The following is a 115,343-nucleotide window of genomic DNA, read 5'->3' as shown; positions in this document are numbered from 1 at the left end:
AAGCAGCGGCTTAGCATCTACGACTGAAAAACAGACGTCAGTGCATAACACCATTGCCGCTGAGCAACAATGGCGTTTGCTTGCACAGGAATTACAGCCGCTATATCAACAGCTTGGTCTTGAACTTCAGTTGGGTCACCAATGGCGTAGTACATTGCAACCGCTAGTCATGCAACTAAAACAAGTCGCGGACATGGCTGAGCGCCTTACTCAGTACCCTGAACCTGTGCATTTTATAGACGCGATTATTCAGCAACAAAAAACAGGATTTACTCATCAATGCTATGAAGTCAGGGCGGCCATAGCAAAATTACGCGCAAGAACGGAAAGCTTAAACCAGCTGAGTGAGCTAGGTAGCGTATTTTCATCAGAAACAGTTGAACGGTTTAAAATGGCCATAGTAAACGGCGAGTCATATACCGCTGAACTGGTGAAAATCGAGGAACAAAAAGAAAATTTATTACGTTACCAAACATTTAGGTTGGATACTCAACACTTTTCGCCGCAGCATTGGGGACTCCTTGGGCTATTAAAACCGGCAATTCAGTCGCTTATTGCCAATGACAATTTCACAACGCAATGGCGAGAACAATTAATCCAAACTGTTAACTATTACTTCTGTCTGTTCACTAAAGCGCAGTTAGTGGCAACATTGCCTGCATTAAGCACCAACCACGACCAGCTGATGTCGGATCTAGCCGAATTAGAGAATGCCCAAAGACAATTACAACAATTCAATAAATTGGCATTGACGGCGAATATAGATATCAAAATGTTAGGAAACCGTCGTGAATGGGAAGAAATTACTCGTTTAGCAGGGCCAAGAGCTCGACGTTTGAGGGAGTTTATACAAGAAGGTCGAGAGATTGGATTAATGCAACTACGCCCCGTTTGGCTGATGACACCCGATGTGGCGAGCCAAGTACTTCCACTTGAAAGCGCTATGTTTGACAGTGTTATCTATGACGAAGCCTCACAGATGCCAATTGAATTTGCATTATCGACCTTATTTAGAGCTAAGCAGGCTATTGTTAGTGGCGATGAAAAGCAAATGCCGCCTTCAAAATTTTTCACAGGTAAGCTAATTGAAGAGGATATTGATGACGAAGAGGATGACCAACAAGAATTGGCGGGAGAGCAATGGGATTATCGGCAAATCAGTGATTGTCCTGATTTATTGCATTTAGCGCGAACCGTATTACCTATTCATACACTGGATATTCATTACCGTTCTGCCTACCGAGAACTAATCAATTTTTCCAATTTCGCCTTTTATGAAAATAGGCTCAATATTCCAGCGCACTTTTCAGCCAAAATGGTCAGTGAAATTAAGCCATTACAGCTTATTCCAGTTAATGGTACTTATGTTAACCAAAGCAATGAAGCGGAAGCTATCGCCATCGTAGAACATTTGGCCTCAATGTGGCAGCGGCCTTTCGAGCAACGCCCTTCGGTGGGGGTAGTTACATTTAACCAAAAGCAAGCTACATTAATTAACCAAATAATTCAATTACGTGCAGCACAGGATGAAGACTTTCTTCAAGCCTATGCGCAGGAAACCAAACGCACTCATGATGACGAAGATATGTCATTTTTTGTGAAAAATGTGGAAAATGTGCAAGGTGATGAACGAGATGTGATTTTATTTTCTACCACATTTGGTCGCAATACACAGGGGACATTCAGACGTAACTTCGGGGTATTAGGGCAAACCGGTGGAGAACGTCGTTTAAATGTTGCTATTACTCGTGCTCGTCAGCAAGTCGTGATTATGTCATCGATGCCAATAGATGAAATTTCTGATTTATTAGCCACTTACCGCAAACCAGAAATCCCACGGGATTATTTACAAGGCTATCTGGCTTATGCATTAAATGCATGTAACCCATTAATGCAAAAAGAAAACGAAAAACTTCTCCACCGCATGTGCCATACGCGGTCTGCAGTTGATAGCGAAACGCTCCCGAACAATGCGTTTGTCGATTCGGTCATGGACTTTATTCGACAAAGTGGCTGGCAGGTAACCACCGCAAGCCAAAATGGGGTATTCCATTTTGATGGTGTTGTTGAGGATCAAACCAGTGGTCGTTTGCTCATCGGTATTGAATGCGACATACCATCACATCCATTATTGAAAACAGCCCGTTCTAGGGAACTGTGGCGTAGCGCTGTTTTGACGCGTGTGGTACCCGCGCGTTATCGAGTTTCTCTTATCGAGTGGTATCAAAATCGTGATTTGGCACAGCAACGGCTGCATGGCGCCATTTCTCAGGCTTTATTAACCTCAACCTCCTCTCAAATAGAGAGCTTAGATCCGCAAGAAGGTGCGTTATGAGTTCATCGGTTCATCGTATAACTGTTAGGGAAATGAATGAAATTCAGTGCCGGCGTCAGCTTGTGGTCGTTAAACGCCGATTTAAACAGTGGCAAATATTGGCAAACAATAGCCAATATCATCAGCCGCGTATTGCACAAATCACACAAGCTTATCAGCAGCTAATGGAAAATGCTGCTCAGTTTGCCACATTGTCATCACGCAATTTAAGCTTATTGAATAACCAATTGGTTGAGTTTACTGGGACACTGAATAACGAAGTACAGGAAGTTCGTGAGCAACAACTTGAAAAACAAGCGTTATTAGCCCGGACAAAAAAACACAGAGAACATAATTTGGCTGAGTTAATCACATTGGTTCGTGAAAAACTGCCAAATGAAGTCGAACTACTTGCACAATTAGTTTCGGCAAGTGAACAGGATGAAAATCAATCGAATAAACTGATTTTTAAAGCACTCGCTTTATTGAGTCCGCAATCAGCAGCATTAACGCCAACAGCTGTGGCATTATTGAATCAACTAAAAGCACAATCTGAAGGCGTAAAACAATTCTGGCAATCAGGCTTACCTCAAACGCCGTTTGCTAAGCAATGTGAACAGATCCTATTGATGATTGAAAAACTGAAATTGATGGCCTCAATTGATGATGCTCAACGTGCTGAACAACAACTGGCTGAGCTTCGGGAGCTTAAAGAAGGTACCCAGCGCCATTTACGAGCCGATTCATTGATCATGACATTGGCGGAGCAATTAAAGTTAAGTCAGCAACGTGTCGAACTTATCGATAAAATTGAACAACTTTGTGATGAGTTGGCTATTTTTGCGAGTGATGAAAATGAAGCCATGATTTCGAATGCGTTAACAAGTATGCAATCAAGCTCGCTAGAAACGTTAACTGCATGGATAGATAAGCTCGTTAGTGCCGTAAGTGTTGCAGAGCAACAGATTGTTGCCACTGCACAAAGGAAAACGGTATTAGATGGGTTAGGGAAACTCGGTTATCAAGTTCAAGATACAGATGTTAAAGCATGGCTGGAGGATGGCAAAGTGGTTGTCACACATCCTGCTACGCCAGGATATGGGCTTGAATTAGGCGGGAAACAAGCACGTTTTCAAGCGCGTACAGTGGCTTTTTCTGCAGGGCGCGATAATTCACGTGATCAGGATGTTGATGCAATTTGGTGCAATCAACACCAACAATTACAAGATATTATTGCTCAAACAGATGCGGAACTTGTTGTTGAACAGGCACTACCTGCGGGAAGTGGGGAAATGAAAGTGTATGAAACTCAATCTGAAGAGCAACGTCGCAATATTGCTATAAACCAACCCAAAACACGCAGTAAGTAAATATGGCTAAAAAAATTTAGTCACATTTTAGGAAATTATTTAAAATAAAAAGCTGAATTCGTTAGGCGCGAATTCAGCTTTTTTGTGATATCTGCCATTTATTAGGCGGTATGCATACTTTGTGGGTTAGTTTGTCCTTTTTTACGGGCTAATACGATTTTGCTATACAGTAATGCAATCACAAAATACACAGCCTGAGTAACAACGATAGTTGGCCCAGTTGTCGCATTGATGTGGAAACTCAAAATAGTGCCTATGACGCTGGATGTCACTGAAGCGATGATGGCGACTACCAGCATTTTACCGAAGCTCCGACATAGGACAAATGCAATAATCCCCGGTGAGATCAGCATGGCAATAACTAAAATGATCCCAACCGCTTGCAGTGAAGCGACAATGGTTAATGCAAGTAAAGACAGTAAACCATAGTGTATCAGCTTGACGGGTAGGCCAATCACTCGGGCTTGGTTAGGGTCAAAACAATACAGCATAAAATCTTTACGTTTCAGTAAGATAATCGCAATGGTGACGCCTGCAAATAACAAGATTTGTTTAAATTCGCTATCCGTGATCCCTAAAATATCACCAAAAAGAATATGTGTTAGGTGCTGTTCTGTATCTATTTTAGCGAACATCACTAAACCGACAGCAAACATCCCGGAAAACACAATCCCCATGACGGTATCTTCTTTTATCCGACTATTTTCTTTTAAATATCCCGTTGCGACAGCGCAGAATAAGCCAGAGGCGAACGCACCAATAGCCAAGGGAATACCCAATAAAGAGGCAATGATGATCCCAGGTAACACGGCGTGGGAAATTGCATCCCCCATGAGTGACCAACCTTTTAATACTAAAAAGCACGATAAGATGGCACACACGGTTCCGCTAACAATTGCGGTTATCAATGCTTTTTGCATAAACGGAAATGCAAATGGAGCCATCAATAAGTCAATGAAATCACTCATGAGATGCTCCTTGTTGGTGTGATTGGTGTAGTTGAGCGACTTCCTTTTTGGCTTTACGTTTTGAGGCAAGAATACCGTGCTTAGGTGCAAAGAAAAATGCCAGCAGGAAAATAATAGTCTGTAGGGTGACAATTAACCCACCGGTAGCACCATTAAGGAAATAACTGATATAAGCGCCAACAGCACTGGTTACGGTACCAATCGTGACTGAAATAATGAGTAAGCGTTTAAATTGGTCGGTTAATAAATAAGCGGTTGCACCTGGTGTAACAACCATCGCAATAACAAGGATTGCCCCAACAGTTTGTAAGGCAGCGACGGTACAAGCACTTAATAAGGTAAAGAAAATAATTTTTAGGCGTAATGGATTCAAGCCAATGGACCGCGCGTGGCTTTCATCAAAAAAAACGGCTAATAAATCTTTCCATAAGCACAACAGAACAATAAATGAAACGCCGATAATAATTTCTACTTGTAACACGTCAGAATCCGCAATACCTAAAATATTACCAAAAATAATACTTTGCACATTGACGGATGTTGGGTTCAATGAAACGATCAACAAACCTGCCGCAAAAAAAGTAGAAAAGATAAAGCCAATAACAGCATCTTCACGTAAACGAGTTAGATGCTTTATTAATGTCATGGCAAGTGCTGCAAGGATCCCGGTAAAAAAGGCGCCTGCCGCATAAGGTAAACCTAAAGCATAAGCACCAGCCACTCCTGGGACAACGGAGTGGGAGAGCGCATCTCCCATTAATGACCAGCCTTTTAACATCAAATACGCTGATAAAAACGCACAGACAGCACCAACAATGGCGCTGACCCAAATGGCTTTTATCATAAAATCATATTCAAAGGGCTGTAATAACATCTCAATCATTCGGAACCCTTAGCTTGGTTTTTTCGAACAGGCGCATCATGGTCATGACCATAGAATACAGCTGCTCTTTCATCATCGGTAATGACGGTGACAGAGCGTGGGTCATCATCATCATGAAGCTCTTGACCTGACAGGTTAATATGACGCAGCACACCACCAAACGCATTTTGTAGATTACGCTGTGTAAACGTGGTTTCGGTTGGGCCACTGGCTAACACTGTGCGATTGATTAAAATTACGTGGTCGCAAAACTCAGGCACACTGCCCAAGTTATGTGTTGAAACGAGGATAAGGTGGCCTTCGTCACGCAAACTACGCAGCAGGTCAATAATGGCGTTTTCAGTTTTAACATCAACCCCCGTAAAGGGTTCATCAAGGAGTAAAACTTTGCCTTCTTGTGCAAGTGCTCGTGCTAAAAAAACCCGTTTTTTCTGACCGCCTGAGAGCTCGCCTATTTGGCGATGCTCAAGTCCTGCAAGATCAACCCGTTCTAATGCCATTTTGACAGCGTCTTTATCGGCTTGTTTAGGGATGCGAAAAAAACCCATCTTGCCATATCGGCCCATCATCACAACATCTGAAACGAGAACAGGAAAGTTCCAGTCTACTTCTTCTGTTTGTGGGACATACGCAATCACGTTTTCTTTCAGAGCCGTTTTTATCGGCTGGTCATTTAATGTCACACTGCCAGAAGACGGGGTGACAAGCCCCATAATGGTTTTAAATAGCGTGGACTTTCCACTTCCATTTACGCCAACTAAGGCACAAATAGAGCCACCAGAGATTGTAAAGCTTGCGTCATAGATGGCGGTGTGACCATTGTTATATGTCACTGTCGCATCATCGACGATAAGATTCGGGTGTTCGAATTGACTTGAGTGATTCATATTACTGTGAAAATCCTTTCGCTATCGTGTCTACAGTCGTATTTAAAAGGTCTATATAGGTTGGTACCGGGCCATCGGCCGCTGACAATGAGTCAACATATAATACGCCACCGTATTTTGCCCCTGTTTCTTTGCTGACTTGGCGAGCAGGCTTATCAGAGATTGTACTTTCACTAAATACAACAGGAATGTTGTATTTACGGACGGTATCAATCACCTTTTTTACTTGTTGAGGAGAGCCTTGCTCTTCCGCATTGATTGGCCATAAATAGACTTCTTTAAAGCCATAATCTTTTGTTAAATAGCTAAATGCGCCTTCACTTGAAACTAACCAACGTTCATTTTCTGGAATGCGGTTTAAGCGCTCACGTAAAGGGGCATCAAGCTCAGCAATTTGCTGCGCATATTTTTTCGCATTAGCATTATAGGTTTCTGCATTTTCAGGATCATATTTGACTAATGCTTGACGAATATTCTCAATATAAATCTTAGCATTGGCAGGTGACATCCATGCATGTGGGTTCGGGTTATCTTTATACTCACCTTCACGAATTGGCATTGGCTCAATACCTTCGGTGACTACGACAGCAGGGACATTTTTAAAGTTTTCAAAGAAACGTTTGAACCAAACTTCCAGGTTCATCCCATTCCATAAAATTAAATCAGCGTCATAGGCTTTCATAATATCTTTAGGCGTCGGTTGATAACCGTGAATCTCAGCCCCTGGTTTCGTTATAGACTCGACAATTGCCGCATCTCCAGCTACATTTTGAGCGATATCTTGGATAATAGTAAAAGTGGTGACGACCTTAAATTTTTTAGCAAAAGCTGGCTGGCTAAAAAAGATGACTGCTATCAAAGCAAACATACTGGTTAGTAAAGGTGCAGATAATCGAGATACGTTCTTCTTCATAAAAGTTGACCCTGACATTATTAGTTTAGCGTTTTTTAACATAGAGTTGTTAAGGTTTATAACAATTATATTTTATATCTCAATTGATAATGATAATCAATATCAATTGAGGGAAATAAACATAAAAATTGTGGAATAGCATTATTTATCATTATAGGCTTCTAAGTCCCATGGCTATTTGTATGACTAAAACACGTCCTGAAGTAAAAGTTAAGTAAAAATTATTTTATTTTTCTTGGGATTAGTTATTCTGCCATCGGCTTTCATCGCAGAGGATTCGACAGTGAAAAAAATAATTGGCGGTACTTTTGTGCTACTGCTACTTGCAGGTTGTTCAAGCGAGCCAGATAGGCCTGTAACAAAACAGCGGATGTTAGAGCCTACAGGGCCAATAACAGCACAAAATACGGCATTCCCAAGAACGCCTTTTGATGAGTTTATTCGTGAGTCTGCGGCTCGTTATAGTGTTGATGAAGCTTTAATTAGAGCGATTATTGAGGTCGAATCCAACTTTAGGCCTGAAGTTGTCAGTAAATCCAATGCAATAGGTTTGATGCAGATTAAAGCTTCGACAGCGGGGCGTGACGCATACCGTTATCAGGGGAAGTCGGGAGAGCCGAGTTCTCGTGACCTAAAAGATCCACAAAAAAATATTGATATTGGTACAACTTATATTCGTATTTTAAGGGAACAACACCTTGCTGGAATAAGCCACCCTCAGACATTATATTATGCAACGGTTGTCGCATATGTGAACGGGGCGGGGGCATTATTAAGAACATTTGATAACGATAAAGGCCGTGCAATTGCGATGATTAACAGCTTATCACCGGAAGAATTTTATCAGCATGTACAAACAAAGCACCCTGCACCGCAAGCCCCGCGCTATTTGTGGAAAGTTAAAAATGCTTACAATGCATTAGCGATGTCTTATTGATATTCTTTCATTAAATGTGGGAGCTGCGCGACAATTTCAACAATACCGTTGATAACAAATTGCACTCCCATACAGATTAATAAGAACCCCATTACCCGAGCGATCGCATCAATACCACTATTACCTAACCATCTCATAATTGAAGTTGCACCTTTTAAACCAATCCAAACGATAAGACTAGCAATAAAAAAGGTGATCACGGGGGCGATTTTTAAAACCCATGGAGCAAAGCTCACATTACCTTGTAATGATGCTGTGGAGCTGATGATCATGGCGATAGTACCAGGGCCGGCAGTACTTGGCATTGCGAGGGGAACAAAGGCAATACTAGGGGATTCTTGGCGCTTTTTGGGAACATTTGGGTCATCAAGGGTATTAGTCGTCGGGTCTTCCCCAACATCACTACTAGGAAACAGCATACCAAAGCCAATAAATGCCACAATTAATCCACCTGCAATTCTAAGCCCCGGTATTGATATTCCGAATGTATTCATGACTAATTGGCCCGCGTAAAAAGCGATAGTCATAATTGCGAATACATAAATAGAAGCGAGTAATGATTGATGGTCACGCTGTTCTTTTGTCATATTAGCAGAAATGCTTAACATGACCGCAATAGCAGTTAAAGGGTTGGCTAGAGGAAGTAGTAGCACAAGACCAATACCAACGGCTTGAAATAACTCAAAAAAATTTGTCATGGAAGTTCGATTCCAGCTCCTGATTAATGAAAATAAAGCGCCTTATCTCAAATGATAGCAAAATTTCTTATAGATCTGTAGGTTAGCATTTATATCTAGTGAGACACTTTATGGAGGTAGGTGGTTACGATACTGAAGAATAAGGATTGATATCATTTATTAGCTTATAGATAATTGAAGTTGTTCACATTAACTGTGGATAACAAGGGCTTTCATCTGTGAATAACTTATATTATCTATTAAATAACAATGGGATATGGTGTTGTGGTAAAAGTATTCAATTTTTACAGGCAAAAAAAAACCTTTTTATAGGGGATAAAAAGGTTAAGGGCATTTAGTAACAGGTTGTCTTTAAGTTGATATGGGATTTATTATATCTGCTGCAATGTTATTTACTGATAATTTATGTAAATTCATTAAAAGAATTCAATGTAACAGACGACCAAAGAGTAAAAAAATATGTTAAACGGAATCAACCATTTAACTTTAGCTGTAACTAATTTAGATAAAAGTATTGGTTTTTATCAATCACTACTTGGTATGACGTTACATGCGAGTTGGAAAAAGGGCGCCTATATCTCCTGTGGCGATTTATGGTTATGTTTATCATTAGATACAACTCGCCAATTTTCGTCCCCAGAAAAAACGGATTACACACACTATGCCTTTAACGTTGATGCGAAAGACTTTCTTATCGTTGTTGATAGGCTAATGCAAGCGAATGTTATTGTCTGGAAAGAAAATAAAAGTGAAGGAAATTCTTTTTATTTTCTTGATCCTGATGGCCACAAATTAGAATTACATGTAGGCGGTTTATTGCAACGCTTAAAGAGTTGCCAAGAAAAACCGTATGAGGAAATGAAATTTTATTAAAAAGAGTTATGGATTTCTTTACAAAGGATTTTTAGTTTTAAAAATAGCTTTACGCAGAGTTGTATATCCTATTTTCAGTTAATTTTGAATAATAGGAAAAAAAATGAAAAAACTCATAGCAACATTAGCTGGGGCGTTTATGCTATTAGTTTTGGCATTTGCCATGTTACTAATCATTTTTCCTCAGCAGTGGAAACAAAGTATTTATCCAAGTTTATCTCAAGTATTGCCTGCATCGCTCAGTACTGTCTTGCCGCAAGGTTTAGCAAGTAATAATATTTGTGATAGCTTGGAAGATAATTTGCAAAGTTTTGCTGACTATTTAAAAGTTAATCAAGACGTTGTAGATATTAAAGGCATGAATAGCTTAGATGAACAGTTAGCGAATATTCAAGCTCGAATCGATGCAATGCCAAGTGATGTGCGGAATTTAGTTTGCCAACAGGAATATAGTAAGTTAGAAGGCTTAAAAAGTGTCTTTTCATTAGGTCCCACTAACTAATTATTTTTGCTATTAATATTACTCCTCTACATATTCTTCCACTCAAATTTATCTATTCAATTATGATATGCTAATAGCAACATTTTGGCTTGCAGGTAACATAATGAATATATTTAAATTGCCATTATTGAATTGGTTAGTTGCTAATGGGATAGCGGTTTATTTTCTTTTTAGACAAGGGCTTTTAGACTGGACGTTTTCTGGTTGGATGGGAATTTTAGGTATCTTAGTGGCGCTTGAAAGTGTAAGTTGGGTTGTGGCGAGTCTTTATTATTTTTATAAACATAAAACATCACCAAATCCTACTGTAAAGGCAACGCATTTAGTGACTAATGGGCCCTATCGATTTTCACGTAATCCAATGTATTTAGCTTTTACGTCAATGAGCTTAGCTTTAGCTTTTTTCTCGCACTCTCCTTATTTTTTGGTAGCAGGTTTGGTCTTTTGGTTAATTACCGATCTGTACACTATTCCCCAAGAAGAACGCTTTTTAGCGGAAAGATTCACTGAAGAGTGGGAGCGTTATCGCAAGCAGACACGACGTTGGCTATAATTACTGAAGAATTCATTGTATCCAGTGGATCGCATTGGTATTCACTTTCTTTCGCAAAAAAAGAGAAACTATTTCCTGTATTAGATAGCTTATTTGCCATTTAATCGGGAAGGTATTGATTTTTCATATGAAGAATAACAATTAGCGGCTTTACGCTATCGCCATAAAATAGGTCTGTGTTATCATTAGTAATTGAGTTACTCACGATGTGGGGAAATAGGGCGCTTAAGTTGTCTATATTTGTGTACATATCTCGCATAGTGAAGTGAGAAATCGTTAGTAACGTATTGATTTATAACTTTGGAATAATCAAGCAAGTGATCTGGCGTGTGGGTCACCACTGCTGATAAGGATTTTTTAATGCCTGTTATTACTCTTCCTGATGGAAGTCAGCGTCAGTTTGAGCATCCCGTTTCAGTGATGGATGTTGCTCGTGACATCGGAGCGGGTTTAGCTAAAGCCTGTATCGCGGGTCGAATTAATGGTGAACGTGTTGATGCATGTGAAATAATTGAACATGATGCAAACGTGTCCATTATTACGAGCAAGGATGAAGACGGACTCGAAATTATTCGTCACTCTTGTGCTCACCTGTTAGGCCATGCCATCAAGCAATTATGGCCAAATACGAAAATGGCGATTGGGCCGACTATCGACAATGGTTTTTACTATGATGTCGATTTAGACCACATGCTGACGCAGGAAGACTTGGAAAAGCTTGAAAAGCGCATGCTTGAGCTTGCCAAAACAGATTATGAAGTGGTGAAAAAACGTGTTTCTTGGAGCGAAGCTCGTGAAACTTTCGTTGCCCGTGGCGAAGACTATAAGGTTGAAATTTTAGATCAAAACATTAGTCAAGATGACCGCCCAGGTTTATATCATCACGAAGAATATGTTGATATGTGTCGCGGTCCACACGTACCAAACATGCGTTTTTGTCACCATTTTAAATTACAGAAAGTGGCTGGCGCATACTGGCGTGGTAACAGCGATAACAAAATGCTGCAACGTATTTACGGCACCGCATGGGCTGATAAAAAACAATTAGCAGCCTATTTGTTGCGTTTAGAGGAAGCTGCTAAGCGTGACCACCGTAAAATTGGCAAACAATTAGATTTATACCATATGCAAGAAGAAGCGCCGGGTATGGCGTTCTGGCATAATGACGGTTGGACAATTTTCCGTGAACTGGAAACCTTTGTACGCACTAAACTGAAAGCCTATAATTATCAGGAAGTGAAAGGGCCATTTATGATGGACCGCGTCTTATGGGAAAAAACAGGTCACTGGGATAACTATAAAGATGCCATGTTCACGACGTCATCTGAAAACCGTGAATATTGTGTCAAACCAATGAACTGCCCAGGTCACGTACAGATTTTCAACCAAGGTTTGAAATCATATCGTGACTTACCATTGCGCATGGCAGAATTTGGTAGCTGTCACCGTAATGAGCCATCAGGTGCGCTGCATGGTTTAATGCGTGTGCGTGGCTTTACTCAAGATGATGCACATATCTTCTGTACTGAAGAACAAATCTTAAGTGAAGTAACTAGTTGTATTGAAATGATTTATGATGTTTATGCAACTTTCGGTTTTGAAAAAATTGTTGTAAAACTATCAACCCGCCCTGAAAAACGTATCGGCACTGACGAAATGTGGGACAGAGCGGAAGAGGACTTAGCGAATGCCCTGAAATCAAAAGGTATTGAGTTTGAATACCAGCCAGGCGAAGGTGCATTTTATGGTCCGAAAATTGAGTTCACGCTGTATGACTGCCTTGACCGTGCATGGCAATGTGGTACTGTCCAGTTAGACTTCTTCTTGCCGGGCCGTTTAACAGCGTCTTATGTAGGTGAAAATAACGAACGCATCGTTCCTGTAATGATCCACCGTGCAGTGTTAGGTTCACTAGAACGCTTCATTGGTATCTTAACAGAAGAGTATGCAGGCTTTTTCCCAACATGGTTAGCACCACAACAAGTGGTCGTAATGAACATTACTGATGGTCAAGCAGACTATGTTCAAGAATTAGTTAGCAAGCTGCAAAGTGTTGGCATTCGTGCGAAAGCGGACTTACGTAACGAGAAAATCGGCTTTAAGATCCGTGAACACACGCTGCGTCGCGTCCCTTACATGTTAGTATGTGGTGATAAAGAAGTTGAATCAGGCAAAGTTGCTGTACGTACCCGTCGTGGTAAAGACTTAGGTAGCCTTGATGTCAACGAATTCATGACAAAACTGCTCGAAGAGATCCGCAGTCGTCAACTCAATCAGATGGAGGAATAAGGTATTAAAGGCGGAAAAAAACTCCCTACAGCGCGTCCAAATCGTATTAACGATGAAATTCGTGCAACAGAAATCCGTGTCACTGGTTTAGACGGTGAACAACTTGGCGTAATGAGTGTGCGTGAAGCCCTCTTTAAAGCAGAAGAAGCTGGTGTCGATTTAGTCGAAATCAGCCCAAATGCCGAGCCGCCAGTTTGTCGTATCATGGACTACGGTAAATATCTTTATGAGAAGAGTAAGTCTCAAAAAGAACAAAAGAAAAAACAAAAAGTTGTTCAAGTGAAGGAAATTAAATTCCGTCCAGGAACAGACGAAGGAGACTACCAAGTTAAACTACGTAGTTTAATTCGCTTTTTGGAAGATGGTGACAAAGCTAAAGTAACACTGCGTTTTCGTGGTCGCGAAATGGCTCACCAACAGATTGGCTTAGAAGTGCTTAACCGCATCAAAACCGATCTGGATGAACTGGCATCAGTTGAATCATTCCCATCAAGGATTGAAGGACGCCAGATGATCATGGTATTGGCACCAAAGAAAAAATAATTAAGCCAGTCTGGTTATAGCGAAGTCTTGCTAGAGTCTAGCAGCGCTCATTTGGGCGCTGCTTCTCTGTTTTATTCGTAATGAAAAATATTATTATCGATGAAAACAATGCCATCTCAGCTAAGACAATCGGCATATTTGGCATCTTGTTATTTGTTTCATTAATGAATGGAAATAATCGTGCCAAAGTGATAATTGGCTTCAAAAGCCAAGTTTTCAAATAGTTCAGTACGATTTATTGCAAGATTTACTTGAGTAATCCAGCAAGAAGCATTAAAATCCGCGGTCGAATCGCTTTGTTAGCGTATAGTGCGTTAAGACAAAGCAAGAATATCGTACATGCGTCAGGCAGTAACTATTGAGTGACGGGTGTATTTGCTTGAGAGAAGCAAATCTCTTTATCCAATTGGAGGAATGAAGTATTAAAGGCGGAAAAAGAATCCCAACAACACGTCCAAATCGTATTAATGATGAAATTCGTGTTCCAGAGGTCCGTTTAACAGGTTTAGACGGTGAACAGTTAGGCATCATGAGCGCACGCGAAGCGCTTGAAAAAGCTGAAGAAGCAGGTGTAGACCTCGTTGAAATCAGCCCAAATGCTGAACCGCCAGTTTGTCGTATCATGGATTACGGCAAATTCCTTTATGAGAAGAGCAAATCTCAAAAAGAGCAAAAAAAGAAACAAAAAGTTGTTCAGGTGAAGGAAATTAAATTCCGCCCTGGTACAGATGAAGGTGATTATCAGGTCAAACTACGCAACCTGATTCGCTTTCTGGAAGATGGTGATAAAGCTAAAGTTACACTGCGTTTTCGTGGTCGTGAAATGGCTCACCAGCAGATTGGTCTGGAAATGCTTAACCGCATCAAAGCTGATCTGGAAGAGCTGGCATCCGTGGAGTCTTTCCCTTCAAGAATTGAAGGGCGTCAGATGATCATGGTGCTGGCACCGAAGAAGAAATAGTTAGGCCTGCAAGTAATATTCGTTTATAGCAATATAGATGTTATTCGCCTAATTAATTCGTAGTTAATCACAATGCGAAGTTGGAAATAAAAGAAATGCCAAAGATTAAAACTGTACGTGGCGCAGCAAAGCGCTTTAAAAAAACTGCAGGCGGTGGCTTTAAGCGTAAGCATGCAAACCTTCGTCATATCCTGACTAAAAAGTCAACTAAGCGTAAACGCCATTTACGTCCGAAAGGAATGGTATCTAAGGGCGATCTGGGTCTGGTAGTAGCCTGCCTGCCTTACGCATAAGTAAACAATTTAGTTAATTAAGATAAAAGACGATAGGAGATAGCTATGGCTCGCGCAAAACGTGGTGTAATCGCACGTGCACGTCACAAAAAAATTCTGAAGCAGGCGAAAGGTTACTATGGTGCACGTTCACGTGTTTACCGCGTAGCGTTTCAGGCGGTAATCAAAGCTGGTCAATACGCTTACCGTGACCGCCGTCAACGTAAACGTCAGTTCCGTCAACTGTGGATCGCACGTATTAACGCTGCGGCTCGTCAGAATGGCCTGTCTTACAGCCGTTTCATCAATGGCTTGAAAAAAGCTTCAATTGAAATCGACCGTAAGATTTTAGCAGACATCGCAGTTTTCGATAAAGCAGCATTCACTGCTTTAGTAGAAAAAGCGAAAGGCGCTTTAGCTTAATTGTTTGCTTGAAAAGAGGAGGGTAACTTCCTCTTTTCATTTATAGTGATTTGTGTTAATACTTTAGATACAGTCAGTTACTGAGAGTTCGCTACATGCATTCTGTTATTTTTCGTTTCTTTTTTTACTTTAGCACCTGAATCTCGGGGGCTTGTGCGCGTAAATAGAAAGAAGAAATGAAAGATTACGCTAAAGCCTCCTTAGGGAGGCTTTTCTGTTTCTAGTTTTAGGTTAAGTACAGTAAAATCAGTTAAGTATTCATTCATTACCAAATGGAATGTGAAGCTTAATATATATAGTGAATAACTAGCAAAAAGACCAATTGGTCATAAAGGGGAAACAATGCCACATCTCGCTGAGTTGGTTGCACAGGCAAAAGCAGCCATTGAACAGGCCCAAGATGTTGCTACGTTGGAATCAGTGCGTGTTGAATATTTAGGCAAGAGCGGCCATTTCACACTACAGATGAAAACGTTGCGTGAACTGCCTGCTGAAGAACGTCCAGCAGCAGGGGCTGTGATAAATGAAGCTAAAGTACAGGTTCAAGATGCACTGAACGCCCGTAAGGACGCGATGCAAGCTGAAATCCTTAATGCACGTCTGGTTTCAGAGAAAATTGACGTATCATTACCAGGGCGTCGTATGGAAAATGGTGGGTTACACCCGGTGACCCGTACAATTCAGCGAATTGAAGAGTTTTTTGGCGAATTAGGTTTCTCTGTTGAAACAGGCCCAGAAATCGAAGATGACTATCATAACTTTGATGCGCTAAATATCCCTGCTCACCACCCTGCGCGTGCAGACCACGATACTTTTTGGTTTGATGCAAAACGCTTACTGCGTACGCAAACATCAGGTGTGCAAATTCGTACAATGAATGGCCAACAGCCACCGATTCGTATCATTGCCCCCGGTCGTGTATATCGTAATGATTATGACCAAACGCATACACCTATGTTCCATCAAACAGAAGGCCTGATTGTTGATAAAGATATTAGCTTTACCAATCTAAAAGGCACACTGCATGATTTCTTGAATAACTTTTTTGAAGAGGAAGTTCAAGTACGCTTCCGTCCATCCTATTTCCCATTCACCGAACCTTCAGCGGAAGTTGATGTGATGGGTAAAAATGGCAAATGGCTGGAAGTATTAGGCTGCGGAATGGTGCATCCAAATGTATTACGTAATGTAGGTATTGACCCTGAAGTTTACTCTGGATTTGCATTTGGTATGGGAATGGAACGTCTAACAATGCTACGTTACGGTGTTTCTGACCTGCGTGCATTCTTCGAAAATGATCTTCGTTTCCTCAAACAGTTTAAATAAGGCGGGTCTATCTCATGAAATTCAGTGAACTATGGTTACGCGAATGGGTAAACCCGGCGATCAGTAGTGAAGCTTTATCCGACCAAATCACGATGGCGGGTTTGGAAGTTGACGGTGTAGATGCAGTTGCAGGCCAATTTCACGGCGTTGTTGTTGGTGAAGTGGTTGAGTGTGGCCAGCACCCAAATGCAGACAAACTGCGCGTTACAAAAGTTAACGTAGGCGGTGAGCGTTTATTAGATATCGTCTGTGGTGCACCAAACTGCCGTCAAGGCCTAAAAGTTGCTGTTGCAACCGTGGGTGCAGTATTACCGGGCGATTTTAAAATTAAAGCGGCAAAATTGCGTGGCGAACCTTCTGAAGGCATGCTGTGTTCTTATTCTGAGCTGGGTATTTCTGATGACCACAGCGGAATTATTGAATTGCCACTAGATGCCACTATCGGTACCGATATTCGTGAATATCTAAAGCTTGATGATAATGCGATTGAAATCAGCATTACACCGAACCGTGCAGATTGCTTGAGTATTCTTGGGGTTGCACGTGATGTCGCTGTTATTAACAAATTAGCGCTAAATGAGCCGGTTATTAACGCCGTGACCGCAACGACAAAAGATACATTCCCAATTCGAGTCGAAGCACCAAATGCCTGCCCACGTTTCTTAGGTCGAGTGATCAAAAATATTGATGTGTCAGCGCCAACGCCAATGTGGATGAAAGAAAAGTTGCGCCGTGGTGGCGTCCGTTCTATTGACGCGATTGTGGATATCACCAACTACGTCTTATTGGAACTGGGTCAGCCTCAACACGCTTATGACTTAGACCGTTTAGATGGCGCTATTGTTGCTCGTATGGCAAAAGAAGGGGAGAAACTGGTTCTCCTTGATGGCAGTGAAGCAACGTTAAAATCAGACACATTAGTGATTGCTGATGAATCAAAAGCATTGGGGATTGCAGGTATTTTTGGCGGTGAACACTCAGGTGTTAATACGGAAACCAAAAATATTTTATTAGAGTGTGCATTCTTCGACCCATTATCAATCACTGGCCGCGCACGTAATTACGGTTTGCACACAGATGCATCTCACCGTTTTGAGCGTGGTGTTGACCCTCAATTACAGTTTAAAGCGATTGAACGTGCTACTGCGCTAATTGTTGAGATTTGTGGTGGTGAAGTCGGTGAAATTATTGATGTAACCAGTGAACAGCATTTACCAAAAGCCGCAGATATTAAACTGACCCGCAATAAATTAGACCGTTTGATTGGTCACTTTATTGATGATGAGTTAGTGACTGATATTTTGACGCGTTTGGGGTGCAAAGTCACAGCATCTGCAAACACATGGGATGTTGTTGCTCCAAGCTGGCGCTTCGATATGCAAATCGAAGAAGATTTAGTGGAAGAAGTCGCTCGTGTTTATGGTTATAACAGCATTCCTGATGTGCCATTACGTGCTGATTTGACCATGACTAATCACAAAGAAGCTAACTTACCTTTAAAACGTATTAAAGCAATGTTAGTTGACCGTGGCTATCAAGAAGTCATCACTTACAGTTTTGTAGACCCTAAAGTGCAAGCTTTACTGCACCCACAACAAGACGCGTTGATTTTACCTAACCCGATTTCGGTTGATATGTCAGCGATGCGTTTATCATTGTTGACTGGTTTATTAGGAACGGTTGTCTATAATCAGAATCGTCAACAAAATAGAATTCGTTTATTTGAGACGGGTCTGCGCTTTACTCCTGATAATCAAGCAGAATATGGGATCCGTCAGGAACCAATGCTTGCAGGGGTGATTACAGGCAATAGATTTGAAGAACATTGGTCATTAGATAAACAAGTTGTTGACTTCTTTGACTTAAAAGGTGATCTTGAAGCTGTTTTTGAATTGACTGGGAAACTAAATCAAATTACATTTAAATCTGAGGCACATCCTGCATTGCATCCAGGTCAAAGTGCTGGGATTTATCTGGAAAATGAACACATTGGCTTTATTGGTGTGGTTCACCCAGAATTAGAACGCAAACTCGATTTAAATGGTCGTACGGTGGTGTTTGAGGTTCGTAGTGATGCGATAGCACAACGTGTCATCCCTGAAGCTAAGGCGATTTCGCGCTATCCATCGAACCGCCGTGACATCGCTGTTGTCGTGCCAGAAGATGTGGCTGCTGCTGAAGTTTTAGCAGAGTGTAAAAAAGTTGGCATAAATCATATAGTTGGCATAAACTTATTTGATGTGTACTGTGGTGAAGGAATAGCAGACGGCTACAAGAGCCTTGCTATCAGTCTTGTCTTCCAAGATACCCAACGTACCATGGAAGAAGAAGAGATCACTGCTACCGTTGATCTGTGTATTGCTGCGTTAAAACAGCGATTCCAAGCCTCCTTGAGGGACTAAACCTATGGCGCTTACTAAAGCTGAAATGTCAGAAAATTTGTTTGAAAAACTGGGTGTTAGCAAACGTGATGCTAAAGACCTTGTCGAAACTTTCTTTGAAGAGGTTCGCCTTTCCTTAGAAAATGGTGAGCAAGTAAAATTATCTGGATTCGGTAACTTTGATTTACGTGATAAAAATCAACGTCCCGGACGTAACCCAAAAACTGGGGAAGATATTCCAATTACTGCACGCCGTGTTGTTACTTTCCGCCCAGGCCAAAAATTAAAAAGCCGTGTAGAAAAAGCAACACCGAAAGAGTAATTATATCGTTTGATATGAAAAAAGACCGCCTAGGCGGTCTTTTGTTTATCTATAACTGCATGTTTTATAAAAGGATTTATAAAGCATCATCCACATTACATCCACATGTAACCCACCTTTAGCATTAGCCCCGTGTTATAAGGGGCTTCACATTTATTCTATTACCATATGTAATAATGCATCTGAATACAGTCAAATAGGAAAGTATCATGGCTAAACCTATAATTTTCGGGGATTATCAACTTAAAACTAAAAAGTCTGCTATAGAGGAAATCAGGAGGAGAATTTCTTTTTATCAATTTTGCCAGAAACTCACTGAGGAAGATGAAATTTTTTTCTCAGAATTGTTTAAATTACATAGCGAATATGAAGAAAAAGTTGGGTGCGGCATAGCAAGTATCACAGTAGAAAAAGATTTTCATAATAACAAATGCCTTTATATACACCGTCAGGATGGTAAATCTACTGACATTAGTTGGGTTCACTGTGTTAAGCCTGCATCTCAAAAAACTATTGTATCTTATGCATTTAGGAGAGCAGTTAAGGAAGCCATTGTTGCCTTTAAAAAAGATAATCTTAAAGAAACAATATATTGTCCAATATTGCATATTCCATTAAATTTTGAAAACAGCCATGTGGCATATATAACCCCCTCATTTGACCAACTATTCTTAAGCTTTTTAGAGCTAGTTGAACAAAATATTGGCTCCATAGAACTAAAAAATCCAAACTCTGATGATTATGACCAAAGGGGAGTAATTAGTGATTCACGTTTAAAAGAAAAGTGGGTGCAATATCATCAAGAGAACGCACAATTGAAACTTCTAAGTGCTAAAGCTAACTTAAGTAGAAAATCATAATTGATATTATTTAAATCATAAAAGCCCCTTGTTCATAGGGGGTAATTTTATAGCGAAAGCGTTTTTTGCTGGTATTTATTCGGATGCGGCTCAACAACATTAATATGTGCGGGTTTAACAACAATTTTGGTCACTGATTCGTGACTGACAAATGTGCAACCACAATTAATATTTTGGCACTGGTTATAACGTTCTTTGGTTTCGGATGAGACTTGATAGGAACTACGTGTATGTGCAGCGTGACCGCATTCGGGACAATTCATCATGATTATGTATCCTTTGTCATGATGTTGATGTTACGTAAATTATACCATGTATATCCATACAGTCTAAAAAATTATTCATCAGCCATATCTAAATCTGAAATCTTAACCTCCAACTCCAAAGCTGAAGTAAACCCGCTGTCATTCAGTGAATGAACTACTCGCGTTAATGTCCAGTCCGCGTTATCAATTTCGGGTTTAAATCCGCTGACGGTGACAGGCATTTCAGGGTAGAGATCTGCACGGCCAACCGCGAGTTGAATCGAAAATGACGCTACACCACGTTGGATTTTTTCCCAGTTGGCTTTTGCGGCTCGGGCGGCATTTTCTTTCGTGGCGTAGGTATGAGAAAGCGTCAGGACGTTCCCTTGTTCGCCGGCTAAATATTCCCCTTGTTTTTCTTTCGGTTCAGCGGGTTTTGTAGGTTGTTTGCTTTTTCGCTTACGTTTTACCGTCACTGTTTTTTTCTTTTTCAGCTCATGTGTGTCAAGCCAGGTACCAATTCGGATTAGGTTTCGAATCAAACGTAAAATTTCGGTATTATTCATAAAACATAGATTGCCACGGATGAAGAACGAGGCGCATGTGTATGGCTTTGTGTCATGATTGGCACAAGTTGAATAACGTGAAATTGGTTATCTTTACAAGGTGTAGTTTATAAACTACACTCTAAGCATGAAAGAACTTAAACAGACCGACGCATTCCGTTTATGGGAATCAAAACTAAAAGATAAAAGAGCGCGCACTGTGATTGCTACGCGATTATTTCGTTTAGCAAATGGTTTAGCGGGGGATGCAATGCCAGTGGGTGAAGGGATCAGTGAATTAAGAATTCATTATGACCCTGGTTATCGTGTCTATTATCAGCAACGAGGCAATACGATAATCCTTTTGTTGTGCGGTGGTGATAAAGGCTCTCAATCACGGGATATTACATTAGCTAAGACACTGGCTAAAAAGTGGATTTTAGAGGAAAACAATGATGAGTAATTTAACAACTTATGATCCAGCGCTCGCGCTAGTCGATGATGAAGAAATTGCATTTTTTATGGCGGATGCCATCGAAACGGGTGATTCTGCATACATTGCAAAAGCATTAGGGATTGTGGCCAGAGCGAAAGGAATGAGCCAAATCGCGGCAGAAACTGGGCTTTCTCGTGAACAGCTATACCGCTCATTTAGTGAAGATGGTAACCCGACATTAAAATCAACGTTGGCGGTAATGAAAGCGTTAGGTGTTGAGCTAACGGTAAAAACTCACGTTAATTAATTTTTCATTGAGCCAGAAAATCAATAATCTGACTTTCAATATGCCTGATTTCTTTTTGTCTATAACCCTGCGTTAAAAAATGCCTTACTGGTTTGTATAATGGTGCTAATTAACTCATTACAACATTCGTAACCTATTGAAAAATATTGCTAGCCCCGATGTTCTGGGGCTGGCAATGACCGGCTAGGCGGTCTTTTGTTTTTTTGAACTTCAAGCGTACAATTTAGTGTGAATTAATGCCTCAATAAAAGTAATCATTCTATTATTTAATGTCATGCTCTCTATTGAAGGGACTTCAAATTGATCGGCTAGCAGCCTAGGCGCTAGACATATAGCAAGGTTTTTTGCATTCATTTTCGCTGCTGGGTTTTTAGCGATATCAGCAAAAAGGGATGTAAGTATGTTGAATGGCATTGACGGTGTTACCCTATTAATTCGGTTTTTTGTCTGGGTTAATATGTTATTTGCTTTCTCGCCAGTGACCTCTTTTTCCTTCATAAACGCGATAATATCTCGTTGACTTTTATAAGCATCTTCTAAAGCTTTATCAGGTGATTTGTTTAAAAAATAGGCGGGGTAGTTCTGTTTGTCCATGATCAGTCCAAATAATTCTTTATAAGCTAAGGTAATACTTGGAAGGCTAATATTGTTATTTTCAATAAATGTTTGAGTAAGAGGCTTATTGGCATCTAAATGCAGAAAGATTAAATGCATATCTGCTTTTTTACCTGAGAGTCTGAAAATCCCCTCTATTGACGCAAAGTCTGGATGTAAACGGATGGCTTTATCTAATTCATTAAGCTGGAGATGCATTTTTCGCTCATCATATGAAATATCTTTTTGTTCATTAATTAAACGTATGTTTTTTTTAAATTGAGGGATCACAGCTGACCTATCAAGCTCAATTTCTGAATGGCTTTTGAGTGCATGTGTTATATCACTTGATAATTTACTAATATCATTAACAGGCTGATATAAATCATTGTGAATAACTTTAGGGACTTTTGGGCAATATATTGGATTATTATGAGCCTTGAGTTTTGGCTTATGATTAAATAATGTATGAGTCAATATTTTATTACAGACGGTTTTAATTTGTTGCCAAAATGAAGGCGGTTTATGCATTTTGGGAAATGGGGTAGTTATTTGTGTGGAGTTTGTAGTGGAGAGCTTAGTTAAAATAGTCATAGTGTCCTCTGGTTTTGCGGTTAATGAAACTCTATTGATCATAGGTAGTTGGTATCGTATTTCTTTCATAAATAGATATAATTGAAAATTCCCCCAACACTATTTTAAATATTATTAACATAATGAATAATCACTTAGTAAAGCTTCAGAGAAACCAGCTTCGCGATGATATGCGATTAATTATTATGCTGATTATTTTTTTGTTAATCATGTGGGTGGTTTATTTAAGCGTGGGGGAAATTCAGCTATGGCCTAGCCAATGGGGGAGCGAAAGTGCTCAGCTTTTTGTGTGGCAAATTCGTTTTCCACGCCTATTAGCCGTGATAATCGTCGGTGCTTCACTGGCAGTCACAGGCGCTATCATGCAAGCCTTATTTGAGAATCCACTCGCAGAACCAGGGTTGTTGGGTATCAGTAATGGTGCGGGTGTAGCTGTTGTTTTGACGGTATTGCTATCTTCAGGCGTGACTCATTATTGGTTAATAAGTGGTAGTGCGATTATAGGAGCCTTACTATTTACATCCATATTGCTCTATTTTGCGCGTCGTAAAAACCTGAATAACGCCAGTTTATTGCTTGTTGGTGTTGCACTCGGCGTGATCAGTGGCGCTTGTATGACATGGATGGTGTATATGAGCAGTAATCTTGATTTGCGGCAATTATTATATTGGATGATGGGAAGTTTTAGTGGGATTGGTTGGCGCCAAATTGGTCTGGTTATTGGTTGTTTACCGTTTTTAATTTGGGCGCTTTTTCAAGGGAATATACTAAATTATCTTTCATTGGGAACGGTACAAGCTTACCAATTAGGCATTTCAATTCATAAATGGCGCGTTATATTAATTATTATTAGTGGTGTATTAATTGGTCTGAGTGTAGCGATAGCGGGGGCAATAAGCTTTATTGGTCTGGTAATTCCTCATATATTGAGATTAAGCGGCTTAACAGACAACCGTGTATTATTGGTTGGTTCTGCGGTGGCAGGGGCGTTAGGGTTATTAACTGCAGATTTATTGTCTCGGTTATTAATCGCCAATGCTGAAGTTCCTATTGGTGTTATTACGGCAACGCTAGGGGCTCCGATATTTATTTTCTTGTTAATTCGTCATCAACAGTGGCGGTAGATGTGATGGATAATAAACTGATTATTGATATTAAGAATATTACCATCGATACACGACTCGTTAATGTTTCCGCTCAAGTACTGGCTGGGCAACAAATTCATATATTGGGTGCTAATGGTGCGGGGAAAAGCACATTATTAAGTGCAATAAGTGGCTATTTACCCATGGATGGCGATATTTTAATAGATGGGAAAAGTATACGGCAGTATCGTATTGCTCAATTGAGCAAACAGCGAGCTTACCTTCCACAATGGGTTAACGAACCCCCTATACTTAAAGTTTTTCAATATATTGGCCTGTTTTCGCCTAAAACAATATTTTCTGCAGGTATCTTTGAGCACTTATGTACAGACTTTCAACTTACATCATTATTGGGTCAGTCTATTAGTCAACTTTCGGGTGGAGAATGGCAGAGAGTTCGAATTATAGCTGCATTTTTGCAAGTCTGGGACAACGAACAATGCGAAGGAAAGTTTATATTATTGGATGAGCCAACCAATAATTTAGACATTATTCAGCAAGCAATGCTTGATAAATGGATTAAATATTTTTGTGATTGCTTAGGAACCGTTATAATGAGTGGTCATGACCTTAGTCATTCGTATAAAAATGCATCTTGTATTTGGATGATGAAACAAGGGCAGTTAGTTGCAGTAGGGAAACCTGAGTGCATCATGACAGAAAAAAAATTATCTGACATATTTATGTCTGAAATTAAGTTAGCAAACAGCACATCCCACCGAGTATGGCAGGTTATAAATTTAGCCGATGTGCAATAAGTTGTTTGTATCACACATTTTTGCATGATAATACCGCAATGTTTGCAGGTGTTGAGGTTCGGTTAAAGTATAATTAACTAGAATATTCTATTCACAACGAAAACTAGGCTATAAACAATATGAGCAATTTCTTACCATTTTCAAAACCAGCAATTGGTGATGAAGAGGTCAAAGCAGTAGAAAACGTTCTGCGTTCAGGCTGGATAACAACAGGCCCACAGAATCATCAACTAGAAGACGATTTTTGTCAGCGCTATGGCTGCAAGCATGCAATTGCATTGTCATCTGCAACTGCAGGTATGCATGTTGTATTAATGGCATTGGGTATTGGTCCTGGTGATGAAGTTATTACGCCTTCTCAAACATGGGTGTCAACAATCAATATGATTGAGTTGCTTGGGGCAACCCCTGTCATGATTGACGTTGATCGTGACACACTGATGATCCAACCTGATGCCGTAGAAAAAGCGTTAACAGAAAAAACAAAGGCCATTATCCCAGTACATTATGCAGGGGCGCCTTGTGATTTAGACGCGTTACGCTTAATTGCTCAAAAAGCGGGTGTGGCTTTAATCGAAGACGCTGCGCATGCCGTTGGTACACGATATAAAAACGAGTGGATTGGTGAAAAGGGAACGTCTATTTTTTCTTTTCATGCCATCAAAAATGTGACCTGTGCGGAAGGTGGGCTAGTTGCCACAGACGACGATGAGCTCGCTCAGCGTGTACGCACGCTTAAATTTCACGGCTTAGGCGTTGATGCGTTTGATAGGCAAATGCAAGGCCGTAAGCCGCAAGCAGAGGTTGTTGAACCCGGTTTTAAATATAATTTATCGGATATTCATGCCGCAATAGCCGTGGTGCAGTTATCACGAGTAGAGCAATTGAATCAGCGTCGTGCAGAGCTTACAGCTCGTTATCGTGAGCTGCTAAAAAATTCCCCTTTACAAATGTTGAGTGTCCCTAGTTACTCACATTTACATGCGAATCACTTATTTATGGTGCGTGTTGATAAAGCCGAATGTGGTATTGATCGCGATACATTCATGGAAAAATTGAAAGAGCATGATATTGGAACAGGGTTGCACTTTCGCGCAGCACATACTCAAAAATATTATCGTGAAAAATACCCTGAATTAGTTTTACCTGAATCAACATGGAATAGCGCCACATTGTGTTCGTTACCTTTATTTCCCGATATGACTGATGCAGATGTTGAGCGGGTTGTTAAAGCTGTAGAAGCAGTTCTTTTGGAGTCAAAATAGTGTCACACGCAGATGAATTTGATGAGATTAAAAAAGTCTCAGTAGTAATCCCTGTCTATAATGAAGAGCAGAGCTTACCGCAATTGCTAGAACGTACTATCAAGTCATGTAAACAATTAACTCAATCCTATGAATTAATTCTAGTTGATGATGGTAGTAGCGATCGTTCAGCGAAAATGCTGACAGAAGCAGCGGAAAATCCCGATAACCACGTTATTGCAATTATTTTAAACCGTAACTATGGTCAACATTCTGCAATTATGGCGGGCTTTAACCAAGCTGATGGCGACTTAGTGATTACTTTGGATGCAGATTTACAAAACCCACCAGAGGAAATCCCTCGTTTAGTCCAAACTGCAATGCAAGGTTATGATGTCGTTGGTACGCGCCGTGCGAATCGCCAAGACTCTTGGTTTCGCAAAACAGCCTCTAAAATGATTAATGCGATGATCACGAAAGCAACAGGGCGTTCAATGGGCGATTACGGTTGTATGCTACGTGCATACCGCCGTCATATCATTCAAGCTATGTTGCAGTGCCATGAAAGAAGCACATTTATTCCTATTCTAGCGAATACATTTGCACGTAGAACCATTGAAATTGATGTAGCGCATGCAGAACGTGAGTTTGGTGATTCTAAATACAGCTTTATGAAGCTGATTAATTTAATGTATGACTTATTAACTTGCCTAACTACGGCACCACTGCGTTTATTGAGTGTTGTCGGAAGTATTATCGCGATTGGCGGTTTTTTATTAGCGGTATTGTTAATGGCGTTGCGTTTAATTTTGGGCGCAGAGTGGGCAGCAGATGGCGTATTCACTCTGTTTGCAGTACTCTTTATGTTTATTGGTGCGCAATTTGTTGCCATGGGGCTTCTGGGCGAATACATCGGTAGGATCTACAATGATGTGCGCGCGAGACCCCGTTATTTTATTCAAAAAGTCGTTGGAGCAGATGCGAAATCCGACAAAAATCAGGAAGAAGACTAATGAAAGCTATTGTTTTTGCCTATCATGATATTGGCTGCGTAGGGCTAAAAGCGCTTGAAAAAGCAGGTTTTGATATCCAAGCTGTGTTTACACACACTGATGACCCAAATGAAAACCACTTTTACTCCTCAGTTGCGCGTTTAAGTGCTGACATGGAACTTCCTGTTTTTGCGCCTGAAAACGTTAATCACCCATTGTGGATTGAGCGCATTCGCGAAATGAAACCGGATGTCATTTTCTCTTTCTACTATCGTGATATGTTAAGTGAAGAGTTGTTAGCAATCGCGCCTAAAGGTGCGTTTAATCTCCATGGCTCATTACTCCCTAAATATCGTGGTCGTGCACCTATCAATTGGGCATTATTAAAAGGTGAAAGCGAAACAGGTGTAACCTTACATAAAATGGTCGCTAAACCAGACGCTGGCGATATCATTGCTCAAGAAAAAGTGGCTATTACCGATACAGACACTAGCCTGACTTTACATGCAAAAGTCCGTGAAGCAGCGGAAGTTTTATTGGATAAAACACTGCCATTAATCGAAGCAGGTAGTTACAAAGCCGTTGCGCAAGATGAAAGCCAAGCAACGTACTTTGGTCGTCGTACCGCTGAAGATGGCTTGATTAACTGGAACAATAGTGCAAAAGAAGTTAACTGCTTGATTCGTGCAGTGACTGAACCTTATCCAGGTGCGTTCACTTATTTAGGCGCACGTAAAATGGTTATCTGGCGCGCACGCATTTTAGATGATAACCAAGGTAAGCCCGCTGGTACGGTATTGTCGAGTGACCCACTGCGTATCGCTTGTGGTCAAGGTGCTATCGAAGTCATTAGCGGCCAAAGTGAGACAGGTTTATATATGCAAGGCAGCCGTCTTGCTAACGAAATGGGTATCGTGACTGATGTCCGCGTTGGCGCAAAACCAACAGCACAAGTTAAGCGTCGCACACGTGTTCTTATTTTAGGTGTCAATGGCTTTATTGGTAACCATTTAACGGAACGCCTGTTAAAAGATGGCAACTACGATATCTATGGTATGGATATCGGCTCTTCTGCGATCGAGCGTTTTATTGGTAACCCTTGTTTTCACTTTATTGAAGGTGATGTTAGCATTCACACAGAATGGATTGAGTACCACATCAAAAAATGTGACGTTATTCTGCCTTTGGTTGCGATTGCGACGCCAATTGAATATACCCGTAACCCACTACGCGTTTTCGAATTAGACTTTGAAGAAAACTTGAAAGTTGTACGTTACTGCGTGAAATATAACAAACGCATTATCTTCCCATCGACCTCTGAAGTTTATGGTATGTGTGATGATAAAGAGTTTGATGAAGACGAGTCACGTTTAATTGTTGGTCCAATCAATAAACAACGTTGGATTTACTCAGTTTCTAAACAATTACTTGACCGAGTGATTTGGGCATACGGTGCGAAAGAAGGGTTGAAATTCACCTTATTCCGTCCATTCAACTGGATGGGACCTCGCTTAGATAGCTTGAATTCTGCACGTATTGGTAGCTCACGTGCTATTACTCAGTTAATTCTAAATTTAGTTGAAGGTTCGCCAATTAAACTGGTTGATGGCGGTGCACAAAAACGTTGTTTTACAGATATTAAAGACGGTATCGAAGCATTGTTCCGTATCATCGAAAATAAAGATGGTAAATGTGATGGCCAAATCATCAATATCGGTAACCCAACAAATGAAGCGAGTATTCGTGAATTAGCAGAAATGTTGTTGGAAAGCTTCGAAAAACACCCACAACGTGGAAAATTCCCTCCATTTGCGGGCTTCCGTGAAATCGAAAGCAGCAGCTATTATGGCCAAGGGTATCAAGATGTTGAACACCGTAAACCAAGTGTTGAAAATGCACGCCGTTTACTGGACTGGGTTCCAACTATCGATATGAAAGATACCATTGAAGAAACGTTAGACTTCTTCTTACAAGGTGCCGTTGAAGAGTTAGGTAATAAAGACTAATGAAAAAAGTTGGCTTGAGAATTGATGTGGATACCTACCAAGGTACTTTAAAAGGGGTTCCACAGTTACTCAAAGTGCTCAAAGAGCACAATATTCAGGCCAGCTTTTTCTTCAGTGTAGGGCCCGATAACATGGGGCGCCATTTATGGCGCCTTTTGCGTCCTAAATTTCTGTGGAAAATGCTTAGGTCTAATGCAGCATCCCTTTATGGGTTAGATATCTTATTAGCGGGCACAGCATGGCCGGGTAAAAAAATTGCTAAAGATTTAGGCTACTTGATGAAACAAACCTTGGATGCTGGCCATGAAGTTGGCTTACATGCATGGGATCACCAAGGTTGGCAGGCTAAGGTTGCTAAATGGAGTAAACCACAACTGACCGAGCAAGTTAAGTTAGGGGTTGATGCTCTAGAGCAAGCCATTGGGCATCGTGTGACGTGTTCAGCCGTTGCGGGCTGGCGAGGTGATGAGCGCGTGCTAGAAGTTAAACAGATGTTTAACTTTGACTACAACAGTGATTGTCGTGGCAAATATCCATTTAGGCCAATTTTAGCTGATGGCTCACTTGGGACAGTGCAAATCCCTGTTACACTGCCAACTTACGATGAAGTTGTGGGAACAGTCGTAAGTGATGAAGCATTTAATGATTTTATTCTTCAAGCAATTAAAGAAGATCAAGGCGTTCCAGTTTATACTATTCACACAGAAGTGGAGGGAATGTCTAAATCGGAACAATTTTCACAATTATTGGAACGAATTACACAAGAAGAAATCCAATTCTGTACATTAAGTGAATTACTGCCAGACGATTTAAATTCATTGCCAAAAGGGCGTGTGGTGAGGGCACCATTCCCTGGACGTGAAGGCTGGTTAGGCTGCCAAGAAGAGGAATAAGCAACCTATGTTGAATAACCGAGCGAGCAAAGTAGGAGCCTCTCTGCTGGCTCTTTTTTTTATCTTAACCTATTTATTGCCGTTGAATAGCCGTTTACTTTGGCAACCGGATGAAACTCGATATGCGGAAATTAGCCGTGAAATGTTACAGCGTGGAGATTGGATTGTTCCTTACATGCTGGATGTGCGTTATTTTGAAAAGCCGGTAGCCGGCTACTGGATAAACAATATTAGCCAAATGATCTTTGGTGAAACTAACTTTGCTGTTCGTTTCGGTTCGGTTTTTTGTATTCTTCTTAGTGCATTACTTGTCTATCGTATGGCAAAAATGATGTGGCGTAATAACCACGTTGCTTATGTTGCAAGCCTCATTTATATCTCGATGTTCTTGGTGTTCTCCATCGGGACCTATAGTGTTCTCGACCCAATGTTGTCCTTATGGATAGCAGCAAGTATGTTTTGTTGCTTGTGGGCAATGAAGTCGAGGGAAGTCAAATCTAAATTAGCGGCATGGCTTTGTCTTGGCCTAGCTTGTGGCATGGCCTTTATGACTAAAGGCTTCTTAGCCCTCGCTATTCCAGTGATTGTCATGCTTCCTGTCACAATTTACCAAAAGCGGTTCCTTGAATTACTTAAGTATGGGCCGCTCGCAATCGTTTCTGCGGTTATTATCAGTTTGCCATGGGCATTAGCCGTTGCAAAACAAGAGCCTGATTATTGGCATTATTTCTTTTGGATTGAACACATTAAGCGTTTCACGGCAGATGACGCTCAGCATATAGCACCGTTTTGGTATTATATTCCGATTATCATTCTTGGTGCTATTCCATGGGCTGGGTTGCTACCGGGTGCGCTAATGAAAGGCTGGAAAGAACGAAAGTCTAGCCCCGATATGTTTTTCTTACTGTGCTGGTTTGTTGTTCCGGTTATCTTTTTCAGTATTTCTCGTGGCAAGTTACCTACGTATATGTTGCCGTTTATGGCGCCACTTGCATTGCTTATGGCGAAATACGGGGTTGATTGCGTTCGTAATGGTAAAATGAAGGCATTGAAAGCCAACGGGATTATTAATATTGTATTAGGGATCGCGGCAGTTATCGCGGTTATTGTCATTAGTACGGTGATCAAAAAGCCATTGTACGAACCGGATGAATGGTCAAAAATGGTGTTGGGCGTTGTTGCATTTTCTATCTGGGCGATTATTGGTTATCTATGTACGGTATTAAATGCAAAATACTGGTTATGGGCAGCCTCATGTTCTTTAGCCGTCAGCTTATGTATTGGTAGTGCTTTGCCAAACAACACCATCGATTCTAAATTGCCTCAAAACTTTATTCATCAAAATCATGACTTACTAATGAATAGTAAATACTTGATGGCAAGTAATGTTGGGGTTGCCGCCGGACTTGCGTGGGAGACGCAGAATTCCAATATCTATTTATACAATAGCAGCGGGGAGCTCAGTTATGGTTTGGAATACCCAGATAGCCAACATCGCTTAATTAAGCCAGATCAGTTTGCACAGTGGTTAGAAAAAGCACGCAAAGAAGGGCAGGTAACTGTTGTCTTTTTATTAGGCCGTAAAGAAGGCTTACCTGACATTCCTAAGCCAGATGAAGTTATTAAAAATTCACGTATGGCGATAGTGGTTTACCATCAACAATGATCGTACAACTACTGCTGCTATTGCTTGTGAGTGTTTTGACCTGTGTTGGGCAAGTTGCTCAAAAGCAAGCTGTCGTTAATTGGCAGAGTAAGAAAACCAATAAAACCGCATCAGCCCTTCGGTGGCTGGTGCTGGCGGTTTTCATGCTAGGGCTTGGCATGTTGTTTTGGCTGAAATTATTGGAAACCATGCCGCTGAGTATTGCTTATCCAATGCTAAGTATTAATTTTGTATTAATTACTCTTATTGGGCAGTTTGTGTATAAAGAGCAAACAGGGCTTAATCACTGGTTAGGGGTTGCGGCCATTATGTTTGGTATTTTGCTAATGAGTATCAGCGTATGAATAAGGGCTATTTATGGGTGATTGGCAGCGCGTTATTAGTCACAGTCGCTCAACTGAGCTTAAAAGCAGGGGTAGTTGAACTTCCTTCATTCACACTTGGCTGGCATTGGCTACAATTTGATTGGTTACTGGCTAACATTGCTAGTTTAAGCATTATTTTTTTAGGGTTAGTGTGCTATGCGTTATCGATGCTATGTTGGCTATTCGCATTAAAACACATAGCATTGAATAAAGCTTATCCGCTTATTAGTCTAAGCTATGTTTTCGTTTATTTATTAGCGGTTTTTTTACCTTGGTTTAATGAACCTGCGACAGGGCTAAAGGCCATTGGAATTGGTTTTATTTTATTAGGGGTATGGCTAATTAGTCGGCCCAATAAATCATCAAGTGATAGAACGGAGTAATTTCTTAGTTGCTTATATTATCGTCTTCACGCACTATAATATAAGCAAGTTATCGCAATAAGATAGACGAAGAAGGTGCTTTATGGTTATAAAAATACAACACCTCCCACTATTATTGTGTTTGGTTTTAATTGGGTGTTCATCGACACCGGTTAAAAGAACGCCACCACCACCGTTAAAAACACAGTTGTCAGATCCCATCATGACAATAGCGCAATTAAAAGACCAGCTAGAGCAGTGGTATGGTACGCCTTATCATTATGGCGGAATGAATCAAAATGGTGTGGATTGTTCCGGTTTTGTCTATCGCACATTTAACGACCGTTTTGCCATTCAGTTACCTCGAACAACAGTAGATCAAACTCAATTAGGCACACGGATTGATAAATCTGATTTGATGCCAGGGGATTTGGTGTTTTTTAAAACAGGTTCAGGGGAGAATGGATTGCATGTGGGGATTTACGATACCGATAATACATTCATTCACGCATCAACGAGTAAAGGGGTGATCCGTTCATCAATGGATAACGTTTATTGGCGAAAAGTGTTTTGGCAAGCAAGACGTATCTAAATTCACTATTTTATTCAGTGATTATGCTATCTTAAGGGCAAGTTTTGTTTTAAGGATAGCTTAATGTCAACAGTACGTTTACTCATCTCTGGATCCTACGACCCTTGGTTTAACCTTGCGGTTGAAGAAACTATTTTTCGACAAATGCCAACTGACCAACGTGTTATGTTTCTCTGGCGAAATGCTGACACGGTGGTTATCGGGCGTGCGCAGAATCCGTGGAAAGAATGTAACACCCGAAGGATGGAAGAAGATAATGTTCGTTTAGCTCGGCGTAGTAGTGGTGGTGGCGCTGTTTTTCATGACTTAGGTAATACCTGTTTTACGTTTATGGCAGGAAAGCCGGAATATGATAAAACGGTGTCTACACAAATTATTGTTGATGGGCTGGCGCTTGTCGGTATTAACGCAGAAATATCAGGTCGTAATGATTTAGTCTTAGAGACTGAAAGTGGCCCGCGAAAAATTTCGGGGTCTGCATACCGAGAAACGAAAGATAGAGGTTTTCATCATGGAACCTTACTGATTAATGCAGATTTAGGTCGCTTAGCAAATTATCTGAATCCAGATCCTAAAAAATTACAGGCCAAAGGGATCACTTCTGTACGTTCTCGTGTGGCGAATTTATCTGAGCTTGTCCCTCATATTTCTCATGAAATTGTTTGCGAAGGAATAATTAAGAGCTTTTTTAATTACTTCGGTGAAACGGTCGAAGCAGAGTATATCTCCCCTGAAAAACTACCTGACTTACCAAATTTTGCAGAAACCTTTGCTAAACAAAGTAGTTGGGAGTGGAATTTTGGACAAGCACCCGCTTTCTCCCATTATTCAGATACCCGTTTTCCTTGGGGAGGAGTCGAGTTTCATTTCGATATCGAAAAAGGTGTGATAAATCGCTGTCAGTTTTTTACGGATAGCTTAGACCCATCTCCTTTGGAGTGGTTAAGTGAGCAATTGGCGGGTAAAGCATATCAAACAGAAACGATACGCGCTTTGAGCAAAGAGATGGCCGTGAAATGGCCGCAATTGCAAGGACAGTTGGCTGATTTAGAAAACTGGTTAGTCCATGAGTTAAGTTAAAAAAAAGAGCCGATATAATCGGCTCAGACATAGACTATAAAATTGCAAATAATTAATAGGAAAGGACGTTCGAAAATAATTAGTTATGACAGTTACAGGTCATAAAGCTTTTGCATTCAGGTAACTCACCTGATTGGCGAAATTTTGCAGGGGTTGTATCAAAGTGTTTCTTAAAGATACGGGTAAATGTCGCCTGTGAACTGAAGCCATATTGCAATGCGATATCAAGAATTGGTAAGTTACCTTCACGTAATGATTTAGCTGCTTCTAATAAACGACGTTTACGGACGTATTCGCCAAGCGTGCAACCTTTCATTTCTTTGAAAACACGCTGTAAATGCCATTTTGAATAACCGCTTTTATCGGCAATTGTGTCGATTTTGATGCCTTCATTGCGCTGCAACTGGCTTTCAAGCCATTTAACAATATCGTTGACTACACTTTCTGACATATTTACCTCCTACTCAAGTAGGCTATTGTTCATTAATAACTAATAATAACTCACGAAATTAGGGTCTATTCTTCCTGTTTTTCCGATATATCGATAGGCTAAACGTGCGGTTTTTTAATGAGAATAGCTATCACTACAATAGATGTTGAAAAAATTAACATTTTAAACATACACTATTGTATGTTTAAAATTCTTTAAATTCAAGTGATTGCATTTTATTTGTTCTTTTTTTAGGTGGTGGGAAGGCACTATGTTCATTATATTCAAAATAATTGTCCAAGCTATTCGAAATTATTAACCAAGTAAACAATTGAAAAATTATTGTTTCTTTTATAATCGTTTTTTTATAACAATAGACAGGAAATCCCGAGGTAAATTATTCTGGTGGATAATCGCCATAACTGGCAATTTTTTAGGAGGGATCACTCATGTAAGTGAATTAAAGGGTTCTATGGTAAATTTCATCTCTAGCTTAATCCCCATTTGGGGTTGGAAGGTATTCAGAAAATTACCATTAGAAGCCCATTTATCTATTTATTATTCTTTTATTTTATGCGAGATATAGAAAGAATTTGTTTGCTCCATTCTATTTGTTCTGGTGTGCCTTCTATGCGCTGGCCATACATTTGAATAATTTGGTTACCTTGGGTATCAAAGACCTCAAGGCTTGTTACAAAGCCATCTTTAGTTGGCTTGCGTGTGACCCAGCACTCAGAAATGCCACTTTCAATGAGATGAAGTTTAAAGTTTGTACTTGAAATATTTAACCAATCAGTTTGAGAGCTTTCAACAGAGAGTGATGATAGTTCATTTATTTTTCCTGTAAATATTTGCACGCATCCACGGTTTCCTACAAAGAGCATCACTTCATTTTGTGCTTGGTATGCAAGGGAAAGCAGATCAGATAAGGCCGTTGAAGGTACTTGCCATGCTAATTCTTGGCTAACAGCGCGAAAAACTTGCTGACGACTTAGATTGTGTTTCTTTAATATGCCAAAAAACTGATGAACATTTGTCATATCACGCCATTGCTGTTCTAATTGAGAGGCGAGTTCTTCGCTGATTTTCTGTTCTGAAAATGGTGAAATGGTTTTAGGTTCTATAGGCGGATTCTCTGATGTGCTGTAGCGTTCTATCAAGGCTTGCCAAGCCGCTATATCAGTGTTGTCGGTGGAAAAAACCTTGTGTAAAGAATCTCCATATTTATCGAAAAATTGAATGCTGTGGCGAGTTCCCTCTGGCGTTTTTTCAGAGAGTGCAAAAATTGAACTCCATTGTGCAAAGAATATACGTAAGTCTAATGCTTTAGGGTTTAGAAATAGCCCACCGTGATTGCTAAATTTCGGGTTATTATATGCACCTGTTTGAATACTAACAGCGTACTGATTACGAGTGATCCCTATAGCTTTCCCTATTGTGGTTAAATCTTGTAGGATATCAACAGGTTTACTGACCAATCGTTGAACATTATCTTTGCCGACACGACAATGAATTAATTGGGCTTCTGATACGCCAAGTAAGGCCGCTATTTCTTGGGCGTGCTTATGAGTGTACGTTTTTTTAGCTTGTAGGTAATCATGATAGAGGTCTGAATTCACAAGTTTTTCCTTAATAAAATGACAAAACACAGTGATGAGTTATCAACTGACAACCGATTTATTTCTATACTGCCGATAAATTCAATAAAATCAGTTGATAACATGGTTTTTTACTACTTAACTACCAGTTGTAATTTATGTTGATATAAAAGTTTCGGCCTTCCTGAGGAACTCCCATAGAAGAGACATATTGCTTATCAAATGCATTTTTCATTGTGAGAGTCGAACTTAATCCTTTTATGAATTGATCTGCTTGGTAATTTACATAGAAATCATGAATGCTATAGCCTGCATGCTGAATGACTTCTTTATGATAACGATCTAAACCTTGGCTTGATTTGTGATGCCACTTTTTATATTTATCATTACCTTGAAGTTGAGTTTTTGCAGAGAATTCCCCAATCCAGCCTAGAGTAAAGCCAGTACTAGCAACCGGTATATTTAACCGAGTCGTTAGTGTTTCAGGGCGTATAGACGAAAGAGAATAATGAGAGCTGTCTTCTCTACCTGTGGTTTTATTGTGATTGATATTTAATTCAAACCATGGTGTTCTGTAGCTTATAAAGCTATCGATGCCATAAATGGATGCGCTGGGAATATTGATATAATAAAGCTCATCGGGGAACCATTGGCCATACCTTGGCGTATAGAGGCCTTCAAGGGCAATATGGTTTTTAGATTTGGTCTTAAAGTAGGTTGAACCAAATTGAAGGTCGCTATTATCAATAAGTACCCCATCAAAACTGAATTTTACGCCTGTTTCGAGGGTTTTATTCGTTTCTGGACGTAAATCAGGCGATGGGCGAAAGTTCGAGCGAGTGCCAAAAAAAGGTATAGTGAAATGGTTTGAATTATTATAAAGCTCAGACATACGTGGGGTACGGTATGCCTCAGCGTATGATGAAAAAAGATTGAGCCAATGGGTTGGAGTAATACTAACAGCCATACGGGATGACAAGTTGGTATGTTTACTTTCAGGGAAATTATCCCTCGATGCGCGGTATTGTGTAAAGCGCGTTCCAATTGATAAAGTTAACGGTAATTGATGCAATGTCATGTCATTAACCAACCAGCCTGACATGTTGTCGAGTTCTGCTGGTGGATAACTTATTGCGTACTGATTTGACGTTTGCTTTTGCTGATAATATTCGAAACCACTTTGAATATGATGATTTACCCAGTTATGCATAGGTAAAGTGAAGCTATTAGTAAATTTAGTCCCATAGGTATATTGATTGCGAGCTTCAGAACCATACTCTTTTGGTTTTTTCTTGATCTTAACTGTATCAGTTTGATCTAAATATAAATCTGTATAATAAATATCCCACTGGGCTTGCCAATTTATCTCATTTTTGGGTGTAAAAAATTGGCTAATGGCAATATCTCGCTGATGGCTTTGCCTTTCATGCGGTGTATTTGGATATCTATTTTTTTCTGTGGGTTTAGCGGGTTGTTTTACCCCTAAACTATTGTTGCGATATTCTTTTAATTGTAACGTCAAATAATATGAAGGGTGGGCAAGCCAGCTGCTTTTGAGCATCCAGTTATTTAGCTGTTCAGTATTATCAACGTTTTCAAATTCGGGTGAGCCGAGTAGGTACTTTTTACGTTGACTGTAGCTGAATAGGGTATCCGTTGATTCAGTTCTGCCCAACAGTGTTGCACCTGCATAGTAACCGTGGTTATTACGGTTAATACCGCTGAATACCTGACCGCCGAATTTTTGCCCAGGTTTTAATATATCAGCTGCAGTTATTGTTTTGAATGAGACAACCCCTGCCAATGCACCGCCGCCATGATGTACAGATGATGCACCTTTATGGATAAATACTTTTTTTATTAAGGTGGGGTCAATAAATGTAGCTTCATATAGGCCTGAATAAAAGTCCTGAGTGATGTTATCAACAGTAACTTTCACGCCTCGTGAATCATAACCTCGCATTTGAATGCCTTGGCCATAAGTGCTATTGGAACCAGAAACAAAGACCCCAGCTTGGCCTTTTAGTAAATCTAAGGCGGATGTTGCAGATTGATATTCAGGTGATTTTGCATCAATGACATCGACTTGTTCTGCTACAGCGATATTTTCTAAACTAAGAGGGGAGCTAGAAACATGAATAATGTCCCGAGTATCCGTTTTTGACATTGTATTTGAAGGTGATGAATTTTCAGCCAAAACTGTGTTACTAAACCCAGTCATGACGACAGTAGCAGCAAGCGCGGAGAATGATATTTTGTGTTCTTGATGGGCTGATGTAGAGATCGATTTAAACAACATAGGAAATCCTTTCCTTTGGTTTCAGAATTTGCTGGCTGCCTGGATAAATTATCTGGGTGGCATGCAATAAGTATTTACGTAACGTATTTGTTTATTTGAACTATTTGGTTCTGTAATGTTGTAGCGAATAGCTGGGGCTAGGCTACTGGTGATCTAACGGATAAATTCGTTCGTAGTGAGAATTATTATCGTTAGTGAGTGGTGGGTCAAGATATTTCTGGATTAAAATATCGTTATCTTGTAATTAACTGAATTATTATATCGCGTTGGTTATATTTAAATGATAATTATATTTTTTTGAATATAAAAAGCCCTTTAGTTTTTATTTTACTAAAGGGCTTATCGTAAGAAATAAGTTGGAATTATGGGGGTTATTTAAAACGAGACTCAACAGCTTGAGCAAGAATTTCAATAAGTTGTTCGGTATCTTCCCAGCCAAGGCATGGGTCGGTAATCGATTGACCATAAATTAGCGGTTGGTCAGAAACCACTTTTTGTGTACCTTCAATTAAGAAGCTTTCTGCCATCACTCCACTGATAGCGGTCGAGCCATCTTTTATTTGTTCCGCAATATCTCGTGCAACTTCGAGTTGGCGACGATGAATTTTTTGGCAATTACCATGACTGAAATCGACCACTAAATGCTCTGGCAATTCAAACTTACGTAGTTTGTCGCAAGCTGCGGCTAAGTCACCGGCAGTGTAATTCGGCTGTTTGCCGCCACGCATAATAATATGCCCATGCGGGTTACCACTGGTTTGGTAAATGGTCATTTGCCCGTTTTTATCCGGTGATAAAAACATATGCTGTGCTTTTGCCGCTCTTATCGCATCAATAGCAATATTTATATTACCGTCAGTCCCATTTTTGAATCCAACCGGGCAAGACAGTGCGGATGCCATTTCACGGTGGATTTGGCTCTCTGTTGTACGGGCTCCAATAGCTCCCCAACTAATGAGGTCTGCAATATATTGTCCAGTAACCATATCAAGAAATTCGGTTGCTGTAGCTAGCCCTAACTGGTTAACTTCAATCAGTAACTTACGAGCTAAGCGGATGCCTGTATTGACTTGGCAAGAGTTGTCGAGGTTAGGATCAGAAATTAACCCTTTCCAACCAACCACAGTACGTGGTTTTTCAAAGTAAGTTCGCATGACAATTTCTAAACGGTCTTGATGGCGTTCTCTTAATACATTTAATTTTTTCGCGTATTCAATCGCGGCATCAATGTCATGAATCGAACAAGGGCCGACAATGACAAGTAGACGAGGATCTTTACCAGATAGAATTTGTTCAATTCTTTTACGTGACGTTGTCACGTTATCAGCCACTTTTTGGGAAATGGGAAACTCATCAGCGAGAGTTTGTGGGGTAATTAAGCTATCCACTCTCGCAGTACGTAATTCATCAGTTTTGTGCATTTTCTTTCTCAAAGAACTTTAATAGGCATATGCCCTATAAGTGATTAAGATCACAATAAACGAATGTGGCTTAATTTCAACCTCCAACTTAGCAGGAATGAATATTTTTTTTATTTGTATTCATTAAAATATTCGTCTTTGTAAGCCCATGGTATCAATCACTTTTGCAGAAATTTCTTCAACAGAATAGTTCGTCGTATTTAAGTAATTGATTTTATTTTGTCGAAATAAAGCTTCAACTTCCGCTATCTCAATACGACATTGCCTGATGGAGGCATAACGGCTATTTTCACGGCGCTCTTCACGAATGGCTGCTAACCGTTCAGGGCTGATCGTTAAACCGAATAACTTATGAGTATATGGGCGCAACGCGGCAGGTAACTGTAAGTTATCCATATCATCAGCCGTAAACGGGTAATTTGCGGCTTGGATCCCAAATTGCATCGCTAAATAGAGGCTTGTCGGCGTTTTACCGCAACGTGAAACACCAATAAGTATCACTTGGGCTTGGTCTAAATTACGTAAAGAAATCCCATCGTCATGAGCTAGTGTGTATTCAATAGCAGCTATTCGTGCATCATATTGATTCATATTCTGCATAGACAAACCATGAGTTCGGTTGAGTTTTGGCTCAGGTTCTAGGCCAACTTCCTTTTGAATTGGCGCGACTAAACTTTGGACGATATCTTGGCAAAACCCAGCACTTTGGGTAATGATTTGCTTTACTTCAGGGGAGATAATCGAATAGAACACTAAAGGGCGTAGCTGGGTTTCTTGGTAAATAACATCAATTTTTTGTTTAATTTCCTGTGCGCGGGTTTCGCTCGTCACAAACGGCAGAGTATAAGAAATAAATGACAGAGGAAATTGAGAAAGTACGGCGTGCCCCAAAGTTTCAGCGGTGATCGCGGTTCCATCAGAAATAAAGAAAACAGTACGTTGAACTTGGCTTGCCATATTATTCATTGTTCCTAATTCGGTCATCATTATTTGTCTCTTATTGTATTTATCACTGGATATTGGGAGATATTATCTTTGTTTAAAGTTTAAAAATTAGTTTATAGGGGGAACTATAGCCATTTTTTGAACGATTTTTAGAACAAAAAAGTTTTCTTCAGTGATGGAACGATTCACCAGTCCATCTTCTCTTATCGTCTGTGCTAGTCTATTTCACGAGGCGAATTTTCGCCAACGAGATTTTTTACGATTTGTACTCTGTCACTAAATTGCTATAAAAGGATCGCTTTCAATGTCCACAAATGGCCTCACTCCGTGTAATGTACTTTGGTATAACCAATTAGGGATGAATGATGTTGACCGTGTCGGAGGCAAAAATGCTTCTCTCGGTGAAATGATCACTAACTTATCTGATCTGGGAGTATCCGTACCTAACGGTTTCGCGACAACCGCACAGGCGTTTAATGATTTTCTGGAGCAGAGCGGTGTAAATCAGCGCATTTATAACCTGCTAGATGAAACGGATATTGATGATGTGAACCAACTGGCTGTAGCAGGTGCTCAGATCCGTCAATGGGTGATTGATACTCCACTGACGAAGGAGTTGGAACAAGATATTCGTGATGCATTCGCGCAACTGTCAGAAGGTGAAGCGGAAGCCTCATTTGCAGTTCGCTCATCGGCAACCGCAGAGGATATGCCTGACGCTTCGTTTGCAGGGCAACAGGAAACATTCCTTAACGTTCAAGGGATAGACGCAGTATTAGTTGCGATTAAACACGTTTTTGCTTCACTGTTTAATGACCGTGCGATTTCATATCGTGTTCACCAAGGTTATGATCACCGTGGTGTCGCACTTTCCGCTGGTATTCAACGGATGGTACGTTCAGATCTAGCCTCATCTGGCGTTATGTTTACGATTGATACTGAATCGGGCTTCGACCAAGTGGTATTTATCACCTCTGCGTATGGTTTAGGTGAGATGGTGGTGCAAGGCGCTGTGAACCCAGATGAATTTTATGTCCATAAGCCAACACTAACAAATAACCGTCCCGCGATTGTGCGTCGTACACTGGGCTCTAAAAAATTACAAATGGTGTATGCCAACAGTAAAGAGCACGGTAAACAAGTACAAATCGAAGATGTGCCAGAAGCGCTACGCAATCGTTTCTCTTTAGCTGATCATGAAGTTGAAGAACTGGCTCGCCAAGCTTTGCAGATTGAAAAACACTACGGTCGTCCAATGGATATCGAGTGGGCAAAAGATGGTCATAATGGACGTTTGTATATTGTCCAAGCAAGGCCAGAAACCGTTCGCTCTAATCAACAAGTGATGGAGCGTTATCAATTAAAACAACAAGGACAAGTTTTAGTTGAAGGACGTGCAATTGGTCATCGCATTGGCTCTGGGGTTGTTAAAGTCATTCATAACTTGAGTGAGATGGATAGAATTCAGGCCGGTGATGTACTTGTTACCGATATGACTGACCCTGATTGGGAACCTATCATGAAAAAAGCGGCTGCGATTGTGACGAATCGTGGTGGACGTACTTGCCATGCTGCAATTATCGCTCGCGAATTAGGTATCCCAGCCGTTGTGGGATGTGGTGATGCGACTGACCGTTTGCATGAAGGCCAAGAGGTGACCGTTTCTTGTTCAGAAGGGGATACGGGCTTTGTGTATGAAGGTAAATTGGCATTTGAAATTCACAGTTCTGAAGTGAGTGATATGCCAAATCTGGATGTCAAAATCATGATGAACGTGGGTAACCCTGATCGTGCATTTGATTTTGCTTGCTTACCTAATGAAGGCGTGGGCTTAGCAAGACTTGAGTTTATCATCAATCGTATGATTGGTGTTCACCCAAGAGCACTGCTGGAGTTTGATAAACAATCTCCTGAGCTGCAAGCCGAAATTCGCCAAATGATGGCGGGTTATGATGATCCGATTGAGTTTTATATTGGTAAATTAACCGAAGGAATCTCGACTCTAGCCGCGGCTTTCTGGCCAAAACGCGTTATTGTCCGTTTATCTGACTTCAAGTCAAATGAATATGCCAACTTAGTCGGCGGGGATATTTATGAGCCTGAAGAAGAGAACCCAATGCTAGGTTTCCGTGGTGCTGGCCGTTATGTGTCTGACAGCTTCCGTGCCTGTTTTGCATTAGAGTGTGAAGCGGTGAAACGTGTTCGTAATACGATGGGCCTAACGAATGTTGAAGTCATGATCCCATTTGTGCGTACCGTTGCACAAGCGGAGTCAGTAATAGCAGAACTGGCGAAACATGATTTGAAACGCGGTGAAAACGGTCTAAAAGTTATTATGATGTGCGAAATACCATCAAATGCTTTACTGGCGGACCAATTCCTCGAACATTTTGACGGTTTCTCTATTGGTTCGAATGATATGACTCAGTTAACATTAGGCCTTGATAGGGACTCAGGTGTTGTTTCTGAATTATTCGATGAACGAAACGATGCAGTTAAAGCGATGTTATCCATGGCGATACAAGCTGCAAAACGCCAAAACAAATATGTAGGCATTTGTGGTCAAGGGCCATCCGACCATCAAGACTTCGCCCAGTGGCTGGTAGATGAAGGCATTGATAGTTTATCTTTAAACCCCGATACTGTCGTACAAACGTGGTTAACGATAGCTGAAAATCAATAGTTATCTCGTTTACGTTTATTAATTATTAGGCTGAATGTGAATAACATTCAGCCTTTTCATTTACTTGATTAAAATGACCTATTGTAGAAATTGATAAATACGATTATCAGTAGATTAATATTAAACAGTTCTGGATAACTGTTCATATAATACTTCTTGGGTATAAGAAAAAAATAAATTAAATATAATTACTCGCATTATGTGTATTAAGTTTTACAAGAGAAACATATCCTAAATAGGCGTAACGAAACTTAATTAATTATATAACGCTAAAGGAGTAAGATTACTGATAATAATGACAGAAATTGATGTTAATCAATAATTATAAACTGATGTTCTGATTGTGACATGAATAGTATTCATATTAAATTAAGATAAAAAAAAAGCCTATCATGGGCTGACAGGCAAAGACTACACACAGCAATTTAGTTAATAAAACCACGCCTAGAAGGGGATGGCATAGTTTTTTAGATCTAGATAATTGAATAATCGAATGTTAAACCATTCATATTATACTATCATTAAGAACACTCTCAATATTAATATTAATCATTGTTACTTAACGAGAATTAATTCAATGGATTTATGTTAACATAAATTAGGCTAAATACTAACGTTAGAATGTTAAATATTGTTTCTAAATATTAATGAGTGGCATTTATTAAGTTAGCAGGCATGCATAGCTTGAACATGCCTGCAACTAATTTAGTGCTATACTACTTTTTAATCGAAAACTCTTCTTCTAGAAACTTTTCAGTTTCTGTTAAGTCTTCATTTGGAACAGCGACTTCATTCATCCAAGCTTTTAGTAAGCTATATGAAACAGCTAATACAACTGGGCCAATAAACAACCCAATCATACCAAATGATAGAATTCCACCAATAACACCAATAAGGATCAAAACCATTGGTAAGTCTGCACCCATTTTAATTAACCATGGGCGTAGAACGCCATCCATGGTAGCAACAACTGCGGCCCATATAGCAAGAATAATTCCCCAGGTTGTATCACCTGTCCAAAACAGCCAAATGACGGATGGCACCATAATGAGTAGAGGCCCCAATTGCGCCACACAGCATATAAACAACAAGACAGTCAAGATGGCGGCATAACCAATACCCGACAAGGCAAGTCCAATTCCCCCGACGATGGCTTGAATTAGCGCGGTGACGACCACACCAAGGGCAACAGCTCGAATCGATTGCGCTGCTAACACGACAGCTGCATCCCCACGGATCCCAGCAAGACGTACAGCAAAGTGGCGGATGCCAACCATCACTGATTCACCTTTAAGGTAAAGCAAACCACTAAACAACAGCATGAGCATCAAATGAAAAACAAATCGTCCCGCGCTAATAGCTTGAGTGGCAAACCACCCTGCAGCTTGGCCAAAGTAGGGTTGAATTTTAGCCAGTAAAGCATTACCACCACTGGCGACTAAACTATGCCATGCATAGTAAATTTTCTCACCGACCATTGGGATGGTATTTAGCCATTCTAAATCAGGCAATGTTAGGCTTGATGGTGATTTGGCTAAATCAATAAGTGGGGTACTATTTTCAATAATGCTGCCGATGAGAATACCTAATGGGATAACGAATAGCAGTAATATAAGAAGAACCATCACTAATGTCGCTAACCAGCGCTTGTGCCATAAGCGAGCTTCTAGCTTTAATAATAGTGGCCAAGTAGCAATGACCATCATTCCAGCCCATACAAAGCCAAGAATAAATGGATTAAGTACCCAAAAGCAGGCTGCTATCATTAAAACGATGGATAATAGGCCGAAAATAAGTTTGGGAAGATCCAAGCGTTTTTGCGATTTTTCCATTAATGACTGATCCTTTACAAATGAAAATTCTGCGTGTGTGGCAAGTTTTTAGGTGAAAATAACGTAATTATTTTTCACGGTTAAAAAAAACAATATTGTGGTATGGTTCATGATGGCAATGTCATCAGCGGCTGTGCTCTCTTTACAGGCTGTGAGGGAATTCATCATAGACCTCAGACACTATTGTGCAACTTTAAATAAAGATAGTACATAACGAGTAATGCGAACACTAAACAACAAGAGTCATCGTTAATAATGATCCCGTGTATATCAGAAGCTCCTCATCTTAGTCATTTAGTCATCGAGTTCTTGCATGAGCTACAAGAACAGGGTTTTACTGGGGATAACGGCACCAGCTATGCTGAGCGTTTATCTATGGCGACGGACAACAGTATTTACCAACTATTACCTCAAGCGGTTCTGTTTCCACGTTCGAGTGCAGATGTACAAATTATCACTCGTCTTGCAGGGCAAGCAAAGTTTCGTGAGCTTAGCTTTACACCTCGGGGAGGAGGGACGGGAACTAATGGGCAATCCTTAACTGAAGGGATTGTTGTCGATATGTCCCGTTACATGAACCGTATTTTAGAAATAAACCCAGAGCAAGGTTGGGTTAAAGTTGAGGCAGGGGTCATCAAAGACCAATTAAATCAGTACCTCAAGCCTTACGGTTATTTCTTTTCACCTGAATTATCCACCAGTAATCGAGCAACGTTAGGTGGGATGATCAACACTGACGCATCAGGCCAAGGCTCATTAGTTTATGGAAAAACGTCTGATCACGTATTAGGCGTCAAAGCCATGGTGTTAGGTGGTGAATGCCTAGATACACGCGCTATGCCTATCGAACTCGCCCAAACGATTGCGTCAGAAGATTCTACGGTGGGGCGCATTTATAAAACGGTGTTAGAACGCTGTTTAGAGCAACGTCCATTAATTGAAGAAAAATTTCCTAAGTTAAACCGTTTCTTAACTGGTTATGATTTACGTCATGTATTTAATGATGCACTAACCGAATTTGACCTTACCCGTATTTTGACTGGGTCTGAAGGGTCTTTAGCCTTTATTACCGAGGCGACGCTTGATATCACACCTTTGCCAAAAGTACGGCGCTTAGTAAATGTAAAATATGACTCTTTTGAGTCCGCATTGCGTAATGCGCCTTTTATGGTTGAAGCGAAAGCACTGTCTGTTGAAACCGTGGATTCAAAAGTACTTAACTTGGCAAAAGAAGACATCGTTTGGCATTCCGTAAAAGCCTTAATTACAGATGTGCCAAATAAAGAAATGTTAGGGTTAAACATCGTCGAATTTAGTGGTGACGATGAAGATGAAATCAATCAATTGACTGAAAGCCTGTGCCAACGCTTAGACGAATTAATGGCAAGCAATCAAGCCGGAGTGATTGGCTATCAAACTTGCCATGATCTTGAAGATATTACGCGTATTTATAACATGCGTAAAAAAGCGGTTGGGTTGTTGGGGAATAGTAAAGGCGCAGCGAAGCCAATTCCATTTGTTGAGGATACCTGCGTTCCCCCTGAGCATCTCGCAGACTATATAGTAGAATTTCGTGCATTATTAGACAGTCATAACTTGAATTATGGCATGTTTGGCCATGTAGATGCAGGTGTCTTACACGTTCGTCCTGCACTTGATATGTGCGATCCGCAACAAGAAGTATTGATGAAACAAATTTCTGATGAAATTGTGGCATTAACCGCGAAATACGGTGGACTACTGTGGGGGGAACATGGGAAAGGTTTCCGTGCACAATATAGCCCTGAATTTTTTGGTGATGTGTTATACGCTGAACTGCGCAACATCAAAGCCGCTTTTGACCCCGATAACCGCTTGAACCCGGGTAAAATCTGTCCACCTGCGGGGCTGGATGCACCGATGAAGCAGGTTGATGATATCAAGCGAGGAACGTATGACCGGCAAATTCCAATCCAAATGCGCCAAGAATTCCGTGGTGCAATGGAGTGTAATGGCAATGGGCTGTGTTTTAATTTTGATGTGAAAAGTCCGATGTGTCCGTCGATGAAGGTGAGCGGTCAACGAGTCCATTCCCCGAAAGGCCGCGCGACACTTGTTCGCGAATGGTTAAGGTTACTCGCGGAACAAGGCGTTACACCAGAACACCTTGAAAAAGGTATTACACAAAGCCAACCATCATTGCGTGGTCTCATAGAGAAAACCCGTAACACTTGGCGTGCGAAGCAAGGCGATTATGACTTCTCTCACGAGGTGAAAGCCTCAATGGCAGGGTGCCTTGCCTGTAAAGCCTGTTCAACTCAATGCCCGATCAAAATTGATGTGCCCTCATTTAGAGCGAAATTTTTAGCGTTGTACCATGGCCGCTATTTACGTCCTATTCGGGATCACATTGTTGCGAACGTTGAAGCAAGTGCCCCATTATTTTCCAAAGTGCCGGGGGTATTTAATTTCTTTTTGCGTCAACCAATGGTGCAAAAATTGAGCCAGCACACTATAGGTATGGTGGATTTACCGTTGTTTTCTCAACCCACGTTAAAACAAGAACTTTCAGGGCATGCCGCAGTTTCTGTCACGCTTGAACAACTTGAAAGTATGACGGGTTCACAGCGTGAAAAATATGTGCTGGTGGTTCAAGACCCTTTCACCAGTTATTACGATGCCAAAGTAGTGGCAGATTTTGTCCGCTTAATCGAAAAATTAGGCCTTAAACCTGTATTGTTACCGTTCTCACCGAATGGAAAAGCACAACACATCAAAGGTTTTTTAGCGAAGTTTGCGAAAACAGCACGTAAGACTGCGGACTTTTTAAATCGAGTGGCAAAGTTACAGCTGCCAATGGTTGGTGTTGACCCTGCGCTGGTACTTTGTTACCGCGATGAATATCATGAAATTTTAGGCAAAGAACAATGCCAATTTACGGTGATGTTGGCGCATGAGTGGTTAATGACATTGCCTGAACCACACAATATGCAAACGGCATCGGCTCAACCGTGGTATTTTTTCGGTCATTGTACGGAATCAACGGCTTTACCTAATAGTGCGAATCAATGGGCAGCGTTATTTGCTCGCTTTGGGCAAACATTAAATAATGTTAGTGTTGGATGTTGTGGCATGGCAGGGACTTATGGGCACGAAGTAGCGAATCTTGAAAATTCAAAAGGAATTTATAACTTATCGTGGAAAGGTGCAATGTCTCCTTTACCAAAAGATCGCTGTTTGAGTTCAGGTTACTCTTGCCGTAGCCAAGTTAAGCGAATGGAAAATGTAGCAATAAAACATCCTATTCAAGCCCTGTTGGAGATAGTTTAATGATTTGGAAACGTCAATTTAATTTGCAACAACTCGCTGAAATGTCAAAAACCTGCATGTTAGGACATCTCGGTATTGAAATAACGGCAATTGGAGATGATTATTTAGAAGGAATAATGCCTGTTGATCATCGTACCAAGCAGCCTTTTGGGTTATTGCATGGTGGTGCTTCCGTTGTATTAGCTGAATCCTTAGGTTCAATTGCGGGTTATATGTGCTCGGAAGGGGAACAAAAGGTGGTCGGGTTGGAAATCAATGCAAACCATGTTCGTGCTGCTCGTTCAGGGGTTGTGAAGGGGATTTGTAAGCCTATTCATTTAGGACGTCGCCAGCAAGTGTGGAATATTGAAATTTTCAATGAACAAGGAAAATTGTGTTGTACTTCTCGCCTGACAACTGCGGTATTATTTGAATAATAACCATTCTAAATATAGGGTTTTTGGCTAATCAAAGGCTGGATAACCCTATAAAACCCTTTCCATTGTGTGGCTTTATGGCCATTCTTTCTATAAATTCATTTTTATCAAGTTAATTAAGTTGTATAATAAATGCATCTTTATTAATTTGTGTCATTTAAGTGTATTATTTAGTACAAATTTAAATGAAAAACACAACTCTATTTACTTGTTATTTATCAATGAATTATGCTAGTTTCTCTAGGGTGTTGTTTGTTTTTTAATCTAAGAGTGGGCAAGAAAAGAGCTAAAATAGCTATAACCTCTTAAAACAAATGGTTGAAGTCAATTAGCTAATCATTACCATAGGGTAGGCAGAGTTAATCTCTTGATAACAGGCTGAAAAGCCATAAGAAATGTGGGGTCAATATGACTGACGGTGTAGAGACATTTTCATTTGATGAAAACAATTGGCAGGGAGTTAACCTGACACAAAGCGCTGCAAAACAAATCAAAAAATTGATGGTGCAAAACCCAAACACAAAAGGGCTTTCACTCGGCGTAAAACAGTCTGGCTGCGCAGGTTTCGGTTATGTGTTTGAGATGATCGAAAACCCAACAGACCAACACCTGTTATTTGAACTCGATGGCGCACACCTTTATGTGCCAAAAGAAGCAATGCCATTTATTGATGGCACAGTCGTTGATTTTGTCCAAGAAGGGCTGAATCAAATTTTCAAATTTAATAACCCGAAAGCCCAACATGCCTGTGGGTGTGGTGAAAGCTTCGGCGTTTAACATGTGAAGTCAGATTATGTCACAGAGCAATGTAGAAGTTGGCGATGATGTTCAAAGCTGGCTTGATGACCAGCGTTATAAAGAAGGCTTCTTTACTGAAGTCGCAACTGATGAAATGGCGAAAGGGATCAACGAAGATGTGATCCGTGCCATTTCAGCAAAACGTAATGAGCCTGAGTGGATGCTCCAATTCCGTCTTGATGCCTTTAATCACTGGAAAGGCATGGAAGAACCTCATTGGCTGAAAGCGAATTACCCAAATCTCGATTATCAGGACTACAGCTATTACTCAGCGCCATCTTGTGGCTCATGCGATGATACTTGTGGTTCGCAAACTGGTGCGACACAAGGCACTGGTGTGGCTGAAACCAATAATTATTTAACCGCTGAAGTTGAAGAAGCCTTTAACCAGTTGGGTGTTCCTGTCCGTGAAGGGAAGGCCGTTGCGGTAGATGCAATTTTTGACTCGGTCTCGGTATCAACAACTTACCGTGATGACCTCGCGAAACATGGGGTTATTTTTTGTTCGTTCAGTGAGGCTATTCAAGAGTACCCTGAACTGGTACAGAAATATCTCGGGTCAGTTGTTTCGAGCCATGATAACTTTTTTGCGGCATTAAATGCGGCGGTAGCTTCAGATGGTACGTTTGTGTATGTACCAAAAGGCGTACATTGCCCAATGGAGCTATCAACGTATTTTAGGATCAACGCAGCCAAAACAGGCCAGTTTGAGCGTACGATTTTAATTGCCGATGAAGGTAGTTATGTCAGCTATATCGAAGGGTGTTCCGCACCTGTTCGTGATAGTTATCAGCTCCATGCAGCGGTTGTTGAAGTGATTATTCATAAAGATGCTGAAGTGAAATATTCAACAGTCCAAAACTGGTTCTCCGGTGGAGATAGCGAAGCCGGTGGGATCCTAAACTTTGTGACTAAGCGCGCACTGTGTGAGGGTGAAAATTCAAAAATGTCATGGACACAGTCAGAAACTGGCTCTGCCATCACATGGAAATACCCAAGCGTTATCCTTAAAGGAGACAACTCAGTCGGTGAATTTTACTCCGTTGCATTAACAAACGGCAATCAACAAGCGGATACCGGAACGAAAATGATCCATATCGGGAAAAACACCCGTTCCACGATCATTTCTAAAGGTATTTCTGCGGGTAAAAGCCAAAACAGTTACCGTGGTTTAGTAAAAATTTTACCGAGTGCACATAATGCACGTAACTTTACCCAATGTGACTCTATGTTAATTGGTACACAGTGTGGTGCACATACTTTCCCCTATGTGGAAGTGAAAAATAATACGGCACAGCTCGAACATGAAGCAACAACCTCACGCATTGGGGAAGACCAGTTATTTTACTGTTTACAACGTGGTATCAGCGAAGACGATGCAATTTCAATGATTGTAAATGGTTTCTGTAAGGATGTGTTCTCGGAGCTCCCATTAGAATTTGCCGTAGAAGCACAAAAATTACTGGCGATCAGCTTAGAGCACAGCGTGGGCTGATCCTAATCGAGTTTATTTGCGCTAAAGCGCTAAAGGCATGTAAATATGTTAAGTGTTAAAGATTTACACGTGAGTGTAGAAGGTAATGAGATTTTAAAAGGGTTATCTCTGGAAGTAAAACCAGGGGAAGTTCATGCCATCATGGGGCCAAATGGCTCAGGTAAAAGTACATTATCAGCCACACTTGCTGGCCGCGAAGAGTATGAAATTGATAGCGGTGAAGTAACGTTTAAAGGTAAAGACCTTTTTGAATTAGATCCCGAAGAGCGCGCAGGGGAAGGTGTTTTTCTCGCATTCCAATATCCAGTCGAAATTCCAGGGGTCAGTAACCAATTTTTCTTACAAACGGCAGTTAATGCGGTTAGAGAATATCGCCAGCAAGAAGCATTAGATCGTTTTGATTTTCAAGATTTTATTGAAGACAAAATCAAATTATTAGAAATGCCAGAAGATTTGCTTGCGCGTTCTGTCAACGTAGGTTTCTCCGGTGGTGAGAAAAAACGTAATGATATCTTGCAGATGGCAGCACTAGAACCTCAATTGTGTATCCTCGATGAAACTGACTCCGGTTTAGATATTGATGCACTGAAAATTGTGGCTAACGGGGTGAATTCATTACGCTCGCCAGAGCGTTCATTCATCATTGTCACTCACTATCAGCGTATTTTGGATTATGTGAAACCTGACTTTGTCCATGTGTTATATCAAGGGAAAATCATCAAATCAGGTGATTTCAGTTTAGCGAAAAAACTGGAGGAGCAGGGTTATGGCTGGCTTATTGACCAACAGTGAAAGAGCACAAAAACGTGCAGAAGTTGCGAAGCTGAATGAGCAAGCTATGTCACGTTTTTCTGAATTATTTGAGCAGCGACACGGTGCGAACTCCCAACATGCTAAAACGCATTGGGAAATGGCAAAACAAGTTGGCTTACCTGTGTTCCGCCATGAAGATTGGCACTATACACCACTAAATACGGTACTTGAGGCTCAGTATCGTTTTAGTGACGGTGATGTTGTAGCAAAAGAGTGTGAGGCATTGGCTCTGCCGATTGATGCATATCGCCTTGTTTTAATTGATGGGCGCTATAGTTCAACATTAAGCTCCATTGATATGGGGCCATTCCAAGTGGCTTTGCTTGATAACCAAGACTTGCTTCCTTCGCCTGTAAATAGCGAGATCTTCTTGCATTTAACTGAAAGCTTGGCGGTACAACCGTTAGTTATTCACCTTGCGGCAAATAAAGTAGCAGAAAAACCATTATATCTGCTGAATATTTCAACGGGGAGCGGCGATAAACAAGCAACAAATATTAGCCAGTATCGCTACCATTTAACGTTAGATGCAAACAGTAAAGCCCAAGTCATTGAGCATTATGTCAGTTTGAATGACGAAATGCACATGACGGGCAGCCGCTTAACGGTTGAAGTTGGTGATAATGCAGACTTTAGTCACTTTAAGTTAAATGTTGAAAATGGTCAGTCTCAGCATTTTGCTCACAATGATATTGTTGTTGGTCGCGATAGCCGTGTGAAAAGTACGAGTTTTTTACTTGGCGCATTATTAACGCGTAACCATACCAGTGCTCGCCTTGATGGTGAAAATACTGAGTTAGAACTTAACAGTATATTGTTACCTAAAGGCAATGAAATTGCAGATACGCGCACGTATTTAGAGCACAATAATAGCTACTGCAATAGTCGCCAATTGCACAAAGTCATTGCAATGGATAGCAGTAAAGCTGTCTTTAATGGCATGATTAAAGTGGCACCGAACGCATTAAAAACGGATGGTCAAATGACTAACAACACGTTGTTGTTAGGTGAGAAAGCAGAAATTGATACCAAGCCTCAGCTTGAGATTTATGCTGATGACGTAAAGTGTGGTCACGGTGCAACAGTCGGTCGTATTGATGACGAACAACTGTTTTATCTGCGTTCAAGGGGAATTGAGGGGAAAGCAGCAAAACATATGATTATTATTGCATTTGCTGCGGAACTTACAGAATCTATTGAATCGGAAGAATTAAAACACGCTGTGATGGCAAACATCCGCCAGCGCTTAGCGGAGGTTTAATATCCATGTCATTCAATGTCGCATCAGTCAGGCAGGATTTTCCTGCCTTATCTCAGTCAGTCAATAATCATCCGCTGGTCTATTTAGATAGCGCTGCAAGTGCGCAGAAGCCTTTGCAAGTTATTGAAAAAGAAAGTGAGTTTACACTGCACCAATATGCCGCGGTTCACCGCGGTATACATACTCTTAGTGCAAACGCGACGACAATGATGGAAGACGTTCGTCAAAAAGCAGCCGCTTTCATTCATGCCGCTTCAAATGAAGAAATCGTGTTTGTTAAAGGTACGACGGAAGGCATTAACCTTGTTGCAAACAGTTTTGGGCGGAAGTATTTCCATGAAGGGGACAATATTGTCATCACTGAAATGGAACACCATGCGAATATTGTACCTTGGTATATGTTAGCAGAGGAAATTGGCTTTGAAATCCGTATTATACCAATTTCAGATGATGGTAGGCTGCAATTAGATGTATTAAAGGATGTCATTGATTCACGCACGCGATTGCTGAGCTTTACACATATCTCTAATGTATTAGGAACAGTTAATCCCGTACAGGATATCATCAAGCAAGCACGAGCCATTGCGGCTTCAAAAGGCGGTGAGATCGCGGTATTGGTCGATGGCGCGCAAGGTGCAATGCATCAGCAGGTTGATGTGCAAGCCTTAGACTGTGATTTCTATGTGTTTTCAGGTCACAAGCTATATGGCCCGACGGGTATTGGTATCCTTTACGGTAAAAAAGCTATTTTGGATATGATGCCTCCATGGGAAGGTGGTGGGGCGATGATCCGCCAAGTTAGCCTGACCAAAGGGATCACTTTTGCTGATGCACCATGGCGCTTTGAAGCAGGAACACCGAATGTAAGCGCAATTATTGGTTTAGGGGCGGCATTCGATTATTTAAATGCACTAAATTTATCTGATGTATTTGCTCATGAAGCCGAAGTGATGGCTTATGCGTCTAAGAAATTACAAGAAATACCGTCCATTAAATTGTATGGTAATGACCAACGGGAAGGGGTACTCGCTTTTAATTTAGGGGAGCACCATGCCTATGATGTGGGGTCTTTTCTTGATAGATATGGTATTGCAATCCGTACTGGCCATCATTGTGCTTTACCGTTAATGGAACATTATCATGTTCCCGCTATGTGCCGTGCTTCAGTAGGAATTTATACCACTAAGGAAGAGGTTGACTTCTTATTCAATGCGTTACAGCGCATCAAAAAATTGTTAGGCTAAGCACATAAGAAACACAGAGTAAAGGAAATGAGCATGCCCGCATTACCCGATGAAAATAAGTTATTACGCAATTTCTCTCGCTGCCAAGATTGGGAAGAACGCTATCTCTACATGATAGAATTAGGGGGGCGTTTACCTGAACTCACCGCGGTGCAAAGATGCGATAATAATTTAATCGCCGGTTGCCAAAGTCAAGTGTGGATTGATATGCAAAAACAAGCTGACGGGACAATTACGTTTGCAGGTGACAGCGACGCTGCAATCGTTAAAGGGTTAGTTGCTATTGTGATCATTCTTTTTCAAGGTAAAACGGCCCAACAAATATTAGCACTCGATGTTAAGTCATTTTTTGAGCAATTAGCATTGGAGCAGCATTTAACACCTTCACGCACTCAAGGCTTAAATGCGATGATCCGTACAATTTTATCGCGCGCGGCACAATTCGAGTGATCCTACCGAGGGGAGCGTTATGCATGCTCCCTTACCTATATTTTACTTCTTAGGTGTTACTCTTTATCTGGGTAACACACTAAATTCACCGTGTTTCACGATATCTAACTATATTTAACCATCATAAAAAGACAGCGCTCTTATTAATACTTAATAAAAATATTTATTTAGTATTAAAGATATGAAAGATAGTTGCTATTATGAACAATAATCATTGAATTATTGTAAGAATATTATTTTCCTTGGAGTAGATATGAAAAGAGTTTTGACGGTGGCAAGTTTGTTTGTCATGAGTGCCTTATTGGCTCCAGTTCAAGCAAAAGAATACCCATTACCTGATAGTAACACTCGCCTTATCGGGGAAAATTATACGTACATCGTCCCCAATGATGGGCGGCCGTTGGAAGCCATTGCCAGTGAGCACCAAATTGGCTTACTCGGTATGCTTGAAGCTAACCCAGGAACAGATCCATACCTTCCTGAAGCGGGTAAAGAACTTATCATTCCAGCACAAATGCTATTGCCGTCAACACCAAGAACAGGGATCGTGATTAATTTGGCAGAGCTGCGTTTATATTATTACCCAGCGAACAGTGAAGAAGTGATCGTATACCCTATTGGTATTGGTCAATTAGGTCGTGATACACCTGAAATGGTGACTTCAGTAAGCCAATCAATTAAAGACCCTACATGGACACCCACGGCAAATATTCGTAAAAATTATGCGAAAGAAGGTATAACGCTTCCTGCTGTCGTTCCTGCTGGCCCTGAAAACCCAATGGGCTTATATGCATTACGGCTAGCACATGGGCGTGGTGAATATCTGATCCATGGTACTAATGCGGATTTTGGGATTGGTATGCGAGTGAGCTCCGGTTGCATTCGTTTACGTCCTGATGATATTGAAGCATTATTCAAGACAGTACCAAGAGGAACACGTGTTCAAGTTATTGATCAGCCCGTAAAATATTCTAAAGAACCTGATGGTAGTTATTACATCGAGGTGCATCAGCCATTATCACGGACGAGTAATGATGACCCTCAAACCATGCCAATCAAGCTATCTGACGATTTTAAGCGTTTTCTTGAAAATGAAGGGGTTGATAAGGCTTTAGTAGAAAAAGAGCTAGCAAGGCGTTCTGGTATGCCTGTGCGTGTTAATAATGATCAGGGTAACAGTATTCCTGAAAGTGAAACACAACACGAAGGTTTAGTGCCTATTGAACCATTCTCTATTTCACAACCAGAACCTATCTATGATGGTAAAGTTGGTGCTTTGTTACCTGCGAAATACCGTTCTTCTGTTGTAAATCAATAATCCTGACAAATAATAAGGGCCTATTTTCATAGGCCCTCATAAATACTATTAGCTTCAAAGAAGCGTCGTATCAGCTAGATAACGACCAAATCGAACTTATTTTTTGTAAGTACGAACTTGGTTATCTAAACGCTGGTTAGCGCGTGCTGCTTCTTCTTGAGCTGTCTGTACGTCAGAACGCAGAGACTGAACGTCGTTGCTCAGTTGATCAACTTTACCATTCAGAGTTTGCACGTCTGAAGAGAGTTTTTGCACTTCAGTGCTGTTAGAACAACCCGCTAGTAATGCTGAAGCTAATACGATAGAGCCCAGTACAATTTTAGTACGAATCATTATTTTACCCTCTAGATTGATTTATCTTGAAAATATAAAAAAGCAAGTCACCAAACAATAGAGCTAAGCTTGTTATCTTAAAGCTTGCTATATCCCTTTAAAACAACCTAATGAAAATTAGGGTATGGCACTTACTATGTCTTATGCTAGTACTAAATATAAAGTTTTGCTAGAAATACTTTATATTTAGTACTAGGAAAAAGGAGAAAAATTTAAACTAAGAATAATAAAGGTTGTTATTTGACCAATTCGAGTGTGTTTTATGATATTACTCTTAAATTGCGGTAAGATATTTACCAAAGAAAAGGAAATAAAGGAATAGTTACATCAAGGAAGCACTTAATGTTAAATCTAAATAAAAAAGGCCGATAGCAAAAATAGTCACTATCAGCCTCGATAAGGAAATTAAAAATTAAAGTACATGAACTGAAGATGTGTTGGTTGTGCCACTTTGTACTAATGCTCCAGAAACCATTACAACAGCATCACCAGAAACCGCTAAGCCACTTTCAAGCGCTGCGCGTTTACCTTCACGATAAAAATCATCTGTGGATGTAAAACCACCTACAATCATTGGGATCACACCTTTGACTAACAGTAACTGGCGGGCAGTTTCTTCATTAGTCGTTAACGCGAGGATTGGCGCAGTAGGGAAATATTTACGAACAGATTTAGCAGACTTACCGCCGTAGGTTGCAACAACGATTAGTGGCACGTCTAATTTTTCAGACATTTCCACTGCACCACGACAGACAGCCTCAGTGACACGTAAGCGTTGGCTTGGTTTTTGGCTATCAATGCGAGTTTGCATGATACGGTCTGTACGCTCACAGATAGTTGCCATAATGGTAACAGCTTCTACTGGATATTTACCTTTAGCGCTTTCACCAGACAGCATAACTGCATCTGTGCCATCTAAAATAGCGTTGGCCACGTCGCCTGCTTCTGCGCGGGTAGGGCGTGGGTTTTTGATCATTGAATCTAACATTTGCGTTGCAGTAATGACGACTTTGCGTGCAGCGACACATTTTTCAATCATCATTTTTTGTGCAAAAATAACTTCTTCAACAGGGATTTCAACGCCTAAATCACCACGAGCAACCATGATGCCGTCAGAAGCTTCTAAAATTTCATCAAAGTTATTTAAACCTTCTTGGTTTTCAATCTTCGAAATAATTTGAATGTTCTCGCCACCATGTTTTTTCAGATGAGCACGAATTTCTTCAACATCAGAGCGCTTACGGATAAAAGAAGCTGCTACGAAATCAACACCTTGTTCGCATCCAAACACTAAGTCTTCTTTGTCTTTTTCAGCTAACGCTGGCAGGCCAATGGAAACGCCTGGTAGATTAACCCCTTTCTTCTCCCCGAGGTCACCGTTATTTAAAACCTCACAGACGACTTCAGTCGCAGTGACATTAGTCACTTTCATACCAATTAAGCCGTCATCAACTAATACGGTATTGCCGACTTTTAAATCTGAAGTTAAGCCTGAGTATGTCACAGCAACTTTATCTTTATTACCGATCACGGAAGTGTCGGTAGTGAATGTAAAGGTTTGGCCTGCAACGAGAGAAACGTCGTTACCACCTTCCAATTTCATGGTGCGGATTTCAGGGCCTTTAGTATCGAGTAAAATAGCAGCTTGTTTACCTGTTTTTGCACAAACAGAGCGAAGATTTTTAATACGTTGACCGTGTTCTTCATAGTCACCGTGAGAAAAATTTAGGCGCATGACATTCATGCCCGCATCAAGGAGTTGAGTCAGTTTTTCTTCTGATTCGGTTTTTGGACCGATAGTACAAACAATTTTAGTTTTTTTCATGGCAGTCTATCTAATGTTATAAAGGAAATCGGTATTGCCGCCGACGCTTAGTACATTTAATAAATCGTGCGCATATAAAATTTTGTTGCGCAACTCATTTACAAGAATAGGCGACAGTCTGGTGTTTAATGCATTTATACACTTAAATTTGTCACATTTTGATTCTTATTATAGTGTAGATGACAAATTCAATTAAAGCTAACGTATTGATTTGCTACTGTTGAAACCTTTCAGCCAGCGCGGGTATTATAGACAACAAAAAACTGTGAGACAAATCAAATTTTACTAAATTAGAAGAAGAGGCCATTTAGATCAAAAATTCAATTGATATTAAGTAACCTAATTTGTTGCGCAACAAATTAAGGGAATGATAGTAAACAATCAAGAAAAATTTTAAGGTGGGAGGCATGATAACAAAATGGTGCGTCCGAGTAGACTCGAACTACCGACCCCCACCATGTCAAGGTGGTGCTCTAACCAACTGAGCTACGGACGCACTGAAAAGTTTGGATTGTGTTAATTTGAAATGGTGCGTCCGAGTAGACTCGAACTACCGACCCCCACCATGTCAAGGTGGTGCTCTAACCAACTGAGCTACGGACGCACTGAAAATTAACATTGTGTTGTGTTCACTAGAAATGGTGCGTCCGAGTAGACTCGAACTACCGACCCCCACCATGTCAAGGTGGTGCTCTAACCAACTGAGCTACGGACGCATTTAAAAGTTATCTAGGTGACAACGGGGATGAATATTAACGTTATGAGGTTCATCTGGCAAGGGGAAAATGTATTTTCGTGATAGTTTGCTCGTATTTAAAACTATCTGGTGCGAAATACACCTTCCCCCATAATAAAAAGCTTAAAAAACCGTCAATTAGCGTGCTGAGCGAAGTAGAATAACATCCTCTGTCTGCTTATGGATCCACATAATACGTGTTGCCATACCTATCGCAGCTGCGCTTAATCCAATGATAAAGCCAATCCAAAAGCCTTTAGGGCCCATAGCTGGAGCGATAATATCAGTTAATGCTAAGATATAACCGGAAGGTAAACCAAGTAACCAATATGCGGTGAAGGTAATAAAGAAAATAGAACGTGTATCTTTGTAGCCACGTAAAATTCCCGCACCAATAACTTGCACAGAGTCTGATAATTGATAAATAGCGGCATATAGCATCAAACTACTCGCTAAAACAACCACTTCAGGGTTTTTGTTATACATCATTGCAATCGGTTCACGGAAGACCGCAGTGAGAACGGCGGTAAAACAAGCGATCATTAAGCCAACAGCAATACCAGTATAAGATGAAACTTTAGCGGCTTCAGTCGATTTCTGTCCTAAGTTATAACCTACGCGAATAGTTGCAGCTATTCCTAATGATAATGGGAACATAAACATCACGGAGCTGAAATTCAATGCAACTTGATGGCCAGCGACTGCAACAACACCTAATGGCGCGACTAACAAGGCGACGACGGCAAATAAAGTGACCTCAAAGAAAAGTGCCAGACCAATAGGGGTACCTAATACGATAATTCGCTTTAAGATTAATGGATTTGGCGATGTGAAAGAGACTGTAGGGCGAATATCGCGCTGCGCAGTAGCACGTTTCACATACCATCTCATCATCAGACACATAGCCCAATACACTGATGCGGTCGCGACACCACAGCCCACACCACCTAAAGCTGGGGCACCAAAGTGACCATAGATAAAGATATAGTTAATGGGAATATTAATCATCAAGCCAAGAAAACCAATCACCATCCCCGGTTTGGTTTTTGAAAGCCCTTCACATTGACTACGATACACCTGATAAAATAAGTATCCCGGGGCTCCCCACATAATAGCATGTAAAAAACGGACAGACTTATCCGCCAATTCTTTATCAATATGGGGCATATTGCTGATAATAAGCTGGCTATTATAAAGAAGACACATAATACTTAAGGCTAAAAGCAGCGCTAACCACAGCCCTTGTTGAATTTGGTCTCCAATCAAGTTACGACGGCCTGACCCATTCATTTGTGCAACGATTGGAGTTAAAGCCATCAAAATGCCCTGGCCAAAAAGAATAGCTGGCAGCCAGATGGAAAACCCAACTGCAACTGCGGACATCTCAATTTCACTAACACTTCCAGCCATAACGGTATCCACAAACCCCATTGCAGTTTGTGAAAATTGAGCCAAAACGATAGGAATACCAAGTGCCAACAAGCTACGCGCTTCTGTAAAATATTTCTGCACGCATACACCTTTGTAATAAAAGAAAATAAGAGGAAAAAATTAGAAAAATAAATGAGTTACTAAGTTCTCATTGATTATTAAAAACCGCTCATTCTATCCCTTTTCTAAATGGATTCCAATAATGATATGGTAACAAACTATAAAAGAGCATTTTAGAACCTAATATATGGATAAATACTCGATTTATTAACGTCTTGTTTATCACTCAAATAGGATAGATCTCTAAAAATTCTGATGTAAACTGAGCTTATTAATCCACTACACTGGGAATCATTATGTTTACAGGCATTGTCCAAGCGACCGCTCCTATTATTGAAATTACAGAAAGAGCCAACTTTCGAACTCATGTAATGAAATTTACCCCTGAATTACTTATAGGTTTAGAAACAGGGGCTTCCGTTGCGCATAATGGTTGTTGTTTGACGGTAACGAAAATCGATGGTGAGAGAGTCAGTTTTGATCTAATTAAAGAAACTCTGAGATTGACTAACTTAGGGGAATTACAAGAAGGTGATGTTGTTAACATCGAACGCGCCGCAAAATATGGTGACGAAATTGGCGGCCATATCGTTTCTGGTCATATCATGACAACAGCTGAAATTAGTAAAATTTTCACATCCGAAGATAACCACCAAATTTGGTTGTCAATTCATGATAAAGCTTTGATGAAATATATTTTGCATAAAGGCTTTGTGGCGATTGATGGCATCAGTTTAACGGTGGGTGATGTAATTAATAATCGGTTTTGTGTACATTTAATCCCAGAAACATTAGAGAGAACAACACTAGGTAAAAAACGCTTGGGTGATAAAATAAATATAGAGATAGACCCACAAACGCAGGCAATTGTTGATACGGTTGAACGCGTTTTAAATCAAAAAGAACAAGAAAAGTTATTACAGCAAGCAGAAGAGTTGGCTAATGTAGCAAAAACAGAGTGAATAGGCATTAAAGCAAGCAATTGCGTTATTTATGTTAAAGATAAATAGCGATATAAGCAATCAGGTAGGCTATAGCAATAGTAGTTTATGCTATAGCCTGAATAAAGTATGGTTGGATTTTGTTTATTGAATATAGGTTACGGAGTTCTATTAAATAAAGAAGGTTAAAATTGCTTAAAAATACAATGCGCTCTAGTTTTCATTATTAATAGATCATTTTTCACTAAAATTGACAGAAAAGCTAGCGTTATCACGTTCAATTGCTTCAACTAATCGCTTGAAATGCGGACTGTTTTTATGCATCTCTAATGCCTGAGTGTCTTCCCATTCCTCGAAAACAATGTAACCATTTTCTTTAGCCATAAGATCATATTGAATGCATCCTTTCTCTCGGCGGCTTAGTTTTGCTAAGTCACGAACGATTTCTTTCGTTAAATACCCATCCGTCCTTTCTGTTGTAATTTGGGCATACGCAACAATACTCATTCCGTTCTCCTTATGTATTAAGAACTATCTTAATGGGTACTTAGTTTTTGTATTGTAAAAAAGCGAATAACTTGATTTTAAAAATGCCGACGGCGTCATAGTAAAGTATCTTTTAAAATCACGGTAAAAGTGGGATTGGTCATAATAGCCTGTTTCAAACCAGCGGTAGGTATCTGGTTCTACTACCATACTTTTTAAAACGTGCTCTAAGCGACAATTGATCTGGTACCTTTTTGGTGTAATACCGTATTCTTTTAAAAACTCTTTTTGAATGACTCGGAGATGTAAACCTGTCTCTTCGGCAATTTCAGTGATTTTTTTAGTTGGGTTACGATATAGCAACTCTAAAATTTCATCTGTGAAATGAGACTTTTTCTTGGCTTTTGTCCTATTAAAGCAATCCAACAACTCTTTGAATGAAGAGTTAGCTAAAGCTTCAAACCAACGGTCTTTCCATATGTCATTTAGTGCGATGGGTTTATCAGTATAATTTAGTGTTCTTTGAGGTAGAAGAAAACGCAATGCATCATGACGAATACGTAATACCATAACTTTTGAAAAATTAGGGCTAGCAGTAAATGTGTTGACTCTAGGAATAATCAGCTGATAAGGGTCTGCGGCTGAGTTGCTTTCAGTTGTCATGTGAAATGTATCTGATGAAACCCAGATTTCAGCACCTGTTCCAGGAAAAATTTTAATTGCCTCTGTAAACTCTTTGATTATTAAAATAGAGCTAACAAAGGATTTTAATTCATCTGGTGGATAATACTGTTTTAACATCATTCTTGAGCACTCATTATTTAATGTCGCAATGATAACGTTTTTTAACAAGAAAATTAACCATGAAACATCTATATCTTAGTAGATAACAAAAAAAAATCCTTATTTATTAGTGAAATCCGCTTAGATTAAGGGGTTTTGACAAGAAAGTTCAGGTTTTGTGAGCTAAGAATAATGGGTGATATAGAAAAATACTTAATAAATGTTACGGTATAACCATAAGAGTTATACATTGGAAGAAGTTTTTGGGAATTAGTTAAATATCAATCATGCCGATTATATACGGCATGATTGATTCGACAAGCTATACTTTAGGAGATCGTTTGGCAATCGACCTGCTTAAGATCTTGATTATTTTTATTGCCGCAGCGTTGCATAAAATAACCAATGGTCATTGGAATAATGGTAACCGCCATGACACCCGTTGTTGCTAACAATGGGTCTAAACTCAGGGCTGAAACAAGTAGGCTTGCTAAGAAACATAGACCTAATTGTAAGGCATTTTGCAATGCAGCTGCTTTACCACTCGCGCTAGGAAATGCATTTAGTGCTTTGGATACTGCAATAGGATAAGAGGCCCCGTTCATTGCCGCCATAAAGCAAAATGGGATCAATATCATGGTTAATGATGGTGTGGTATAGATAGCCATGATAAATAAAATAGACATGCTTACCGCGTAACCAATTAATAATAATGGAAATAGCGTTTCTGCGCGAACTTTTGCTAATAAAATGCGGCAGCCATATCCACCAACAATAAAGGCTAAAGTTTGTGGAATATAGCTCAAACCAATATCAGCAGGGTTGAAGCCCATGTCACGTAAGATAAAAGGTGACCCGGTTAACCAAGCGAAGAAACCCGCGCTACAGGATGCATAAACCAGCACGTTACCGCTGAAAACAGGGGAACTGAGCAAGTTTGAGAAAGAAATCTTAGTTTCTGGTTGGTTATCATCAGTTAGTGTTTTAACTGAAACATTTTTCAAAAAGAGTGTCGGTAATAAAAGTAGTATGCCCACCGCCATTAGGATCAGGAAAATTGCTTCCCATGTTTGGTGCTCTAGAACCCATGCTCCTAATAATGGGGCTAAAGCCGGGGATAGCGCGACTAGTGGCATGATAGAAGCAAAGACTTTTTGGGTATTTGCCTCATCATAGCGGTCGATAACAAGGGCTTGCCATAAAACTGCCGCGGAGCAGACCCCAACAGCCTGTAAAAAACGTAGTGTTAATAGCTGTGTTGCGGTTTCGACCCAATAAATGGCTAAGCTACTGATAATGAAAATAGTTAAGCCCACAATTAGCACAGGCTTACGGCCAAGTTTGTCTGATAATGGCCCCCATAATAGCTGAGCAAAGGCAAAACCAGCTAAAAAAATACTGAGAGAAGCACTGATGGCGCCTTCAGAGGTATGCAAGGTGTTTTGCATAGCGCCAAATGCAGGTAAATACATATCAATGGCTAAAAAACCTAGCATACTAAGTCCTGCAAGGTAAACCATAAAACCCGGAGAATTTTTTTTCACAGTATTCGACATAATTATTACTTATCTGATATTTAAAAAATTGTTAATGATGATGTCATTGTATAGGCTATTTTTTTAGGTTGTGAAACGGTAATATTTGGATCTTGCCATCAAAATTTTTGAAAGGAGAGGTTATGTGGTCTGCGCATGCACTCGAAGTGATTGATGCAGTTGCTCGAACTGGAAGTTTTAGTGGTGCTGCTGATGAATTGCACCGTGTACCTTCTGCAATCAGTTATACCGTCAAGCAAGTTGAGGAATGGCTTGCTGTTCCTCTATTTGAACGCCGACATCGCGATGTTGTTCTGACAGAAGCAGGGGCGATATTTATTAAGGAAAGTCGTTCTGTTATCAAAAAAATGACAGATACAAGACATCAATGCCAGCAAGTTGCAAATGGCTGGCGCGGGCAATTTAGTATTGCTGTTGATTGTATTGTTAAACCCCAAAGGACAGAACAATTACTTATTGATTTTTATCGTCATTTTCCCGATATTGAACTTTTTATTCACCCTGAAGTGTTTAATGGAGTGTGGGATGCACTTGCTGACGGACGTGTAGATGTTGCGATTGGAGCGACTCGAGCGTCCCCGATAGGCGAAAGATACAGCTTCCGTGATATGGGTTTTATGCCGTGGATGTGTGTCGCAAGTCCAGAACACCCATTAGCCCAAATAGGTGAGAAACTGACTGATGACCAAATGAGAGAGTACCCGAGTTTGTGTCTTGAAGATACCTCTCGTAACCTTCCCAAACGTGATACTTGGGCACTTGATAACCAACGTCGGCTTGTCGTGCCTTACTGGGAAAATGGTTTAGCTTGTTTGGTTAATGGGCTATGTGTTGGAATGGTACCGGAGCATCGAGCAGCTCCGCTTTGTGAAAAAGGCCAATTAGTTGAACTAACATTAGCACAGCCATTTCCACCCAGTCCTTGCTGTTTAACTTGGGTGGAAAATAGTACATCACCCGCGCTCCGTTGGTTATTGGATTACCTTGGTGATAATGAAACGCTCAACGCAGAGTGGCTTTCAACTTAACGGTTTGTCTTATCGACGATAATCGATAAATGGCCCGTCAGCGACAGAGCGACGCTCTACAAGGCGAGGGTGAACTTCAATTGTTTGAGCATCTTCGCGCTTATTTATGATACGGTCGAGCAGCATGGTGAAGGCCATTTGGCCTAAACGCTCTTTGGGTTGGTGGATAGTGGTCAATGCTGGTGTGAAATAGCGCGCATTTCGCACATTATCATAACCAATGATTGAAATGTCTTGTGGAACGCGTAGCCCCATTTCATCAGCCGCACAAATGGCTCCCATCGCCATGATATCGCCACCACAAAATACCGCAGTAGGACGTTGTTTATGGCTTAAAATTTGCATCATTGCTTTATAGCCAGATTCAGGTTCGAAATCACCTTGTACTATCCACTGGTCTTTCAGTGTGATCTTTGCCTCTTCCATTGCTTTTTTGAAGCCTGTTAAGCGGCCGATACCGGTGTTTCTTTCAAGCGACCCTGGGATCACACCAATATCACGGTGCCCACGGTCAATTAAATAGCGGCCTGCAAGATACCCACCATGGAATGAATTATCAATAATACTGTCTGTAAAATCACCTCGGGAGGTTCCCCAATCCATCACCACCATTGGGATATTACGATAGTCTTCAAGCATACTAATTAACGTATCTGGATATTCAGAACACATCACGAGTAGGCCGTCAACGCGCTTTTGCGCTAACATTTGCAAATATGCTTTTTGTTTTCCCAAATTATTATGAGAATTACAAAGTATAAGTGTGTAACCTTTTTCATAACAACTATTTTCAACTGATTCAATCACTTCTGCGAAATAAGGGGCTTCGCTTGAGGTTGCGAGTAAGCCAATCGACTTTGTATGATTAACTTTTAAACTACGGGCAACCGCACTTGGCGAATAATTAAGCTCTTTAATTGCAGCCCAAACCGCAGCCTTAGTGTCATCAGCCACAAAGCGCGTTTTATTAATAACATGGGATACGGTTGTGGTGGATACGCCAGCGCGCTTCGCCACATCTTTAATCGTTGCCATGGGGGAAAAAAACTCCTGACCAATAACCGGTCTCTATAATAATTCTTGTTAAAAAATTACCTGCATATTGATGCATTGATCCTTTGCTGGCAATAATTTAGCGATTTGTTGTCGATTTTGTCTGATCTAGCGCAAAAACGAAAGAAATAATTGATGTTATAACATGTGATATAGACACTAGTTTTACTTTTTTAGATATGTATACTTAATAACCTTAATTAATGAGTGGTTATTTGTTAATTCAATGACATTAAAATGAGAGGAACTCATGGATACAGATTTTAAATATGGATTGCTTGCTGCATTGGGCTCATTAGCACTGATTATTTTTCTTGCTGCACATATTTTCTGATTTTATTCCAGCCTCGAGTAGGTGAAATAAAAGGGCGAGTACATCTCGCCCTTGTCAATTTAGTCTTTGTTTCGATACTTGCTAGAGGACTATGCTAAGTTTTCTTCCACAAATTTCCAATTAACCAGTGCCCAGAAGTTTTCTAAGTATTTAGGGCGGGCGTTGCGGTAATCGATATAGTATGCATGCTCCCAAATATCAACGGTTAACACAGGTTTGTCGTCACCAGAGATTGGGGTCGCAGCATTCGATGTATTGACGATTGCAAGGCTACCATCTGCTTTTTTTACTAACCAAGTCCATCCAGCACCGAAGTTTTTGGTTGCGGCATCAGTAAACTGAGCTTTAAATTCAGCAAAAGAACCGAATGCTTTATTAATCGCTTCCGCAACTTTGCCTGTCGGCTCGCCACCAGCGTTTGGCGCTAAGCAATTCCAATAGAAAGTGTGGTTCCAAACTTGTGCCGCGTTGTTAAAAACCCCAGCTTCAGAAGTTTTGATAATTTCTTCTAAAGATTTTCCTTCAAAGTTAGTACCTTTGATGAGGTTATTTAAGTTAACAACATAAGTGTTGTGGTGTTTACCATAGTGATATTCTAAGGTTTCTGCAGAGATATAAGGTTCTAAAGCATCTTTTGCATACGGTAAAGCGGGTAGTTCAAATGACATTGCGTACTCCTTGATTGCTTTTATATCAAAATACTCAGGGTGTTTGCTCTTAAAATGAGCAAAATAATATGTCACAGCTTATCATTAGAGTTTCGCCTATTGGCGATATGATACTTAATATATTAATAATAGCACGATCAACCTTACAAAGGTAAAGGTAATGATGCGGCTAAGATGCTAACAGATAAATAGAAAAATTACAGATAAAAATCATATAGATATTGTAGGTAGGGAACCTAAGTACATTAAATTTCAGTTCTTACCTAGAAATAGCTACTTGTTTGACTTAGGTAAAGAGAAGATAGAAAAGGTGCCTTTTTGTTTTTTGGAATGTTATAGTAATGCCCCTATAAAACTGGCATATTGTATGAAACAATTCAGTTTCTTATTATATCAGTCAATGTGTTCTGTTAAGTTGAGGTAGACTCTCAGTTACCGGCTGACTGCAAAACCTGCATCTTTGTTTTAAGGAAGTTAAAAATGACAACTATTGAAAGAATTGAGCGCCAAATTAAAGAAAACCCAATTTTATTATATATGAAAGGCTCTCCTAAACTTCCGAGCTGTGGTTTTTCTGCTCAGGCAGTACAAGCTCTGTCTTCTTGTGGTGAACGTTTTGCCTATGTTGATATCTTGCAAAACCCAGATATTCGTGCGGAACTGCCAAAATATGCAAATTGGCCAACTTTCCCTCAACTGTGGGTTGATGGTGAGCTAGTCGGTGGTTGCGATATTATCATGGAAATGTTCCAGCGTGGTGAGCTGCAATCTCTAATTAAAGAAACGGCTGATAAATACCGTTCAGCAGATGAAGCTAGCGCAGACTGATTTAAACAATAAATAAAAGACTAAAAAACCGTATTTGGTAAAAGCATTGATGACTTTCTACTAAATACGGTTTTTTATATTATTGCTATTGATAAAAAGTTATTGAGAATCTTCAATAATTGGCCAGCCACCCAATTTCTTCCATTTATTAACAATTTCGCAAAATAGCAGAGCTGTGCGATTCGTATCATACAGGGCGCCATGTGCTTGTTTGCCATCAAATGGGATACCTGCAGAAACACATGCTTTTGCTAAAATTGTTTGACCAAATGCTAAGCCACTTAATGCCGCGGTATCAAAGGTTGCAAATGGATGGAACGGGTTACGTTTTAAACCTGCTCGTTCGGCGGCATTCATGACAAAACTGTGATCAAAATTTGCGTTATGAGCAACAATAATTGCGCGATTACAATCAGTATTTTTCATGCCTTTGCGGATGACTTTAAATATTGCATGAAGAGCCTCATATTCGCTAACAGCACCGCGTAGAGGGTTAGTTGGATCAATTCCAGTAAAGGCAAGAGCGGATGGCTCAAGATTTGCGCCTTCAAAAGGTTCTACATGAAAATGTAATGTTTCATCCATGGAGAGCCAGCCGTCTTTATCCATTTTTAAGGTGATGGCTGCAATTTCTAACAGGCCGTCAGTTTTTGCATTAAACCCACCTGTTTCAACATCAATAACGACAGGATAGTATCCCCTGAATCGGTTCACTAGGGCATTTGGATTGTTTTTTTCAGACATTAGGACTTTCAGTTTTAGTTTTCTGGTTGGATGACATTATGCCAAAACCAGTAAAAATTTGCAGGTAAAGGGTGATAAAAGTTTAGGTGTTAGAATAGGCACCTAAACTTTTAGATTATATAGCTAATTAATGGCCTAAGCCTTTACTTGCGCTTTTGTTTTCGATCAGCTCAATTTTATAGCCATCTGGGTCTTCGACAAATGCAATTATAGTTGTTCCGCCCTTAACTGGGCCTGCTTCACGTGTTACGTTACCACCTGCACTGCGGATAGCATCGCAGGTTTTTGCAACATCATCGACACCTAGGGCGATATGACCATATGCGTTACCCATATCGTATTGGTCAACCCCCCAGTTATAGGTTAGCTCTATCACAGCGCCTTCACTTTCATCGCTGTAACCAACAAATGCGAGAGAGTATTTATACTCTGTATTTTCACTGGTTCTTAATAAGCGCATACCTAACACTTTTGTGTAAAAGTCAATAGAACGCTGCATATCAGTAACACGTAACATAGTATGGAGTAAGCGCATTTTTAAACCTCTTGGAATCAGCCTGAATCGATTTATCTATTAATATAACGTGCTTAAATTAATAAATACAATGATTACAGTTTGTTTTTTGAACAAATAATGGTAATACTCATTTCTAGGAGTATATCATACATTTATGGTGATTTTTTCTTTTTAAGGGGAAAGTTATGGCTGAACAACTTGAATTTTTTGAGATCCCCAGCCCTTGCCGTGGTATATGTCAAAGTAATGAACAAGGCTATTGTCGAGGTTGCTATCGCACTCGTGATGAGCGCTTTAATTGGTTAAAGTTTTCGGATAGTGAAAAACGAAATGTACTTCGTTTATGTCGTCAACGCCATTTAAGAATATTAAATAAAAAAATAGCTCAAGAAAATACCATCGATACACAACAACAACTTTTCTAGTTTTCTGTTTGAAAATAATGACAAAAAATCAAATGTTTTATTTTCAATATAAATTAATCCTCAATAAATTATTAGCATGCTATTTATTTCTTAGTTTATATTTCAATGAAATTTTATTTATTAAAAATTAGTATAGGTTAAATTAAAATGACTGTAATTAACATGATTTTAAGATTAACTATATTTGTTTGTTTTTTAAAGGCTTATGAAGCATTGTTTTTTTTATTGTTATTCACGACTACTATAAGAGCTAAAATAGATAGATCAAAAAGGAGAGTGCGGCTATTCTTATTAATAAGATAATTGATAGATTATCTTGTTAAACTCAGGTTGAAGAAATGTAGGAATCAACGACATATTAATTAGAGTTATATCGCATAATAAATCAGCTATTGTAACTAGATATAGGTATTTAATAGCTAATATATAAATAAAAAGTTGTAAATATAAAGGGAAATTAATATATAATCCAAAAATAATATGAAGATGGTATATTTTTTTGACATTATAATTATATAAAGGAGGGTAAATTGGAATCACAAATTGGGACAGAGTTATCACGTGTTGTTCGCATGTGGAGAGCATTAATCGACTATCGTTTGAAGCCTCTTAAACTAACACAAACACATTGGGTGACATTACATAATATAAGTCAACTACCGCCTGAACAATCTCAAATACAGTTAGCGAAAGCGATTGGTATTGAACAGCCTTCATTAGTAAGGACTCTAGACCAATTAGAGGAAAAAAAACTTATTTCTAGGCATACTTGTACAAATGATAGGAGAGCTAAAAGGATAAAGTTAACGGAAGAATCTGAGCCCTTTATTAAAACGGTAGATCAAGTCATAAACAATACGCGTATAGAGATATTAAACAATATTAGTAAAGATGAACTTTATCAATTATCACAGTTACTTATGAAACTTGAAAAAAACATTTTAAGATTACAAAATGATTCATGATGTGAAAATAATATACCTAACTAATAAATAGTGTGCTAATCATTAAACTAACAATTAAGTAATCGGCCTATGTGATTTGTATGATGGTGAAATAGAAATAGGCAATGGGAATAATAATTACACCCAGTTATGACTTTTTATAATTCATTGCCTTTAAATATAATTAAAGCTGTTAATTATATTTACCTACGGTTTTCTAATTGTTAGCTGGATAATTTATTAGTGCGTATTAATTAATAATAAAAAATTTATAAAAAAGGGGGGGGAAGTAGCTTTTAGGCTCGAAAGCAAGGGGGTTATTTGTAAGCAAGAAACTGTATTACCTAAAAGCGATACATGATGAATATAAAATATAATTATATAACATAAAGTAACTATATTATTCAGCAATATTATTTTTAAGGCATACTCACTGGCTAATGTCGGTGAGTATACCTAATTTAGTATCGTAAGATTACCGAGGAGACACAGTCACTGTATTTCCGCTATTTGCAATCATAACACGTTGGCCATTACGGAAGGTGCTAGGGTCTTGTTTTTGAACAACAACAATGTTTTTACCGCTATCGAGGCGGATCTCTAATTGAACACCTTGGCTTCTATTTAATGCGCCTTGAGCTTCCTGACCAGCTAAACCACCAGCAATAGCACCTGCAGCTGTTGCTAATGTGTTACCTGTACCACCACCGATGGTGTTACCTAATAACCCACCAAGTACAGCTCCACCAATTGCGCCAATTACGTTACCGTCTTCACCAGCTTGAATAGTCACAGGGCGAGCATTCAGAACAGTACCATAAGTCACAGTCTGTACCTGTTTCGCATCCTTGGCAGAAATAGTATCACCAGAAAGCGTACTGGTATTGACACAGCCTGATAAGGCTGCAACTGCTACAACACCTACAAAAACTTTCTTAAGCATAAGAACTCCTATGAGATTTGCTGTCTGTGGCACTAACATAGCATCGTATATTTGTTTTCACCATAAACACAACAAAGTATCAAAATAATGGTATTAAAAGCGATGGTTAGATTACCGATTCTGATTTAAATAGAGCGTAAACACTAGGTAAAATATCTCAAATTCGTGATTATTTCATTCAATAAGGCACTCTTTGTTAAATATTCACATAGGGTAGTCAGCTTATGAGCATCATTTCGCACAAGTTGCCAAACAGGATAATGTTTTAAACTTTAACTGAAGCGCGGAACAGTAATGCTGAGCTGATCGATATATTATGTACCATAATATTGAAAATGAAAATTTCAGATATTACAAAACGACTTTTTTATTTGGCTTGTCTAGCAATTTTTAGTTTTAAAGCACTTATTTATTATTCCTGCGAAGCGCGCCGAGAAATTGCATCGAATTGTTGACAAAATTTGTCATCAAAGCACAATCTTTTGTAGCTGAATATTGTAAAGTTAATGTGCACTCTGAAGGAACAAGAATAATGATGAAATCAGGTCGTTACATAGGAGTTATGTCAGGAACTAGCCTAGATGGTGTTGATGTCGTTCTTGCCGCAATCAGTGACAAATTTGTCGCAGAGCAATCCAGTTTGAGTGTTGCATTTCCCATCGAGTTAAAAAAACGAATTTTAGATATATGCCAAGGGCAGGCAACAACGCTATCAGAGATTGGTAAAATTGATAGAGAGCTAGGTTCTTTATATGCAGATGCGATAAACCAACTTCTGATTCAAACAGGACTAACTGCCGAGGACATCATTGCGATTGGTTGTCACGGCCAAACTGTTTGGCACGAGCCTGATGGCGAGCAGCCTTTTACTATGCAGTTAGGTGATAACAACCGTATCGCAGCTTTAACAGGGATCACAACGGTAGGGGACTTTCGCCGAAGAGATATGGCTTATGGTGGGCAGGGAGCACCTTTAGTTCCTGCATTTCACTTAGCTGTTTTAGGGCATTCTACAGAAAAACGAATTGTACTGAATATTGGTGGAATTGCTAATGTGACAGCTTTATTACCTGGGGCCTACGTTAAAGGCTATGACACAGGACCGGGGAATATGTTAATGGATACCTGGAGCTGGCGTATTCAACAAAAAGCCTTCGATGAAGGTGGTGAGTGGGCTAGTCGTGGTCAAGTTGACCATGGGTTACTAAAAGCCATGCTAAGCGACCCATATTTCAGACGTTCGTCGCCGAAAAGTACGGGACGTGAATACTTTAACACGCAATGGTTAGAACAGTATTTAGTTCATTTTCCATCAATTTCAGCGAATGATGTTCAAGCAACACTATGCGAATTGACAGCGGCCTCTATCGCAGAGCAAGTATTACTATGTGGTGGGTGTGAGCGCTTAATAGTTTGTGGTGGTGGAGCAAAGAATACTTTTTTAATGCAACGAATGGCCGCTTTGCTTCCGGGAATTGAAGTGGCACCAAGTGATAAGTTTGGTCTCAGTGGGGATGATATGGAGGCCTTGGCATTTGCATGGCTAGCAGCACGAACGATATCAGGTCTTCCAGGAAATTTGGCATCCGTTACTGGTGCAAGTAAAGAAACTGTGCTTGGGGCAATATACCCTAAAAATACCGATAAAAAATAACTGTGGTAAAGGATATAAAAATGAACGAGCTAGATGAAATAGATCTTGCATCGGTACGTCGCGAATACACTAAAGGCGGGTTGAGACGTAATGACTTAACAGCAAACCCACTGGCACTTTTTGAACTATGGATGAAGCAGGCATGCGAAGCTCGATTGAGTGATCCGACAGCCATGTGTGTTGCTACTGTAGATGAAACTGGGCAGCCTTACCAACGCATCGTATTATTAAAACATTTTGATGATAAAGGCCTTGTATTTTATACCAATTTAGGTAGTCGAAAAGCGAAGCATCTAGAGAAGAATAATAAAATAAGCCTGCATTTTCCATGGTATCCATTAGAGCGCCAAGTTAATTTCACAGGGGTTGCTGAGCGTTTGAACCCCATTGAGGTTGTTAAATATTTTCATAGTAGGCCGAAAGACAGCCAGATTGCAGCATGGGCATCAGCGCAATCTTCTAAAATATCAGCACGTGGTATTTTAGAAGGAAAATTTTTAGAGTTAAAACAAAAGTTTAAAAATGGAGATGTCCCATTGCCGAGTTTTTGGGGGGGATATCGAGTGGTATTTGATAGTGTTGAATTTTGGCAAGGTGGCGCACACCGTTTGCACGACCGTTTTTTATACCAACGAGAAGGTGATAGCTGGAAAATTGATAGATTAGCCCCTTAGGATCATGTTTTTTAGCTGGCACTTAATTGATATGCGCTTTATGCTATAGCTTCATTTAAGAAAATTGACAAATTACACTGGTGAGCTTTTGATAAACATCTCAAACTCACTGGTCATTCAAACTAAAATAGATAGACAAAATACAACTGATGGAGTCATTGATGTCTAGCAATAACCTGATTAAACAATTGCAAGAGCGGGGCCTCGTTGCCCAGGTAACGGATGAGGATGCGTTAGCAGAGAGACTGGCGCAAGGCCCTATCTCTCTCTATTGTGGCTTCGATCCTACCGCAGACAGCTTGCATTTGGGACATCTGGTTCCTTTGCTGTGTTTAAAACGATTCCAACTAGCCGGGCACAAGCCTGTGGCGTTGGTAGGTGGCGCAACGGGCCTTATTGGCGATCCGAGCTTTAAAGCTACTGAACGTAAATTAAATACCGCAGAAACCGTTCAAGAGTGGGTAGGAAAAATCCGTAACCAAGTTTCACCGTTTTTAAGTTTTGATTGTGGTGATAACAGTGCACGCCTTGCTAACAACTATGATTGGTTTGGCAAAATGGATGTACTGACTTTCTTACGTGATATTGGTAAGCACTTTTCTGTTAACCAAATGATTAACCGTGAGTCTGTTAAGCAACGTTTAAATCGTGATGACGTTGGTATCTCTTTTACTGAGTTTGCCTATAATCTTTTACAAGGTTATGACTTCGCAAATATGAACAAAGAGATGGGCGTAGAACTGCAAATTGGTGGTTCTGACCAATGGGGTAACATCACTTCGGGTATTGATTTAACTCGTCGCCTACACCAAAACCAAGTATTTGGTATGACCGTTCCTCTAATTACTAAAGCAGACGGCACTAAATTTGGTAAAACAGAAGGTGGTGCAGTTTGGTTAGACTCCAAAAAAACCAGCCAATATAAATTCTACCAGTTCTGGATCAACACGGCAGATGCTGACGTTTATCGCTTCTTAAAATTCTTCACATTTATGGAAATAGATGAAATTAATGCATTGGAAGAAGAAGATAAAAATAGTGGTAAAGCGCCTCGAGCTCAATATGTATTAGCAGAATTAGTCACTAAATTGGTACATGGCGAAGAAGGGTTAGCAGCAGCGAAGCGTATCACAGAAAGCTTATTCTCTGGTGCAGTATCTGATTTAACTGAAGCTGATTTTGAGCAATTAGCTCAAGATGGTATGCCTTGCATTACATTAGAAGCAGGCGCTGATTTACAGCAAGCCTTAGTTGATTCAGAGTTGGTTCCTTCTCGTGGGCAAGCAAGAACGGCTATTAGCTCTAATGCGGTATCTATTAATGGCCAAAAACAAACAGAGCCAATGTATGTATTTTCTGATGCAGACCGTTTGTTTGGTCGCTATACATTGATCCGTCGTGGTAAGAAAAACGACTGCTTAATTAATTGGAAATAGCTCTGACTAACCTTTGTAATATCAGCCCGGAATTTTCCGGGCTATACTCGTCCTATTTCAAATTGCATAGGTGTTGATTGCGCTGAGTTCTCCGCATTACATACGGATCTACGCTCGTCGGGTCATCTTGCCATGTTACTTACATGTAATTCGAATTATTTAGAGTATATCCATATTAGCAACGGGTAATCACTGATTTCTCTTCATTCGACATAACAATTCTTTGGGTTCTCAATGAAAAGCGTATTATCAATTCAATCCCATGTTGTTTTCGGCCATGCAGGAAACAGTGCTGCCGCATTTCCTATGTGCCGAATGGGCGTAGATGTGTGGCCACTCAATACCGTACAATTTTCGAATCACACACAGTATCCACAATGGACTGGAAGTGTTTTTTCGGCCCAGCATTTAACTGATATCGTTGATGGTTTAGCTAAAATCCATAAATTAGAGATTTGTGATGCTGTATTAAGTGGTTATATCGGCTCAGCTGAGCAAGGAGATGATATCCTTGCGATCGTAAAACAAGTGAAAGCAGCTAATCCGCAAGCTATCTATTTTTGTGACCCAGTTATGGGGCATCCTGAGAAAGGTTGTATTGTGGCACCCGGTGTTGCTGAGTTCTTGTGTGAACGTGCACTGGCTGCAAGCGACGCCATAGCACCAAATTTACTAGAGTTAGAAACATTAACGAACAGAACAATAAAAAATGTTGAAGAAGCAGTTCAAGCTGCTCGCGAATTGTGCCATAAAGGTCCTAAAATCGTTCTTGTTAAGCATTTAAGTCGTGCAGGGTATCGTGCTGATCGTTTTGAAATGATCCTCGTAACAGCAGAACACAGCTGGCATGTTAGCCGTCCTCTCGTTGATTTTGGTGAGAAACAACCTGTCGGTGTTGGTGATTTGACCAGTGGTTTGATGTTGGTTAACTTATTGAAAGGTGAGCCTTTAGATAAGGGATTAGAGCACGTTGCAGCCGCGGTATATGAAGTGATGATAAAAACCAAAGAAATGGGTAAGTATGAGTTACAGCTCGTCGCTGCTCAAGACAAAATGGTTAATCCTGAACATAATTTCTGTGCAACACAATTAGATTAAATTAATTTGTATGATTGAAAATAGCGCTCTATTAGAAGAGCGCTATTTTGTAGATTAGATTAAACCTTCCGCTTTTAAGGCATCTTGAACATTAGGGCGTTTAGCGATCTTAGCAATGTAATCTTGCAGGTGAGTCAGGCTAGTCAAATCAAGCCCAACGTGTTTTGCCCAATTACTAACCGTGAATAAGTAGGCATCTGCGACACTAAAAGTATCGCCAGCAAAGAAAGCATGTTTAGCAAGCACGCTATCGACATACTCAAACTTATTAAACAACACTTTGCGTACAGTATCTTTATACTCTTCCGGTGTTCCTGGTGTGAATAAGGGTGAGAAAGTTTTATGGAGTTCTGTCGAAATAAAATTCAAAGCTTCTAACTGGTGATAACGTTTCATCGAACCTGGAAGCGCAATGAGGTTACGATCCGGTTTTTGGTCTGCAATATATTGAACAATAATTGCACCTTCTGTGAGTTGTTCACCATTATCCAGCACTAAAGTGGGTACTTGTCCTTTCGGGTTTATTGCTAAAAAGTCTTCACCTTTCTCGGTTTTTTTCTCTTTTATATTCACTCGTTCAATGCTGAAATCTAAGCCAGTTTCACGCAGAATGATGTGGGGAGAAAGTGAACAAGCACCGGGAGCGTAATATAATTTCATCATAAAACTCCTAAATTGTTGGGTTGGCATTCATATGGCACATAAACACATATCACTTAAGTATATCATTACTTTGTGTTAACGAATTGCCATCAGGTGCGAGTTAAAAAATAAAACCCTAAATCGGACGGAAAGTATCGTTAATATGAATAGCAGTGTACAGCTAGTGTTTAAAACTATAAATGATAAAAATACATAAATCTAAGATAGTTACCTTATGTAGGGTCAGACTATTTTGCTAAACTCTTCGCCTTGTCTTATGAACGACAACAAACCGAATAATAAGTAACAGGTGAGCAAATAAATGACCAGTGTGTGTCAGAAATTGAATTTTTTAGGAAAACTAGACCAAATTTTAATGGCTCATCAGCCAAATAAGAGCCATGGGATTAAACGTTTTCTATTAGAGTTTTGGTTTTTCGGTTTAATTAATGCTCGTTCCTGTTTATTCGCTGGATTTTTCTTTTTAGCGCTATTCTTGGTACCTGCTAAAGGGCTAATTGGCATACCTCGCTATGATGTGCTACTAATTTTTGCGGTTATTTTTCAAGGATTGTTGGTTTGGTCAAAACTAGAAACTTGGGATGAATTAAAAGCGATTTGTGTTTTTCATTTAGTCGGTTTTATGATGGAACTGTTTAAAACATCAGCAACGATTGGTTCATGGCAATACCCGGATGAAGCCTACACGAAGCTTTGGGGAGTTCCTTTATTTACTGGCTTTATGTATGCGGCTGTAGGGAGTTATATCATTCAGTCTTGGCGGTTTTTTAAAGTAAGAATTGAACACTACCCACCTTACTGGATGGCAACAGTAGTCGCTCTAGCTATTTATATTAATTTTTTTAGCCACCATTATATTGATGATTATCGCTGGTATTTAGCGGCGTTTATTATGGGATTGTATGCCCGTAGTATGGTTTTTTATACTCCGCTTGATAAAGAACGAAAAATGCCATTATTGCTCGCATTTATGTTAATTGGTTTTTTTATTTGGCTGGCTGAAAATTTTGGGACATTTTTTGGTGTTTGGCAATATCCAAACCAAATTGGTGCTTGGTCAATGGTACATGCAGGTAAGTGGGGGGCCTGGTCACTGTTAGTGATTGTTACCTTTACAATTGTTGTACATCTTAAACATATTAAAGCCAATGTGACGATAGCACGTTAATATTGGGGGCAGTTTTCTCGAATATAAATATCAAAACGGGTAAAGCCATCGATAGGTATTTGTATTTTGTCGCGTTTAAAATGATCACTTAGGATATCCATTACGCGGCGTACTTCCAGTTGAGGGTTTTGATCTAAAATAGCGTCGATGACGCCTTCACGTAACATTTGTATGCGTCTATCTGATAACTCATGAGTGATCAATGTCACTGCATTATGTAATCCCATAATTTGTAATGCACTGGCAATTTGTGAATTTCCAGATGTGACATTATAAATCCCTCGAATAGAGGGTTCTTTTCGTAGCACATCGCGTACCATTTCACCCGCCTTAATACTGTTCTCTTCGCTTTCTAAGCAGCGAGTTACGGAGCATTGAGGGAAACGTTCACGTAATACGTTGCGAAAACCAATCTCTCGTTCGCCTTGGCCAATAAACTCATTTAGGCCTAACACAATCACAACGTCACCCCCTTGTGAACCCATGAAGCGCCCCATTAACTCCCCTGCGGTGCGTCCCATTTGGCGGTTATCAGGACCAATATAGGCTATTCGTCCACAATTTGGTATATCTGTTGCTAGCGTTAAAATAGGGATCAAATTGGCAATTTTACGTAAGACATGAACAAGCGCGTCATATTGTGGACTAATAACCACGAGCGCATCATAAGACTTGGGAATTTGCATCACCTGTTCAACGGTTTTAGCCGTATCGTTGACATCTAAATAATGCAAGAAAAAATGTATTCGCCTTTCAGGTAGCTGAGTGCTGGCATCGGTAAAAGCATCGCGTAAACCTTTATAAAAAGGGTTTTTAGGCGATTGCATTAGCACCGCAACACGTAAAATCGGCATGTAGCTACGAAACAACGTTCGGTCAATATTGAGTCGATGTGCCCATTCTAATACTTTTGCTTGTTTTTTGGGATTAACGCCACCGCGTTGGTTTAATACACGGTCAACAGTACTTAAACTTACACCAGCTGCCTCCGCGACCTGTTGTAAAGTTGTTTTCCTACTCATCTATCTCTCCTGTTGATGTGAAAACTTCAAAATTTGAAGGAAAACCTTCAATTATCCATTCGATTAACAAAACACCATCAATTAACTTATTAAGCAATCATTGATGGGGAGGAATGGGTGATGAATCACAAACAATTTTACGCGACAGGTCAAGCTCAGCTACAGATAGGGGTAAGCCCATTATCGTGGGTTAATGAGGTTTTACCTGAGTTTGGCATGGGAGTATCTGCAGAACAATGTTTGTCACAAGCGAGGCAGGCAGGTTATCAGGGAGTTGAAATGAGCCGAATTTTTCCGCGTGGACCTGCTCAGTTAACGCAACTATTGCAGAGATATCAACTCAGTTTAATTTCTGGTTGGTTCGATGGCTTTTTGACTGAAAGGAGCGTTGAAGATGAATTGAATGCCGTGGAGGCACACGCAAAGCTGTTACAGGCGTGTGGTTGTCAGGTCATGGTTTATGGTGAGTGTGGCTGGATGGCAGATAATGCTCTCGATATTCCATTTTCTAATAGACGTCTGTTACCTGTTGAACAGCGTAAAAGCTATGCGCAGAAACTCACTTCATTTTCCCAGCAACTGTATCAACGCTATGGCTTATACCTTGCTTATCACCACCATTTAATGATGGTCGCCGAAAGTTTTGATGAGATCCACAGCATTATTAGCCAATGTGGCGAAGAGGTCGGCTTATTGTTAGATACGGGTCATGCTGCCGCTGCCGGTTTTAATTATCAATATCTTATCAATGAGTTTGCTTCTCGGATTTGCCATATCCACTTGAAAGATGTGCGCAAGGAAGTCTTACAGAAAGTACAAACTGACCAACAAGGTTTCAATGATGGTGTGCGTAGAGGCATGTTTACTATCCCGGGAGATGGTTGTATTGACTACCAGCCTTTAGCGACATTTTTACACGGATCCGGTTACCAAGGCTGGATTGTAGTTGAAGCAGAACAAAACCCACAAATGGCACCGCCTTATGAAACGGTAGCGCGTGCTTATCAATACGTGACTCAACACATTTTAACTCGAAATTAAGGAATGATTATGGCGACGAAAACACTCAATGTAGGGTTAATTGGTTCAGGGTTTATGGGGCAAGCACATGCAGATGCATGGCGCCGTGCAGGCTTGTTATATGCAGACTTACCCTTAAAACCTGTACTACATACTTTGGCTGACGCAACAGCATCGATAGCAGAACAAGCCGCAAAACGTTTTGGATTTGCTCATTGGACCGCAGATTGGCGTGAAATGGTGCACCATCCAGAGATTGATATTGTTGACATTACAACGCCAAATAACATGCACTTTGATATGGCTCTAGCTGCTATTCATGCAGGTAAACATGTGTACTGCGAAAAACCACTCACTGTTAGCCTTGAAGAAGCACATATTTTAGTAGAAGAAGCACGTAAGGCAAATGTGAAGACGATCATGGCCTTCAACAATATCAAAACACCAGCCGCGCAATTAGCAAAACAAATGATTGAACGCGGTGAGATTGGTGAGCTGACCCGATTTCGTGGTTGGTTTGACCAAGGTTTTTTCAATGATCCCAATTTGCCTTGGAGCTGGCGTTGTTCACGAGAGTTGGCAGGTTCTGGTTCATTAGGTGATTTAGGCTCTCACGTGGTAAGTGTTGCCCAATATTTGATGGGGCCTGTCGCGAGTGTAATAGGGCAGGAGCAAACATTTATTAGCGAGCGGCCAGAAGCCGGGCAAGGCTCAGGTTATGGTGCCACCGCTAGCAGCCAGTCAGTGAAAAAACGGGTTGAAAATGATGACCAGTTTCAAGCATTAGTCCGTTTTACGAATCAAGCGGCGGGAGTGATTGAATCATCTCGTATCTCTGCGGGTAAAGTATTTGGTATTGCTTGGGAGGTATCTGGAACTGAAGGCACCATTATTATGGATGGTGAACGATTTAATGAGCTAAAAATTGCCCGTTATAGTGACTCTAATCATGATCGTGGTTTCAAAACTATTTATGCAGGTTCACAGGTTGATTCGTTCGCTGGGTTCTTTGGTTTTGACTTTGCGGGGGGGGGATTAGGCTATTTTGACATTAAAGTTATTGAAATTTATGACTTAATTAAAGGATTGGTGAGTAATCAGCCTTGTTTCCCTGATTTTACCTTTGGCTATGAAAATCAAAAAATCATTGATGCGATGATCCACTCATCGAACCGTGGGGGGGTGGTTTCGATTAAATAATCATCATGTTGATAGGATAAGGAGAATGATATGTCTGTATTATCATATAGACATAATGAAAGCGTGGCGTTGATAACCGGTAGGGCATAAGGTGTAGGGTTTTCCATTGCTAAACAGTTAGTTCATGAGGGTTGTCGGCGTATCATTCTCGCTGGTCGCGACGCGCAAAAGGGTGAGAAGGCGGTGGAAGAGTTACATGCTTTGGACTGTGAAACTTTGTTTATCTCAATTGACTTACAGTGTGCTGATGAATGTCTGGCATTAGTCGATATATATGTTAAGTGATGACGCGGGGGGGATGACGGGGAGTTTAGTGGATTACGATCAAAATATCGCGGGAGCTTATCCTGAATAAGTTTATTACCAGATAAAAAATAAAGAGGGCAGATTAGTATACTGTTCCTCTTTATCTTCTGAATATAACTAATGCCAGTGACGAATTACAAGTCTTGCCGCCATGCATCGATAGATAAAGGTTCACCAAAGTGGCTCTCAATTAACCGGCGGGTAACGTCGTGGAGAGGGGCGGCTAAAACCTCTGCGGTATTACCACGCTCAACGACTTCGCCTTTATCCATAACAAGCATTTTATCACTGACGTGCTTCATCATCCCTAAGTGCTGGGTAACATAGATAAATGCAATATCTTGTTTTGCTTGTAAATCTAACATTAAATTGATGATTTGCGAGCGCATAGACATGTCTAACGAAGCCAATGCTTCATCCGCAATAATAATCTCGGGTTGTAGGATAAGTGCTCTTGCCAGTGCAATACGTTGTTTTTGCCCTGATGCTAACATATGCGGATAGTATTCAGCATGGTCGGCAAGTAACCCGACTTGGCGAAGCGTTTGGATAATGCGCCTTTCTCGTTCTATACCCGTTAAGTCAGTGTTTAATTTTAAAGGGAGTTCAAGTGTTTGACCAATACGTTGCCTTGGGTTTAGGGACGTACTCGGATCTTGGAAAATCATACGAATGCGCTGGCAACGGTAGCTATAATCGCCAAAGTTAAGCCGTTGTCCGCGAATAAAAATATCACCGCTGGTGGGTTCTACAACCCCTGATAACATCCGCGCAAGCGTTGATTTCCCTGAGCCATTGGCACCAATAATGGCTAATGTTTGGCCTGCCTGTAAGTTAAAGCTAACGGGTTTGACGGCTTGCAATTCGTGCCGATGAAATAACCCTTCACGAAAGCGGAAAGTTTTTGTGAGATTACGGACTTCAAGTAAGGTTTCCATTTAGGGTTGCTCCTCGGTGTTTAGCGGATAGTGGCAAGCAACGAGGTGGCCTTTAATATTGCGCAATTGTGGCGCGTTGATGCAAGTGCGTTGTGCGTAAGGGCAACGAGGGCCAAGGCGGCAACCAATGGGTAAATGTTCAAGAGAAGGAATTGCACCAGGTAACGTATTTAGCCGCCCTTTATGGGGAAGAGGGCTTTCAAAATCAGGGATTGAGCGAATTAACGCTTGGGTATAAGGGTGGCGTGGCCGTTGCAGAATATCTTCAGGTGTTGCACTCTCAACCGTTTGGCCACAATAGAGTACGTTGATGCGATCAACCAGTTTTGACATCATTTCCATATCATGGCTAATGAGCAAAATTCCCATGTTATTGTTTTGGTTTAGTTTATCCAATAAACGGAAAATTTGAGCCTGAGTGGTAGACTCCATCGCATTGGTCGGTTCGTCAGCGATCAATAAACGCGGTTGGTTAGCGATCGCAATCGCTATCATGACTTTCTGGCATTCGCCATCGGTGAGCTCATAAGGATAACTGCGCATAATATCTTTATGATCTTTAATACCCACTCGGTGTAATAGCTCTATAGCACGGCGTTTACGCCAATTAAAACGCTGCCACCAGCGGCCTTTATAAGTCCAACCTGGGATTGATTGGATAAGCTGTTTACCTATATCAGCGGCAGGATCGAGGCAAGATTGGGGTTCTTGAAATATCATCGAGATATTATGACCGATTAACCGGCGACGTTTACGTGGACTGAGTTTCAGTAAGTCAATATCTTGAAATCGAAAGCGGTCTGCCTTTACTCGAATGTTATCTTTAGTTACGCCACAAATCGCTTTTGCAATCAGGCTTTTCCCAGAGCCTGATTCGCCAACTAAACCTCGGATTTCCCCTTCAGATAATGTCATGGATACGCGGTCGACTGCTTTGACAGGGCCATTTGCCGTCATAAATTCGATAGTTAAATTGCGGATGTCTAGTAGCGGCATTATTCAACTCCCGCGTTGATGGCACGATGTAGCCCATCACCTAAAAGGTTAACGAAAAGCACGCTTATCATGATAGCAACACCGGGTAAAATAACTGTCCAAGGAGCGACGTAGATAAGCTCTAAAGTGTCGCCTAACATGGCCCCCCATTCAGAAGATGGAAGCTGTGCACCTAAATCAAGAAAACCTAAAGCAGCAATATCTAAAATAGCGATTGAAAGCGCGCGAGTTAGTTCAGTTACCAGAATAGGAGTGATGTTTGGCAGTACGGTATACCATAAAATAAAAATGTTTGAAGCGCCATCAAGGCGTGCGGCAACAATGTACTCTTTATCTAACTCATCATGGACAGCGACGTAAATGGTTCTTACCATCCGTGGAATTAATGCAAGGCAAATGGCGAGCATCGCATTTTGTAGGCTAGCGCCCATAAATGCGACGACAATAATCGCCAGTAATAAGGATGGAATTGAAAGTAGTGTATCGAGTATATGGTTAAAAATTGCAGATTTTAATCCACGAGTCATCCCTGCTAAGCAGCCGAGAACTAACCCTATCAATGTCGCTACCAATGTGACTAGAATAGCCGCACCAAATGTTGATTTAGTGCCAATCAATAGCCGACTCAGAATATCGCGCCCAAGGTCATCTGTCCCAAAGAAGAAAGCAACGTCGCCATAGTGTGACCACGATGGGGGGGTTAATTGGTAACCTAAAAATTGTTGATCTAGTGCATAAGGTGCTAGATAATCGCCAACAAAGCATAAAATTAATAAAACTAACACACCAACAAATCCCACCATAGAAACCACATCTGATGAGAAGATATTCCATACCACACGTGTTGGGGATGGCATTTTTTGTTCACGATAAAAATTATCTGAGGACATACCAATCCTTATGTTTTAATGGGTCCATCATGGCGCCTAAAATATCAGACAACACATTTACAGTAATCACTAATGCGCCAATTAGCATCACGCCAGCAGAAATTGCGGAGTAGTCTTCTTGGCGGATTGCTGTAACCAACCAACGGCCCAGCCCTGGCCAGTTAAAAACGAGTTCGGTTACCATCGTCAGTGTCAACATGGTGGAAAACTGTAACCCAAGTTTAGGAATAATTGGGGGGACAGCATTATGAAAAATATGGCGACGAATGATTTTAATTCGTGAAAGCCCTCGAATAGCGGCCGCTTTGATATAATTTTCACTGGCGATTTCTTCGGTGCTATTGCGTACTAACCGTATAACCTCTGTTGTTGGTGCCAGTGCCAATGTAAGAACAGGTAATACCATGTGTTCAAGTACATTGATAATCATATCGTTACGATAGAGCGAATCAGAAAGCCATGCATCAACCAAGGCAAAGCCAGTCACTGTTTTCAAATTGTATAATAGGTCAATTCGGCCAGATACAGGTAGCCACCCTAGATGTAATGAGAAAAAGAGGGTTAAGACTAGGGCGAGTACAAATACAGGGACAGAAAATCCTAATAAAGCAAAAACACTGATAGCAATATCTGCGGGTTTGTTACGCCAAAAAGCAGCAATGATACCCAGTGGTATACCTGTCGTTAAAGCAAAAATAAATGCTAAAATGCACAATTCCATTGTTGCAGGGAATGTATCTCTTAACTGTTCACTGATGGGTTCCCCGTTGATACTTGAAACACCGAAATCAAAATGGAGTAAGCCTTCAAAATAAAAAATATAGGCATCGATAAGTGAGGCGCCACTCAATGGGGCATTGGGCGTAAAATAGCTTAAGCTAAAGCTGACTAACGACAAGAAGAACACCGTGACTAATAAAAGTAAAAAACGACGCAGTGAATAGATAATCATGGTTGCTGCCTCTGTTTTTTCGGAGAAACTTTTTCAGTCTGTTCCATTTCCCGATACACACCCGCAAATGAGGTATTACCAAATGCGCTGATCATTAGCCCTTTTATATCATAGCGGTAGGCTTGTAAACGTAAAGAATAGGCAAGCGGTAAGACGGGTAAATCTTCCCCTAAAATTTGCTGTGCTTGGTGGTAGTAGTCTATACGTGCGGCTAATTGTTGCGTTAAGAGTGCCTTATGTAAGATTTCATCAAAAGCGGGATTACACCAATGGCTTAAATTGGTTTGTGAACCAATTGCCGCACAACTTAGTAGCGGGCGGAAAAAACTGTCTGGGTCATTGCTGTCAGTCGTCCAGCCTGCTAATGTCATATCATGGTTTCGATCCATTAATTGGTTTTCTTGGAAACGACCTTCGACAGAACGGATATTCATGACAATACCCACTTGCGCTAAGTCAGCCTGAATAAGCTCAGCCATTTTTAATGGGCTAGGGTTATATGATTGTGAGGCAATTGGTACCCATAAATCTAATTTTAGATTTTCTAGTCCCATCTCTTTGAGCATTTGTTTGGAAAGTTCGGGGTTATAATCGGTGATCTTTGCTTGGTTGTCATAAGCCCATGATGCTCTGGGTAAAATAGATGCGGCTGTTTCTGCTGTGCCATAGTAAATTGATTGCATAAGACGCTCATTATTAATTGCGTAAGCAATGGCTTGGCGTACTTTTAGTTTATCTAACGGGGGCTTACTCGTATTAAATGCGAGATAAGCAATATTCATTCCCGAGCGCATAGCGATCCGCAAGCGCGGGTCATCACGTAATACTTTAAGCTGACTTGCGGCTGGGTAAGCTAAAACATCACACTCCCCTGTGAGTAATTTCGAAATACGGCCAGTTCCTCCCGCTCCCATATCAACAACCACTTCCTCCATACGAGGTAACCCTTTCCAGTAATTGTCGTTTCTGAGAAGTCTAACAAATTGCCCGGCTTGGTAGTCATCTAGGTGAAATGGCCCCGTACCAACTGGCCGCCAATCGATCAGCTCTTGGCGATTTATACTTGAAAGGTAATCGGCATATTCGGATGAAAGTACAGGTGCATAGTGAGTCGCCAAGTGCCATAAAAAAGACGCATCAGGTGAATTCAAACGGAACTCCACTGTATGGTTATTTATTTTACGTATGCTTTGGACACTGTTGGCAAATTGTAAGCTATCGAAATAAGGATAACGGCCCCCATTAATATAGTGATAAGGGTGGTTTACCTCAAACATGCGGGAAAAGCTAAACACAACATCATCGGCATTCATATTACGCGTCGGTGTAAACCAAGCGGTATTTTGGAATTTAACATCTTTGCGCAGGTATAAACGATAAGTCGCGCCATTATCGAGAACTTCCCATTTCGCAGCCAGTTCTGGAACCAAACGATAGGTAAACGGGTCAACATCTAACAGGCGATCATAAATTTGGGCCCCCAGAGGGTCGACAATCAGCCCGCTACTGACTAGCTGCGGATTGAAAGTGGTCACGATCCCATTTACACAGTAAATAAACCCTTTTTGGCGTATGTCTGCAGGGACTTCGTTAGCCACAATATCGGTAAAGCGCTCTTGGTTATCAAGCGCTTGTGCGGATACCGAAATGATAAATAAAAACCAAAGAGTTAATAGGCGCATACCACTGACATCGTTAACGAGAATTCACCTATTGTAGCGTAAAAATGGGGATACAGGGTATAAGCAAAATTCAGTCTAAAAAAGATTAAAAATCAAGCTAAAAAGGAAGGTGTTAATATAATAATTAACCTAAATTATTATATTAATCATTGAAGTATGTCTTAATGAGAAAAAATCTCATTAAAAAGCTTTACAAATGGCACTGATAACGATTATCATTCGTTTTGTCACTTAAGCCAAGTGCTTATGTAGACAAGGCATGACATTGCTCACATTGCTTCCAGTGTTTTATTTAATAGCCAGCTTGGGTGCTGGCTTTTTTTTATGTGAAATTTTCTATGCAAAATAGTGGGGGCCTGTTTTACTTCATTTCTCGTTATTACTCTAAACCCACATAGTGTAGGTCTTCATCTGTCACTTTACCTTGGAGAGTACACAAGAAACGAACAACGCCTCTTTGCTCATCTTTTTCAATAACCAGCATTTTTTCAGCAGCATTCGGGTCTAAGTTGTAGTCTTGCGTTGCGTATTCGTTAAACACCCATTTGCTTTGCAAATTATGGCGGATCATCGGTGAATAGATGTAAGTATTTCCCACCTTTATAATAGCAATCTTTGATGAAGTATAACGGACAACCTCTTCAAGGCTTTGAGTGGTTTCAAATCCCCAAAAATAGTATTGGCCGCGTAATCCTAAATAAGTGAAGTCATCATATTTGTCAAAATTACTATGGCTAATAAAAAAACGGTTAAAAGTAACAAGACCTGTGGGTGAAAAATTGAGATTAATAGAAACTTGTTCGCTGTCACTTAACTGTCCATTTTTCAATGTATTAGATACATCTCTTAAAACAGGGTAATCTTTTATTTTTTCGAAAAAAGCCGAGTCACAGTAAGAAAAAGTTCTCATTAATGATTCCGCGCTGATTGCAGGAGATAACCCTAGAAGAAAAAAAGTGATAGCGAGTATATTTATATTCTTCATAATCGGCTCCTCATATAATAAAAATCATATTAATAGAGATATCATATAAATATATTTCGCGCAGTAGTTAAATATGACAAGGTGTAAAAATAGTTTAATAAGATAACATTAGTATTAATTTAATATAGCTTAAGTATGGATATTTAATTAACTAAATGTGCTGAATATCAATGATGTTTATATGTAATGGTCAGTAAAAATTACTATCCACCATTATTTTACTATTTTTAACTCATTGGGTGTGTAAATTGAACTAGTGGTTATTTATTTTTTTAATTAAATTAAATCGTTGAAATAAATCAATTTATTTTATTTTTTCTATATTCCTTGTCGGGTTTAATTAGTTAGGGGTAATAAATAACTCTTGAAACTAAAATATGGAATTGGAAATATTTAGTAATAAAAAAGGAGATGTTTAATTTTATTTTTACGTATTAAGTATAATACAGTAGTCCAAACAATAAATTTTTATTTTTTGGACTACCAGTTATTAAATTTCAATATTTATTTGATGTTTTTTTATTAGCCCCCGAAGTTGATCATAACTTAATGATAACCGTTGTGCGGCTTTACGTTGATTAAAATGGCAATCTTTTAATGCTCTTTCTAATAGCGCTTTTTCAGACTGCTGTTGCCACTGACGTAAATCACAAGGTAATGAAGGCAATGTTGTTTTTTGTTGCTGGGTAGGTTGTGAGGACAGAGTATTTTGTAATTCATGTAACTCTGCGAGTTTTTCGCCAAATGGGTTAAAAATAATATTATCGACGGGTTCCGCACGGTTTCCATGTCGGTATATTGAGCGTTCAATAACATTTTTTAATTCGCGCACGTTACCTGGCCATGGGTAGTGTTGTAGGGCTTGCTGAGCATGCAAGGTAAAACCTGTAAAATGTGAACGCCTTAATTCACCACACATTAAAATGGCAAAATGTTCTGCGAGTAATAATATATCGGGCTGCCGTTCACGCAATGGGGGGAGGCGAATAACATCAAAAGCTAGTCTATCTAGGAGGTCAGCTCGAAAACGGCCTTGTTTGGCAAGCTCGGGCAAATTGGCATTTGTGGCACAGATTAGACGCACATCTACGTGTAAAGCTTGGCTTCCACCGACACGTTCAAGTTCGCCATATTCAATGACACGCAGGAGTTTTTCTTGAACTGACATAGGTGCAGTGGCTAGTTCGTCAAGAAAAAGAGAACCCTTGTCAGCCCGTTCAAAGCGCCCTTGATGGCGTTTTTGGGCTCCCGTAAAAGACCCCGCTTCATGTCCAAATAATTCAGAATCCAGCAAATTCTCATTGAGTCCGCTGCAATTGAGCGAGATAAAAGCTTCTTGCCAGCGTGGGGAAAGGTAATGGAGTCTATCTGCGATAAGCTCTTTACCCGTGCCGCGTTCACCGATAACTAGAACAGGTTTATTGAGCTGTGCGAGTTCAGAGGCTTGTTCGAGTACATCGAGAAAATTACTTGAAACGCCAAGAATAGGTTCATTGGATTCTTTCATGGTTATTTTCACCAATAGTTGGTTTAAAATGCCGATGCTTGAACTATAGACTAAAATGATTTCTAGGGAAAGCTTATAATTATTCTCTTTAAAATCATATTGATATAAGTTTATTTAAAAGTTGGCATGCAAATTGCTATTTTTAATATGTGAATAGCAATAGCTAAATACAGCAACATGCGAATTGTTGTTAGACTTACGGAGCGTCAGGTATGGGTTGGAAGCCAAATCAGTCGAGGCGCTACAGAATGATTAAATCCATCAAGGGGATATAAATAATGGGTATTTTTTCACGTTTTGCCGATATCATTAATGCAAACATCGCTTCTTTGTTAGACAAAGCAGAAGATCCGCAAAAAATGATCCGTCTGATGATCCAAGAAATGGAAGACATGTTAGTTGAAATCCGTTCAACATCAGCACGTACTTTAGCAGAAAAGAAAGGTTTAGAACGTCGCATTGAAATGGGCGAAAAACAAGTTGCTGATTGGCAAGAAAAAGCAGAATTAGCGCTGGTGAAAGATAAAGAAGATTTAGCGCGCGCAGCACTGATTGAAAAGCAAAAAGTGAGTGCGATGGTTGATACCTTAAAACACGAGCTGATTATTGTTGATGAAACCTTGACTCGCTTGAAAGGTGAAATCACAGAATTAGAGAACAAACTGCAAGAAACTCGTGCAAAGCAACAATCAATGGTTGTTCGTATGGAAGCCGCACAGTCTAGTCGTAATGTACGTCGCCAACTGGATAGCGGCAAACTAGATGAAGCAATGGCGCGTTTTGAACAGTTTGAACGCCGTATAGACCATATGGAAGGCGAAGCTCAAAGTTATGGTATTGGTAAACAAAAATCACTGGACCAACAGTTTGCAGAGTTAAAAGCAGACGATGAAATAAGCGCGCAATTAGCAGCGCTTAAAGCTAAAATCAATAAAGATCAGTAACAGTTATTTTGATGCACTGGTACGTTAGCCATATCGTATCAGTGCCATAGATAGGTTAACCATATGTATAAGGATATGTGATGGGCTACGTTTTTCTGTCTCTCGTATTAATTATTTTTCTCATTTTTATTCTGCCTATTTGGCTGTGGTTACACTACAGCAAAAAAAATAGTGGGCAGGGGAGTCAGCTAACTGAAAATGAAGTACAACGTTTAATGCAATTAGCAGAGCAAGCATCACAGATGCAGCAACGCATTAAAACGCTTGAAGATATTTTGGATGCAGAACACCCAAATTGGAGGCAAAAATAATGACTCAATTTCGCAACCGCAAACTTTATCGTTTAACGGATAGACGTGTGTTCGGTGGTGTGTGTTCAGGTATTGCTGAATACTTAGAACTTCCGGTTGCTTTGGTTAGAGCATTAGCCGTATTGGCCTTATTTGTAAGCTTTGGAATTACATTGATTTTATATATCGTGATGTGCTTTGTCGTAGAAACGGCGCCAAGTGGCTACCGTTCACAGCAAGATATTGGCCCTGAAGTTAGCAGTTTGATTAACCAAATCGATACACAATTAAAATCGGGTGAAATGAAGCTACGCCAGATTGAAAGATATGTCACATCAGATACTTATACAGTGAACAGTAAATTTCGAAATCTATAACAAATCGTATCGCCATCACATGATAAGGGATTAGGTTTTAAAACCAAATCCCTTTTGTTTTTTATCAAAAAGTGAGTGAATTATGGCAAATAACGTTCTTTATCGAATCAAAAAATTTGTAAAAAAACGTCTTCTGCAAAAAGGCATTCGACTTGCAGCCGTGTTGCTTATCTCTTATAGCCCTGCTGGGATTATAGGCAGAATAATTAAATTATTGGCAAGTAAATGGTTGCTTAATGTACTCATTAAACGGTTAACCTAATACAATTTGTTTTATGCTAAATTATAGAACTCAGTATGACGTAACATGAGTTTAAATTGAAAGGATAAGTCTTGGGAGGAGCATGAAACGACTGCACAGTGAGTTAACTGATTTGATGAATAGAAGTGTTGATCGTCATGTTAGGCTCGCAGTAACAGGGCTTAGCCGCAGTGGAAAAACCGCATTTATTACTTCATTAGTGAATCAATTATTGAATGTGAATGCGGGTGCGCGGCTGCCTTTATTTTCTGCCGCGCGTGATAAGCGGTTGTTAGGGGTAAAACGGATACCTCACCGTGATTTGTCAGTGCCGCGCTTCGCGTATGATGATGGGATTGCATCACTCTATGGGGAACCGCCACAATGGCCAACACCAACACGAGGTGTTAGTGAAATACGCCTTAAATTACATTACCGCTCAGAAGACTCTTTTTTACGTCACTTTGTTGATAATTCATCATTATATTTAGAGATTGTCGATTACCCCGGCGAATGGTTGCTGGACTTACCCATGCTAGATTTAAATTATTTAGCGTGGTCTGAACAAATGAACAGCTTAATCAAGGGGGAACGCGCACATTTGGCCCAATCGTGGCTGGCATTGTGTGAAAAATGTGACCCGTTAGCACCAGTTGATGAAAATTTGCTTGCTGAAATTGCAGCTGCCTACACTCAATATTTAGTGGAATGCAAGGCTCAAGGCCAACATTTTATTCAACCGGGACGTTTCGTTTTACCCGCTGAATTAGCAGGAGCGCCCGCTCTGCAATTTTTCCCATGGCCGAATGTGGCCAAGTATGGCGATAAAAAGCTCGCACAGGCAGGTAAAAACACCAATATTGGCGCATTACAGCAACGTTATCAATATTACTGTGAGCATGTTGTAAAGGGCTTTTATCGTGATTATTTCCAACGTTTCGACCGACAAATTGTGTTAGTTGATTGCTTACAACCGCTAAATAGCGGTGTTGACGCTTTTAATGATATGAGAATGGCATTAAGCCAATTAATGCGTAGCTTTCATTATGGAAAACGCACACTGTTGAGACGTTTATTTTCACCTTGTATTGATAAATTGCTCTTTGCAGCGAGCAAGTCAGACCATGTAACCCCAGACCAACATGCTAATTTAGTGGCTTTATTGCAACAGTTAGTGCAAGAGGCATGGCAGCATGCGGCATTTGAAGGGATCAGCATGGATTGTGTTGGTCTAGCATCAATACAAGCCACCGAAAGTGGTCTTGTGGATTATAAAGGTGAAAAACTCCCTGCGTTAAAAGGGAATCGGCTAAGTGATGGACAACCGTTAATGTTTTATCCAGGGGAAGTACCAAAACGCTTACCAAATGAGCAATTCTGGCAAACTCAAGGTTTTCAATTTGAAGATTTCAGACCAAGGCCAACGCCGATGGATCAACCATTGCCTCATATTCGAATGGACAGTGCGCTTGAATTTTTGTTGGGAGATAAACTGAAATGAATGAACCCTTAAAGCAGCGTTTAGATTTCGCTGAGAGTAGTGAAAATAATGCGAAAGAATCGCTAAAAAAAGCCCAAGTTTTTGATGAAGGAGAACTTGAGAAATTTACTCCAGTGTCTTTGGAAGCCGAACAAGACAGCCAAGAGGGTGATGTTGAAAGCCTGATTAACGAAGCGTTAAAACCAAAACGGAGTTTTTGGCGGAAACTAGTTGGCACGGCCGCGGGGATTTTTGGGGTTAGTGTTGTTGCTCAGCTCGGTGTTTGGATCCATCAATCCTGGGTAACGCAAGATTGGACTGCACTAGGTGTTGCAGCGGCGGGTGGCTTAATCGTTGTGGCAGGGGTTGGGTCGGTTATTGGCGAATGGCGGCGGTTGTATCGTTTAAGAGAACGCGCGGAGGAGCGGGACTTTGCTCGCGAATTATTGCATAGCCATGGTATGGGGCAAGGAAAGGCTTTTTGTGAAAAACTGGCTAAACAATCTGCGTTATCAATGCAGCATCCGGCGATTGTTAATTGGCAAACCACTCTTCATGACTCTCATAATGATAGGGAAGTTGTTGAATTGTATAGTCGAATGGTACAGCCTATCCTTGATGAACAAGCACGTAAAGAAATTAGTCGCTGTTCCGCTGAATCGGCCATTATGATTGCTGTGAGCCCGTTAGCGCTGGTGGATATGGCATTTATTGCTTGGCGAAATATTCGTTTAATTAATCGGATCGCGGCAATCTATGGCATTGAGCTCGGTTATTACAGCCGAATTCGGCTTTTTCGTATGGTGTTGATAAATATTGCTTTTGCTGGGGCATCTGAATTAATTCGTGAAGTGGGGATGGATTGGCTATCCCAAGATATTACCGCAAGGTTATCAACACGAGCAGCACAAGGTATTGGTGCAGGTTTGCTAACTGCGCGTTTAGGTATTAAGGCCATGGAGTTATGTCGACCGCTACCTTGGATTGAAAATAAGCCACGTTTAGCTGATTTTCGCCATCAGTTAATTGGCCAATTGAAGAATGTCATTCCGAGTAAAAAAGAAAAAGTATAGAGAAACCTTGTTGGCAGGGTGAGTTGACAGTTTTAACTCACCCTACAGCATCATTTGTTGATTAATGTTTTTATTCTCATTTCAAGTCACAAAAAATTGAGAAAAGCAGTGATTTTATATGTTGATAACTACAAAGCTTACAGGCTGTCAACAATTTGTGACACAAACACTGTATTCCCTTAATGTTTAAAGCTAAAATACCCTCATTCTCTCGGCTTTTTTGATAAAGGTTTCTATCCATGCGCCTCGAAGTGACCTGCCAAGACCGTATCGGTTTAACGCGTGAATTACTTGATTTGCTAGTCCTACAAAATATTGATTTGAAAGGTATTGAAATATCTCCCCAACGTAGGATTTACCTAAATTTTACTCCTGTGGATTTTCAGGTATTCAGCACATTGATGGCAGAAATCCGGCGTATTAATGGCGTTATCGATGTGCGACGGATTTATTTTATGCCATCAGAAAGAGAGCATAAAGCGGTTTGGGCGTTATTGAACTCATTTCCAGAACCTGTTTTGTCTATTGATAATAAGCTAAATATTGAGTTGGTTAATCCAATGACATTGCAATTATTTGGCTATGATGAGGCAAAAATTCGAGAAAAAACCTTTTCTCAATTAGTGGGTAACCAGGGGCTATCACGGTGGTTTGAACGAGAGTTACCAGAAGCTTATACAGAGAAAGTCGTCATTAAAGGCAAAGACTACCTGATGCAAGTGACGCCTATTATTTTGGCGGATGAAAATAGTAAATTCCATTGCACTGGAGCTGTATTATTATTGAAGTCAGCTGAAATTTTAGATAAGCAACGGCAACAAGTCGTTGAGGTGGATGGTAGTGGCTTTGAACAAATTATTGCAGTTAGTCCTGTTATGGCAAATGTGGTTGAACGCGCTAAACGCGTTGCTATGCTTGATGAACCATTGTTACTTGTCGGTGAAACGGGGACAGGGAAAGACATCCTAGCGAAAGCTTGTCATTTGCATAGTGCTCGAGGAAAAGAACCGTTTTTAGGTTTAAATTGTGCTTCGATGCCGGATGATGTTGTAGAAAGTGAATTATTTGGTTACGCAGCTGGAGCGTACCCAAATGCAGTAGAAGGCAAAAAAGGTTTTTTTGAACAGGCAAATGGCGGTACGGTGTTGCTCGACGAAATTGCTGAAATGTCACCACAAATGCAAATTAAGTTGTTACGTTTTTTAAATGATGGAACATTTAGGCGTGTTGGGGAAGAACGTGAAGTTAAGGTGAATGTCCGTGTAATTTGTGCGACCCAGAAAAATTTGCCTGAATTAGTTGCAGAAAAAAAATTTAGAGAAGATCTTTATTATCGTTTAAATGTGCTCACATTAACCATCCCACCATTACGTGAACGCAAAGAAGATATTCTACCGCTAACCAAGACATTTGTAGCCAGTTTTTCCAAAGAGCTTCATATTGCAGAGCCTAAATTGGCGCCCTCACTAATCGAATTTTTAAGCGGTTATTATTGGCCGGGTAATGTAAGACAACTGAGAAATGCCCTTTATCAAGGGTTAACTCAGCTTAATGGCAATATATTGGATGCAGAGAATATCCAATTACCTGATGTAGTAAATCCTCCCGCGCTGGCTTTAGATTCGCTTAATGGTTCGCTAGATGAAATTACTAAACGCTATGAAGCGTCAGTATTAGCGCGTTTGTATCGTGATTATCCGAGTACTCGTAAATTAGCGAAACGCTTGGATATTTCTCATACGGCAATTGCCAATAAATTGAGAGAATATGGCCTTAATACGAAAAAAGAGCAAAACTAAGCTAAATGAACAAAAGCATAATTTGTGTATTAACAATAATAGGGTTGGTTTTTTAGTGGTTCTGACATAGCAATAACAATACCTGAAGACGAGGTGAATAAGTATTGCCAATATGTAGTGAGAACAATGGATGAAGCCCATGAAAATGGAACATTGGCTCAAAATTATTTTAAAGACGTATCTTTTTTATCTTGTGTTTAATATAGCAAAACCCTACTAATACTATTGCTAATTGGTGAATTTTCCTGCTATATAACAAAGACAGCTGCTGTTTTAGGGTACCGTAATCTCATCTGATGGGTTTTAGCCTACAAGGAGTTGCCATGGACCAATTCACGATTAATTTTGTTGTAAATCGTAAGCTACGCGAATACATGAGTCAGAGTCATTATAAAAATGATATGTTTGAGTCTGCTGCTTCTGCAGCCGAACTTTATCTAATGAATAAAGCTGCAGTAAAATACTTAACGAAAAAAAATCGGTTTACGTGGGAGGCATTGGTAAAAAATGGGCATAAGCCACGAGACCTTATTATTGATATTTTGACATCTTGTTGCCCTGTAACCCAGGATCAAGCCTTAAAAGTATTAAGCACGCTTTCTCATACTTTGATCTCTATAATGAGTGATAACAAGTTATTTGCGAATGTTGTTAATGCGAAAAACCACCAGCCGTTGTATTGGGCTCATGTGGATTAAGTATGTGCTGATATTGGAAGATGAAGCGGGAAATTCCCGCTTCATTCTTAATGGTAGTAAACTAAATGATTTAAAAGCTTATTTTAGGCTATTTAATGCGCTATCGTAATCAGGTTCTTCAGTAATTTCAGGAACTAACTGGCTATAAATAACGTTATTGTTTTCATCTAAGACAATAACAGAGCGTGCATTCAGTCCTTTTAATGGGCCACTAGCAATAGCAACACCGTAGTCATTAGCAAATGAATCGCTACGGAAAGAAGATAGCATAACGACATTATCTAAACCTTCTGCACCACAAAAACGTGCTTGTGCGAAAGGTAAATCGGCTGAAATACACAATACTACAGTGTTATCCAAATCATTTACTAGCTGGTTAAATTTACGAACTGAGGCAGCGCAAACACCGGTGTCTACACTTGGAAAAATATTTAAAACTTTACGTTTGCCTTCATAAGTTTCCAGCGTCGCTTCGCTGAGATCTTTGGTGACAAGGGTAAGGGGCTTAGCTTTAGAGCCTGCTTGTAAAAATACACCATCGATTGTGATGTCATTACCTTTTAATTTAACTGTCTGTGACATGAATTTTTCTCCCGTTCATAAAGTGAGCCACTGCTAACCTTAACCTAATCTATCTTCTAATAAAAAAACTTTGCGATTAAAGCTTTTTAATGGGTAGTTATACAGTGCTGAGTTTTACATTTTTACTAATGACCAAATTTTATACAAAAATCTTATCACTTACCTTGAGTTCTACAGCGCGGAGAGCCAGGCAATATTACATTCTTTTTATTAGAGTATGGTGCATCATCATATAACACCAAGCTTTATCAGTGCTTGCGTTTTTTGTTATGCATGTTTTTAAATCACCTAATGGAGTGTAACAAAAGAAATTCTGTCTGTATTGGTTTCTTGAGCCATTATTTAGCTACCGGAAAAGTGGTAAGGATATACTAGTTTATTATTCTATAATATAAGTGTTAGTTTATGTATATTTAGGCCAAAAAATCAACTAATTACAGGAGGAATGTAGATTTTTAAAATATGAAAGCCTATGATTAATTAAGATAAACTACAGAATAATTCAGTTGTATTGTTGTTTGACTCTCCCTAAGTTAAGGGTGTTTTTATCCTATAACTTTATGTTTTTTATCGCGATATGAGTATTTGGTTCAAATAATAATTTACCTAAATGAAATTTAATCAGTCAATGCAGTCATGTTGTTAATAATAGCATCTTCACGTGAAATCACTTAACTCAGCTTTTAGTTAACTTTATTTATATTAACAAGATAGAAAATACAATGCATAAACGTTCAGTTACATCTTTAACGGTTTTGATTTCTTCAATTTTATTTACTACACCCGCTATGAGTGCAGTGATACCGACGGGCACAGTTTTAGCTGAAAACCAAGAGGTTACACGTCATTTAAAGGATGAACCAGCGTCTTTGGATCCGGTAAAATCCGTGGGGTTAACGGAAGCGCAAGTCATGCGTGACTTATTTGAAGGGCTAGTTAACCAAGATGACCATGGCAAGCCAATTTCAGGGGTAGCCCAAAGTTGGACTACGGAAGATAATCGTATTTGGATATTTACACTGAGACCTGATGCTCGTTGGTCAAATGGTGACCCTGTCACGGCTCAAGACTTTGTGTATAGTTGGCAACGACTTGTTTCACCGGGAACATCATCACCCTTTGCATGGTTTGCGGCATTAGCTGGCATTAACAACGCACAAGAGATTATTGATGGAAAATTACCCGTTGAGCAGTTAGGTGTTGAAGCGGTAGATGCACGCACATTAAAGGTGACTTTAAATAAGCCAGTACCTTATTTCCCATCATTGGCGGCTAATTTTAGTTTATTTCCTGTGCATCAAGGAACGGTTGAAAAATTTGGCAATGACTGGATAAAAGTAGGAAATCTAGTCGGGAATGGCGCCTTTGTTTTATCTGACAGAGTGGTTAATGAGAAAATTGTTTTAGTTCCAAATAAATATTATTGGGACCATAAAAATACCACTATTACCAAAGTAACATTTATCCCAATTAACCAAGAATCTCATGCAACAAATCGTTATTTAGCAGGTGACTTGGATATTACCGAATCATTTCCAAAACAACGCTATCAAAAATTATTGAAAGATATTCCTAATGAAGTGTTTACACCAGACCAATTAGGGACTTATTACTATGCTTTTAATACCCAACGGGCACCAACAAATGATGTCCGTGTCAGAAAAGCGTTATCTATGGCAATTGACCGCCAATTAATCGCGAATAAGGTATTAGGCACAGGGGAAAAACCCGCAAATTATTTTACGCCCGATGTTACCGATGGCTTTAAGCCTGAAAAAGGGCTTTACAATAGCCATTCACAAAAAGAATTAGACCAGCAAGCAAAAGTATTATTGCAACAAGCTGGCTTTGGTCCAAATCAACCATTAGAGTTAACACTATTATACAATAGTTCAGAAAATCATCAGAAAATTGCGATTGCAATTGCTTCTATGTGGAAGAAAAAACTAGGGGCTGAGGTCAAATTAGTTAATCAAGAATGGAAAACCTATATAGATAGCCGTAATACAGGAAATTTTGATGTTATAAGAGCATCATGGATAGGTGATTTTAATGAACCTTCAACATTCCTATCTCTACTCACTTCTCAACATAGTGGCAATATAGCAAAATTTAATAACTCGATATACGATGATATTATCGCATCAGCGAGTATTGAGACAAATGCGCAATTACGCAACCGCTATTATAATCATGCGGAATCAATCATTGCAGAAGAAGCGCCAATTGCCCCAATTTACCAATATACGAATGCACGCTTAATTAAGCCTTGGTTGAAGGGGTATCCGATCAACAACCCTGAAGATGTCGCTTATAGCCACAGCTTTTATATTATTAAACATTAAAATAGGTGTTCAGCCTGTACAAAGTGCGGGCTGTTTTTTCTGAAGGGGATAAAAAAGCTCCTTCCTCTGGAGAATGGGAAGGAGGACCAAAAAGGAATAAACACTACCCTTTTATAATAAAAAAATCATCGAAAACTTTATTGTTCGTTTGTGTCAATTATGTGATTTTCTTTAGCAAATATGGCGATATTTTGTTATTTGTAAGACCACCTCATTTTTATGGTTGTTTATCTTTTTTTTTGTAGTTCAATCTAGTAATGACTAATGTGTCTTTTGAAAAAATTGCAAAATTTTAGCTGTTCGATTACAAATATCATATGTAAAAAAAGGGAGATATTGCATGGGGTTGATTTATGGTTCGTTATTCCAACACTCAAATCCAGTACATGCATTTCAGTTAAATGGAGATGGTGGGTTGCTTCCCATCGACGTGAATGCCAGCGCGAATCAGCAGTCTCCGTTCTGGCTTCATTATGATTATAAGGATCCGCAAAGTTTTAATTGGATCCAGCAATCAGATCTCTTCAATGAACAGGTGAAGTCTGCTTTATCCGGGCATTCAGGACGTTGGAGATTGATCCGTGTTGGTGATGGTATTTTATTAACATTGCAAACATTAAATACCAATGCGGGCCAACGGCCTGAGCAATTAATTGCATTTAGAGTATTTATTAATAACCGGATAATTATTTCTAGTCGTCATCGAAAAGTAAATTCCTTAGATCCTGTTATTGATGACTTAAATCAGGGAGTTGGTGCGCAAAGTACGGGTGATTGGTTAGTTGAGGTTGCTGATTCTATTACAGATGAAATAAGTGATTTTACTGATTCTTTGCATGAGCGTTTAATTGATATGGAAGACTCCATATTAAATGGCGAAATTCCTGATAGAGGGGAATTTGCCTTACTTCGTAAACAAATTATTGTGATCCGCCGTTATATGGCCCCGCAAAGAGATATGTTTTCCCGTTTGACAACGGAAAAATTACTTTGGTTAGATGAAACGGATCGCCGTCGAATTCAAGAAATTTCTGACCGATTAGGGCGTTGTATTGAAGATCTCGATGGGTTTATTGCCCGTACAGCGATTATTTCTGACGAGATAACGAATATGATGACTGAAATGATGAACCGGCGTATTTATACAATGTCATTAATGGCCATGATATTCTTACCAACAACGTTTTTAACGGGGTTATTTGGTGTGAATTTAGGGGGGATCCCCGGTAATGAATTTCGTTTTGCCTTTAGTGTATTTTGTGTTTTATTAGCCGCCTTGATTGGAACTGTATTGTGGTGGCTAAGAAAAAGCCGCTGGCTCTAATATTGACGACTTATTTGCTATAACCGGACCTAGTTTGAGATAAATCAATAAAACTACTGAGGTTTTAGTGCAGTATTAGTCCTGCAGGTGAATGCAACGTTGAGCGATGAACGTTGTGCTCCATAATTGTAGTTTTTCTCATATTGAGTTCTTATACAGAATAATTGACCACTGTAATGCCGATGTAATTTACATCGGCTTTTTTTTGCATCAAATCTGAGAAAAATAACCTCCAAATGAAGAGGTTATCAATAAACGTTATTTAACTTCAATAATATCAAGGCGTTCTGCTGTAAATTCGGGCTTATCATCTTCATCTATAAAAGGTTGAAGCGGTAGCTCCTCTTTGTCAAACGCAAGATCTCCGCCATTGATAATGTCATCTCCATGAGAAATGTTTTTGAAGTCAAATAATTCAGTATCACATAAATGAGACGGTACAATATTTTGAGTAGCACGGAACATGGTTTCGATTCGGCCTGGATAACGCTTATCCCAATCACGCAGCATCTCTTTAATAACCTGACGTTGTAGATTTGGTTGAGAGCCACATAGATTACATGGAATAATCGGGAACTCTTTAGCCTGAGCGAAGCGCTCAATATCTTTTTCTCGGCAGTAAGCGAGCGGGCGAATGACAATATGCTTTCCGTCATCACTCATTAATTTAGGTGGCATACCTTTTAACTTACCGCCATAAAACATATTTAAGAACATTGTCTGTAAGATATCATCACGGTGATGACCAAGTGCAATTTTAGTTGCACCTAATTCAGTTGCTGTACGATATAAAATCCCACGACGTAAACGCGAGCACAATGAGCAGGTTGTTTTCCCTTCTGGAATTTTTTCTTTTACGATCCCATAGGTGTTTTCTTCAACAATTTTGTACTCTACACCAAGGTTATCAAGGTATGCAGGTAAAATATGTTCAGGGAAACCGGGTTGCTTTTGGTCCAAATTAACCGCAACTAATGAAAACTGGATAGGGGCACTTTTTTGCAAACTTTGCAGTATGGAAAGCAGCGTGTAACTATCTTTACCTCCAGACAAGCAAACCATTATCCGGTCACCGTCTTCTATCATGTTAAAGTCAGCGATTGCTTGGCCAACATCACGGCGAATTCTTTTTTGCAACTTGTTTAAGTTGTACTGTTCTTTATTTGTTGTCATTCTATACTGTTCTGTTACTGGGGGTTTATGTTGCTGATAGATAATTGTACATTCGGCTTTTAAATGATTATTCTTCTATGCTTAAAGCCTAATCAGCGAGATTTATAAAAAGAAGCTCATGATAGCAGAACCTAAGGGGAGAGTGATACCAGTTCGTTAAAAGAGGGGAAAATTGGAACTGACCTACCTTTAATAGAGTGACATAAATTGAGCATTTTCTAACCGGTGAGGATATGCCATCGGTGGAAGCTGATTTAAGCTTTATGTGTTCGGTTTTGGTTATAATTTTACTGCTATAATTGCTCTAGTTTCCATGGAAACGGGTCATTATCCTTTTTTATTTGGTTTATCAAGTTGATATGAGACAGAGTTATTTGGTTATTTTTACAATAATTTAGTATTTTGACTGAAATGAACCAGGGACTATTATTGACTCGATTTTGTTTAGGGAGCCTTCTTCGGGCTTTAAGCGTATTCTGATAACATGTTTTGCTGGTAATGCCTATCAATTTCAATCGTTAAATACTTATGCGGTCCTACGTCAATAATATCGCGCATTTGAAAGTGCTAACTGTAATATAAATTGCCGTACATTGAAAATTAATACCGATTGGTATTCGAATTTTTTATGATGACCGCTAAAAATTTTATGGTAGAGTTTTAATCACAGAAATCTTGTTGTAGGAAAATCGAACAATATTTTATGCATTTATTCTAGATGCAGAATACTATATTTTTCAATCATGGCTTTCCTTTTGGATAAATTTCTAAAGTATATGTTTTTTTATGTTTAAACAATACAACTATATCAAGTCTTTCTTATTCTTATTTGGAATAAGTTGAATGAATAAGTAATAAGGTTTTTGCTATTGTTTTTTATATTACTATCAGTCAATAGTTGGTAATTTTAGTAACTTATTAAATTGTTAATCACGGTAGGAATTATATTAGTATTATAAATCATAAACTCCTAAAATTTAGATAGAACATATCCTTTCATTTAAATTGGTGATTCTTCAATCCCTAGTGAAAATAAAAGGTTGCTTGAGTGTGTTGTTATAGGTTTAGAAGGGTTTAATATTTGAATATCAATGGGATACTGGTATTTTTTATAAAGTAAATAGCTCTGTCACTTGTTTATAAAAAGAGAAGTAGTAATTTAAATTCAGTTTGTAAGTGCGATGGGATTCACATTTTAAGGATTTTATGTTTAAAAATACATACTAATGTTGTTTATTTGGATTATTATGTTTTTGCGCTTAAGATCGAATCATCAATATAATTATAGATTAAATGCAAATGCTTAAAGTTATCTTTTTAAGCTAGATAATATTTTTAAAATAATATTTAATTTTTTGTTTTTAATTAGTAGGTTAAGGAGATATTAAACCAACCAATCATGATTGAAATCCATTAGGGTGGTGATATTAATGAAATACTTTATATTCTTTTTTAGTCTAGCTTTTGTTTTTCTTATAGCATACCTTCTTAGTTTTAGTAAAAAAAATATAAAACATAAACTTCCATCTATATTAATATTGTTGATAATGGAGCTTATTGTGGCATCTATTATGCTAAACACCACAATTGGTCTTGCCACCCTTGATGGTATAGCATCGGGTATTCATTATATAATTAATTATGCTAATAAGGGGATTGATTTTGTTTTTGGCGACATAAGCAGTAAAACCTCTATGGTTTTTGTTGTTGTCGCTCTTCTACCTTTAGTTTTTATCTGTTCTATAATTGGAATATTTAAATATATCGGTGCGTTAGACTTAATTATTAATACTATAGGCTTTCTAATTAACAAAATATCTAAAGTTGGGAAGTTGGAGTCTTTCGCTGCTATTAGTGCTGTGATAGTCGGAATGATGCCTGCATATGTATCAATTAAAGATTACATTCCAAGGCTATCTAAAGCACAGATGTATACTATTGCTGCATGCACTGTCTCAACAGTAGATATTGCATTGCTAGGCGCATATACACAAATGGTTGAGCCACGTTATGTCTTTATAGGTGTTAGTCTCAATTTCTTTAGTACTTTTATTATTGTTTCTATTATTAACCCAAGTGAACCTACTAATATTGCAGTTTGTCCTATGGGGGAGAATAAAAGCGAAAGAGGTTCATTTTTCGAAGTGTTGACAGATCACATGCAGGATGCTTTTAAACTTATTCTTGCAATTGTCCCCATAATTATTGGTTTTGTTGCCTTAATTAGTATGTTGAATGATGTGTTTTTTAATATTTTAGGAATTAGTTTTCAGGGAATTTTGGGTTATATTTTTTCACCCTTAGCTTTCATTTTGGGTAGTTCATGGGATGAAAGTATTTCTTTTGGGACAATTATAGCGACTAAAATTTTATCAAATGAGTTTGTTGCTATGATTGATTATATGAAATTAACTAACTTAACACCACGAACGGATGCAATTATGTCTGTATTTTTAATATCATTTGCAAATTTTGGTTCTATCGGAATGATTATCGGTTGCGTTACAAGTATAAGCCGAGAACATGGAAAAATGATTGCATCAAATAGTTTTAGATTGATTGTTGGTTCAACTTTAGTCAGCTGTTTATCAGCGACGATTGTTGGTATTTTTGTATAAAAATAAATAAAGAGTAATAAAATGCACAAAATAATAATAGACTGTGATCCTGGGGTAGATGATGCCGTAGCTATTTTTTTAGCTCTTGCTTCTCCAGAAATAAAATTAATAGGGGTCACTACAGTTGCAGGAAATGTTGAATTAGAAAAGGTTCATAATAATGCAAAACAATTGCTTACATTAGCAAATAGGCAGGATATCCCCCTAGCAAAAGGTTGTGAACGTCCATTAATGTCAAAAAGTGGGAGTAAAACACATGTTCATGGGACTGATGGTTTAGCCGGAGTGCTCTTGCCATCATCAGATTATCAAAATTATTCTGGTCACGCGGTGGATTTTATTATTGATACGGTAATGTCAAATCCAGGTGAAATAACATTATGTACTATGGCTTCCCTCACTAATATCGCAGTCGCTATCATTAAAGAGCCAAAATTAGTTGATAATGTAAAAGATATTGTCGTTATGGGGGGAGCTGCATTTACACAGGGAAATATAACGCCAGCTGCTGAATTTAATTTTTATGTAGACCCTCATGCCGCTCATATCGTTTTTGATAGTGCGCGACACATTACTATGCTTGGCTTGGATGTAACAAGTAAAGCTGATATAAGGGCGGGTTTGTGCGGTCCTTTGGAAAAAGGTGGTCTCATCGCTCAGACTGTGGCTGAAATGTGCCGAAGATATGCTGAATTTGATCCATTTCTCCATGATCCTTGTGTTATTGCGTATCTCATTAAACCCGAAATTTTTTCAGGTGTTGACGGTTCAATAACTATCGAATATGAGTCGAATAAATTATTTGGTCATAGTTTTGCTTATACATCTACTTTCATTAACCATGCCTCAAAAGCTAGGTACAATGAAGCTAAATGCAAAATTATTACAGACGTTGATACATCGAAATTAATATCTTTAATTACAGAACGTATCATAACTCTCTAAGGTAAATTGTATCAATAATAACCTCGGGTGATTCTTGTTTAAAATACAGAAACTAAATATAGGTAATGACTCAGTGATTAATTAGAGAATTTTTTGGTCAATATCAGGGAGAAATTTTTACAGTTTGTTTAAGTTGCAACATTCTGTTGCTGATAGATAATCGCAAATTCTATTTTTAAATTATTATTGTCATAGAGTTAGAGTTTGGTCAGCGAAATTTATAAAAAGTGAAAAATCTGCTAGTAGTGCTGTCTTCTTTATAGTCTTTATCTTATTGCCTAAGAACCAATAAGTACTTAATATATAAGAAAACTCGGAGGGTATATGCCTGCAGCTGATCCTATTGAATTGGTTTCTTCTTTACTAGTTAATACTATTAAAATGGTGATTACGCCAACAGAATATATTTCCCAAAGTGGCGCTATTGGAGATATTATTTATATAAGTTTGTTATTTTTTAACTAAAAATGATGAAATTATCATCATAAAAAAGTTAGTTTGATACAAATGAAGGAAGTCAGGGCTTCCTTCATGCTAGAAAGTCATTCGTGGACATTAATGAGGTAATTCATCACATAATTTTTGCAAAGTAGTTAAAAATTTACCCACATGAAAACCATCACAAACAGCATGATGTACTTGTACTGATAGGGGAAGCCATATTTTATTACCTTCGCTATAATATTTCCCCATTGTGAATATTGGTGTGTAAATATTCCTACTATCTGCAATGTTTAGATTGAAACTGTCGAATGAGACCCAAGGTAGAGATGACACATAGAATACATTATCGATTTGCTGGGGTTGAGGATATAACTTGAAATTATCTTTATATAATGTTACCTGCTGGTGATAGCTATCCATAAATATCGTCATTTCTGAAGAGTACTCACACCACAACGAAGAAAAAGTTTCAGTTTCTTTATGGAAGATTGTAAAACTGGGATTCACTTTATCCCATAAAATAAGCTCACCATTTTTGTTGGCGAATCTAAATTCTTTATAAGTATTAGCGACTCGTGATAATAAATAAATTATCGTAGGGTAAAACTTATATCCATTTGAATCTATATGCTTTTTAAGGTTAGTAATATCTATTTTACTTGTTAAACTAAACCCACAATTTATGGTTTTCTCGTAAGTGTTGTAATGCTCCTTACGTAACCATGTCTCTATATTAAATTTGGTATAATTCATAATTTTTACTTCTAATAAATTAATATGATTGTTATTAGAAAGGGAACTTCTCTGTTTTTGATTGATTCATAGTGAATTTTTATATCTTTTTGCAGTTATGCCTGCATTTTAGCTAGCCTATTTTTGCTTGTTGAGGTCTCAAGTTTAACGATTTCAATGCAAGGCACAATTTGCGTGATAGTAACGTACACTCATACACTTGGTTGTGCGTTGACGTAAGTATCAAAGAAGGTTTTGATATCTATATTGAGTATTTTAGAGAGTATCATAAGGTGCTCAATAAATATGGGAAGGCTCCCATCTTCATATTTTATATATGATTTTTCAGATATAGATATTAGTTCTGCCATTTTTTTTGTCGTAATTTGTTGTTCTATACGCTTTTTTTTAATGAGTTCACCCAGTACTGCATTACCAACATTATTTTTATTCATAGTAACCTGTTATTAAGCTTGATTTTGACTTTTTTATTATCTTAGATGGAAGATTATATTCAATGGGTAATAATCTGTAAAATTAAGAGGAGGTATATCTAAGATGATAAAGTTGAAATTAAACCTTATAGTATAAGTATAGTAAATTATGATAAAAATAACACGGTTATATTTTATAATCTAGAGGTGAAAGATACTGAATATGAAATTCTATTAAATAGCATAAAATACTATTTTCTACTAGATGATATGTTAATTTTGATACTATTATTTAACATAGGTTATTTTTAGCTATAGTTATTTAAGATAAGATCTATTGTTAATTAAATCTGATTATACAGACAGTACTACCTCTACCACTTTTTGAGCATGAATAGCGGTGGTATCAAAGATTCTTGCTGTAGTATCATCTTGATTAATAAGTAATGTTATTTCAGTACATCCTAAAATGATACCTTCAGCACCATTTTCTATTAGTTTTGCCATTATACGCTGATATTCTTTTTTAGAATTGACATCGATTTTCCCTAAACACAATTCATTATAAATAATATCATGAACTGTCTTTCTATCTTTCTCGTTAGGTATTAATACATCCAAATTAAACTTATCAATTAATCTTTGTTTATAGAAAGGTTGCTCCATAGTAAAAGCGGTACCTAAGAGTCCAATCTTTTTAATACCTGATTGCATAATTCGGTCACCAGTTGCATCTGCGATATGTAATAAAGGAAGACCCGTTTGTGATTCTATGTATGGTGCAACTTTATGCATAGTATTGGTGCAAAGGACAAGAAAATCGGCGCCTGCAAGCTTTAAGCGCTCCCCTGCATCAGCTAAACATTGTGCCGCTAAATCCCATTGCCCGTTAGATTGGTACTGTTCTAATTCTGCGAAATCAACACTATATAAAACAATTTTAGCAGAATGCAAGCCACCTAGCTGTTGTTTTATGCCTTCGTTAATTTGTTGATAGTATAGTAATGTTGATTCCCAACTCATACCGCCTATAAGGCCAACAGTTTTCATTTTTGAGCTCCTGCTATTGTATTGTTTTCTTACTATACTGATTGTTTACAAAGAAAAACAAGAGAAACCAGAAAGTTTTTTCGGAAGATGAAGGGAAGAAAACAGCTGTAATATTAAACACAAATTAACACTACATCTTAAATTGTTTTTATATTTGATATATTGAGGAAAAAAAGGATAAATATAAAAATTTTACGTTTTAAAGATGGATTTAAATTGATATCTGGTTATCATCATAATGAATATTATCTCCACAAAACTGGACATATATGGTGAGAATGAAAATGAATTTCTTCAAAGTAATCATTGCGATACTGCTTTTTGGTGCTGCATTTTTGTTAGGAGCACTTTATATGAAGCCAACCCAATTAAGTTTAGTTGAGCAGGTGAAAAAGAATGTTTATGATGTTTTAGCGTATCCACAAGCGGCAAAATTTAGGAATATTGAATATCATTTTTCTCGCTACACTGCGGATAATGGTAAGGTAGGTTATGTTTGTGGGGAGGTCTATCGATATAAAAATGAAAAGCCTGACGGGTTTAAGCGCTTTATTGTTAAATCGTATACTAATGACGACGGCCGTATGGATATTTCAATTCCATTTATTGATGGAGGGCATGAAATATTATTGCCAGAACAAGTTAATCAAATTTGGAATGATAAATGCTCAAGTCCTGCTTCACCATTAGAGTAGGAAATAAATTTTCGAATATAGAATATATAAGAAAATACCATGGGCTGCATGGTAACGCAGTGAAACTAATAAGCAAAACTGGATTATATATTACTGGTTTAGTGTTATACTAAATACGTTACACTTTGTTTTGTTATTTTTATGAAACAAAAAAAAGCCTTTGTGGTCAACGATGACTATATTTTTTGATATTCATTTTTTAATGAATTTTTAATTTAGTAGTTTAAGGAGTCGATAATGGTTAGTAATAATAGTGCACGTCGTTTGTTAGGTATGCCTTATAAATTAAGTCGTTCTAAGAGGAATATACGTGTATCGTTAGGTTCAAAAGATAATGCGATAGTCGCGGTGCAAAAAAATAAAGCGACAGAAAAGAAAACATATCATTCAGTAACTGTTTTTTACCCAGAATATGTTATTAGTTAATTGAATGGATGTAACCCTCTAGACTCACTAGGGGGTTTAAGTTATTTTATCCGAACTAGATTTTTCTTATTAAATTACATTAGCTCATTTCTATATACCCTCTTTATGAGTCATTTTCTGAGTATTCTATTACAAAAAATAAACAGTAGTCATAAAATAGATTAAGCGATATTATCTGCATTAATTAAAAACTAAAAAAGATGACTGTCGGTGTTGTAGAATGAAATTTTATTGTTGCCTTCTACTTTTATTTTGTTTTTCTCTTTCAGGATGCTCTACTCAGTTTAAGTCTGATGAAGAAACTAATCGTTTGAAATTTAATATTCAACACGCAAATACTGTTCCTATTGGGGATTCTGTAGAGACGTTGGCTGTTTCGGATATGTTACCAGGCGATATTCTTTTATCATCTGCTACAGGGTTAAATTCATGGGGAATTCGATTATTTAGTATTAGCGGGGTAAGCCATGCATCTATTTACTTAGGGCTGGGGGAAGTCGCAGAATCTGTAGGAAGTGGGGTTAGGATCATTACATTAGACCAAGCAGTGAAGGATTCTAATAACATGGTCGTATTGAGACAAGCCGGTTTAACATCATTACATGCAGAAAAATTACGTGAGTTTTCGGTTCAAAATAATGGAAACAAGTATAACTACAAAGGTATTGTGATGATTGCTCCTTGGATGATCACAAAAAGAGTATGCGAACTTCCATTAATAGGTGAAACGATACGTAATTTTTGCTTAAGAACTTTAGCGACAGTTCAATTAGGCGATGATATAGACCAAGCTAATGGTTTCTTTTGTTCACAGTTTGTCTTAGATGCTTATAAATATGCGGGGATCCCATTGTTTGAAGGGAATTCATCATGGATAACACCTGCAGATATATTACATATGCGTACAGGCGATGTACCGACTTTTATGCCAACTCAACGTTTATCGTATGTTGGGCATTTAAAATCATGGAGCTTTAGTAGTGCAATACGCAGAAAATAAATGGGTAATTTAAACCAAAAAAAAGGCCAACATATAAAGTTGGCCTGCTAAACTGGAAGCAATGTGAGCAATGTCGTTTGTGATAAACTTGAGTGATTTACTCAAGTATTCACAAGGTAAAAGATAACCATTCTCATTTAAGAAATCAACCCCTTTTTTTATGTAGTTATTTCTTTCATTTTCTCATCTTAATTCATTTTTTTGTTATAAAAAACAATGCATTGCAGGTTTTGATCTAATGAAAATCACTTTTTTGACAAAAAAAATTTAAAAAAAAACGATTAATGAGATTATTCTTGCTGAGATTAATCATTAATAGGCGTGTTTATGATGCGAAAATTAAAGGTGGGTGTCGTCGGCTTAGGTGCTATTGCACAAAAAGCATATTTACCGATCTTAATGAAAGAAGAAAACTGGGAGTTGATTGATGCTTTTTCGCCTAATCAATTAAAGGCAAAACTGATTTGTGACAGTTATCGTATTCCTCTGTTTAGTCATATTGATGCACTTGCACAGCAATGTGACGCTATTTTTGTTCATAGTGCGACGAAAAGCCATTCTTTTTATCTTGAGTTGTTAAAGCTACCTTTAAAACCAATAGAAGAGGGGGAGCCAATAGTTAACTTGCGAACAAGAAGGGCTTGAAGGTGTTAAACATTTTGCACTTTGGCCTATAGAACAAGCAGCCCAATCGTGTTTTAGGCAAAGTGAATGGCCTGAAAAGATACCGATACCGCAAAGTTGGATGGAATTTGAGGTTGCCGACATTGAAAAAATTACGAACAGTTGCCTTAAGGAAGGTTATATCTTATTAGTTAATAATCGAATGGAGCCTTGGGGACAAAGAGTAACAAGGTTATTAAGCCCAGAAGGTATGTTAGTTGGTTTAACGGTGACGCTATGGCTAAGAGAATAGTCGGTTTTTATTTGTAGCTAGAGATCTCATTTATCTTTGTGGATAAGAGACATTTATTAGTAATTGTTTATAATTTTGTTGTAGAACTTCATTTTAACTATTTTAGGAGGGGTTATGTATAAAACGATTCTGGTCCCTATCGATTTAACCGAAGATGAATTAACCAGTAAAGCCGTTCGTCATGCCGTTAATCTAGCAAAACAATCGAGCGCTAAAATTCATCTTATTCATGTTTTACCCATTTCATCAGCAATTATTAATGCGTACGCTTTAGGCTACATGGAAATAAAAGACCGTGCGACAGTGAAAGCGGAAGAAGACATGAAAATGTTAATGGATTCAATTGATTTACCTCATGATGACGTGAGTTATACAATAACGTTTGGTTCTCCACGAGATGAGGTGATTAATACAGCAAAAGACATTAATGCAGATATTATTGTCATCGGCTCTCGTCGTCCAAATATTACAACTCATCTTTTAGGGTCAACGGCTGCAGGTATAGTGCGTTACGCGGAAACATCCGTGTTGGTTGTACGTTAATAATTAGAGGAGAACCTGCTAATAGGGTAGGTTCTTTTTTTATTTCATTATTGGTATTGCTAATTCTATTAGTTTTATCATTCAAGTTGATTTATCTTACTTATAACAAGGTGAGCTTGAGTCAGTATGGAAAAATTTTCGCAAGAATTACTGCGTATTGAACACTTTGTTCTGAGAGTTTTGCGTTTTTATTTACTCGGGCTGTTGATCTTTTTTCTTGGGTTATTACCCGGTATCATCGGCTTTTATTTTATTGAAGGCCACTCAGTTGTTGAGTCAATGCTTAATGCCTTGTCAATGTTGAGTGGGCAAGCTATTGAGCCCTCTCCGATTACTCGAGGAGGTCGTTTCTTTATCGCTATTTATGGTTTATTTTTACAAAGCGTTTTTATTATCAGTATTGGATTAATTGTAACGCCTTTCATTCATCGAATTTTGCATAAATGGCATTTAGAAGAATAATTTTTTGTTGTAATAGTAAGGGGCTTCACAGCTTTTTTAGTGTAGTAAGACTATACTTTGAAAGATGAAAAGGAAAATATTCACCCGCTACGCCTAATAACTAAGTTGTAAAAATACACAACAATACAACTTGAATAAAAATGTAAACACAATTAATAAGGGGCATCATATGTATCAAACAATTTTGGTTCCCGTGGATATATCTGAAGATGTATTAACAGATAACGCATTAAAACATGCTATTTATCTAGCAAAAATCTCAAATGCGAAAATTCACTTGTTTCACTCAGTGCCGGATGTTTCAAGGTTTTCAATGAGCTACAGTTATCATTATGATTTATTATCTTCATTTGCTAAAAAAGCCCTTGAGCGTTCAGAAGAACAGCTAAAAGAAATCATTGAAAAAATTGATTATCCATCAGATAAAATCTCTTATAAGGTTGAGTTTGGCTCACCAAGAGATAAGGTTTTATCGGAAGCTGAGGCAATTGATGCTGACCTTATTGTTATCGGCTCACGTAACCCAAGTATTTCAACGCATTTATTAGGTTCAAATGCTTCTGGGATTGTATCCTATGCGAAGATCTCGGTACTTGTCGTTCGATAAAATAAAAATAGCCTGCAAGGTAATGCAGGCTATTTTTGTCTATTAAAAGCGAATAAATCTAAGGGGTTTTAACCGCTTCTTTGGCTTGCTCAATGGCCTTAAGCGCTTGGCTACAGGCTTGCTCTTGTGCATCGTCAGGGTAGCTAGCAAGGGCTTTTTTCGCTTCTTCTAATTGTGACTTCATTAATGCAATTTGTTCACCTGCATTGGCTTCATCTTTATATTGTTCTTCGGCTTGCTTAACAAGGTCGTTCATTTCTTTGAAATAAGTGTCACAGGTTACACCTGCATTTGCATTAAATGCAGTGAAAGCCATTAATAGACTAAATGCAATTGGAATCGTTTTTTTCATCGTATTTTCGCTTTCAAAATTCATAATATCGTCAGAATAACACCCCATATTCAAAAACGCACTATTCGAACACGTGAATGTTTTTAACTGATAAGTTTTTTCTACATATTGAGAATATTCCTGTTGGTCACTAACGACAATAGCATAATTTGCAAAATACAAATGATAATCATTCTTGACTGAGTGCAATGTAAAAGTGTACATTTAAGTACACTTTAAATAATGATAAAGAAAGAGATGATTATGATGAATAAAAATATGATAAAAACAGAAAATTGGCCGATCTGTGAGATGAATATATTTCCCTCTACTATGGATGAAACACGTTTGTGGTTAGAAGAGATGGATATGTTATTGGCGAGAAGAAATGAATTTGTCTTGATATACCCGCCAGTGGTTAAAAAAGAAAAACCATCATCAGAAGATATGCAAAGTATGAAATATGTGCGTCGTTGGTTGAAAGACACTAAAGAAGCGATGGAACAACATTGCCGCGCTCTTGTTGTTACCCTGCAACCGGATGGACGAGATAAAGAGGAGATGGAACGCATGGCACCAATGCTATCTGCGTTATATGGCCCCCAAGTTTTAATCGCAGCGGATGGAACAACAGCAAAAGAGCAGGCCCAATCAGTTTTAGCTTAGTTGACTGTGTTTTTACTGATTTTACGGATATAACTGGCGATGATATCAACTGACATAGCAATTTGCTGTTGAATAAACTCATCGCTGGGCTTGAAATCAGCAATACAAAAAGTGGTGATAAAGACATCCGCTTTTAACATTTCTAGATAACGTGAAGAAATACTTAATAATGTTTTTTCATCTACCTTAACGTCAGGAAGCAAAGCCAATTTCTGTGTTAATAAGCGATAGCTTTTTACTGGGCCTTGTTCAAAAAACGCGTGCGTTATTTCAGGGAAACGGTTGTATTCACCTAAAATTAACCGGTATAACCCAATGGATTCAGGCTTAAGCACATTCAATAAAAATCGAGAACCATAAAAAGAAAGTATGGACTCTATCGTATCTAGTGGAGGCGTTTTTTCATCAGGCTCCTGAAAAATATCATCAATCATAGATGCAATAACAGCGGCAAATAACCCTTCTTTATCACCAAAGTTTTTATATAACGTTGTTCGAGAGCCCCCAGCTCGTTCAATAATCATATCCAGAGTTGCGCCTTCAAACCCATATTGCAGAAAAATTTCAGTTGCCGCAGAGATCAAAGCCTGTTGACGACGTCGGCCTTTTGGGGTTTTAGCTGTAAGAGGGTTATTCATGAATGGTTAATCCTGCTATTTGTCTTCAAATAAGAAAGTAACATAACAAATTTTACTGAAATAGTTTAAATCACGTCACCTCAATCATAGATTTACCTGAAAGAGATCATCATTTAAGCTGATATTTGTCTTTATGATATTGATAAAGATTACCATGTTTAGGGTAATATCTGAATGGTTGTCACAATGTTGGGGGCAAGATGGCAGAGTCTGCATTAAATGAACAAAAAATAGATCAAAATGATCCCGTTAATCAGCAACGTGAAATAACTC

112 protein-coding genes, 3 tRNA genes, 3 pseudogenes and 1 other annotated feature (1 of these 119 running past the window's edge) are annotated in these 115,343 nt (G+C 39.3%); of the genes and pseudogenes, 74 read left to right on the top strand and 44 right to left on the bottom strand.

All coding sequences use genetic code 11. From position 1 onward, the window contains the following. Positions 1–2,335 carry the 3' portion of a protein kinase domain-containing protein gene (locus PSF42_RS00580; protein WP_272679260.1) on the top strand. 3,974 nt of this gene lie to the left of the window's left edge, so the window shows 2,335 of its 6,309 coding nt (coding positions 3,975–6,309); its start codon lies beyond the left edge, outside the window; the stop codon is at positions 2,333–2,335. Further along, positions 2,332–3,684: a hypothetical protein gene (locus PSF42_RS00575; protein ID WP_272679259.1), complete on the top strand. Its 1,353-nt coding sequence runs from the start codon at positions 2,332–2,334 to the stop codon at positions 3,682–3,684. The genes PSF42_RS00580 and PSF42_RS00575 overlap by 4 nt, the downstream gene beginning before the upstream one ends. A 101-nt stretch (positions 3,685–3,785) precedes the next feature. Here the strand turns inward: PSF42_RS00575 and PSF42_RS00570 are convergent, their stop codons facing one another. Genes PSF42_RS00570 through PSF42_RS00555 form a run of 4 tightly spaced genes read right to left on the bottom strand, consistent with a single transcriptional unit; the run spans position 3,786 to position 7,335 of the window. Further along, complete coding sequence (locus PSF42_RS00570) at positions 3,786–4,652, bottom strand: metal ABC transporter permease (RefSeq protein WP_125890935.1); 867 nt, start codon at positions 4,650–4,652, stop codon at positions 3,786–3,788. Continuing rightward, positions 4,645–5,535, bottom strand: a complete 891-nt coding sequence (locus tag PSF42_RS00565; protein ID WP_125890936.1) for a metal ABC transporter permease — start codon at positions 5,533–5,535, stop codon at positions 4,645–4,647. The genes PSF42_RS00570 and PSF42_RS00565 overlap by 8 nt, the downstream gene beginning before the upstream one ends. Next, positions 5,532–6,422, bottom strand: a complete 891-nt coding sequence (locus PSF42_RS00560; RefSeq protein ID WP_102139218.1) for a manganese/iron ABC transporter ATP-binding protein — start codon at positions 6,420–6,422, stop codon at positions 5,532–5,534. Before PSF42_RS00560 ends, PSF42_RS00565 begins: the two co-directional genes overlap by 4 nt. Position 6,423: 1 nt before the next feature. Continuing rightward, on the bottom strand, positions 6,424–7,335 hold the full coding sequence (locus PSF42_RS00555; RefSeq protein ID WP_125890937.1) for a metal ABC transporter substrate-binding protein: 912 nt from the start codon (positions 7,333–7,335) through the stop codon (positions 6,424–6,426). 283 nt (positions 7,336–7,618) lie between these two features. Here PSF42_RS00555 and PSF42_RS00550 point away from each other — a divergent pair, with 283 nt between their 5' ends. Continuing rightward, complete coding sequence (locus PSF42_RS00550; RefSeq protein WP_213913273.1) at positions 7,619–8,272, top strand: transglycosylase SLT domain-containing protein; 654 nt, start codon at positions 7,619–7,621, stop codon at positions 8,270–8,272. Here the strand turns inward: PSF42_RS00550 and PSF42_RS00545 are convergent. Beyond that, complete coding sequence (locus tag PSF42_RS00545) at positions 8,266–8,970, bottom strand: MarC family NAAT transporter (RefSeq protein WP_125890939.1); 705 nt, start codon at positions 8,968–8,970, stop codon at positions 8,266–8,268. The genes PSF42_RS00550 and PSF42_RS00545 overlap by 7 nt on opposite strands. 459 nt (positions 8,971–9,429) lie before the next feature. On the opposite strand from PSF42_RS00545, the gene fos reads away from it, so the two are divergent. The 13 genes from fos (at position 9,430) to PSF42_RS00485 (ending at position 20,275) form a co-directional block, all read left to right on the top strand. After that, on the top strand, positions 9,430–9,843 hold the full coding sequence (gene fos, locus PSF42_RS00540; RefSeq protein WP_213913272.1) for a fosfomycin resistance glutathione transferase: 414 nt from the start codon (positions 9,430–9,432) through the stop codon (positions 9,841–9,843). 103 nt (positions 9,844–9,946) lie between these two features. Then, positions 9,947–10,345, top strand: coding sequence for a hypothetical protein (locus PSF42_RS00535; RefSeq protein WP_125890941.1), 399 nt, complete (start codon positions 9,947–9,949; stop codon positions 10,343–10,345). Between the two features lie 103 nt (positions 10,346–10,448). Next, a complete protein-coding gene (locus PSF42_RS00530; RefSeq protein WP_125890942.1) occupies positions 10,449–10,898 on the top strand; it encodes a methyltransferase family protein in 450 nt (149 codons plus the stop codon). A 360-nt stretch (positions 10,899–11,258) separates the two neighbouring features. Continuing rightward, positions 11,259–13,187 (top strand): threonine--tRNA ligase, encoded by a 1,929-nt coding sequence (gene thrS, locus PSF42_RS00525; RefSeq protein ID WP_125890943.1) that lies wholly within the window; start codon positions 11,259–11,261, stop codon positions 13,185–13,187. A gap of 3 nt (positions 13,188–13,190) precedes the next feature. Further along, complete coding sequence (gene infC, locus PSF42_RS00520) at positions 13,191–13,730, top strand: translation initiation factor IF-3 (RefSeq protein ID WP_071524538.1); 540 nt, start codon at positions 13,191–13,193, stop codon at positions 13,728–13,730. Positions 13,731–14,151: 421 nt separating this feature from the next. Next, positions 14,152–14,691 (top strand): translation initiation factor IF-3, encoded by a 540-nt coding sequence (gene infC / locus PSF42_RS00515; RefSeq protein ID WP_125890944.1) that lies wholly within the window; start codon positions 14,152–14,154, stop codon positions 14,689–14,691. 95 nt (positions 14,692–14,786) lie between these two features. Continuing rightward, entirely contained in the window at positions 14,787–14,984 is a 198-nt protein-coding gene (rpmI, locus tag PSF42_RS00510) for a 50S ribosomal protein L35 (protein ID WP_004263702.1), read from the top strand. Positions 14,985–15,029: 45 nt separating this feature from the next. Next, positions 15,030–15,386, top strand: a complete 357-nt coding sequence (rplT, locus tag PSF42_RS00505) for a 50S ribosomal protein L20 (protein WP_004263714.1) — start codon at positions 15,030–15,032, stop codon at positions 15,384–15,386. 89 nt (positions 15,387–15,475) lie between these two features. Then, positions 15,476–15,605 (top strand) — a sequence feature (Phe leader region). Further along, entirely contained in the window at positions 15,482–15,526 is a 45-nt protein-coding gene (gene pheM / locus PSF42_RS20780) for a pheST operon leader peptide PheM (protein ID WP_136134757.1), read from the top strand. It overlaps the preceding feature by 45 nt. A 123-nt stretch (positions 15,606–15,728) precedes the next feature. Then, a complete protein-coding gene (gene pheS, locus PSF42_RS00500; protein WP_102139209.1) occupies positions 15,729–16,712 on the top strand; it encodes a phenylalanine--tRNA ligase subunit alpha in 984 nt (327 codons plus the stop codon). 14 nt (positions 16,713–16,726) lie between these two features. Continuing rightward, entirely contained in the window at positions 16,727–19,114 is a 2,388-nt protein-coding gene (gene pheT / locus PSF42_RS00495; protein WP_272679258.1) for a phenylalanine--tRNA ligase subunit beta, read from the top strand. A gap of 4 nt (positions 19,115–19,118) precedes the next feature. Beyond that, positions 19,119–19,415 carry an integration host factor subunit alpha gene (gene ihfA, locus PSF42_RS00490; protein WP_004263721.1) on the top strand — a complete coding sequence of 99 codons (297 nt, stop codon included), beginning with the start codon at positions 19,119–19,121 and terminating at the stop codon, positions 19,413–19,415. A 209-nt stretch (positions 19,416–19,624) separates the two neighbouring features. Next, a complete protein-coding gene (locus PSF42_RS00485) occupies positions 19,625–20,275 on the top strand; it encodes a DCL family protein (RefSeq protein WP_272679257.1) in 651 nt (216 codons plus the stop codon). A 47-nt stretch (positions 20,276–20,322) separates the two neighbouring features. On the opposite strand, the gene PSF42_RS00480 is transcribed toward PSF42_RS00485, so the two are convergent. Both PSF42_RS00480 and PSF42_RS00475 read right to left on the bottom strand, forming a co-directional pair. After that, positions 20,323–20,541 (bottom strand): ogr/Delta-like zinc finger family protein, encoded by a 219-nt coding sequence (locus tag PSF42_RS00480; RefSeq protein WP_248468296.1) that lies wholly within the window; start codon positions 20,539–20,541, stop codon positions 20,323–20,325. Between the two features lie 71 nt (positions 20,542–20,612). Next, positions 20,613–21,041: pseudogene (locus PSF42_RS00475) on the bottom strand (contractile injection system protein, VgrG/Pvc8 family); the annotation flags it as partial. A 172-nt stretch (positions 21,042–21,213) separates the two neighbouring features. Between PSF42_RS00475 and PSF42_RS00470 the strand changes: the two are divergent. Then, positions 21,214–21,528 carry a type II toxin-antitoxin system RelE/ParE family toxin gene (locus tag PSF42_RS00470; RefSeq protein ID WP_272679256.1) on the top strand — a complete coding sequence of 105 codons (315 nt, stop codon included), beginning with the start codon at positions 21,214–21,216 and terminating at the stop codon, positions 21,526–21,528. Then, positions 21,521–21,808, top strand: coding sequence for an addiction module antidote protein (locus tag PSF42_RS00465; RefSeq protein WP_117162001.1), 288 nt, complete (start codon positions 21,521–21,523; stop codon positions 21,806–21,808). The genes PSF42_RS00470 and PSF42_RS00465 overlap by 8 nt, the downstream gene beginning before the upstream one ends. A 210-nt stretch (positions 21,809–22,018) precedes the next feature. On the opposite strand, the gene PSF42_RS00460 is transcribed toward PSF42_RS00465, so the two are convergent. Continuing rightward, positions 22,019–22,996 (bottom strand): RhoGAP domain-containing protein, encoded by a 978-nt coding sequence (locus PSF42_RS00460; RefSeq protein WP_272679255.1) that lies wholly within the window; start codon positions 22,994–22,996, stop codon positions 22,019–22,021. Positions 22,997–23,118: 122 nt separating this feature from the next. On the opposite strand from PSF42_RS00460, the gene btuC reads away from it, so the two are divergent. The 11 genes from btuC to PSF42_RS00405 all read left to right on the top strand — a co-directional run bounded on the left by btuC (position 23,119) and on the right by PSF42_RS00405 (position 34,099). Beyond that, on the top strand, positions 23,119–24,120 hold the full coding sequence (btuC, locus tag PSF42_RS00455; RefSeq protein ID WP_272679254.1) for a vitamin B12 ABC transporter permease BtuC: 1,002 nt from the start codon (positions 23,119–23,121) through the stop codon (positions 24,118–24,120). A 5-nt stretch (positions 24,121–24,125) separates the two neighbouring features. Next, a complete protein-coding gene (locus PSF42_RS00450; RefSeq protein ID WP_185746848.1) occupies positions 24,126–24,899 on the top strand; it encodes a vitamin B12 ABC transporter ATP-binding protein BtuD in 774 nt (257 codons plus the stop codon). 119 nt (positions 24,900–25,018) lie between these two features. After that, on the top strand, positions 25,019–26,164 hold the full coding sequence (arnB, locus tag PSF42_RS00445) for a UDP-4-amino-4-deoxy-L-arabinose aminotransferase (RefSeq protein WP_125890949.1): 1,146 nt from the start codon (positions 25,019–25,021) through the stop codon (positions 26,162–26,164). Next, on the top strand, positions 26,164–27,156 hold the full coding sequence (arnC, locus tag PSF42_RS00440; RefSeq protein WP_125890950.1) for an undecaprenyl-phosphate 4-deoxy-4-formamido-L-arabinose transferase: 993 nt from the start codon (positions 26,164–26,166) through the stop codon (positions 27,154–27,156). The genes arnB and arnC overlap by 1 nt, the downstream gene beginning before the upstream one ends. Next, a complete protein-coding gene (gene arnA, locus PSF42_RS00435) occupies positions 27,156–29,141 on the top strand; it encodes a bifunctional UDP-4-amino-4-deoxy-L-arabinose formyltransferase/UDP-glucuronic acid oxidase ArnA (RefSeq protein WP_248468318.1) in 1,986 nt (661 codons plus the stop codon). The genes arnC and arnA overlap by 1 nt, the downstream gene beginning before the upstream one ends. Then, complete coding sequence (gene arnD / locus PSF42_RS00430; protein ID WP_272679253.1) at positions 29,141–30,034, top strand: 4-deoxy-4-formamido-L-arabinose-phosphoundecaprenol deformylase; 894 nt, start codon at positions 29,141–29,143, stop codon at positions 30,032–30,034. The genes arnA and arnD overlap by 1 nt, the downstream gene beginning before the upstream one ends. A gap of 7 nt (positions 30,035–30,041) precedes the next feature. Then, positions 30,042–31,700, top strand: coding sequence for a lipid IV(A) 4-amino-4-deoxy-L-arabinosyltransferase (gene arnT, locus PSF42_RS00425; RefSeq protein ID WP_213913265.1), 1,659 nt, complete (start codon positions 30,042–30,044; stop codon positions 31,698–31,700). Beyond that, on the top strand, positions 31,697–32,044 hold the full coding sequence (gene arnE, locus PSF42_RS00420; RefSeq protein WP_213913264.1) for a 4-amino-4-deoxy-L-arabinose-phosphoundecaprenol flippase subunit ArnE: 348 nt from the start codon (positions 31,697–31,699) through the stop codon (positions 32,042–32,044). Before arnT ends, arnE begins: the two co-directional genes overlap by 4 nt. Further along, positions 32,041–32,448 carry a 4-amino-4-deoxy-L-arabinose-phosphoundecaprenol flippase subunit ArnF gene (gene arnF, locus PSF42_RS00415; protein WP_125890955.1) on the top strand — a complete coding sequence of 136 codons (408 nt, stop codon included), beginning with the start codon at positions 32,041–32,043 and terminating at the stop codon, positions 32,446–32,448. The genes arnE and arnF overlap by 4 nt, the downstream gene beginning before the upstream one ends. 82 nt (positions 32,449–32,530) lie before the next feature. Further along, entirely contained in the window at positions 32,531–33,019 is a 489-nt protein-coding gene (locus PSF42_RS00410; RefSeq protein WP_125890956.1) for a C40 family peptidase, read from the top strand. Positions 33,020–33,082: 63 nt separating this feature from the next. Next, the gene (locus PSF42_RS00405; protein ID WP_272679252.1) at positions 33,083–34,099 is read left to right on the top strand and encodes a lipoate--protein ligase A; all 1,017 of its coding nucleotides are present in this window, start codon (positions 33,083–33,085) and stop codon (positions 34,097–34,099) included. Between the two features lie 79 nt (positions 34,100–34,178). Here PSF42_RS00405 and PSF42_RS00400 read toward each other — a convergent pair whose 3' ends face one another. From PSF42_RS00400 to ppsR, 5 genes are all read right to left on the bottom strand, one after another. Then, entirely contained in the window at positions 34,179–34,550 is a 372-nt protein-coding gene (locus tag PSF42_RS00400) for a helix-turn-helix domain-containing protein (RefSeq protein ID WP_125890958.1), read from the bottom strand. A 545-nt stretch (positions 34,551–35,095) separates the two neighbouring features. Continuing rightward, a complete protein-coding gene (locus tag PSF42_RS00395) occupies positions 35,096–36,148 on the bottom strand; it encodes a hemin-degrading factor (RefSeq protein WP_272679251.1) in 1,053 nt (350 codons plus the stop codon). Between the two features lie 121 nt (positions 36,149–36,269). Further along, complete coding sequence (locus PSF42_RS00390; RefSeq protein WP_125890960.1) at positions 36,270–38,426, bottom strand: TonB-dependent receptor domain-containing protein; 2,157 nt, start codon at positions 38,424–38,426, stop codon at positions 36,270–36,272. 371 nt (positions 38,427–38,797) lie between these two features. Next, positions 38,798–39,847, bottom strand: a complete 1,050-nt coding sequence (locus PSF42_RS00385; protein WP_272679250.1) for a 3-deoxy-7-phosphoheptulonate synthase — start codon at positions 39,845–39,847, stop codon at positions 38,798–38,800. 123 nt (positions 39,848–39,970) lie between these two features. Further along, entirely contained in the window at positions 39,971–40,834 is an 864-nt protein-coding gene (ppsR, locus tag PSF42_RS00380; RefSeq protein ID WP_272679249.1) for a posphoenolpyruvate synthetase regulatory kinase/phosphorylase PpsR, read from the bottom strand. Between the two features lie 262 nt (positions 40,835–41,096). Between ppsR and ppsA the strand changes: the two genes are divergently transcribed. Next, on the top strand, positions 41,097–43,475 hold the full coding sequence (gene ppsA, locus PSF42_RS00375) for a phosphoenolpyruvate synthase (protein WP_272679248.1): 2,379 nt from the start codon (positions 41,097–41,099) through the stop codon (positions 43,473–43,475). 716 nt (positions 43,476–44,191) lie between these two features. Here the strand turns inward: ppsA and ydiK are convergent. Next, positions 44,192–45,307, bottom strand: a complete 1,116-nt coding sequence (gene ydiK / locus PSF42_RS00370) for an AI-2E family transporter YdiK (protein ID WP_125890964.1) — start codon at positions 45,305–45,307, stop codon at positions 44,192–44,194. A 255-nt stretch (positions 45,308–45,562) separates the two neighbouring features. On the opposite strand from ydiK, the gene ydiJ reads away from it, so the two are divergent. The 9 genes from ydiJ to PSF42_RS00325 all read left to right on the top strand — a co-directional run bounded on the left by ydiJ (position 45,563) and on the right by PSF42_RS00325 (position 56,411). Then, complete coding sequence (ydiJ, locus tag PSF42_RS00365; RefSeq protein ID WP_272679247.1) at positions 45,563–48,616, top strand: D-2-hydroxyglutarate dehydrogenase YdiJ; 3,054 nt, start codon at positions 45,563–45,565, stop codon at positions 48,614–48,616. Beyond that, positions 48,616–49,032: a 1,4-dihydroxy-2-naphthoyl-CoA hydrolase gene (menI, locus tag PSF42_RS00360; protein WP_094961759.1), complete on the top strand. Its 417-nt coding sequence runs from the start codon at positions 48,616–48,618 to the stop codon at positions 49,030–49,032. Before ydiJ ends, menI begins: the two co-directional genes overlap by 1 nt. A 408-nt stretch (positions 49,033–49,440) precedes the next feature. Then, the gene (sufA, locus tag PSF42_RS00355; RefSeq protein ID WP_102139709.1) at positions 49,441–49,809 is read left to right on the top strand and encodes a Fe-S cluster assembly scaffold SufA; all 369 of its coding nucleotides are present in this window, start codon (positions 49,441–49,443) and stop codon (positions 49,807–49,809) included. Between the two features lie 16 nt (positions 49,810–49,825). Beyond that, entirely contained in the window at positions 49,826–51,325 is a 1,500-nt protein-coding gene (gene sufB / locus PSF42_RS00350; RefSeq protein ID WP_213913257.1) for a Fe-S cluster assembly protein SufB, read from the top strand. Positions 51,326–51,370: 45 nt separating this feature from the next. Further along, positions 51,371–52,117 carry a Fe-S cluster assembly ATPase SufC gene (sufC, locus tag PSF42_RS00345; protein WP_004263776.1) on the top strand — a complete coding sequence of 249 codons (747 nt, stop codon included), beginning with the start codon at positions 51,371–51,373 and terminating at the stop codon, positions 52,115–52,117. Next, positions 52,092–53,399 (top strand): Fe-S cluster assembly protein SufD, encoded by a 1,308-nt coding sequence (gene sufD, locus PSF42_RS00340; protein WP_125890968.1) that lies wholly within the window; start codon positions 52,092–52,094, stop codon positions 53,397–53,399. The genes sufC and sufD overlap by 26 nt, the downstream gene beginning before the upstream one ends. A gap of 5 nt (positions 53,400–53,404) precedes the next feature. Beyond that, complete coding sequence (gene sufS, locus PSF42_RS00335; RefSeq protein WP_272679246.1) at positions 53,405–54,643, top strand: cysteine desulfurase SufS; 1,239 nt, start codon at positions 53,405–53,407, stop codon at positions 54,641–54,643. Positions 54,644–54,676: 33 nt separating this feature from the next. Beyond that, positions 54,677–55,093, top strand: a complete 417-nt coding sequence (gene sufE, locus PSF42_RS00330) for a cysteine desulfuration protein SufE (RefSeq protein WP_125890970.1) — start codon at positions 54,677–54,679, stop codon at positions 55,091–55,093. Positions 55,094–55,346: 253 nt separating this feature from the next. Next, the gene (locus tag PSF42_RS00325) at positions 55,347–56,411 is read left to right on the top strand and encodes a L,D-transpeptidase family protein (RefSeq protein WP_125890971.1); all 1,065 of its coding nucleotides are present in this window, start codon (positions 55,347–55,349) and stop codon (positions 56,409–56,411) included. A gap of 96 nt (positions 56,412–56,507) precedes the next feature. On the opposite strand, the gene PSF42_RS00320 is transcribed toward PSF42_RS00325, so the two are convergent. From PSF42_RS00320 to PSF42_RS00295, 6 genes are all read right to left on the bottom strand, one after another. Then, the gene (locus PSF42_RS00320; RefSeq protein ID WP_004263789.1) at positions 56,508–56,744 is read right to left on the bottom strand and encodes a major outer membrane lipoprotein; all 237 of its coding nucleotides are present in this window, start codon (positions 56,742–56,744) and stop codon (positions 56,508–56,510) included. A gap of 412 nt (positions 56,745–57,156) precedes the next feature. Then, entirely contained in the window at positions 57,157–58,569 is a 1,413-nt protein-coding gene (gene pykF / locus PSF42_RS00315) for a pyruvate kinase PykF (RefSeq protein WP_125890972.1), read from the bottom strand. Between the two features lie 419 nt (positions 58,570–58,988). Further along, a tRNA-Val gene (locus PSF42_RS00310) sits at positions 58,989–59,065 on the bottom strand. A 31-nt stretch (positions 59,066–59,096) separates the two neighbouring features. Beyond that, positions 59,097–59,173: transfer RNA gene (locus PSF42_RS00305), tRNA-Val, on the bottom strand. Positions 59,174–59,208: 35 nt separating this feature from the next. Further along, positions 59,209–59,285 (bottom strand) — tRNA-Val (locus tag PSF42_RS00300). 158 nt (positions 59,286–59,443) lie between these two features. Next, positions 59,444–60,817, bottom strand: a complete 1,374-nt coding sequence (locus PSF42_RS00295) for an MATE family efflux transporter (protein ID WP_272679245.1) — start codon at positions 60,815–60,817, stop codon at positions 59,444–59,446. Positions 60,818–61,092: 275 nt separating this feature from the next. Here PSF42_RS00295 and PSF42_RS00290 point away from each other — a divergent pair, with 275 nt between their 5' ends. Further along, entirely contained in the window at positions 61,093–61,758 is a 666-nt protein-coding gene (locus PSF42_RS00290) for a riboflavin synthase subunit alpha (RefSeq protein WP_248468334.1), read from the top strand. 213 nt (positions 61,759–61,971) lie between these two features. Here the strand turns inward: PSF42_RS00290 and PSF42_RS00285 are convergent, their stop codons facing one another. From PSF42_RS00285 to punC, 3 genes are all read right to left on the bottom strand, one after another. Next, the gene (locus PSF42_RS00285) at positions 61,972–62,244 is read right to left on the bottom strand and encodes a putative quinol monooxygenase (protein ID WP_272679244.1); all 273 of its coding nucleotides are present in this window, start codon (positions 62,242–62,244) and stop codon (positions 61,972–61,974) included. A 24-nt stretch (positions 62,245–62,268) separates the two neighbouring features. Then, positions 62,269–63,075 (bottom strand): helix-turn-helix transcriptional regulator, encoded by an 807-nt coding sequence (locus tag PSF42_RS00280; RefSeq protein ID WP_254879896.1) that lies wholly within the window; start codon positions 63,073–63,075, stop codon positions 62,269–62,271. Between the two features lie 260 nt (positions 63,076–63,335). Continuing rightward, entirely contained in the window at positions 63,336–64,562 is a 1,227-nt protein-coding gene (punC, locus tag PSF42_RS00275; protein ID WP_272679243.1) for a purine nucleoside transporter PunC, read from the bottom strand. 122 nt (positions 64,563–64,684) lie between these two features. Here punC and punR point away from each other — a divergent pair, with 122 nt between their 5' ends. After that, entirely contained in the window at positions 64,685–65,590 is a 906-nt protein-coding gene (punR, locus tag PSF42_RS00270) for a DNA-binding transcriptional activator PunR (RefSeq protein WP_125890976.1), read from the top strand. A gap of 9 nt (positions 65,591–65,599) precedes the next feature. On the opposite strand, the gene purR is transcribed toward punR, so the two are convergent. Together purR and sodB are read right to left on the bottom strand one after the other, a co-directional pair. Then, a complete protein-coding gene (gene purR / locus PSF42_RS00265) occupies positions 65,600–66,625 on the bottom strand; it encodes an HTH-type transcriptional repressor PurR (RefSeq protein WP_125890977.1) in 1,026 nt (341 codons plus the stop codon). 441 nt (positions 66,626–67,066) lie between these two features. Next, positions 67,067–67,645, bottom strand: coding sequence for a superoxide dismutase [Fe] (gene sodB, locus PSF42_RS00260; RefSeq protein ID WP_102139696.1), 579 nt, complete (start codon positions 67,643–67,645; stop codon positions 67,067–67,069). A 480-nt stretch (positions 67,646–68,125) separates the two neighbouring features. Between sodB and PSF42_RS00255 the strand changes: the two genes are divergently transcribed. Then, positions 68,126–68,473, top strand: coding sequence for a Grx4 family monothiol glutaredoxin (locus PSF42_RS00255; protein ID WP_102139695.1), 348 nt, complete (start codon positions 68,126–68,128; stop codon positions 68,471–68,473). Between the two features lie 99 nt (positions 68,474–68,572). Here the strand turns inward: PSF42_RS00255 and rnt are convergent, their stop codons facing one another. Beyond that, the gene (gene rnt / locus PSF42_RS00250) at positions 68,573–69,217 is read right to left on the bottom strand and encodes a ribonuclease T (RefSeq protein ID WP_125890978.1); all 645 of its coding nucleotides are present in this window, start codon (positions 69,215–69,217) and stop codon (positions 68,573–68,575) included. A gap of 127 nt (positions 69,218–69,344) precedes the next feature. After that, on the bottom strand, positions 69,345–69,752 hold the full coding sequence (gene gloA, locus PSF42_RS00245) for a lactoylglutathione lyase (protein WP_125890979.1): 408 nt from the start codon (positions 69,750–69,752) through the stop codon (positions 69,345–69,347). A 167-nt stretch (positions 69,753–69,919) separates the two neighbouring features. Here gloA and PSF42_RS00240 point away from each other — a divergent pair, with 167 nt between their 5' ends. Both PSF42_RS00240 and slyA read left to right on the top strand, forming a co-directional pair. Continuing rightward, positions 69,920–70,159: a DUF1289 domain-containing protein gene (locus PSF42_RS00240; protein ID WP_125890980.1), complete on the top strand. Its 240-nt coding sequence runs from the start codon at positions 69,920–69,922 to the stop codon at positions 70,157–70,159. Positions 70,160–70,689: 530 nt separating this feature from the next. Beyond that, the gene (gene slyA / locus PSF42_RS00235) at positions 70,690–71,124 is read left to right on the top strand and encodes a transcriptional regulator SlyA (RefSeq protein WP_094961765.1); all 435 of its coding nucleotides are present in this window, start codon (positions 70,690–70,692) and stop codon (positions 71,122–71,124) included. Between the two features lie 454 nt (positions 71,125–71,578). Here the strand turns inward: slyA and PSF42_RS00230 are convergent, their stop codons facing one another. Then, positions 71,579–72,046, bottom strand: coding sequence for a glycine zipper 2TM domain-containing protein (locus PSF42_RS00230; RefSeq protein WP_036958672.1), 468 nt, complete (start codon positions 72,044–72,046; stop codon positions 71,579–71,581). A 532-nt stretch (positions 72,047–72,578) separates the two neighbouring features. Here PSF42_RS00230 and anmK point away from each other — a divergent pair. The 4 genes from anmK (at position 72,579) to pdxY (ending at position 76,908) form a co-directional block, all read left to right on the top strand. Then, positions 72,579–73,700 carry an anhydro-N-acetylmuramic acid kinase gene (anmK, locus tag PSF42_RS00225; RefSeq protein WP_272679241.1) on the top strand — a complete coding sequence of 374 codons (1,122 nt, stop codon included), beginning with the start codon at positions 72,579–72,581 and terminating at the stop codon, positions 73,698–73,700. Between the two features lie 20 nt (positions 73,701–73,720). Then, positions 73,721–74,374, top strand: coding sequence for a pyridoxamine 5'-phosphate oxidase (pdxH, locus tag PSF42_RS00220; protein ID WP_125890981.1), 654 nt, complete (start codon positions 73,721–73,723; stop codon positions 74,372–74,374). A 161-nt stretch (positions 74,375–74,535) separates the two neighbouring features. Beyond that, positions 74,536–75,810, top strand: a complete 1,275-nt coding sequence (tyrS, locus tag PSF42_RS00215) for a tyrosine--tRNA ligase (protein WP_102139691.1) — start codon at positions 74,536–74,538, stop codon at positions 75,808–75,810. A gap of 234 nt (positions 75,811–76,044) precedes the next feature. Continuing rightward, a complete protein-coding gene (pdxY, locus tag PSF42_RS00210; protein WP_125890982.1) occupies positions 76,045–76,908 on the top strand; it encodes a pyridoxal kinase PdxY in 864 nt (287 codons plus the stop codon). A 54-nt stretch (positions 76,909–76,962) separates the two neighbouring features. Here pdxY and gstA read toward each other — a convergent pair whose 3' ends face one another. Continuing rightward, positions 76,963–77,568: a glutathione transferase GstA gene (gene gstA / locus PSF42_RS00205; protein WP_125891104.1), complete on the bottom strand. Its 606-nt coding sequence runs from the start codon at positions 77,566–77,568 to the stop codon at positions 76,963–76,965. Positions 77,569–77,872: 304 nt separating this feature from the next. On the opposite strand from gstA, the gene PSF42_RS00200 reads away from it, so the two are divergent. Beyond that, positions 77,873–78,739: a DUF817 domain-containing protein gene (locus PSF42_RS00200; RefSeq protein WP_125890983.1), complete on the top strand. Its 867-nt coding sequence runs from the start codon at positions 77,873–77,875 to the stop codon at positions 78,737–78,739. Here the strand turns inward: PSF42_RS00200 and PSF42_RS00195 are convergent. After that, positions 78,736–79,761, bottom strand: coding sequence for a LacI family DNA-binding transcriptional regulator (locus PSF42_RS00195; protein ID WP_125890984.1), 1,026 nt, complete (start codon positions 79,759–79,761; stop codon positions 78,736–78,738). The two genes, PSF42_RS00200 and PSF42_RS00195, sit on opposite strands and share 4 nt — an antisense overlap. A 120-nt stretch (positions 79,762–79,881) precedes the next feature. Between PSF42_RS00195 and iolE the strand changes: the two genes are divergently transcribed. The 3 genes and pseudogenes from iolE to PSF42_RS20775 all read left to right on the top strand — a co-directional run. Further along, positions 79,882–80,802, top strand: a complete 921-nt coding sequence (gene iolE / locus PSF42_RS00190; RefSeq protein ID WP_125890985.1) for a myo-inosose-2 dehydratase — start codon at positions 79,882–79,884, stop codon at positions 80,800–80,802. A gap of 9 nt (positions 80,803–80,811) precedes the next feature. Next, a complete protein-coding gene (locus PSF42_RS00185) occupies positions 80,812–81,981 on the top strand; it encodes a Gfo/Idh/MocA family protein (protein WP_125890986.1) in 1,170 nt (389 codons plus the stop codon). 102 nt (positions 81,982–82,083) lie between these two features. Then, positions 82,084–82,266, top strand: a pseudogene (locus tag PSF42_RS20775) (KR domain-containing protein); the annotation flags it as partial. Between the two features lie 155 nt (positions 82,267–82,421). Here PSF42_RS20775 and sapF read toward each other — a convergent pair. From sapF to pspF, 7 genes are all read right to left on the bottom strand, one after another. Next, positions 82,422–83,225, bottom strand: a complete 804-nt coding sequence (gene sapF, locus PSF42_RS00180; RefSeq protein WP_004263864.1) for a putrescine export ABC transporter ATP-binding protein SapF — start codon at positions 83,223–83,225, stop codon at positions 82,422–82,424. Then, positions 83,226–84,221 carry a putrescine export ABC transporter ATP-binding protein SapD gene (gene sapD / locus PSF42_RS00175; protein ID WP_125890987.1) on the bottom strand — a complete coding sequence of 332 codons (996 nt, stop codon included), beginning with the start codon at positions 84,219–84,221 and terminating at the stop codon, positions 83,226–83,228. Next, the gene (gene sapC, locus PSF42_RS00170; protein ID WP_213913246.1) at positions 84,221–85,111 is read right to left on the bottom strand and encodes a putrescine export ABC transporter permease SapC; all 891 of its coding nucleotides are present in this window, start codon (positions 85,109–85,111) and stop codon (positions 84,221–84,223) included. The genes sapD and sapC overlap by 1 nt, the downstream gene beginning before the upstream one ends. Further along, complete coding sequence (gene sapB, locus PSF42_RS00165; protein WP_272679240.1) at positions 85,098–86,063, bottom strand: putrescine export ABC transporter permease SapB; 966 nt, start codon at positions 86,061–86,063, stop codon at positions 85,098–85,100. The genes sapC and sapB overlap by 14 nt, the downstream gene beginning before the upstream one ends. Then, entirely contained in the window at positions 86,060–87,745 is a 1,686-nt protein-coding gene (gene sapA, locus PSF42_RS00160; protein ID WP_125890990.1) for an ABC transporter substrate-binding protein SapA, read from the bottom strand. The genes sapB and sapA overlap by 4 nt, the downstream gene beginning before the upstream one ends. A gap of 379 nt (positions 87,746–88,124) precedes the next feature. Further along, positions 88,125–88,730 carry a hypothetical protein gene (locus tag PSF42_RS00155; protein WP_272679239.1) on the bottom strand — a complete coding sequence of 202 codons (606 nt, stop codon included), beginning with the start codon at positions 88,728–88,730 and terminating at the stop codon, positions 88,125–88,127. 490 nt (positions 88,731–89,220) lie between these two features. Continuing rightward, on the bottom strand, positions 89,221–90,237 hold the full coding sequence (gene pspF / locus PSF42_RS00150; protein ID WP_125890992.1) for a phage shock protein operon transcriptional activator: 1,017 nt from the start codon (positions 90,235–90,237) through the stop codon (positions 89,221–89,223). A 278-nt stretch (positions 90,238–90,515) separates the two neighbouring features. On the opposite strand from pspF, the gene pspA reads away from it, so the two are divergent. From pspA to PSF42_RS00110, 8 genes are all read left to right on the top strand, one after another. Continuing rightward, on the top strand, positions 90,516–91,181 hold the full coding sequence (gene pspA / locus PSF42_RS00145; protein ID WP_004263893.1) for a phage shock protein PspA: 666 nt from the start codon (positions 90,516–90,518) through the stop codon (positions 91,179–91,181). Positions 91,182–91,261: 80 nt separating this feature from the next. Then, entirely contained in the window at positions 91,262–91,492 is a 231-nt protein-coding gene (gene pspB, locus PSF42_RS00140; protein ID WP_004263897.1) for an envelope stress response membrane protein PspB, read from the top strand. After that, positions 91,492–91,848, top strand: coding sequence for an envelope stress response membrane protein PspC (gene pspC / locus PSF42_RS00135; protein WP_004263899.1), 357 nt, complete (start codon positions 91,492–91,494; stop codon positions 91,846–91,848). The genes pspB and pspC overlap by 1 nt, the downstream gene beginning before the upstream one ends. An 82-nt stretch (positions 91,849–91,930) precedes the next feature. Beyond that, positions 91,931–92,110, top strand: coding sequence for a hypothetical protein (locus PSF42_RS00130; protein WP_272679238.1), 180 nt, complete (start codon positions 91,931–91,933; stop codon positions 92,108–92,110). A gap of 82 nt (positions 92,111–92,192) precedes the next feature. Continuing rightward, positions 92,193–93,590, top strand: a complete 1,398-nt coding sequence (locus PSF42_RS00125) for a YcjX family protein (protein WP_213913243.1) — start codon at positions 92,193–92,195, stop codon at positions 93,588–93,590. Beyond that, entirely contained in the window at positions 93,587–94,642 is a 1,056-nt protein-coding gene (locus PSF42_RS00120; RefSeq protein WP_125890996.1) for a YcjF family protein, read from the top strand. The genes PSF42_RS00125 and PSF42_RS00120 overlap by 4 nt, the downstream gene beginning before the upstream one ends. A gap of 239 nt (positions 94,643–94,881) precedes the next feature. Beyond that, positions 94,882–96,441 (top strand): transcriptional regulator TyrR, encoded by a 1,560-nt coding sequence (gene tyrR / locus PSF42_RS00115; protein WP_125890997.1) that lies wholly within the window; start codon positions 94,882–94,884, stop codon positions 96,439–96,441. A gap of 323 nt (positions 96,442–96,764) precedes the next feature. Continuing rightward, on the top strand, positions 96,765–97,139 hold the full coding sequence (locus PSF42_RS00110; protein ID WP_102139676.1) for an ATP-binding protein: 375 nt from the start codon (positions 96,765–96,767) through the stop codon (positions 97,137–97,139). A 78-nt stretch (positions 97,140–97,217) separates the two neighbouring features. Here PSF42_RS00110 and tpx read toward each other — a convergent pair whose 3' ends face one another. Next, positions 97,218–97,721 (bottom strand): thiol peroxidase, encoded by a 504-nt coding sequence (gene tpx, locus PSF42_RS00105; RefSeq protein WP_125890998.1) that lies wholly within the window; start codon positions 97,719–97,721, stop codon positions 97,218–97,220. Between the two features lie 722 nt (positions 97,722–98,443). Here tpx and PSF42_RS00100 point away from each other — a divergent pair. Together PSF42_RS00100 and zntB are read left to right on the top strand one after the other, a co-directional pair. Next, entirely contained in the window at positions 98,444–100,066 is a 1,623-nt protein-coding gene (locus PSF42_RS00100) for a peptide ABC transporter substrate-binding protein (RefSeq protein ID WP_272679237.1), read from the top strand. A 340-nt stretch (positions 100,067–100,406) separates the two neighbouring features. After that, a complete protein-coding gene (gene zntB / locus PSF42_RS00095; RefSeq protein ID WP_102139674.1) occupies positions 100,407–101,390 on the top strand; it encodes a zinc transporter ZntB in 984 nt (327 codons plus the stop codon). 258 nt (positions 101,391–101,648) lie between these two features. On the opposite strand, the gene ttcA is transcribed toward zntB, so the two are convergent. Further along, entirely contained in the window at positions 101,649–102,563 is a 915-nt protein-coding gene (gene ttcA, locus PSF42_RS00090) for a tRNA 2-thiocytidine(32) synthetase TtcA (RefSeq protein ID WP_125891001.1), read from the bottom strand. Positions 102,564–103,993: 1,430 nt separating this feature from the next. Between ttcA and PSF42_RS00085 the strand changes: the two genes are divergently transcribed. The 3 genes from PSF42_RS00085 to PSF42_RS00075 all read left to right on the top strand — a co-directional run bounded on the left by PSF42_RS00085 (position 103,994) and on the right by PSF42_RS00075 (position 106,591). Beyond that, positions 103,994–105,181 carry a NupC/NupG family nucleoside CNT transporter gene (locus PSF42_RS00085; RefSeq protein ID WP_272679236.1) on the top strand — a complete coding sequence of 396 codons (1,188 nt, stop codon included), beginning with the start codon at positions 103,994–103,996 and terminating at the stop codon, positions 105,179–105,181. A 21-nt stretch (positions 105,182–105,202) separates the two neighbouring features. Continuing rightward, positions 105,203–106,126, top strand: coding sequence for a nucleoside hydrolase (locus PSF42_RS00080; RefSeq protein WP_125891003.1), 924 nt, complete (start codon positions 105,203–105,205; stop codon positions 106,124–106,126). Positions 106,127–106,450: 324 nt separating this feature from the next. Beyond that, a complete protein-coding gene (locus PSF42_RS00075) occupies positions 106,451–106,591 on the top strand; it encodes a hypothetical protein (protein WP_185746850.1) in 141 nt (46 codons plus the stop codon). Between the two features lie 90 nt (positions 106,592–106,681). Here the strand turns inward: PSF42_RS00075 and catA are convergent, their stop codons facing one another. The 3 genes from catA to PSF42_RS00060 form a co-directional block, all read right to left on the bottom strand. Next, positions 106,682–107,323 (bottom strand): type A chloramphenicol O-acetyltransferase, encoded by a 642-nt coding sequence (catA, locus tag PSF42_RS00070; protein ID WP_125891004.1) that lies wholly within the window; start codon positions 107,321–107,323, stop codon positions 106,682–106,684. Between the two features lie 191 nt (positions 107,324–107,514). Then, the gene (locus PSF42_RS00065) at positions 107,515–107,757 is read right to left on the bottom strand and encodes a helix-turn-helix domain-containing protein (RefSeq protein ID WP_125891005.1); all 243 of its coding nucleotides are present in this window, start codon (positions 107,755–107,757) and stop codon (positions 107,515–107,517) included. Positions 107,758–108,090: 333 nt separating this feature from the next. Continuing rightward, a complete protein-coding gene (locus PSF42_RS00060; protein WP_125891006.1) occupies positions 108,091–108,786 on the bottom strand; it encodes an aspartate/glutamate racemase family protein in 696 nt (231 codons plus the stop codon). A 278-nt stretch (positions 108,787–109,064) separates the two neighbouring features. Here PSF42_RS00060 and PSF42_RS00055 point away from each other — a divergent pair, with 278 nt between their 5' ends. The 8 genes and pseudogenes from PSF42_RS00055 to PSF42_RS00020 all read left to right on the top strand — a co-directional run bounded on the left by PSF42_RS00055 (position 109,065) and on the right by PSF42_RS00020 (position 113,435). Beyond that, a complete protein-coding gene (locus PSF42_RS00055) occupies positions 109,065–109,481 on the top strand; it encodes a hypothetical protein (protein WP_272679235.1) in 417 nt (138 codons plus the stop codon). A gap of 237 nt (positions 109,482–109,718) precedes the next feature. After that, complete coding sequence (gene sra / locus PSF42_RS00050) at positions 109,719–109,907, top strand: stationary-phase-induced ribosome-associated protein (RefSeq protein ID WP_125891007.1); 189 nt, start codon at positions 109,719–109,721, stop codon at positions 109,905–109,907. A 220-nt stretch (positions 109,908–110,127) separates the two neighbouring features. After that, on the top strand, positions 110,128–110,907 hold the full coding sequence (locus PSF42_RS00045) for a YaeF family permuted papain-like enzyme (protein WP_272679234.1): 780 nt from the start codon (positions 110,128–110,130) through the stop codon (positions 110,905–110,907). 330 nt (positions 110,908–111,237) lie between these two features. Next, a pseudogene (locus PSF42_RS00040) lies at positions 111,238–111,465 on the top strand (Gfo/Idh/MocA family oxidoreductase); the annotation flags it as partial. A gap of 187 nt (positions 111,466–111,652) precedes the next feature. Beyond that, positions 111,653–111,823: a hypothetical protein gene (locus PSF42_RS00035; protein ID WP_272679233.1), complete on the top strand. Its 171-nt coding sequence runs from the start codon at positions 111,653–111,655 to the stop codon at positions 111,821–111,823. 114 nt (positions 111,824–111,937) lie between these two features. Further along, a complete protein-coding gene (locus PSF42_RS00030) occupies positions 111,938–112,366 on the top strand; it encodes a universal stress protein (RefSeq protein ID WP_004910510.1) in 429 nt (142 codons plus the stop codon). Between the two features lie 126 nt (positions 112,367–112,492). Next, positions 112,493–112,828: a hypothetical protein gene (locus PSF42_RS00025; protein WP_125891009.1), complete on the top strand. Its 336-nt coding sequence runs from the start codon at positions 112,493–112,495 to the stop codon at positions 112,826–112,828. Positions 112,829–112,997: 169 nt separating this feature from the next. Then, positions 112,998–113,435, top strand: a complete 438-nt coding sequence (locus PSF42_RS00020) for a universal stress protein (protein ID WP_102139662.1) — start codon at positions 112,998–113,000, stop codon at positions 113,433–113,435. Positions 113,436–113,493: 58 nt separating this feature from the next. Here PSF42_RS00020 and PSF42_RS00015 read toward each other — a convergent pair whose 3' ends face one another. Beyond that, entirely contained in the window at positions 113,494–113,787 is a 294-nt protein-coding gene (locus PSF42_RS00015; protein WP_248468346.1) for a DUF5339 family protein, read from the bottom strand. Positions 113,788–114,030: 243 nt separating this feature from the next. On the opposite strand from PSF42_RS00015, the gene PSF42_RS00010 reads away from it, so the two are divergent. Then, entirely contained in the window at positions 114,031–114,432 is a 402-nt protein-coding gene (locus PSF42_RS00010; protein WP_229597572.1) for a hypothetical protein, read from the top strand. On the opposite strand, the gene PSF42_RS00005 is transcribed toward PSF42_RS00010, so the two are convergent. Next, a complete protein-coding gene (locus PSF42_RS00005) occupies positions 114,429–115,070 on the bottom strand; it encodes a TetR/AcrR family transcriptional regulator (protein WP_125891011.1) in 642 nt (213 codons plus the stop codon). The two genes, PSF42_RS00010 and PSF42_RS00005, sit on opposite strands and share 4 nt — an antisense overlap. Positions 115,071–115,343: the final 273 nt, after the last annotated feature.

The organism is Providencia sp. PROV032 (assembly GCF_028484875.1).
Classification (GTDB): Bacteria; Pseudomonadota; Gammaproteobacteria; order Enterobacterales; family Enterobacteriaceae; genus Providencia; species Providencia rettgeri_E.
This window is presented reverse-complemented; position numbering and strand designations above follow the sequence as displayed.

Excerpts from the sequence above, each read along its gene's own strand:
- sapA (WP_125890990.1), bottom strand. The coding sequence starts at position 87,745 with ATGCGCCTATTAACTCTTTGGTTTTTATTTATCATTTCGGTATCCGCA.
- menI (WP_094961759.1), top strand. The coding sequence starts at position 48,616 with ATGATTTGGAAACGTCAATTTAATTTGCAACAACTCGCTGAAATGTCA.
- PSF42_RS00020 (WP_102139662.1), top strand. The coding sequence starts at position 112,998 with ATGTATCAAACAATTTTGGTTCCCGTGGATATATCTGAAGATGTATTA.
- tpx (WP_125890998.1), bottom strand. The coding sequence starts at position 97,721 with ATGTCACAGACAGTTAAATTAAAAGGTAATGACATCACAATCGATGGT.
- gstA (WP_125891104.1), bottom strand. The coding sequence starts at position 77,568 with ATGAAATTATATTACGCTCCCGGTGCTTGTTCACTTTCTCCCCACATC.
- rnt (WP_125890978.1), bottom strand. The coding sequence starts at position 69,217 with ATGTCTGAAAAAAACAATCCAAATGCCCTAGTGAACCGATTCAGGGGA.
- catA (WP_125891004.1), bottom strand. The coding sequence starts at position 107,323 with ATGAATTATACCAAATTTAATATAGAGACATGGTTACGTAAGGAGCAT.
- PSF42_RS00240 (WP_125890980.1), top strand. The coding sequence starts at position 69,920 with ATGGCTGAACAACTTGAATTTTTTGAGATCCCCAGCCCTTGCCGTGGT.
- PSF42_RS00100 (WP_272679237.1), top strand. The coding sequence starts at position 98,444 with ATGCATAAACGTTCAGTTACATCTTTAACGGTTTTGATTTCTTCAATT.
- PSF42_RS00405 (WP_272679252.1), top strand. The coding sequence starts at position 33,083 with ATGTCAACAGTACGTTTACTCATCTCTGGATCCTACGACCCTTGGTTT.
- PSF42_RS00120 (WP_125890996.1), top strand. The coding sequence starts at position 93,587 with ATGAATGAACCCTTAAAGCAGCGTTTAGATTTCGCTGAGAGTAGTGAA.
- arnA (WP_248468318.1), top strand. The coding sequence starts at position 27,156 with ATGAAAGCTATTGTTTTTGCCTATCATGATATTGGCTGCGTAGGGCTA.
- PSF42_RS00110 (WP_102139676.1), top strand. The coding sequence starts at position 96,765 with ATGGACCAATTCACGATTAATTTTGTTGTAAATCGTAAGCTACGCGAA.
- PSF42_RS00485 (WP_272679257.1), top strand. The coding sequence starts at position 19,625 with ATGGCTAAACCTATAATTTTCGGGGATTATCAACTTAAAACTAAAAAG.
- PSF42_RS00025 (WP_125891009.1), top strand. The coding sequence starts at position 112,493 with ATGGAAAAATTTTCGCAAGAATTACTGCGTATTGAACACTTTGTTCTG.
- PSF42_RS00015 (WP_248468346.1), bottom strand. The coding sequence starts at position 113,787 with ATGAAAAAAACGATTCCAATTGCATTTAGTCTATTAATGGCTTTCACT.
- pheS (WP_102139209.1), top strand. The coding sequence starts at position 15,729 with ATGCCACATCTCGCTGAGTTGGTTGCACAGGCAAAAGCAGCCATTGAA.
- sufA (WP_102139709.1), top strand. The coding sequence starts at position 49,441 with ATGACTGACGGTGTAGAGACATTTTCATTTGATGAAAACAATTGGCAG.
- ydiJ (WP_272679247.1), top strand. The coding sequence starts at position 45,563 with ATGATCCCGTGTATATCAGAAGCTCCTCATCTTAGTCATTTAGTCATC.
- PSF42_RS00290 (WP_248468334.1), top strand. The coding sequence starts at position 61,093 with ATGTTTACAGGCATTGTCCAAGCGACCGCTCCTATTATTGAAATTACA.
- PSF42_RS00055 (WP_272679235.1), top strand. The coding sequence starts at position 109,065 with ATGAAAATGAATTTCTTCAAAGTAATCATTGCGATACTGCTTTTTGGT.
- PSF42_RS00125 (WP_213913243.1), top strand. The coding sequence starts at position 92,193 with ATGAAACGACTGCACAGTGAGTTAACTGATTTGATGAATAGAAGTGTT.
- PSF42_RS00195 (WP_125890984.1), bottom strand. The coding sequence starts at position 79,761 with ATGAGTAGGAAAACAACTTTACAACAGGTCGCGGAGGCAGCTGGTGTA.
- sufB (WP_213913257.1), top strand. The coding sequence starts at position 49,826 with ATGTCACAGAGCAATGTAGAAGTTGGCGATGATGTTCAAAGCTGGCTT.
- anmK (WP_272679241.1), top strand. The coding sequence starts at position 72,579 with ATGATGAAATCAGGTCGTTACATAGGAGTTATGTCAGGAACTAGCCTA.
- PSF42_RS00130 (WP_272679238.1), top strand. The coding sequence starts at position 91,931 with ATGGCAAATAACGTTCTTTATCGAATCAAAAAATTTGTAAAAAAACGT.
- pspF (WP_125890992.1), bottom strand. The coding sequence starts at position 90,237 with ATGAAAGAATCCAATGAACCTATTCTTGGCGTTTCAAGTAATTTTCTC.
- PSF42_RS00530 (WP_125890942.1), top strand. The coding sequence starts at position 10,449 with ATGAATATATTTAAATTGCCATTATTGAATTGGTTAGTTGCTAATGGG.
- punC (WP_272679243.1), bottom strand. The coding sequence starts at position 64,562 with ATGTCGAATACTGTGAAAAAAAATTCTCCGGGTTTTATGGTTTACCTT.
- ttcA (WP_125891001.1), bottom strand. The coding sequence starts at position 102,563 with ATGACAACAAATAAAGAACAGTACAACTTAAACAAGTTGCAAAAAAGA.
- PSF42_RS00085 (WP_272679236.1), top strand. The coding sequence starts at position 103,994 with ATGAAATACTTTATATTCTTTTTTAGTCTAGCTTTTGTTTTTCTTATA.
- PSF42_RS00005 (WP_125891011.1), bottom strand. The coding sequence starts at position 115,070 with ATGAATAACCCTCTTACAGCTAAAACCCCAAAAGGCCGACGTCGTCAA.
- PSF42_RS00285 (WP_272679244.1), bottom strand. The coding sequence starts at position 62,244 with ATGAGTATTGTTGCGTATGCCCAAATTACAACAGAAAGGACGGATGGG.
- PSF42_RS00480 (WP_248468296.1), bottom strand. The coding sequence starts at position 20,541 with ATGATGAATTGTCCCGAATGCGGTCACGCTGCACATACACGTAGTTCC.
- PSF42_RS00230 (WP_036958672.1), bottom strand. The coding sequence starts at position 72,046 with ATGCTTAAGAAAGTTTTTGTAGGTGTTGTAGCAGTTGCAGCCTTATCA.
- PSF42_RS00400 (WP_125890958.1), bottom strand. The coding sequence starts at position 34,550 with ATGTCAGAAAGTGTAGTCAACGATATTGTTAAATGGCTTGAAAGCCAG.
- rpmI (WP_004263702.1), top strand. The coding sequence starts at position 14,787 with ATGCCAAAGATTAAAACTGTACGTGGCGCAGCAAAGCGCTTTAAAAAA.
- PSF42_RS00545 (WP_125890939.1), bottom strand. The coding sequence starts at position 8,970 with ATGACAAATTTTTTTGAGTTATTTCAAGCCGTTGGTATTGGTCTTGTG.
- ydiK (WP_125890964.1), bottom strand. The coding sequence starts at position 45,307 with ATGGAAAAATCGCAAAAACGCTTGGATCTTCCCAAACTTATTTTCGGC.
- PSF42_RS00560 (WP_102139218.1), bottom strand. The coding sequence starts at position 6,422 with ATGAATCACTCAAGTCAATTCGAACACCCGAATCTTATCGTCGATGAT.
- PSF42_RS00010 (WP_229597572.1), top strand. The coding sequence starts at position 114,031 with ATGATGAATAAAAATATGATAAAAACAGAAAATTGGCCGATCTGTGAG.
- PSF42_RS00410 (WP_125890956.1), top strand. The coding sequence starts at position 32,531 with ATGGTTATAAAAATACAACACCTCCCACTATTATTGTGTTTGGTTTTA.
- sapF (WP_004263864.1), bottom strand. The coding sequence starts at position 83,225 with ATGGAAACCTTACTTGAAGTCCGTAATCTCACAAAAACTTTCCGCTTT.
- PSF42_RS00185 (WP_125890986.1), top strand. The coding sequence starts at position 80,812 with ATGGCGACGAAAACACTCAATGTAGGGTTAATTGGTTCAGGGTTTATG.
- PSF42_RS00320 (WP_004263789.1), bottom strand. The coding sequence starts at position 56,744 with ATGATTCGTACTAAAATTGTACTGGGCTCTATCGTATTAGCTTCAGCA.
- PSF42_RS00200 (WP_125890983.1), top strand. The coding sequence starts at position 77,873 with ATGACCAGTGTGTGTCAGAAATTGAATTTTTTAGGAAAACTAGACCAA.
- PSF42_RS00080 (WP_125891003.1), top strand. The coding sequence starts at position 105,203 with ATGCACAAAATAATAATAGACTGTGATCCTGGGGTAGATGATGCCGTA.
- PSF42_RS00565 (WP_125890936.1), bottom strand. The coding sequence starts at position 5,535 with ATGATTGAGATGTTATTACAGCCCTTTGAATATGATTTTATGATAAAA.
- PSF42_RS00555 (WP_125890937.1), bottom strand. The coding sequence starts at position 7,335 with ATGAAGAAGAACGTATCTCGATTATCTGCACCTTTACTAACCAGTATG.
- purR (WP_125890977.1), bottom strand. The coding sequence starts at position 66,625 with ATGGCAACGATTAAAGATGTGGCGAAGCGCGCTGGCGTATCCACCACA.
- PSF42_RS00450 (WP_185746848.1), top strand. The coding sequence starts at position 24,126 with ATGGATAATAAACTGATTATTGATATTAAGAATATTACCATCGATACA.
- PSF42_RS00460 (WP_272679255.1), bottom strand. The coding sequence starts at position 22,996 with ATGACTATTTTAACTAAGCTCTCCACTACAAACTCCACACAAATAACT.
- arnD (WP_272679253.1), top strand. The coding sequence starts at position 29,141 with ATGAAAAAAGTTGGCTTGAGAATTGATGTGGATACCTACCAAGGTACT.
- PSF42_RS00575 (WP_272679259.1), top strand. The coding sequence starts at position 2,332 with ATGAGTTCATCGGTTCATCGTATAACTGTTAGGGAAATGAATGAAATT.
- ppsR (WP_272679249.1), bottom strand. The coding sequence starts at position 40,834 with ATGATGACCGAATTAGGAACAATGAATAATATGGCAAGCCAAGTTCAA.
- fos (WP_213913272.1), top strand. The coding sequence starts at position 9,430 with ATGTTAAACGGAATCAACCATTTAACTTTAGCTGTAACTAATTTAGAT.
- ppsA (WP_272679248.1), top strand. The coding sequence starts at position 41,097 with ATGTCCACAAATGGCCTCACTCCGTGTAATGTACTTTGGTATAACCAA.
- sapB (WP_272679240.1), bottom strand. The coding sequence starts at position 86,063 with ATGATTATCTATTCACTGCGTCGTTTTTTACTTTTATTAGTCACGGTG.
- pheT (WP_272679258.1), top strand. The coding sequence starts at position 16,727 with ATGAAATTCAGTGAACTATGGTTACGCGAATGGGTAAACCCGGCGATC.
- sapD (WP_125890987.1), bottom strand. The coding sequence starts at position 84,221 with ATGCCGCTACTAGACATCCGCAATTTAACTATCGAATTTATGACGGCA.
- gloA (WP_125890979.1), bottom strand. The coding sequence starts at position 69,752 with ATGCGCTTACTCCATACTATGTTACGTGTTACTGATATGCAGCGTTCT.
- PSF42_RS00465 (WP_117162001.1), top strand. The coding sequence starts at position 21,521 with ATGAGTAATTTAACAACTTATGATCCAGCGCTCGCGCTAGTCGATGAT.
- arnE (WP_213913264.1), top strand. The coding sequence starts at position 31,697 with ATGATCGTACAACTACTGCTGCTATTGCTTGTGAGTGTTTTGACCTGT.
- PSF42_RS00045 (WP_272679234.1), top strand. The coding sequence starts at position 110,128 with ATGAAATTTTATTGTTGCCTTCTACTTTTATTTTGTTTTTCTCTTTCA.
- PSF42_RS00570 (WP_125890935.1), bottom strand. The coding sequence starts at position 4,652 with ATGAGTGATTTCATTGACTTATTGATGGCTCCATTTGCATTTCCGTTT.
- sodB (WP_102139696.1), bottom strand. The coding sequence starts at position 67,645 with ATGTCATTTGAACTACCCGCTTTACCGTATGCAAAAGATGCTTTAGAA.
- PSF42_RS00065 (WP_125891005.1), bottom strand. The coding sequence starts at position 107,757 with ATGAATAAAAATAATGTTGGTAATGCAGTACTGGGTGAACTCATTAAA.
- arnF (WP_125890955.1), top strand. The coding sequence starts at position 32,041 with ATGAATAAGGGCTATTTATGGGTGATTGGCAGCGCGTTATTAGTCACA.
- arnT (WP_213913265.1), top strand. The coding sequence starts at position 30,042 with ATGTTGAATAACCGAGCGAGCAAAGTAGGAGCCTCTCTGCTGGCTCTT.
- sufC (WP_004263776.1), top strand. The coding sequence starts at position 51,371 with ATGTTAAGTGTTAAAGATTTACACGTGAGTGTAGAAGGTAATGAGATT.
- PSF42_RS00030 (WP_004910510.1), top strand. The coding sequence starts at position 111,938 with ATGTATAAAACGATTCTGGTCCCTATCGATTTAACCGAAGATGAATTA.
- PSF42_RS00255 (WP_102139695.1), top strand. The coding sequence starts at position 68,126 with ATGACAACTATTGAAAGAATTGAGCGCCAAATTAAAGAAAACCCAATT.
- PSF42_RS00325 (WP_125890971.1), top strand. The coding sequence starts at position 55,347 with ATGAAAAGAGTTTTGACGGTGGCAAGTTTGTTTGTCATGAGTGCCTTA.
- tyrS (WP_102139691.1), top strand. The coding sequence starts at position 74,536 with ATGTCTAGCAATAACCTGATTAAACAATTGCAAGAGCGGGGCCTCGTT.
- sufE (WP_125890970.1), top strand. The coding sequence starts at position 54,677 with ATGCCCGCATTACCCGATGAAAATAAGTTATTACGCAATTTCTCTCGC.
- rplT (WP_004263714.1), top strand. The coding sequence starts at position 15,030 with ATGGCTCGCGCAAAACGTGGTGTAATCGCACGTGCACGTCACAAAAAA.
- pspA (WP_004263893.1), top strand. The coding sequence starts at position 90,516 with ATGGGTATTTTTTCACGTTTTGCCGATATCATTAATGCAAACATCGCT.
- PSF42_RS00385 (WP_272679250.1), bottom strand. The coding sequence starts at position 39,847 with ATGCACAAAACTGATGAATTACGTACTGCGAGAGTGGATAGCTTAATT.
- zntB (WP_102139674.1), top strand. The coding sequence starts at position 100,407 with ATGGGGTTGATTTATGGTTCGTTATTCCAACACTCAAATCCAGTACAT.
- tyrR (WP_125890997.1), top strand. The coding sequence starts at position 94,882 with ATGCGCCTCGAAGTGACCTGCCAAGACCGTATCGGTTTAACGCGTGAA.
- PSF42_RS00035 (WP_272679233.1), top strand. The coding sequence starts at position 111,653 with ATGGAATTTGAGGTTGCCGACATTGAAAAAATTACGAACAGTTGCCTT.
- thrS (WP_125890943.1), top strand. The coding sequence starts at position 11,259 with ATGCCTGTTATTACTCTTCCTGATGGAAGTCAGCGTCAGTTTGAGCAT.
- sufS (WP_272679246.1), top strand. The coding sequence starts at position 53,405 with ATGTCATTCAATGTCGCATCAGTCAGGCAGGATTTTCCTGCCTTATCT.
- iolE (WP_125890985.1), top strand. The coding sequence starts at position 79,882 with ATGAATCACAAACAATTTTACGCGACAGGTCAAGCTCAGCTACAGATA.
- pspB (WP_004263897.1), top strand. The coding sequence starts at position 91,262 with ATGGGCTACGTTTTTCTGTCTCTCGTATTAATTATTTTTCTCATTTTT.
- sra (WP_125891007.1), top strand. The coding sequence starts at position 109,719 with ATGGTTAGTAATAATAGTGCACGTCGTTTGTTAGGTATGCCTTATAAA.
- PSF42_RS00390 (WP_125890960.1), bottom strand. The coding sequence starts at position 38,426 with ATGTTGTTTAAATCGATCTCTACATCAGCCCATCAAGAACACAAAATA.
- pdxH (WP_125890981.1), top strand. The coding sequence starts at position 73,721 with ATGAACGAGCTAGATGAAATAGATCTTGCATCGGTACGTCGCGAATAC.
- PSF42_RS00535 (WP_125890941.1), top strand. The coding sequence starts at position 9,947 with ATGAAAAAACTCATAGCAACATTAGCTGGGGCGTTTATGCTATTAGTT.
- pdxY (WP_125890982.1), top strand. The coding sequence starts at position 76,045 with ATGAAAAGCGTATTATCAATTCAATCCCATGTTGTTTTCGGCCATGCA.
- PSF42_RS00470 (WP_272679256.1), top strand. The coding sequence starts at position 21,214 with ATGAAAGAACTTAAACAGACCGACGCATTCCGTTTATGGGAATCAAAA.
- arnB (WP_125890949.1), top strand. The coding sequence starts at position 25,019 with ATGAGCAATTTCTTACCATTTTCAAAACCAGCAATTGGTGATGAAGAG.
- PSF42_RS00060 (WP_125891006.1), bottom strand. The coding sequence starts at position 108,786 with ATGAAAACTGTTGGCCTTATAGGCGGTATGAGTTGGGAATCAACATTA.
- PSF42_RS00155 (WP_272679239.1), bottom strand. The coding sequence starts at position 88,730 with ATGAAGAATATAAATATACTCGCTATCACTTTTTTTCTTCTAGGGTTA.
- pspC (WP_004263899.1), top strand. The coding sequence starts at position 91,492 with ATGACTCAATTTCGCAACCGCAAACTTTATCGTTTAACGGATAGACGT.
- sufD (WP_125890968.1), top strand. The coding sequence starts at position 52,092 with ATGGCTGGCTTATTGACCAACAGTGAAAGAGCACAAAAACGTGCAGAA.
- pykF (WP_125890972.1), bottom strand. The coding sequence starts at position 58,569 with ATGAAAAAAACTAAAATTGTTTGTACTATCGGTCCAAAAACCGAATCA.
- sapC (WP_213913246.1), bottom strand. The coding sequence starts at position 85,111 with ATGTCCTCAGATAATTTTTATCGTGAACAAAAAATGCCATCCCCAACA.
- punR (WP_125890976.1), top strand. The coding sequence starts at position 64,685 with ATGTGGTCTGCGCATGCACTCGAAGTGATTGATGCAGTTGCTCGAACT.
- ihfA (WP_004263721.1), top strand. The coding sequence starts at position 19,119 with ATGGCGCTTACTAAAGCTGAAATGTCAGAAAATTTGTTTGAAAAACTG.
- PSF42_RS00075 (WP_185746850.1), top strand. The coding sequence starts at position 106,451 with ATGCCTGCAGCTGATCCTATTGAATTGGTTTCTTCTTTACTAGTTAAT.
- btuC (WP_272679254.1), top strand. The coding sequence starts at position 23,119 with ATGAATAATCACTTAGTAAAGCTTCAGAGAAACCAGCTTCGCGATGAT.